This window comes from Agrobacterium sp. 5Ca50 (genome assembly GCF_055381905.1).
The window spans coordinates 2,905,001-3,017,288 of the sequence record NZ_AP026438.1; the positions used below are offsets into that span (position 1 = coordinate 2,905,001).

Genomic DNA, 112,288 nt, shown 5'->3' on the forward strand with positions numbered 1-112,288 from the left:
GCTACAGCAAGGAACAGGCCGACACCGCTGCAAGTAGCCTTGAGCCTTTGTTGCGTTCTGCCGAACTGGCCCCTGGTGATGTATTGCGGGTTGGCATTCTGCAAGGTGAAGGCGAAAGTGCCGCCAAAATCGTCCGCGCCAGCGTCTATCGTAAAAACCGGCACGACGTAACCGTGGCGGTCAATGACAAAGGCCAGTTTGTAGAAGCAAGCGAGCCTCCGAAACTGGATGCCGTAGCGAGCGCTTTTGAGAGCAATCCGGCGGCCGCCATGGCAAACCGTGATTTGCCGCGTGTTTATGACGGTATTTATCGCGCCTCACTTGCCTACGGCATGAACAAGGACATGATTGGCCTGATGATCAAGCTGCTAGCCAGCAGCGTCGACTTTCAGGCACAGTTGCGTCCAACTGACACGCTGGAAGCTTTCTTCTCCGTACAGGATAAAGAAGGCAAAGCCACCGACGATTCAGAACTGCTGTATGTGAATGCCAAGTTTGGTGACAACGAAACAAGGTTCTATCGTTTCCAGAACCCGGAAGATAACAGCGTTGACTACTTCAATGAAGACGGCAAGAGCATCCGTCAGTTCCTGATCAGAAACCCGGTGCCAAACGGTCGTATGACCTCCGGTTTCGGCATGCGCCGTCACCCGGTTTTGCGCTTCAGCCGCATGCACACCGGTACGGACTGGGCAGCTCCGCGCGGCACGCCCATTATTGCCACCGGCAACGGCGTTATCGAGAAAGCCGGATGGGCAAATGGTTACGGTAACCAGACCCTCATTCGCCACGCCAATGGTTATGTCTCGTCTTATAATCACCAGAGTGCCATCGCCAAGGGTGTGAAAGAAGGCGCGCGCGTCACCCAAGGTCAGGTGATCGGCTATGTCGGTTCGACCGGCCTTTCGACTGGCGCCCATCTGCACTACGAACTGATCGTCAATGGCACCAAGGTAGATGCCATGAAGGTTCGTCTGCCCGGCGGAAAATCACTGAGCGGCGATGCACTTGCCAGATTTACCGATGAACGCCAGCGTATCGATGCCTTGCTTGATTCCGAAGGCAAGCCGGAACAGGTCGCCAGCCGCTGAGTTCAAATTGTAATCGAATGACAAAACCGGCTTTTTAGCCGGTTTTTTGTGCGTGGATTTCAGGACCCAAGCGACCGTCAATCTCTGGAAACCTGGCCTGCAAAGCCCATAGAAAAAGGCGGCCACATCACTGTGGCCGCCTTGGTTTCTGGTCAAACATTAAATGCTCGGGCGGCAACCTGGCATGCCGGGCATGCATGGTTCGCCCCGATCATTGGAGCCGCCACGTTGGCGGTCCGGATCATACTGGCGGCGCGGTTGATTGCCATTGTTGCCACCGGGCCGGCTGTCCTCGCTCCAGCGCGGAGGATCCCGGCGATTATCGTCTCTCCGGTTATCGTCTCTGCGGTTGTCGCTGCGTTGGTCATCGTCGCGCCGGTCATCACGGCGCGGCGGACGCTGACCACTATCCCACTCCTGACCGTAACGCTGTTCCCAACGGCCATCATTGGGACCACGTGGCGGCGGCGGGCGGTTCCAGTTGCCATCACCGGGACGTGGTGGCGGGCGGTTCCAGTTGCTATCACCGGGACGTGGCGGTGGACGATTCCAGTCACCGTCACCCGGACGTGGTGGGGGGCGGTTCCAATCGCCAGGGCGTGGTGGCGGAGGTCTGTTCCAGCCGGGAGGTGGTCCACCCCAATCATTACGAGGTGGGCGCGGACGGCTCCAACGATCGCGATCACGATAAAAATCACGGTCGCGATAATAGCGATCCCAGTAGGTACCGACATCGAAGGTGATGATCGGAACGCCCAGATCGCGGTAATAACGTGGTTCGACATAAACGCGGTTCTGGCGATATTCGGCCTGAACATAACGGCCCGCTACCCAGCCACGTCCACGGCTGAATGAAACGTCGCACCATGGCGTGTCGGAAAGGCAGCCATAAATGACCAAGGGCGCGCCTTCCGGTATCACCACAACCGCGGGATATGCGGTGCTCGGGCCTGAGCGCATGTTGACGTTTGCGGTTGCAAAGCCTCGAGTGGCCGCCTGCGCAAGCGCCGGCATGGCGACAAGCGCCAGAAGCGCAATTGCACCATATAATTTCTTCTTCACGTTCGTTCTCTCCCTGGACAAGGCCCGCCTGCCGATTTCCGGCATCCTTCTTAATCATCGTTGGAACGCAATTTGGATTTTTTGATGATGATAAAATTCTGCTTCCAAACTGCGTGATATCATGCCGCAGATGTCTGGAAAATGCCGACTTTTCAGTCTTTTATTACGGCGTTAACGAACTGGCCGTCAGGTTGTTCCAAAGGTATCTCTTGACTTCGTTCGTCAATCATCGGACTCCAGTCCACAAACAGCTTGGAGCATTGCAGATGAACGAAACAGCAAAAACGACCATCGACCAGACGGAAGTTGACCGCTTTTCGGCCATGGCCGCAGAATGGTGGAGCCCGACCGGCAAATTCCGTCCGTTGCACAAGTTCAATCCCGTGCGCCTCGAATATATTCGCAACCAGGTCTGCGAAGCATTTGGGCGTGACCCTAAATCCCATAAGCCACTCGAAGGACTTCGTATTCTTGATATCGGTTGCGGCGGCGGCCTGCTCTCAGAGCCCGTTGCCCGTATGGGTGCGGACGTTGTTGGCGCGGATCCATCGGAAAAGAATATAGGCATTGCATCGACCCATGCCCGTGAAAGTGGTGTCTCGGTCGACTATCGTGCCGTCACCGCCGAACAGCTTCACGAAGCAGGCGAGACATTCGATGTGGTGTTGAACATGGAAGTGGTGGAGCATGTCGCGGATGTCGACTTCTTCGTGACAACATGTGCAAGCATGGTGCGTCCCGGCGGCCTGATGTTTGCTGCCACCATCAACCGCACGCTCAAGGCGCGCGCCCTTGCCATCTTCGCGGCCGAAAATGTTCTGCGTTGGCTGCCGCGCGGCACGCATCAATATGAGAAACTGGTTCGTCCGGAAGAGTTGGAAAAGCCGCTGACCGAAAGCGGCCTGCAGATCATTGACCGCACCGGTGTGTTTTACAATGTGCTGCAGGATCGCTGGAACCTGTCCAGCGATATGGACGTAAACTACATGCTGCTGGCAAAACGCCCCGCATAAGATTTACGCAGTTCAGTTCACATCATCCGGGATGAAGTTTAGTTCACATCATCCGGGATGACAGGCAACGGCGCAATATCGATGCCTTCTTCGACCAATGCCTTGGCTTCCTGCAAGGTCGCCTGCCCGATAATGCCGCGTTGGTCTGCCTCACCGTAATGGATTTTGCGGGCTTCCTCGGGGAACCGCTCGCCGACATCTTCCGTATTGGCACGAATTTCCGCCAACGTTTCTTTCACCTTGGCCAGCACCGCTTTTTGCGCTGTATCCATCGCCAGGGTGCGCATTTCATCCTGTTTGCGTGCAGTAGATACAGAAGGCGCCATCAGCGCCTTCGTAACCTGAAGAGAATTGCAAACCGGACATGATACGAGACCACGTTCGACCTGCTGGTCGAAATCGGCACTGCCTGCAAACCAACCTTCAAACTCATGCGCCTTTTCGCAACTAAGCGAGTAACGGATCAAGCCGCCTCACCTCCAGCTGAAGACGCTGCTTTAACTGTGTCCAGTTTGAAATCACGTGCGTTCTTGAGGTTCGGGATTTTTCCACGTGCAGCGGCGACTGCCGAAGGATCGATCTCCGCATAGATGATTTCCGCACCTGCTCCACCGGCAACGGCCAGAACCTTGCCCCATGGGTCAACGATGATCGAATGACCGAAGGTTTCGCGCTCGTCTTCGTGAACACCGGCTTGTGCCGCGGCAATCACAAAAGCACCATTTTCAATGGCACGGGCGCGCAAAAGCACTTCCCAATGTGCTTCACCGGTCTGGCGGGTAAAAGCGGCCGGAACCGTCAGCACCTCAGCGCCTGCAACGGCTTCCGTTCTGAACAGTGACGGGAAACGCACGTCGTAACAAATGGCAAAACCGAAGGATGCCAAAGGCAGCGTCGCAACGCGCGCATTAGTACCCGGCTCATAGGCTGCACTCTCACGCCAGCTCTCACCATTGTCGAGATCGACATCAAACATGTGGATCTTGTCATAGCTGCAGATCCTCTGACCATCAGGCGCAAACAGGAAACCACGATTGGCAATCTTGCCATCATCTCTGGCAATGGCCGTTGAGCCGACATGCACGTAAATACCAAGCTCCTTGGCAAGTCTTGCAGCAGTCGTTGCAATGATATCGGTGTCTTCATCTTTCAGGACAGCACGCAACGCAGCGCGATCCTTCTGTATTGCACCGGTCATTTCCGGCGTCTGAACGTAAACAGCGCCATTGGCCGCCGCTTCACGGATCAGCTTTTCCATCTCAACGGCATTTTTCTCCGGATCAACACCGGAGCACATCTGAATTGCGGCAGCCTTGAAAGTCATCTCGCTATCCCGTTCTCAGTTCGCAAGCATCGCGTCGAGTTTGCCATCCCGTTCAAGGGCATGCAAATCATCACAACCACCGACATGCTGGCCAGCGATGAAGACCTGCGGGAACGTATTACGTCCGGATTTCTCGATCATTTCCTGCCGATATTCTGGCGTTACAGTCGCGTTATACTCCGCATAATCAACGCCCTTCTCATCAAGAAGAGCCTTTGCGCGGGCGCAATAACTGCAAAAATCGCGTGTGTAGATCGTGACAGATGCCATAGGTTTTCCCCAGGGTTATGCAACATCATCAATGGAAGGCGTTTCCGCCTGTTCACCCCGTCATATAGGGCCGGAAATAGCCATTGCAAAGGTCAAAACGGTGACATCTGCGGCGCCCGCTTTCTTTAATAGTCGCGATACCGCTGAAACGGTCGCACCGGTGGTATAAACATCATCCACCAGCACCACTCTTTTCCCTGCAACATCCAGTTCGCGTCCCGGCGCAAAGGCAAATGCACCTCGCATATTCTCCTGTCGCCCCTTTGCAGTGAGGCCAACCTGTCGTTTGGTTGGTTTGGTCCTGATAACGGATGAAGACAGAAAAGGCTTTCCTGAAAGGTCCGCCAGATGGCGTGCCAGTTCTGCAGATTGATTGAAGCGCCGTGATATAAATCGTCTCCGGTGCAGTGGCACGGGTATGATGTAGTCACATTGTTCGATCATGCCGTCACTGGCGCGCAGCATCCAGACAGCCATCGTGCTGACAAGATCCAACCGATCGAGATATTTCAGTTGATGAACGAGCTTGCGCGCAGCGCCCTCGTGAATGACAGCTGATCGCAAACGGTCAAAAGGTGGTGGGTTGGCAATCGCTTCGGACGAGAGCATGCCTGGGCCCGGATCACTGGAAAACGGCAGTCCCAGAATTTCGCAATAGGGACGTTCGATAAATCCAATGCCACTCCAGCACTCACTGCAAAATGCACCGCCTCGCGAGATAATAATGCCGCAACCGGCACATTGTGGAGGATAGACGATATCAACTACCGCCCTGCCCCATTGGCGTAGCAGCCCAAATGGTCCCGATGATAAAAATTGCAACCTGCCCGACCCCATGATGTTGACATTACCTTCGAACGGGTGCCTTTGCGAAGCAAATATTCTGAAGGCCATCCCATGGACATACTTTTCGACCAGCGGCTGATTGAAGCCAATCGCAAACGCGCTCTGCGCACACTGGATGAAAAGGCGCTTTTTCTGCTCGATATCGCCGCCGATGAAATTGCCGAACGGCTTGTTGTCGTTGAGCGGCAGTTTGAGACAGCGGTCGAACTTCATGGTGCAACCGGCATCACCGCACGACGGATCATGCAGACCGGCAAGGTCGAAACGTTACACCGTGTTGAAATAGACGCCGCATTTGCCCAATCAGGCGAAACAGTACAGGTCGCTTCGCTGGAGCAATTTCCACTCGAAGAGGCCTCGGCCAACCTTATCGTGTCGCCACTTGGCCTACACCTTACCAATGACACACCCGGTGCCTTTATCCAGATCAGACGCGCATTGAAGCCAGACGGCCTGTTCATGGGGGCAATCCCCGGCGCCGGTACCCTTGCCGAATTGCGCGACGTGCTGCTCAGCACAGAGGCCGAGCTGACCGGCGGTGCCAGCCCGCGTGTCATTCCTTTTGCGGATGTGCGTGATGTTGGCGCCCTCTTGCAACGCGCAGGTTTTGCCCTGCCGGTAACCGACACCGAAACCTATACGGTACGTTACGATTCCATTTTCCCGCTGATGCGTGATTTGCGTGCGATGGGCATGGCCAATCCGTTGATGGGCCGCAGCCGTGCGCCGCTTAATCGTCACTTCTTCATGCGGGCTGCCGAGATTTACGCCGAGCGATATTCCGATCCGGACGGTCGCATCCGCGCCACCTTCTCATTCATCTATGTGTCAGGCTGGGCACCCCATGACAGCCAGCAGAAGCCGCTTAAGCCAGGCTCGGCAAAAATACGGTTGGCGGATGCCCTGAAAACCAAGGAAATAAAGCTTTGACCTCGGTCATGCCGAGCATGGCAGGGTGAACAAGTTGCAATAACGACAGGAAGAACGGCCTGAGCTTTCAGGCCGTCGAACTTGCCAGTGCGTTATAGATGATATCGAATATCTTGCCCAGATTTTCGGTGATCGCACCAAAGCCCAGAATAATGGCGATAGCGATCAAGCCACCGATCAAGCCGTATTCAATAGCGGTCGATCCCTTACAATCACGCAGCATCTCAAAAAGCTGGCGCATTGATTTTCCTTGTCCGGCAAGCCGAGCCTGCTGCTGCTTGAATGATGTCGTCATTTCGGCGCGCGCAATTGCGGCCGGAACATATGAACAGGGTCATTTCATGCCGATAATGTCGGCACGGGCCTCCCGGCCGCACTGCAGGTACAATCAGCAGCCGCTTTCGTTGCCATAGCCTTCAACAATACAAACCGAACCGGGTGTTTGCTGGAGAATACTGCGCCGAATGGAATAGGTTTTTTTGCCGTCTACCGAAGCAGCAGGCTTGATCGATCCGGTGGTAATCATGTCGAAATTATCAGGAACCTGCGCCAGACGCGGCTCTCTATTCTTGCCAGCCACCATCGGTGTGATGATCAAAGACAGCGCAATGGCTGCCGTACCGAACAGCAGGGCAATGTTCAAAATGCCAGTTTGGCGCGCCTTACGAGAATAAGGCCGACGGACCTCTACGGTCTTCCAGAAATCCTCGTTCATCGTTACGCCTCGTTTACCAATTCTACGCAGTGGAATGTGCCAGATGGTGCTAAACGATCTATTAACGGACGATCAATTTTAGAAAGATCTAAAGCAAATCCTGAAGGTAAGGGATAAGCGGTTCGTCGGCGGGTGGCATAGGGTAATCACGCAGTGCATTGACCTTTACCCATTTGACCAGCTGACCTTCGCGACCGTAGGGGATTCCCTCATAACGACGGCATACGAAAAGTGGCATCAGCAGGTGAAATGTCTCGTAGGAATGGCTAGCAAAAGTCAGCGGCGCAAGGCAGGCAACCTTGGTGCGAATGCCCAGTTCCTCTTCCAACTCCCGCACCAGTGTTTCCTCAGGCGTTTCTCCTGCTTCCAGCTTGCCGCCGGGAAATTCCCAAAGGCCTGCAAGAGACTTTCCTTCAGGACGTTGTGCCAGAAGAATACGGTTGTCACTGTCAACGAGCGCGCAAGCCGCAACCAGTACGATCTTCTTTCCCGCTTCGCTCATTGCGCATCGCCTTTTCGCCAGTAAGCATAGGTGTAGGCTTCGGTGAAACCGAACTTCTCGTAGAGTGCCAACGCCGGTTTGTTGGTTGAAACCACCTGCAACCAGGCGAGCTTGGCACCGCTCAACCGCGCCCAACGCAGCGCCGAAGTCAGCACCTGCGTCGCGATACCCAAACGACGGCTGTCCTCTGCCACATCCAAGGAGAGAATGCCGGCAAGATCGATGTCCTGTACGCAGATGACGGTCGCCTGCGGTTCGCCCTCGACGTCTTCCTTGATAAACAGACCAAGCGGCGGCACGATCGAGCTGACGATCTCGGCAATAGCCGGACGCAGCCCGGCATCATCGCCAGAGACCTTGAGGTGAGCCTCAACGAAACGCCCGACATCCTGGCTTGGCAGGTGTGAGATAGTTTCCGGCAATTCCGCGCTTGAAATGTCGGCGGTCATCACCTTGACCTCTTCAAAGGCAGACCAGCCGCTTTTGCTTAGATGTTCGCGCAATTGCGGTGGCATCAGTGGCGTTTCGCGCACCAGAAGCGGCCGTCCATAATCTTCAAACCGCTTGCGCGCTTTTTCCAGCCGCATATCGGTATTGCCGTAATCCGAAGGATCCAGCGGCACGACACAGTTGATGCGCTTGGAAGGATGCGAACCTGTCATGCGCACCTGCCAGCTGCCATCATAAACAACTGATGATGCTGGCCACGCACGGAAGCTGACCGCCTCTAAACGGCGAACCAGCGGAAAATTGACATTATTTTTAGGCTTATCGACAGTCACAAAATCAGCTCCGGTAGTCACCGTTGATCGCCACATATTCCTTGGTCAGATCACAGGTCCAAACCGTAGCGGTGCCATTGCCAAGACCGATATCCACCTTGACAGCAATATCTTCCAGCTTCATGACCGCAGTTGTTTCCGCTTCCGAATAGGCCGGATCACGTTCACCATTAACGGCAACACGAACATTGCCAAACCAGATGGCCAGAAGGTCGCGGTCAGCCATTTCACCGGACTTGCCAACGGCCATGACAACACGGCCCCAATTGGCGTCTTCGCCGGCCACAGCTGTTTTGACCAACGGCGAATTGGCAATCGAAAGTGCAATCTTTTTGGCAGCGGCATCATTTTCCGCGCCGGTGACCGTCACTTCAACCATCTTGCGTGCGCCTTCGCCATCGCGAACCACCTGCAGTGCCAGATCCTTGAGCAGATCGTTTAGCGCTTCACGGAAGGACGCAAGGCGGGCATCGTCGCCCTTTTCAACACGGGCCTGGCCATCAGCGGCAGCGGCACCCGTGGCAAACAGCATCAATGTGTCGGAGGTCGATGTATCGCTATCAACCGTAACCGAGTTGAAAGTCGGGCCAACACCGGCGGACAACAGCGCCTGAAGCGCTTCAGGCGCAATATCGGCATCGGTCACCACAAAGGACAGCATGGTCGCCATGTCAGGCGCAATCATGCCCGCACCCTTGGCGATACCATTGATTGTCACCTTCACGCCGCCAATGTCGGCAGTGCGGGTTGCAACCTTGGGATAAGTGTCCGTGGTCATGATGGCTTCAGCAGCCTGCTTCCAGAAATCACCGGTCGCGTCACTGTGCATCTGGGCAAGAACGCCTGCAAACTTTGTTGCGTCAAGCGGCTCACCAATGACCCCGGTCGAAGCGAGATAAACTTCATTTTCGCCGCATCCAACAGCAGCGGCTGCAGATTGTGCCGTCAGTGTGGTGGCTTGCTTGCCCTTTACGCCAGTGAAGGCGTTGGCGTTACCGGAATTGACGACCACTGCACGGGCAACGCCATGTGCAAGGTTGGCGCGGCAGAAATCAACTGGCGCAGACGGGCACTTTGACTTGGTGAAAACACCGGCAACACTGGCCGGCTTGTCGAAGACCATCATCAAAACGTCTGTGCGGTTCTTGTATTTTATGCCAGCTGCCGCCGTTGCCATGCGCACACCGCGCAAGGAAGGCATTTCGGGATAGGATTTGGGAGCGAGCGGAGAAACGGCAACGGACATGACGGAACCTGACAGAAACGGGGTGGGGCTATGGAAAACGGGGCGGTAATGACCGCCCCGCGAAATATCGATTATGGCTGCGGCTGCGGCTGTGCCGCCTCAGCGTCCTGCGCTTTGTTGACTTCGTCGTAGCCAGTCTTGAGCGCCGGGTCCATGATGTCGATCTTCTGCTCGGTCTTTGCCTTTTCAATCAGCGCAACATATTTTTCGCGCATGACCATCTGGCGAACCTGCTGCTCGACCTGATCAAATGGTGGTGGCGGTGCAATACGCTTGTCTTCCAACTTGATCACGTGGAAGCCGAACTGGCTCTTGACTGGGGTCTTGGTGTAAGCGCCCTTTTCGAGAGCAAAAGCAGCCTGTTCGAATTCCGGCACCATGCGGCCCTTGCCGAACCAGCCGAGATCGCCACCCTCATCCTTGTTGGAATCGGTGGACTTCTCTTTGGCGATTTCAGCAAAATCCTTGCCTTCATCAAGCTGCTTGATGACATCCTTGGCCACGTCTTCAGACTCAACCAGAATATGACGGGCGTGAACTTCTTCTTCCTGTGGCATCGCAGCGACTTCCTTGTCGTAGCGTGCCTTGACCTCTTCAGGCGTCACGGCGTCGGAAACGTGCTTGAGGAAGTAAGCATTGTGAAGTTCGCGCTCAGTGATGAAATTGACGCGGTTCTTGAAAGCGTCGGTGTCTCTGAGACCTTCCGCATCAGCATCCTTTACCAGCAGCTTCACATCGATGATGGACGACAGAGCTGCAACTTTTTTCTGCTCATCGGGAAACTGGGCAAATTGCGGGTCGAGATTGGCAATTGCCAGATCAAGTTCGGACTGGTGAATTTCCAGATCGCCCACTTTTGCAACAACGGCGTCTTCCTGCGCAAAAGCTGGAAGTTGAAGGCCAAGCGTCGCCACGATTACGGCGGCGGCAATTTTGTTATAGCGCAACATAATAAACCTTTCGGAGACTATGCCGGGTTCCACATGGCACTTCCGGCTGGAAAATGTTCCAAACATTGGATTGTGGCCATTCTGTAACCGGCAGAACCGTTGACATCATTTGCCCCCCCTCTTATCTGTCACGCAACCTCGCGTCCAGATACGTTTCCGGGCGAAAGCCGTCATTTGTTTGTGAAAAGCTCTGACGGTCGCAGCACGAAGCGGAAACGGCACTTCAGAAAGGGCCAGCAAGATGGTCAGTCTAGGCGGCATCGCCCGCAAGTTGTTCGGTTCGGCCAATGAACGCCGTGTCCGTTCGTTTAAAAGCAAGATCGCAGCCATCAACGCGCTGGAAGAAGCCACTAAGGCTCTTTCCGATGAGGCGCTCTCCGCAAAGACCGTCGAATTCCGCCAGCAGCTTGCAGATGGCAAGAAACTGGAAGACCTGATTATTCCGGCCTTTGCCGTTTGCCGTGAAGCATCGCGCCGCGTTCTGGGCATGCGCCCGTTCGATGTGCAGCTGACTGGTGGTATGATCCTCAATGAGGGCGCCATCTCGGAAATGAAGACCGGTGAAGGTAAAACGCTTGTGGCAACACTGGCGGTTTATCTGAACGCGCTTGAGGGCAAGGGCGTACACGTGGTGACGGTGAACGATTACCTCGCCTCCCGCGACGCCACCATCATGGGCAGGCTCTATAGCTTCCTTGGACTGACCACCGGCATCGTCGTGCATGGTCTTTCCGACGAAGAGCGTCACGCGGCGTATGCCTGCGATATCACCTACGCGACCAACAACGAGCTTGGTTTCGACTATCTGCGCGACAACATGAAATATGATCGCGCCCAGATGGTTCAGCGCGGCCACCACTACGCCATCGTCGACGAAGTGGACTCGATCCTCGTCGATGAAGCGCGGACGCCACTGATCATTTCCGGCCCGCTTGATGACCGTTCCGATCTTTACAACACGATCGACGCTTTCATCCCTCTGCTTGATGCTGCCGATTACGAAATCGACGAGAAGCAACGTTCGGCCAACTTCTCCGAGGAAGGCACCGAAAAGCTGGAAAACCTGCTGCGCGCTGCTGGCCTATTGAAGGGTGAATCGCTTTACGATGTCGAGAACGTTGCAATCGTTCACCACATCAACAACGCGTTGAAGGCTCACAAGCTGTTCACACGCGACAAGGACTACATTGTCCGCAATGATGAGATCGTCATCATTGACGAATTTACCGGACGTATGATGCCAGGCCGCCGTTATTCGGAAGGCCAGCACCAGGCGCTTGAAGCCAAGGAAAAGGTTCAGATCCAGCCGGAAAACCAGACGCTTTCCTCGATCACCTTCCAGAATTACTTCCGTATGTACAAGAAGCTTGCCGGCATGACCGGTACGGCATCGACCGAAGCGGAAGAATTCAGCAACATCTACGGCCTCGATGTTATCGAAGTTCCCACCAACCTGCCGATCCAGCGTATCGACGAGGATGATGAGATCTACCGGACCGGTGAAGAGAAATACAAGGCGATCATCACCGAAATCCGCGCAGCCCATGACCGCAATCAACCGGTTCTGGTTGGCACCACATCGATTGAAAAATCGGAATTGCTTGCCACGATGCTGCGTCAGACTGGTTTCGAGAATTTCCAGGTTCTGAACGCCCGCTACCACGAGCAGGAAGCCTACATCGTGTCACAGGCCGGCGTTCCCGGCGCTGTCACCATCGCCACCAACATGGCTGGTCGCGGTACCGACATTCAGCTTGGCGGCAACGTCGACATGCGTCTTGAGCGCGAACTCGACGGTATGGAGCCAAGCGCAGAGCGCGACGAAAAAGAAAAGGCGATCCGCGACGAGATCAAGGTCCTCAAGGAAAAGGCATTGGCTGCTGGCGGCCTTTACGTTATTGCGACAGAGCGCCACGAAAGCCGCCGTATCGATAACCAGCTGCGTGGTCGTTCCGGTCGTCAGGGTGACCCGGGCCGTTCGAAGTTCTACCTGTCGCTTCAGGATGACCTGATGCGCATCTTCGGTTCCGAGCGCATGGACAGCATGCTGCAGAAACTCGGCCTGAAGGATGGTGAGGCAATCGTCCACCCCTGGATCAACAAGGCTCTTGAGCGCGCCCAGAAGAAGGTTGAAGCCCGCAACTTCGAAACGCGTAAAAATCTGCTGAAATACGACGACGTTCTCAACGATCAGCGTAAGGTGATCTTCGACCAGCGTCTTGAACTGATGGACGCACAGAACATCAGCGAAACCGTTGCCGACATGCGCAGCGAAGTCATCGACATGCTGGTGCAGAAGCACATTCCAGAACATGCTTATGCCGAACAGTGGGATACCGCTGGCCTGAAGGCCGGTGTTGCCCAGTTCCTCAACCTTGATCTGCCTATCGAAGACTGGGCCAAGGAAGAAGGCATTGCTGAAGATGACATTCTCCAGCGCATCACGGAAGCCACCGAAAAATACGCAGCAGACCGTCGCGAGCGTTTTGGCGAAGAGCTGATGACCTATGTTGAACGCTCTATCCTTCTGCAGACCATCGACCACCTGTGGCGCGAGCACATCGTCAACCTCGATCACCTGCGCTCCGTCGTCGGTTTCCGCGGTTATGCCCAGCGCGACCCGCTGCAGGAATACAAGGCCGAAGCGTTCGAACTGTTCCAGGCACTGCTTGCCAATCTGCGCGAAGCCGTCACCACCCAGCTGATGCGCGTTGAACTGGTTCAGGAACCACCACAGCCTGCCGAACTGCCGGAAATGACCGCTCATCACGCAGACCCGAATACCGGCGAAGACGAGATGAACGAACCGGCTTTTGCAATGGGTCTGGCTTACGTTGCTCCGGAAGATCGTGATCCGAACAACCCCGCAACCTGGGGCAAGATCGGTCGTAACGAGCTTTGCCCTTGCGGCTCTGGCAAGAAGTACAAACATTGCCACGGCGTCTTTGATCAGGCGTGATTGCCTGTTCAGCGACAAAAATCAAAAAGCCTGCAAACCTCGTTTGCAGGCTTTTTTGTTGTCATGGACAGCAAGGACGCTTGCGCAGGATCGGGCGAAAAATCAGTAGGCAGATTTACCAGTTCTTGTTGGTTTTATTTTAATGATTACCCGCTCGCTCATGAGCCGGATGGAAAAATCATGTTCAACTTCAAAACTGCGATCGTAACGGCAGCACTTTGTGTGGCCGCAGCTACGCCTTCGATGGCTGAAGACCTTGTGTTCAAGCTCATCAATGGCACGAACTCTGTCCTGACCCATTTTTATACTTCGCCAGTGGGTGTAGATAACTGGGAAGGCGATGTGTTTGGCAGCCAAGTTCTCAAGCCCGGTGAAAGCGGCACTGTCACCATTACTGACGGTCGTGATGTCTGTGAATACGACATGCGTTTCGAGTTTGAAGGCAGCGCTGACTTGGACACTACGGAAGACACACAGAACCTGTGTGAACTGAGCGAATACACGATCGAAGAATAATTGGTCGGCCAACACGACCCGCGGATGTCAGGATGGCGCAAGAGGGGGGACACTCATGCGCCATCGGCTGTCGGGCGGTCTTCTCGCCGCGTACAATTTGATTGACGCCTGTCAAAGGCTCTCATAACTGTGCCGCCAGAACCGCCTCTTTTTCTGGATAATTTTATGAAACCGGGTGCAATCGCCGCATACATTTTCCTCGCTGTTGCGTGGGGTTTGTCATTCCTGCTGATGTTACGCGTTGTCGAAACATTCGGCTGGGTGGGCGCAGTGACAACCCGCTGTTTCATTGCCAGCCTAATGTTGCTTTTGATCGCAAAGCTGACCGGCCGTAAACTGAACTTCGACGCGGGATGGCGTGCCTTTGCCATTGTGGGCGCGACCACTGTTGCTGGTCAGCTTGTCGGCCTGTCCTACGGCACTCCGTTGATTGGGACTGCGATGGCCGCAATCATCGTTGCCACCATTCCCCTGTTCTCCATGTTGATCAGCCAGTTCTGGGGATTGGAGAAAATGACAGTACAGGGGCTGGTCGGGTTGTTGCTCGGCGCCGGCGGCATCATCCTGCTGGTTGGTTTTCCAACCGTACCGGTTACACTGTCCTTCGTGCTTGGCTGTGGTGCCTGCCTTGTCGGTTGTATCTGCGCTGCCTTTGGCAGCAACTATGCCAGCCGCAGCCTGAAAGGCACCGGTTCGTGGGAAATCACCATCGGCTCATTTCTGGCCGGCGGCTTTATCACATTGCCGCTGCTGCTCGCTGTCCCCTTCCGCGCGATACCGGGACTCGTTGATTTCTTTTATCTTTTCACGCTTGCCATGGTGATGAGTGCTTTGACTTACATCACCTATTTTTGGCTGGTTTCCAAGATCGGAGCCACCAAGGCCATCAGCGTGGAGTTTGCCGTTACCATTATAGCGGTGCTGATTGGCGCGCTAGTATTGCACGAACCACTTTCAGTTTTGCAGTTGGGTGGTGCCGTTGTTATCATTACCGGATGCATTCTGGTGCTGGGACTTTTCCCGCGCCGCAAACAACCCGTTCCTTTCATGCCGGAAACCTGAAACAGGTCGAAAATAAAGCCTGTCCCGTCCGCAAAAACCTTGACGTGCAAGGTACCGAAAACACATCAATTTTGTGCAGCCAATACCCTTCGTTAACTGGCGCAGGCTAGGCTGCGCATAGCCCGGTGGCTTTGGAAGTATTGCGTGACCATCATGACGGTTCTCTATGCGGCGGAAAAAATCCTGCCCGATAGTCTTCGCTGCAAAGTCGCAGCGGTAAGGCTCGGAACCGCACGAATTTTATCCGGCGAAACCGAAGCAGCGCGCGCCCAACGCATGGCGCTGATCGCCTTCCTGATCCGCATTATCAGTGCTGGCATTGCCTTCGTGTCGCAGATCATGCTTGCCCGCCTGATGGGTGAATTTGACTACGGCATTTTCGCCTTTGTTTGGGTCATGGTCATTCTGCTCGGCAACATGTCCTGTCTCGGTTTCCACGCCACCGTCATCCGTTTTCTGCCGGGATACAAGGCAGCGGGCGATAACCATCTGATCCGCGGACTGACCGCCACAGCGCGTATTTTCGCACTCGTCTCTGCAAGTCTGATGGCCGCAGCCGGTGCTGCCTTCCTGTATTTCTTCGGCGACATGGTACCGGACTATTATCTGGTTCCGACCTTTCTGGGCGCCCTGATCCTGCCAATGATCGCACTCGGTGATGTGCTGGATGGCACGGCCAGAGCCAATGGCTGGCCTGTTTCCGCTCTCAGTCCAACCTACATCGTACGCCCGCTCTTGATCCTGATCTATATGCTGATCGCCATATTGGCGGGCGAACCTCACACCGCCACAACGGCAATGGTTGCCGGATTGGCAGCCGCCTACACGACAACTGTTCTGCAACTGCTGCTGATCAGCAAGAGGCTGGATCACACATTCGATCGCGGCAAAAGAACCATCCATTTCAGTCAATGGTTTCGCTTCGCCCTGCCGATTTTCGTCATCGACGGCATCGGCTTCATGATGACCAACGCAGATGTATTGGTGGTCGGCTTTTACCTGCCACCCGATCATGTCGGCATTTATTTCGCCGCCGCCAAAACCATCATTCTAGTGCAATTCGTCTTTTTTGCCGTTAAGGCTGCTGCATCACCGCGTTTTGCAGCCCTGATCGCCGACAATGACCGAGAAGGACTATCCACCTTTGCCGGGCAGTCAGCGCGCTGGACATTCTGGCCGTCGCTCGGTATCGGCGCCTGTGTACTGCTGACAGGACCTCTGTTACTCTCTCTCTTCGGACCCGCCTTCACCCAGGGTTATAGTTTGATGTTCATTCTGTTTGCCGGTTTCCTGGCCAAGGCCAGTATTGGCCCGGCGGAGGCACTGCTGAACATGACCGGACACCAGAAACTGTGTGTTGGTATTTACGTCGCAACTCTGGTGTGCGGCATCATTCTCTATCTGACCCTGACGCCGCTTTACGGACTGATCGGAGCAGCAATTGCAACGGCAGCAATTACGGTCATCGAAACCGTTCTGTTGCATGTCGCGGTACGCCATACGCTTGGCATTGTGCTGTTTGCTTTCAAGTTTCCATTTGCGCGTGCCGACCGGAAAAAGGCAGCATGATCATGACCCCCAACCAGCGCCCCACCGACATGCAAACGGTTGAGACGCCAGCAGGCGCAAAGGCCAGTGGCATGAGCGATACGGTTGCCCCTTCTGCTGACAAGACCCTGCAGATTGGTCGCGAGGGCCGAGAGTTCTGCATATATCCCGCACAACTGGGCTATGACTTGCAAGAAGAACTCGACTTCCTCACCAACCGCGTGATGGAACCGAACGTCTTTTTCACCGGTCGTCTTCTGGCACCGGCCATGACACGTATCGATGAGCGCGCTGTGCGTTTTGCGCTGATCCGCGACCGCAACGAGCAGCGCAGCCGCATGCGCCTGCTAATGCCATTCTCGGTCGAAAAGCCTGGTTTTTCGATAGGTCCATCCGTTATTCGTGTCTGGGCCAATCCGTTTGGACCACTTGGCACGCCGCTGGTGGATACCGAAGCCGCGGCCGAAACCATTGACACCCTGCTTGACGCCTTAAGCGATGACCGCGCGGATCTGCCCGACGTTCTCGTTCTACCGGACCTGCGCCTGGATGGACCGTTTGCGCGTATGCTGAAAGCTATAGCACTCAGCCGCAACCTGCCACTGGCGACCGCAGAACAACATCAACGCCCGATGCTGCAAAGCTATGAGGATGGCGAGGCCTATCTGAAAGAAACATTGGCCTCCAATCACCTGCGCGAAATGCGCCGGCAGTGGCGGCTTTTGGAGAAGGTCGGTACGCTGACCTACAATGTGGCCCGTCAGCCAAAGGACATTCGTTTCCGTCTGGAAGAATTTTTGGCATTGGAAGCCAGCGGCTGGAAGGGGCGCAAACGTTCCGCGTTGGTGGATGACCGTTACCGCGCCGCATTTGCGCGTGAAGGCATCAACAACCTTGCAGAAAACGATGCGGCCCGTATTCACACCATCGACCTCGACGGACAGTCGATCGCCTCCATGGTGGTCCTGATGGCGCAAGGCGAAGCCTACACATGGAAAACGGCCTACAACGAAAACTACTCCAAATATTCGCCTGGCAAGCTGCTGACATTGAAGCTGACGGACTGGCACCTTGATGACGCCAATATTTTACGGACCGACAGTTGCGCGGTTGAAGATCACCCCATCATGAGCCGCTTCTGGAAAGAGCGTGAAGAGATGGGAACATTGATCATCGGCTTGACACAGAAAAGCGACCGCGATGTGCGGCAAGTTTCGTCACAGGTCCATATTTATCGTAACACCCGCAGTATTGCGCGTATGTTGCGTCAGCGGATCATGTCGCTGGGCCGGCGCGGCGCCTGATCAACAACACGGCAACTGTCAAAGGACGAATAAATCACCCGCAAATACATCTGCGGGTGATGGATTTTACGTGACGTAAGATCAAGGGTCGGTTTAGCGCGACGCCATCTGGATCATGCGGCAGAGCTGGGTCAGCGCTGCATCATAACCACCGCTACCAAGGATATCGACACAGCGACGTGCCAGCCGGATCTGCTCCGGACGAGACATGTTGTTGTAGCCGACTATCGCGCGACGCAGGGCCGGATTTTTGGTGCCGGGATTGTTGACGCCAGGGTTTCCTGGTGTGCCAGGTGTCGTCGTGGTGGTGCCACCAAGACCGAGACCCACACCCAGATTGACACCACCGGTTCCAGCATTCAGCCCGACGTTGGCCTTCAATCCACGGTCGCCGCCAACCGAGGCTTTTGCATTGGCACTGGCAAGGTCGCGACCACCAACCGTGGCTCCGACATCGGCATTGACGCCATCGCGACCACCAACGGATGCGCTGACATCAGCACCGAGACCGCCACTGCTGCGGCCACCAACGGAAGCGCCTGCATTAACGCCATCACGACCGCCAACCGAGGCACCCGCATCCAGCCCGTCTTTTGCATCGACGCTGACGCTCACACCTTTTTCACCACCAACATTGATGTCGAGAGCGTAGGCACCCACAGGCATAAGAAGGCAGGCGGAGACGAGAAGGCTGCTTGTTATTGTTTTCATGATCTTCCTCCAAATGTTGTTAGCCACGAGCGGCTACAAACCATTGAAAGCGAAACTACATCAGCAGTTCCTTTAATTCATTTCATTTAATTAGACTTGCCTAATGAATAAAATACAAAGGACACAGGAAGAGGTGTGTGCTGATATCAAACCACGCGAGATGTCCCGTTTTGAAACAATTCTGTCTTTTTGCCGGCCAGGAAACCTTATCGACGGGTGGTTTCAATCCGACCGACGCGGGCAAGCAGGATCACAGGCAATATACCGATGACAACAATGGCCAGCGCTGCAATTGACGCTTCCTCATAGGTACCGCGTGCCGCCTCGCCATAAAGGTGGGTGGCGAAGGTCTCAAAATTCAGCGGACGCAGAAGAAGCGTTGCCGGAAGCTCCTTCACGCAGTCGACAAACACCAGCAAACCTGCAGCGGCCAGCGCCGCCCGTGACAGTGGAAAATGCACATGACGGAATGTGCTACCAGCAGTGCGACCGAGTGTTCGCGACGCATGATCAAAGGAGTGCGGTATGCGGCTAAAACCGGCATCAACACCACCAGCAGCAATGGTCAAAAATCGCGCCGTATAGGCAAAGATCAGCGCTCCGCCGCTACCGATCATCAAAAGACCGGTTGAAACGCCAAACCAGCTTTGCGCAGTCACATCGACCAAGCGATCAAAAGCGCCGAGCGCGATCAACACGCCAATCGCGATCACCGTACCGGGTGCTGCATAACCGATTGTCGACAAACGGTAGCTCCACCGGCTGGTTGCACCGGGCCTTAGCCGCATGGCGTAAACAACGATGATGCCACATAGTAACGTTACGGCTGTCGCAACGCCTGCAAACACAAGCGTATTGCCTGCCTCACCGATGAGACGGGGAGAAAGCCCGCTGAAGCGGAAGCGCTTCCAGGCTTCGATAACCAAATAGATCGCCGGGAACACGAAGCCCACCAGGATCGGCAGGCTTCCAGCGAGAAATGCCAGCCAGCCCTTGAGCCGGGATAGCCGCAGAGGCTGCAGCGGATGATTGCGCTGCGCAGATACGGAATACCGCTGTCTGCGACGCGCCCACCGTTCCAAGGCAACAAGAGCAACGACGATGAACAGCATGAACAGGGCGATTTGCGATGCACCCGGCAGATCGGAACGGGTGACCCATGTCGTGTAGACGGACACTGTCAGCGTTCGTACACCAAGAAACTCGGACGCACCGATATCATTCAGCGCTTCCATCAGTGCGAGGCTGATGCCAACCGCTATGGCCGGACGCGCCAATGGCACTGCCACCCGTACAAAGACACCGCTACGAGACGCGCCAAGGCTACGTGCCGCCTCGATCAAATTGCCGGCCTGAGTCATGAACATCGCTCGCACGGGAATGTAGACATAAGGGTACAGAACAAAGCTGAGCAGGATGATGCAGCCAGTGGTCGAGCGAATATCCGACAGTCGGAACTCGCGCGGGCTGGAGTAACCCAATACCCACCGGATCAATTCCTGCACCGGACCGATCGGGTGCAGGATGTCGAGATAGGCGTAAGCGACGATATAGGTCGGCATGGCCAGCGGCAAAAGCAGCGCCCATTCCAGTATCTTGCGACCGGGAAAATCATGTGCGGCCACCAGCCAGGCGGCAAGTGTTCCAAGAACTCCGGCAATGACCCCGACGCCAACGAGCAGAACCAGCGTGTCGGGCAATGCCGTTGCCAGTACCGATGATGCCAGATGCGCCCACAGACCTTGCGAGCCCTGCAGCGCTTCAAAAAGCAACGCCAGAACCGGCACCAGTGCCAAAAGCGCAATCAACACAGCGCCAACCAGCCAGATTTCCAGTTTACGACGTCTGGCCTTGCTTGCGGATTCGACGGCTGGGTTAAGGCTCACGTATCGACCTGCTCTTCAGGTGGGAATTATCATCTTGGCCGAATAGCATCTTAAACGGCCAAAGGCGCCCGTTCAAAACGAGCGCCTTGGTAGCATGTAACAAACTGATTATCAGTTGTCGAAGCCAACCTTTTCAGCCAGTTCGCTGGCCTGTTTGCGGTGGGTAACGATTTCCGAAAGCGTCTTGTTGTCAATCTTCAGTTCGCCGAACGATGCAATGATCGGGTCGACAGAAGCACCCTGTCTGACCGGATATTCGTAGTTGGCTTCCGCGTAGATCTTCTGGGCTTCTGCAGAGACCAGATACTCAAGCAGCTTTACAGCATTGTCCTTGTTGGGCGCGTTCTTGGCAACAGCAGCGCCCGATATGTTGACCTGCGTACCGCCGTTCTTGAAGGTTGGCAGAACGACCTTGATCGCCTCGCCCCACTTGACCTGGTCTTCACCACCCTTGCCCGAACGCATCAGGCCAACATAGTAGGAGTTTGCAATACCGATATCGCAAATGCCGCCGAGGATATCCTTGGCAACATCACGGTCACCGCCACCAGCCTTGCGAGCGAGGTTGTCCTTGACGCCAGCCAGCCACTTTTCAGTTTCTTCTGCACCGTAATGGGCGACGTAGTCAGCAAACAGGGCCGTGTTGTACGGGTGCTGGCCAGAACGAATGCACACCTTGCCCTTCCACTTGGCATCAGCGAGGTCTTCATAGTTGAAGGACGCCAGATCAAGATCCTTGGCAGCGTAGAGAACGCGGGCGCGCATCGAAAGTGCAAACCAGTTGCCGTCGGCGTCACGCAGTTCAGCTGGAACGGCTTCCTTGAGAACGGCGGAATCAACGGCCTGCGTCACACCCTTTTCAACCAAGTCAACGAGGTTACCAGCATCAACGGTCATCAGGATGTCTGCAGGAGAGCTGGCGCCCTCGCTCAGAACGCGCTCAGCCAGACCGTCTTTCAGGAATACGGTATTGACCTTGATGCCGCTGTTGGTGGTGAAGGAATCGAGAAGCGGCTGAAGAAGAGCCGGTTCGCGTGTCGTGTAGATGTTCAGTTCAGTTGCCTGAGCTGCACCCGCCATGAACACGCTTGCGAGAAGTGCTGTCTTGAAAGAAATGACTTTGCTCATCTTAATCCCCTGTACTCCTAAGAAAAGTTACAGGCGGTCTGCATCATACATGACAAAGAATGTCAAGTTTATGCGCTGGCAAATTCGGAGAAAATACTCACTTTAAGTTGATAACACACCAAAAACACAGTGGATACCGACGCAAATACAACCCTAAATGAATACAAGAACCGTTTCCGGCTTCACCTTAAGCTGCACACGATCAACGCCTTGAGGCAGGCGATCCATGCTGCGCACGCGCAGATTTTCACTCATGCCGGGAACCTGGATATTGAGTTGCTCGATCTCGCCAAGGAAGGTTCTGCCGGAGATAACACCTTCTACCGAGCCATTCAGCGCACCGTTTTCCGACAGGGAAATGGCACTGGGACGAATATAGGCAACGGCCTGCGCACCCTCGGGAAGTTTTTCAGGCGTCGTAAAGGCACCCAACCCGGTTTCAATCCGGCCATTGCGAATGACGCCATTGACCTTGTTGAAGGCACAGAAGAAATCCGCCGCATAACGGCAATTTGGTCTATCGTGCAGATCATATCCACTGCCGGTTTGTACGATTTGGCCCTGCTGCATCAGCACCACACGATCACCGGCAGACAGCGCTTCCTCGGGATCATGTGTGACCATGATAGCCGTAGTGCCGAGACCACGTAGTAGTGAAAGCGTCTCTTCGCGCACGCTGTCCCGCAGGCCACGGTCGAGATTGGAAAAGGGTTCATCCATCAGCAGGATAGCCGGACGTGGAGCAAGCGCTCTTGCCAGCGCCACGCGCTGCTGTTCACCACCGGAAAGCGTGTGTGGATAACGGGTTGCCAATGCCCGCAGTCCGACATGCTCGATCAGGGAATTGGCACGCTCACGCGCCTCGTCCTTTGGCACGCCCTTGAGGCCAAACATCACATTTCGCTCGACGGTCAAATGCGGGAACAGTGCATAATCCTGAAAGACGAAACCGATATTGCGGTTTTCAGGTTCGACAAACGACGACGGCCCGGCAATCTCCCGGCCATTCATCATCAGCGTGCCCTGATCAGGAGTTTCAACACCGGCAATAATTCTCAAAAGCGTCGACTTGCCGCAACCGGAACGCCCGACCAGGCAGATGATTTCACCGCTGTTGACCGTGAGATCGATGTTGTTCAACACATCGGTCGCACCAAACCGTTTACCGATGTTTTTCAACTCAAGTGCAGCGACAGTCATTCACGTTATTCCATGCAAACAGGCCTATATTCTTTGTTGATCGCGCAAATCAGGATTAAAGTCAAAACCAACCGGCAGGCGAATGGGCATGAAAGCGGATTTTCGGCGGTAAATTGTAGTCGACTACCGAAATCGACACGCCGAAAGGCCGATGTTTGGTGCCGCCTCTTGCGCCATCCGTCCGCACCGGACCAAATTGCGTCATCCGGTCGCGTATTTTTGACTGTAACAATCGTTACAGTGAGATTGACGTGTACGTTAGAGTTACATACATTTTGATCAGGCAGCTAATTCGGTTGGAGGACCGGACGGCATGGACAGCGGGTGAGAGCCGTTTGCCTCACACAAAACGCTGTGCGATAAGTTACGCTGGGAGGAGCGGCATGAACGACGCGTTCAAAACTAAACCTGAAGGTTCTGCAAAGGATAAACCGTGGCTGGCTTCCTATCCGGAAGGCGTGCCAGCGGAAATTCCGCCATCGGCTTATAACTCCTTGCGCGATCTGATGGAGAAAAACTGCGCCGCTTATGCCGGCCGCAAAGTCTTCACCAGCATGGGCAAGTCGATCACCTACGCTGAACTTGAACAGGAAACACGCAAGGTCGCAGCCTGGCTGCAGGCGCACGGTTTCCGCAAGGGTGACCGTATTGCGGTGATGATGCCCAATATCCTGCAAAACCCGATTGCTGTTTACGGTATTCTGCGGGCGGGCATGATTGTCGTTAACATCAACCCGCTCTACACCGCCCGTGAACTGACCTATCAGTTGAAGGATTCAGGTGCAAAAGTCCTGTTTGTACTGGAGAACTTTGCTCACACGGCCCAGCAGGCCATCATTGGCACCGATATTCAAAATGTCGTTGTTGCTTCGATTGGTGACGTGTTCGGCGCCAAGGGTATCCTGATCAATTTCGTGCTGCGCCGAGTCAAGAAGATCGTGCCCAAATGGTCGATCTCCTGTGCGATCCGCTACACGGACATGATGAAGGAGGCGAACCGCTTGAAAATGGTGCATACCGATATTGCACCAGAAGACGTGGCGTTTCTGCAATATACCGGCGGTACCACAGGAATCTCCAAGGGTGCTGTGCTGACGCACAACAATCTTTTGGCCAACAAGGCGCAGATTTCGCTGTGGCTTGATTCGGCACTGGCCGGCAAACAACGCCCGGAAAGCATGACTTTCCTCTGCGCCCTGCCGCTTTGCCACATCTTTGCATTGACGGTGAACTCGCTGATGGGCGTGGCACTGGGTGCTAACAACGTGCTGATTGCCAATCCGCGTGATATTCCGGCGCTTATCAAGGAAATGCGCCATCATCGCTTTCACGTATTCCCCGGCATCAACACCCTGTTCAATGCACTTTTGAACAATGACGACTTCAAGACGCTTGATTTCTCCGAGCTTCTTCTTGTGCTCGGCGGCGGCATGGCTGTTCAAAGACCCGTGGCGGAACGTTGGATGTCGGTAACCGGCCGCCCGATCAGCGAAGGGTATGGTCTGTCCGAGACATCACCAGTGGCAACCGTCAACCGGCTAGATGTCAATGATTTCACAGGCACCATTGGCCTGCCTATTCCGTCCACCGAAGTGGATATTCGGGATGAAAACGATAACAGCCTGCCATTTGGCGAGGTTGGAGAAATCTGCATTCGTGGCCCGCAAGTCATGGCCGGCTACTGGCAAAGACCGGATGAAACCGCCAAGGTCATGGCAGCGGATGGTTACTTCCGCTCCGGCGACATGGGCTTCATGGATGAGCGCGGTTACACCAAAATCGTGGACCGCAAGAAGGACATGATCCTGGTTTCCGGCTTCAACGTGTACCCCAATGAAATCGAAGAAGTGGTCGCTTCACATCCCGGCGTGCTGGAATGCGCCGTGGTTGGCATTCCAGATGAACGGTCCGGTGAAGCCGTTAAACTATTCGTAGTCAAAAAAGACCCGGACCTGACGGCAGAAGAACTCAAGGCGTTCTGTGCTGAGAACATGACCAACTACAAACGCCCACGCCAGATCGAGTTCAGAACAGAGCTGCCAAAAACCAATGTCGGCAAGATCCTGCGACGCGAACTGCGCAGCTGAAGACGGTATCATTCAGCGACAGAACGATGGTCGGCAAGAACATCGTTCTTTTGTCAAATACGCGCCTTGATTTGGCCTGCTGAAAGGGAATAGTTTCTGCATCCTTCCACGGAACTGAGGAACATTCCATGCAGGCTATCATCGAAAACCTGAAATCTACGGCTGCGGCCACATCCGCAACAGATATCAGGGCCGCTTTCGCCAATGACGCAAAGCGTTTCGACAATTTCAGCGCCCGTTTTGACGATCTGCTGATGGATTATTCCAAATGCGCAGTGAATGCCGAGATTGTTGACCTGCTTGAAAAGCTGGCAACGGCAGGTGGCGTTGCTGAAAAACGCGAAGACATGTTCTCCGGCAAGGCGATCAACTTCACCGAAGATCGCGCCGTATTGCACACAGCTTTGCGCAACCGTTCCAACACTCCGGTCGTGGTTGACGGCAAGGACGTGATGCCTGATGTCAACGGCGTTCTCGCCGCCATGGGCAAGTTCGCCGATGCAATCCGCTTGGGCACACTGAAAGGCGCAACCGGCAAAAAGATCACCGACGTCATCAATATCGGCATTGGTGGTTCGGACCTCGGCCCGGTCATGGCGACATTGTCACTCGCACCATTCCACGATGGTCCACGTGCGCACTTCGTATCTAACATTGATGGCGCGCATATTGCCGACACGCTGAAATCAATTGATCCTGAGACAGCACTGTTCATCGTTGCATCAAAAACATTCACCACCATCGAAACGATGACCAATGCGGCAACGGCACGCAAGTTCATCGCCGACAAACTGGGTGAAGACGCCGTAAAGAACCACTTCTGCGCAGTATCGACCGCATTGGACAAGGTCGCCGCGTTCGGCATCGAAAGTGATCGTATTTTTGGTTTCTGGGATTGGGTCGGCGGACGCTACTCCATTTGGTCGGCAATTGGTCTGCCATTGATGATTGCCATCGGGCCTGAAAACTTCGGCAAGTTCCTTGATGGCGCGCATGCGATGGACAAGCACTTCCGCGAAGCGCCATTCCGTCAAAACCTGCCAATGCTGCTGGGCCTTATCGGCTTTTACCATCGCAATGTACTGGATTATCCAACCCGCGCCATCCTGCCTTACGACCAGCGGCTTTCGCGCTTCCCTGCCTATCTGCAGCAGCTCGACATGGAATCGAATGGCAAGGGCGTCACGATTGACGGCAAAGCCGTTGAAGGTCAGTCCGGCCCGGTTGTCTGGGGTGAACCCGGCACCAATGGACAGCATGCATTTTATCAGCTGATCCACCAGGGAACGAGCATCATCCCGGCTGAATTCATGATTGCCGCCAACGGCTTCGAGAAAGAATTGCGTCATCAGCACCAGTTGCTGATTTCCAATTGCCTTGCCCAGTCAGAGGCCCTGATGAAGGGTCGCACACTGGCAGAGGCCAAGGCACAGCTGACCTCAAAGGGGATGGACGACAAACAGGCCGATTTCATTGCGCCACATCGCGTCTTTACCGGCAACCGCCCCTCGATCACCTTCGTGTATGACCAACTGACACCATTTGCGCTTGGTCGCCTGATCGCACTCTATGAACACCGCGTTTTCGTGGAAGGCGTGCTGTTCCGTATCAACTCCTTCGACCAGTGGGGCGTGGAGCTTGGCAAGGAACTGGCAACGGGCCTGCTGCCGGTTGTGGAAGGCAAGGAAAAGGCCGATGGCCATGACAGTTCCACACAGGGGCTGGTCAAGGTTTTGGCCGGTCTGGCGAAATAACCAACAACACAAAATAAAAAAGCCGGGATATGCTCCCGGCTTTTTCAAGAAAACCAAGCCTGTGTCTGTACGACTGGCTTGAACGTCAAGACCGCGCCAAATTTGGTGTCGCGAAATTGGTGGTACCGGGTTTTCTCAAAAGCAGCACCGACACAGCCGCGATCATGCACATGACGCCTGCGATCTGCAAAGCGGGCATATAGGTTCCGAAATCATCCCTGAAATATCCGGCACCGAAAGCGGCGGTCGCAGCGCCAAGCTGGTGGCCAGTAAACACCCATCCAAAAACCAGACCGGCTTTTTCGCGTCCGAAATTCTCAGCCGCAAGCTTGACGGTTGGCGGAACGGTGGCAACCCAGTCCAGACCGTAAAATACCGCAAAGATCGACAGCTCCACCAGACTGAAACCCGAGAAGGAAAGGTAGATCAGCGACAGACCACGCAGACCATAAAACCAGAACAGCAGGAAACGATTGTCAAAACGGTCCGACAGCCAGCCAGCAAATACCGTACCGAAGAAATCAAAGATGCCGATAACCGCCAGAGTGCCAGCCGCCGTCACCGCCGCCATCCCAAAATCTCCGCAAATCGAAATCCAGTGCGTTTGAATGAGCCCATTGGTCGACAGACCGCAGATGAAGAATGTTCCAAACAACACCCAGAATACCGGGTTTGTAGACACTTCCTTCAACACCAGCAGTGGCGAAACAAGTGTGGCAAGTAGTTTGTGATCCTGCTTGACCCGCGCACTCACCGTCTCCTCACCATAGGCCGTTAAACCAACATCGGCGGGATAGTCACGCATCAGAAACAGCACCAGTAGCATTGCCAACACGATTACCGTGACGGCCAGCATCAGGGCTGTGCGCCAGCCATAGGCTTCGGTAAGTGCCGCAAGAATGGGCAAAAACACCAGCTGACCGGTTGCGTTGCTGGCAGTCATCAATCCAACAACCAGCCCGCGGCGTTTCGAGAACCAGCGTGTGGCGACCGTTGCGCCAAGGACCAGCGCTGTCATGCCTGTGCCGACACCGATGACCACACCCCAGAGTGCGACGAGTTGCCAGACTTCCGTCATCAGAAACGATGTCAGGATGCCAAACACAATCAGTGTCAGCGCCGTCAACACAACTTGGCGCACACCAAAATGATTCATGAAGGCCGCAGCAAACGGTCCGAGAAGGCCAAAAAGCACCAGACGCACCGCCATGGCAAAAGAGATATCGGCAATGTCCCAGCCAAATTCCTGATGCAGCGGCTGGATCATCACCCCGGCGGAACCCATGGCACCGGCGGTCGCGAGCATGGTCAGAAATGTGGTCGACGCCACCACCCAGCCATAATGAAGATTTTTGCCAGCCATCCAGCCAGCAAGACGTTCGGAAAACATTGCACTTCCCTTTCCTGATCACTGGTGTTGCGTCGAAATACGGGTAGATACCCTTATTTGCGTGCATATACCCGCTTCATGATAAAAATTAGAGAGCTGCCAGCAGCTCCTGTAACTGTCTCGTTCTGTCAGGGCCCAACCGAGCCTCAATATCATCCTGCACGCCGTCCCAGAGCGGCGCACCCTCATTCAGAACGGCCTGCCCTTGCTTGGTGATAGACAACATAGCCTCGCGCTGGTCCTCGCCATGGCCAATTGCCACCAGCCCCATACGCTCCAGTACCTTGGCATTACGGCCGACCGTCGAACGGTCCAATTCCGCGGCGGCAGCAACATCGGTCAGTGACGCCGGCGCCAAACGCCTGATCTTCCTCAGCAGACTGAACTGACCGATATTTACCCCAAGCGGAGCTAGCGCCTCGTCGTAATAGGACGAGACCTTCCGGGAGGCTTGGCGCAACAATATGCAGTGACAGTTACTGGTTGACATAACCATGGGTATATACCCGTAAAACTATAAGCGCAAGCGCCGGATTGACCAACACAATAGACCGACCGAGATGAGGTCACAACAACTGGCAGAAAGCTACGATTATCTGATTGAAACACAAAGAAAAAGCCGGGAGATGATCCCGGCTTTTCCATGATCCAATATTTTGAGGAGATCAGGCGAGACTGACCTGCGCACGCGGCTTGACCCCGAGAATGATGCCAATGCTGGCGACAGCAAGCACCAGACCACTGATACCGAAAACGCCGGTTGCGCCATTCATGTCGAAGATAAAGCCGCCAACTGCCGCACCCATGCCGATGGCAAACTGGATGGAGGCAACCAGCAAACCGCCGGCACTTTCCGCTTCATCCGGAATGGTGCGCGCCAGCCATGTCGACCATGACACCGGCACCGCGCCAAACAGAAAACCCCACAGCGCAACAAGCACGGCAGCCAGAGGCAGTGGCGGTTGTGTGGTCACAATCACGAATGCGATAGCAGCCATCAACAGTGGCAAGACGGCCAGCGACAGCTTGAGGCTACGGCCGATCAATGATCCAGCCGTCAGCGTGCCCACAAAATTGGCCAATCCAAAGCCCAGCAACAGCGCCGAGACCATGCCAATATTGGCACCGATATCCATTTCCAGATACGGACGAAGGTAAGTGAAGAACGCAAAGTGTCCGCCAAATACCAGCGTTGCCGCCACCAGACCAAGCGCGATGCCTGGTCTTGCCAACACGGTACCAAGGGTGCGTAGGCTGCTTGTGCCTGAGGGGGCGAGCTTTGGCAGCGTCAGATACTGCATGATAAAAGCAATAACACCCAAACCGGCCGTCAACACGAAGACGAAACGCCAGCCGGCCATTTCACCGACATAACTTCCAATCGGCGCCGCAACGATGGTTGCAGCAGACACACCGCTGAACACCATGGATAGGGCCCGCGGCACATTACGCGGCGGCACGAGGCGGATGACGATGGCCGTGGACATTGCCCAGAAACCGCCAAGCGCCACGCCCAACAGCAGACGCCCGATCAAAAGCAGCGTAAAGCCGGGGGCAGCCGCCACCATAAGATTGGAAACAACCAGCAGCGCGGAGAAAAACATCATCAGATGTCGACGGTCAATGCGACGTGCAGCCGATGTGATCAGCAGGCTGGCAATCATGCCAACAACCGCCGTGACGGTAACGGCCTGTCCGGCCGCACCTTCGGTAATACCAAGTTCAGCAGCAATGGGGGTGAGAAGGCTTGCGGGCAGAAACTCTGCCGTCACCAGTCCGAATACACCGAGCGCCATGGAGGTCACGGCACCCCATGCAGGGGTTTCCGGGCCAGCCCCAGCCTGTGTAGGTTCAAAAGTCGGGTTCATCATCTTGTCCTTTGGGAGGGAAGGAATGATCTGAAGATAAACTGGACAGGCCGGACTATCTATGTCACAAAATCCGTCATGCTTGATCGAAAGTCCGAAAATCACAGCTTGCCAGATCCCGATCTCGTCAGTGAACTGCTGATGGGCATGCGACTTGTCGGCCTGAATTACAATCGCATCGAGGTTGCTCCGCCCTTTGGTCTGGCGTTTGGCGAGGTCGAGGGACGAGCACAATTTCACTTTGTGGCACGCGGCCCGGTCTATCTGAGAACACTGTCCGGTAGCCTGCACGAGATGAACACTGGCGATGCCGTTCTGTTGCCACGTGGTGGCGCACATTCCCTGCTGTCCAGCCCGGAAATGCCCTGCCAGAACATCCGTTCCTTCAACACTGCGCCGCTCTGCAATTCCGTCACCGCCATCAAGACCTGCAGCCCCGAAACACCGGCCGCTGAGCGCATCCTTGTTTTCAGCGGCTGCATGGAGTTTGACCTGGGTGGCCTGCACCCGCTTGTCGGACTGATGCCGGAAGTGATGTTCGTTGGCACCTTGATTAATCGTTATCCGGAATTGCTGCCGATGCTGGAGGCGATGGAGCGGGAAACGCGACAGGCCCGTGCCGGCTTTGCAGGCATTCTGGCGCGGCTTGCCGATGTGGTGGCCGCATTCATCGTGCGGGCATGGGTCGAATGTGGCTGCGGCGATTCCTCCGGTTGGATTGCAGCGTTGCGCGATCCACGCCTTGGTCGCGTTCTGCTTGCCATTCACAACAATCCCGGCCACGACTGGTCTCTGGCAGAACTTGCCAGCCAGATGGGTGCGTCACGCTCGGTTTTTGCCGAACGTTTTCTCGAAGTGACCGGCATAACACCGCTGCGTTATCTAACCGAGCTTCGCATGCGGCTCGCTTCGCAATGGATTGGCAAGGAACATATGCCGATTGAAACGGCCGCCCTGAAACTCGGTTACGGCTCACAGGCCGCATTCAGCCGTGCCTTCAAACGCATCATTGGCCATCCACCGGGCTCGCTGACCACAAAACAGAGTGACCTGCCTCCGCCGCCCCATCATATCGCATAAAAAAACCGCCGGTTTCCCGGCGGTTTTGTCATTCACAGTACCCTCGCTTATTCAGCAGGAACGGCTGTCGGATCAAGCGCGTCTATGCCTTCAACACGGTCATAGGCGTCCTGATCGAGAATGCCTTGGCGTTTTGCAACGATGGTCGGGATAAGTGCCTGACCAGCCACGTTAACGGCAGTACGGCCCATGTCTAGAATAGGATCAACCGCAAGCAGCAGACCAACGCCCTGCAGAGGCAGGCCAAGGGTGGATAGCGTCAGCGTCAACATCACGGTGGCACCAGTCAGGCCAGCAGTTGCAGCGGAACCAAGTACCGAAACAAAGGCAATCAGCACATATTCCTGCACACCAAGCGGGATGCCGTAAAACTGCGCGACAAAGATCGCCGAAATGGCCGGATAGATTGCCGCGCAACCATCCATCTTTGTGGTCGCGCCGAGCGGCACGGCAAAGGCTGCATATTCGCGTGGGACACCGAGATTACGTTCCGTAACCTGCTCGGTTACCGGAAGAGTGCCAATCGACGAACGGGAAACAAAGGCAAGCTGGATCGCAGGCCATGCACCGGCGAAGAACCGCACGGGGTTCAGTCCGTTTGTCGCCAGCACGATTGGATAGACGACGAAAAGCACGATCGCCAAACCGATGTAGATCGCAGCAGAGTACCAACCAAGCGATGCGAGCGCATCCCAGCCATAAACGGCAACCGCATTGCCCAGAAGGCCGATTGTGCCGATTGGCGTCAGGCGAATGACCCACCACAGAATCTTACGGGTAATGGCAAGCAGCGAACGGTTGAAGGACAGAAACGGTTCAGCCTTTTCACCCACCTGCAAGGCGGCAATACCAACAGCAATCGAAACCACAAGGATCTGCAAGACGTTGAAGTTGAGTGATGTGGTGGCACCACTGTCATTGATCCGTGTCGATGCCTGCAGGCCTAGCACGTTGGAAGGGATAAGGCCTTTCAAGAAATCAAGCCACGAACCGGTACTGGAAGGTGCCGCGGCAGCCGTTGCGGCAACACCACTGTTGATCCCCGGCTGAATGACCAGACCAAGTACGATACCGATGAGAACCGCGATCAGTGCTGTAATCGCAAACCACAGCAGGGTCTGCCAGACGAGGCGCGCTGCATTGTTGAGTTCACGCAGGTTGGCGATACTGGCCACAATGGCCGTGAAAATCAGCAGAGGCACCAGGGCGCGCAGAAGCTGCACAAAGATGGAGCCAATGGTCGAAAGCGTCTGTACGAGCCAATTCGGGCCAGCATCGGTCGGGCCGATCTGGCGCGCGATGTAGCCGAGGACCAGGCCGATAGCCATGGCAACGAACACCTGAAAGCCGAACGAAGCGTAAAACGGCTTCTGCGCCCGCGAAGCGGATGTTGAACTAGACATTTTGCATTCCATTTGATGGAGATAAGAAGAAACGTGGCTGCGGCTGATGAATGCGGCGCTGCTGTCTGCCTATATATTTGGCATATCGCCTTAAATATCAACAGACACAATTGCGCGAAACCGACGCTTCACGAAAATTCATTCCGCCATACAGGCAATTGGCGGGATCCTTTGGCGGTAGCGCCGGCACAACCGCCTTACTGATTGTCACGATTGCCCAGATAGTGAGCTTTGTCGACGCAGAATGAACTTCATCGGTACCGTAATGACAACAAGGCAGCAGATGATCAGGACGACCCCAACCCAACCCAACATAGGCAACCGTTCGCCAATGATTGCAACTGCAAGCATTGCCGCAATCACCGGCTCGATAAGTGTTATCGTCGTCGCCATGCTAGCAGGAATGCGCGCCAGCCCTATACCAAAGCAGATGTAACCCAGGAACATCGGCACCATCGCCATATAGATGCCGACCGCCGCATTGTTCCAAGAGGCGAGAAACGGTCCACCGGTCATAATCAGCACTGGCATTAGCAGTACGCCACCAATACCAAAGGTCGCACCCATGGCTGCGGATGACCGAATGCCCTGCAACATCAACCCGCGCGCCGTCCACGAATAAAGCGCATAGGTCAGGCCACCGACCAGACCCAATCCAATCCCGGCAATTGTCGAATGACCACCGGTGAAGATTTCGGTGGAGGAACTTTCTGCTACGCAAAGCAGCAACATGCCGGCAAGGCCGAGCAGCGCACCGCCCAACCAGCGTTTCGACAAGCGCGCCCCATCGAAGAGATTTTCTATCACGGCAGACAGTAGTGGCGCCGAGCCAAGAGTAACCACCGTGCCAATCGTAACTCCGGCCAAACGCATCGATCCGTAAAAAGCCAGCGGATAAAGAGCCACCGCCAGCCCACCGAGGAACAGCTTGCGCCAGTGCAAAGCCAGATCGGGAATGGAGCGACGGATACTTTTGGTAGCAATCGCGGCCTGTAACAGCCCGCCAATCCCCATGGCGGCAGCACCAATTGCAGCAGCGCTAACCTCTGGGGCGAACGTTGCCGCCGTACCGGTCGTACCCCAGACGACGGAAGCGAATAGAACGGCCGCCACACCAATCCTGAAATCTTTTGGCGCAGTATTCATAATGTCTCCAACAGGTCCGATGCCATGGCACGCGCTTCAATTACCAGCCCGCTGTTGCCTTCCAGCCCGGCACGGGTAATTGCGCCCTCAAGAAGGAACGCCAGTTGTCTTGCAATTTTGATTGAACGTGACCCATCACCACCGATCAGATCACTGACATGATCGGCAAGAATGCGCTCCACTTCTTCCTTGTGAACACGCACCGCCTGCCTTCCGATGTCACCAACTGTCAGTTCAGCCGCCGCATTCAGCAGGCCACATCCACGAAATCCACGTTCATAGGCATATTCGGCATGATCCTGATAGGCATCGAACACCGCCAGGATCCGGTCTTTGGGCGAATGCACCTTGGCCAACCGCTTATCGTACAGGGCAAGCCATTCGGCATGGCGAACCTGCAGATACTGGTTTACCAGATCGGCCTTGGAGGCAAAATTGTTGTAGAGGCTTTTCTTGGCAACGCCGGCCCGCTCCACAATAGCGTCAATGCCGGTTCCAGCAATGCCGTTTTCATAAAACAGCACCGCTGCCGCCCGCAAAAGACGGTCACGCGCACTTTCCGGCACGGTTATCTGCGCATCGCTCATCGGTCACCTCATCAGTAGTTAGATCGGTCTACCTACTGACTGAAGAAACGTCAAGTCTGCTGCGGTTGCGGTCAACTATCGCCTGCACACCGCCGCCCCCTCAAAACAAGGCATTCGTCAGGAACGTTTGGCTATTACATCGATCAACAGAAACAGGGTGACCGCACCAATTCCGACCGCCGTCAGCCACGACCAGGCATAGAGCGGCGAGAAACCTTCAATGATGAAGGTCAAAACGGGCAGCGCTGCCATCGTCACCATCACGGTATAGGCATCACAACGTCCAATACCGACCTGCAAAAGATAAAGCGGTGCCAGCACCCCGATCACTGTCACGGCAAGCAGAGCAGCAAGCAGATAGACGGACCATTCAATTGCTGGCAGGCCTGAGCCCAGTGTCATGACAAACGAAATTGGGATGATGAGATAAAACCGATGCGCCAGCACCGACTCGAATTTCCAGCCGCGATTAAGAAGCGCCTTGGAAGCCATAGTGATGAGCACAGCACCGATACCGGCGGCCACACTTGCAAGCAGACCAAGCCAGGCATTCTCACCAATGGAAGCAAAACCACTGCCCTTCACCGCAGCAAGCGCGAGAACACCACATCCAGCTAGCACACCCGCGCAGACCGCAATGCGCTGAACCGACGGTTTCTGACCGGTACGAGCGAAGGTGATGATCACAGCCAGAACAGGACCGACACCAATTTCCACCGCACCGACAATCGCCGGTTCAATCAACTTCAGAGCATAAAAGAAAGCGAGAAAGGTCAGTGCAGTGCTGGCATTCAACAGAAGGAACGGCCCTCACGCTTTTTGCCCGACGCTACGGCGCGACAAAAGCAGGAAAAACACGACCAGAAAGATCATCAACCGACCAAAACCGGCACCTGCCACTGACACAAATTTCTCCCCCAATCTACCCTGTGTCCGGGCAACCCTAACTGTAGAACACACATATGTGCTGTGTGCCCCAGGCAGTCATCCGGAGGCACACTGCACATTGCAAAACGCATCAAACGCTCGTTTTAAAGGCCTATTTCTTTGGCCCATGGCGGGTTTGCGCCCGCGCGGGAAACGGTGACAGCGGCAGCCTTGGAGCCGAGCGCCAACGCTTTGGTAATCGCCTCCTCGCTGAGCGTTGCAACCTGCGCCTTGGTCAGCAGTCCCTGCAACTTGAGCGAGGCCAAAATACCAGCATCAAATGTATCACCAGCACCGACCGTGTCGACAACCTCAACCTTCTGGCTTGGCACGAACACCTTGCGATCCCGGGTGTAACCGACAGCGCCTTCAGCACCCTTGGTCACCACCACCAGTTTGGTGCCATCCTTCAGCCAATGCGTGGCCATGGCGTCGAGATCGCCATCCAGACCGAACCATTCCAGATCTTCATCAGAAAATTTCAGGATATCCGACATCGCAGCCATGCGGGTAATGCGGGCCAGGTGTTTTTCCTTGTCCTTGATGAATCCCGGACGGATATTCGGGTCGAGCGAGATGACGCGGGCGGCATGTTCACGCTGCATCAGCGCTTCATAGGTGCTGCCGCATGGTTCGGGAATAAGGCTGATCGCACCAAAATGCATGGCCTCGCAGTCATCGCCCAGCGCCGGTAAGTCATCCTGCGACAACATTCTGAGTGCCGTGCCCTCATCATAGAAGGCGTAAGTCGCATGGCCATTGACCAGCTTCACAAAGGCAACGGTGGACGGACGATCCGAAAGTGCACAAAAGCTGTAATCGACATTGGCGGCCTTGAGGCTTTCAATCAGCACGTCACCCAGCATGTCCTTGGCAATGCCACAGAAAAAGCCGGAGGCAACACCAAGCCTTCCAAGCGCGATGGCCGTATTGAACACTGCACCACCTGCATAAGGGGCATAACCTGCCTCCCCTTGCGTCGTTTGACGTGGCAGCATGTCGATCAAAGCTTCGCCGCAGCACAGGATCATTCGGTCCTCCTCACCCATATAAAAAATGAATCTGAAAATTCTTTGCGCTTTAAATCGATTTAACCGATGTTACGCAGAAAAACCAGATCAGGACGTTGGCAATTCGCTGACACCACCGTTGCGGCCAGACCAGGCCAGCGGCGCATCCAGAAACGCTTCTACCTCAGCCAAAGTATTGTCATCGAACAGCTTGTCAGCCTTGGCAACGGCCAGCACATCACGCCATGTGGCGATGTAGTGCAGCTTGACATTACCGGCTGCAAAACGCTGTTCCGCTTCCGGGAAAATGCCGTAATAAAAAAGCGCAATGCCATGATCAACGATGCCACCGGCCGCACGGATTGCATCAATGAAGGTAAACATCGAACCACCGGCTGTCGTCAGGTCTTCAATGACCAGAACACGCGAACCTTCAGGCATGTTGCCCTCGATCTGCGCATTACGGCCATGGCCCTTTGGCTTCTTGCGGCAGTAAATCATTGGCAGCGAAAGACGCTCGGACAGGAAAGCGGCAAAGGGAATGCCAGCCGTTTCACCACCGGCAACACAGTCGAACTTTTCAAAACCTGCGTCGCGCATCACAGTTGCCGCGGCAAAATCCATCGCCGTTGAGCGAATGCGCGGATAGGAAATCAGCTTGCGCATGTCGATGTAAACAGGGCTCGCCATGCCGGACGCGAACTTGTACGGCTGGTCAGCAGAAAAATGCACAGCCTTGATTTCCCAGAGCATTTTGGCGACGATTTCTGCCATGACGGCGCGATCTGTAAAGTTGGCATGGATCATCTGGCTCTCCTTCGGCGTCTTTGGCTTTTCAAAATTGAGTAAATGGGTGTTGCGGCTCAGGCCACATCCCAATGCAATGGGAACATCGGGTCAAACACCGTCACGATGCCGGCACCGGTTTCCCGCTTGGTTGGGAAGGCGACAGGCTCATCACGTTTTACCAACGTGATCGTCTCATCATTCGGGGCAAGGCCATACCATGCCGGACCGTTGAGAGACGTGAAGGCCTCTAGCTTATCGAGTGCATTGTCCTGTTCAAACACATGCGCAAGGCAGCTCATCGTGTTGATCGAGGTGTAGACGCCGGCGCAACCACAGGCGCATTCCTTCAACGGATCGATATGCGGTGCGGAATCCGTGCCGAGGAAGAAACGTGCGTCGCCGGATGTTGCCGCAGCGCGCAGCGCAAGACGGTGTTCTTCACGCTTGGCAACCGGCAGGCAATAATAATGCGGCTTGATACCGCCGACCAGAATGGCGTTGCGGTTGATGATCAGGTGGTGCGTGGTGATCGAACCGGCGAGATTGGCCTTGGAGGATTTGATGTAATCCACGCCATCTTTTGTGGTGACATGTTCCATCGTCACTTTCAGCTCTGGCAAACGCTTGCGCAGCGGTTCGAGAACCGTTTCGATAAACACGGCCTCGCGGTCGAAAATATCGACCTCAGGCGTTGTCACTTCACCATGCACGCAAAGCGGCAGACCGATCTTGGCCATACGCTCCAGAACAGGCATGGCCTTGTCCATGTCACGCACGCCGCCGTGGGAATTTGTGGTGGCACCGGCGGGATAAAGCTTCACGGCGGTGATCAGGCCGCTGTTTTTACCGGCTTCAACATCATCCGCTTCGGTGTGTTCGGTCAGATAAAGCGTCATCAGCGGCTGGAACTTATGGCCAGCCGGTATAGCCTTGACGATGCGGTCCTTATAGGCCTGCGCATCCTCGGTCGTGACAACAGGCGGCACGAGGTTCGGCATGATGATCGCACGAGCGAAATCCTTCGACGTATCCCCGATCACGCCTTCAAGCATGGCGCCATCGCGCAAATGCAGGTGCCAGTCATCAGGGCGGCGAAGGGTGATCGAATTCATCGTGCGGACCTCGGGTGCTGTATGGAATGCGGCAACCGCTTAACATCTTTTGCACCGGGGATACAGCCGCTGAACAGGTTTCAACGGCTGTAAATGCATTTTTTCAGCTGGAAGGACCGATCTGAGACCGGCGCTAGATACCGCCTGCCTCTGGTCCCCAGACATCGGTCATCGCAAAACCGTCCGCCAGCGGATCAAACGGGTCCACACCCACTTGGTGCAGGCCAAATGTAAATCCACGACCGGCAATGGTCGGGATGACAGCCGGGCGACCGGCAACTTCAGTGAGGGCGGAAAGTCCAACCTCGAATTCCGAACCAATGATGGAACGCGATGTGTATTCGTCACCGAGTTTGACCTTGCCGCGCGCATAAAGCGTCGCGAGATTGGCCGAGTTGCCGGTTCCGCATGGCGAACGGTCAGCACGCCCCGGCCACATGGTGGTGCAGGTGCGGATGGAGCCATCCGCATCGACATCGCGGAACATCACATAGGCAACACCTGAGATCGCCGGAATTTCGGGATGAACAACCGGCACCGAACGGTTGACGATGTCTTTCAGCACCATGCCCGCCGCCACTAGCTTGGCTGCATTGGCCTTGTCGATGGTCAAGCCGATCTGCCGCACATCCACCAGCGCGTAAAAAATGCCGCCATAAGCGATATCCATCGTCACCGGGCCCCACTCCGCCGTGTCGATGCTGACATCTAGCTCGTGAACAAAAGACGGCACCATGGTCAGCTTAACCTTTTCACAGCGCCCGTCGCGGCAGGTGGCTGTTGCCTTGACGAGGCCAGCAGCCGTTTCAAGAATGATCACCGTTTCCGGCTCTTTCATTTCCACCATGCCGCTTTCCAGCAGTGCCGTTGTGGCGCAGATGGAGTTCGACCCGGAACTAGCATGAGCCTGATCCGGCTGCAGGATCACGAAGGCCGCATGGGCGTCCGGATGTTTCGGCGGCAGCAACAGATTGACCGAGCCCATTGGCGTGCCACGCGGTTCAAGCGTTAGGAAGCGCCGAAGCTCGGTACCTTTCGGATCGGTATTCATCCAGTGAAGCTGTTCAGCAATGGTGTTGCCAGGGATTTTCGGCGCGCCACCAACGACGACGCGACCGATTTCGCCTTCACAATGCACATCGAGAAGCTGAAGTGTGCGTTTCCAACGCATGATATTCTCTCCGAAAATCAACCACGGCGAACAATGCCGCCATTCCCATGACGCGACCTAGTCTTAAGCAATACTCAACTGCATGCAGTTTGTATATTGAACAATTCTGTTTGCCAGCAACAGTTTCTCGGAGATCAGCGTCGATTACAGACAGCACGATCGCGATTGACGGAAAGATCGCAATTCACACCGGACGAACCCAATGCCGACTCGTTGACCACACTACCGGCCGTATCCCCAACCGAACCAATGGTGTTGCCAAGCGAACGACCGAAGCGTTCAACCTGCTGACCGTAATTGTCGCGTGTGCGTGGATCAAACACAGCAATCGGAGCACTGACCACCACGCTGGCCGCGGTGCCAACGGTTTGCGCTGCGCCAATTCCAACGGCGCCAATTGCCTCACCAAGGCCCACATCAGAATCCGTCACTGTCTGTCCGGCAATCAACCGGTCGCCAATCAACCGCACCACTTCGGGGCTTTCGGCAAATTTACCGTGATTGAGATTGTCTCCTGACTTCAGCTTGGTGAGATCGAGAACCGTAATGCCGGCCTTTTCAAGCTGTGAAGCATAGGGTTCAACGGTTGGATCAATCTGTCCAAGGCGATCGACGTTACCGGAAATGCGGCGAGATAGGGTCAAGGCCCGGTCGTCCTGCGACACGAACAACGTGAACTTCGGCGGCGTCGTGCCGAGTGCTGTGTACTGTCGGCTGAATACGTCCACATCCAAATCAGGTGCGGCAAGAATGACATTTTTTATCTTCGGATTCACACGGCCATTGCGAATGGCCATCTGCCGCAGCGATTCCACCGCAAGCCAGGTGCCCATCGAATGCGCCATCACGGTGATCTCACCAACAGACTTGTCCTTGGCAAGTCGGGTCAGCATTTCCTCCAACGCGTCGCGCGAATAGTTGGTGCTTTCCTTGTCGTAATTATAATCGAAGATGCTGGCGCGGGATGGCCAGGTAAACACCACTGGCACCACGTCCGTACCGGAATCATGCACGATCTGTGCAAAACGATAGACCGATTCCTCGTAGCGGTTGTTGAAACCATGCACGAAGACCAAAACGCGGCGGTCCTTGGAAAGGTGCTTCTTCACCCACGAAAAACCGGCTGCCTCACCGATGATCGGCTCAATAGAAACCGTGGTAAAATCCTTGAGCGGGTTGGGTGGCAATTTCTTTGGCCACTGCACCTGCCCGACCTTGCGATTGGCTTCAGGTGGAATGGAGACAGTCACAGCGTCGATCTTGAGGCCGGTGCCACGCTCTCCGCCAAACAGGATTGCGGTATTATCAGAGGGAGCACGGGTCGTCGCAACGAGAAGATTGACTTCAGACGTGCCCGGTACGGTCGTTCCGGTTGGGGTCATCACGCCGATTGGACGCCCACCACAGCCGGTCAGCACGGCAAATACCATAAACACTGCCGCACATTTTGTGCGCATTCCAAAGGGCATAGATTCATTCTCCCCGAACCATGGAGCCTTCGTCAAAACAGCATCCGGCCGGGTCCCTTCTATAGCAAAGCCCAATGAAGCGGAATTGCTTTTTACAATCCCGCATTTTTGGTGATCAGGCAGAAGGCAACATTGTGCCCTTTTCCCGCAGTGCCGTGTGCCAGGAGAATGCTTCTTCGAGGATATGCGGTGTATGTCCCCCACGTTTTACAGCCCGCTCAAAATAATCTGCCAACTGGTCGCGGTAGAGTGGATGCACGCAGTTGCGAATAATCACCGGCGCACGCTCACGCGGCGCAAGTCCACGCAAGTCAGCGATGCCCACTTCCGTCACCAGAATATCCACATCATGTTCGGTGTGGTCGACATGACTTACCATCGGCACAACGCTGGAAATCGAACCATTCTTGGCAATAGACTTGGTGACAAAGATCGACATGTACGCGTTGCGGGCAAAGTCCCCGGAACCACCAATGCCGTTCATCATATTGGTGCCGCCAACATGGGTGGAGTTCACATTGCCGTAAATATCGAATTCCAGTGCCGTGTTGATGCCAATAATCCCCAGACGGCGAATAACCTCCGGGTGGTTGCTGACCTCCTGCGGACGCAGGATTAACCGGGACTTATAGTCCATCAGGCGCGGCATAACCTTTTCGTTCATCTCTCCCGACAGGGTGATTGAAGAACCGGATGCAAAGGTCAGCTTGCCACTGTCAAACAATTCAAAGGTCGAGTCCTGCAGAACCTCGGAATACATTTTTAGGTCATGGAACGGTGTGTCGATAAAACCGTGCATCACCGCATTGGCAATCGTACCGATACCGGCCTGCAGCGGCTGCAGTTCATAGCCCATGCGACCCTGCTTCACCTCGTTGAGCAGGAAGTCCGAAAGGTGGGAAGCAATCGCCTTGGTATCGTCATCCGGTGGCAGAACGGTCGAGAAGCTGTCTTCTTTTTCCGTCACCACAATAGCGGCAATCTTTTCCGGCGGAACCGGGATATAGGGCAGACCAACGCGGCTATCCGGCGTCACCACCGGAATGGGCATGCGGGTAGGCCGACGTGCGGGAATGAAAATGTCATGCAGCCCTTCCAGAATGACCGACTGCGAGAAGTTGATTTCAACGATAATCTTGTCCGCGAGAATGGCAAAACTTGCCGAGTTACCAACCGATGTAGTTGGCACGATGCCACCTTCGGAAGTGATTGCCACCGCCTCGATAATGGCAACATCAACGCCGTGGATCTGGCCCGAACGCAGTTGCTCAACGGTTTCCGACAGGTGCTGATCGATGAACATCACCTCGCCGGCATTGATGGCCTTGCGCAGCGCCGGATCGGACTGGAAAGGCATGCGCCGCGCCAGCATATGGGCTTCGACCATGGTCTTGTCGAGATCATTGCCAAGCGACGCACCGGTCATCAGCGTAATGGAGAGTGGGCTTTTCTTCGCCCGTTCCGCCAGTGCCAGCGGCACGGCCTTGGCCTCGCCAGCACGGGTAAAGCCACTCATACCAACGGTCATGCCGTCCTTGATGAGCAAAGCAGCCTCGTCCGCACTGACCACCCTGTCGAGAAGGCTGGCGTTGCGAATACGATCCTGAAGCATGAAACTCTCCTAAAAACGCACTTATGTCATCGTCACGACGACAATATATTGCACTGCAACAGACATCGCGCTTAGTTCGCACCAGCGCAACTTGGCAATAAGTATGGGATAGTTTTAGCCACTCAGAACTGATCCATGTCAAAAAACAAGCAAGATCGCAGATAATAACTACGCCATTAAAACCACGCTATAACGTTATGCGAGACTTCGGACAGGGCTAATCTACAAAGACGCGCACGCTGGACGCACGCCCATCCGCGTCGATGACAGTCAGCGTCGAATAACCGGCACCGTCCGGCAGCCATTGGCTGGTGCGCTTGCGCGACAGGTCGCGAATGGGTTTGCCATTGGCCAGCCAGCGAAACGGCGCCCGACCACCCTGCATCTTCAAAACCAGTGGCGACATGTCACCGCCCTGCCCCGACAGTTCCACCTTTGCCCCCTCGGGTGGGTAGACGATATGCGGCGCAGCTTCACGGGTTGAAGCGGTCACAAGCCCGCTTGATGTCACACTGAAACGACGTTGTGCAGCAGGCAGATCCTGTGCGGCCAGCCGCACCGCACCTGTGGGTGCCGATGGCAAGGGTGTGATCGCCACGCCAGATTTTTCAAAGGCTTCAAACAGAATGGGGGCAGCAGAGGCATATCCCGCAATGCCCGGCACAGCGCCGTTATCGGCACGGCCAACCCAGACGCCAATGACGTGGCGGCCGTCATACCCCACCGACCACGCGTCACGATAACCGTAACTGGTTCCGGTTTTGTAAGCGATGCCGCGCTGCTTCATGCCAAGCGGTGGCAGAACACTGGCCAGTATATCGCTGACATTCCACACCGCGACCGTATCCAGCATTGTCGATGTCTGTTGCGCCTGGGGCTGCGATCGAACTCCGTCGCCGAGAGCGACCGGCACTCCACGATTAGCAAGAGCGGCATAAAGCTGAACCAGATCAACCAAAGAAACACCGGCCCCACCAAGCGCAATGGCAAGCCCCGGCGCCTCGCCTGCTGGCAGCGACAACGACACGCCCGCCCTTCGGAAACGCACCATCAGAGCAGCAGGGCTAACCGCATCCAGCAATTTCACCGCAGGCACATTGAGAGAAAGCTGTAATGCTTGGCGGATGCTGACGTCACCCTGATAACTCATGTCAAAATTGCGCGGACGATAGCCGTAAAAATCGGACGGCCGGTCTTCAATCAGCGTTTCCTGCGCTGCCACGCCATCTTCAAAGGCAAGGCCGTAGATAAACGGCTTGAGTGTCGAGCCAGGCGAACGCACCGCCCGCGTCATATCCACCCAGCCGCGTCGCGACGTGTCGGTATAATCGGAAGAACCGATTTCCGCGAGAATGTCTCCAGTGCGGCTGTCAGCCATCACGATCGCCACCGAGACTTTGGGCCCGAGCTTTTCAGCTGCACGTTTTGCCAGCGCTTCCAGCTCTCTTTGAACAGACAGCGACAAAGTGGTTGAGATTTCGCCGGCATCAGGCGCTTTCCGTCTGGCAACCTCCGCCAGATGCGGTGCAAAGGCCGGCAGCTCCATTCGTCGTGAGGGTACCATTGAAAGCGATGCGCGGGCGGCTTCACCATCGCCTAACACATCGGCAACGGCAAGGCGCGACAACACCCGCTCCCGGGCGGCCTTTGCTGCCTCAGGAAAACGGTCTGGTCGTCGCCTTTCAGGCAGTTGCGGCAATGACACTAACAAAGCAGCTTCTGCCGTTGAGAGGCGTTTCGGCTCCTTGCCAAACCATGCGAGGCTTGCAGCACGCACCCCCTCAAGATTGCCGCCATAGGGTGCAAGATTGAGGTAGAGGTCAAGGATTTCAGCCTTGCCCAGACGTCGTTCGATCTGTACCGCGCGCGCTGCCTGCAAGAGTTTCGCAGAAAACGAGCGGTCCGTGCGCGGTTCGATCAATCGGGCCACCTGCATGGACAGTGTGGAAGCACCGGAGACGATCCGCCCATTTGAGACCAGCTGCCAGCCCGCCCGAAGCAACGCCCATGGGTCAATACCGGCATGTTGCCAGAAACGCTGGTCCTCATAAGCAACCAGCATTTTCAAAAACTGCGGGTCAACATCGTTAGCCGTCGTCTTCAACCGCCAGCGCCCGTCAGTCGTGGCAAAGGCGCGCAGCAACTGGCCATTTGCGTCCTTCACTTCGAATGAGCGGCTCAACGCGGCATCAAGCGGCGGCGGATAGGCCTTATCAAGAGCATCCAGCGTATAGGCGGCGCCGATGGTCAGAATACTGACCAGGGCAACCGCTATAACTGTCTTTTTCCACCGCATGCTTTTGAACCGCATCATGGCGAAAGCCTTATTCGGCCTTCACCACCGACATGCGGCCGGTTGCTGTGCGGGCGGAGAACTGCGGACGATACATGTCTTCCACATTTGCCGCCGGATGATCATAGGTACCGGGTGTGACTGCACGCACCACATAGGCCAGTGAAATTTCCGAATTGTCACCGGCCGAGCGATCGAAAGCCGCCACGAAACGATCGCTGCGGAATTCGGTGTGTGCTGCCTCGACCTCGCCAATCCATTCGAAGTTGGAAAGCTGCGCGCTATCCACAAGGCTTGGATTGTCGATTTCAAAACCGGCTGGCAACAGGTCGGTAATCAGAATGCGCGACTGCCAGTCATGCTGCGGTGTGACATTCAGCACCACCACATAACGTTCGTTCTGCACGGCCTCGCTAATGTTTACCTCTTCGCCATCAAGCGAATAATAGGCACGGGAAATCGTGAACCCATCGCCACCTGCCGCAAGCGGCGAGGCAGGCGCGGCAACCGTGGTGACCGTTGCCGTGACTGGATCGGAAGAGGCATTCGAGATGGTCAGCGGCTTGTGCAGCAGCTCGTCGCCCGTCATCTGTTTGCCAAATCCACCGGTCGACATTTCGCCGTTCACATCAAGGCGAATGTCCTTGTCTTCGCCCTTAAGCGCGCGTGCAGCCAGCAGCATCCACGCCTGTTCCTGCGTGCTGGTATAGGTCTTGTTTTCCCATTCTTTGGCAACACTGCTGGCCAGTTGCGGCACAACAGGCGGCACCGGACGGCTTTCTGCCGCCAGTGCCAGAGAGGCCGCACCATCACGCAGTGCCGAACCATAATCGGCACGGGCAAGGCTGACATTGGCAGAGTTGGCCGCCATGCCAAGTGAGGATGCAAAGACCGATTGCGAGCGATTATTATCGCCATAAAGCGAAAGTGCTGCACCGATCTGTGCCTTGGCCAGAGGTGTCGGGAATTCGCCAAGCGCCGTATCTGCAAAGTAGCGCAGGTCGTTGATCGCGGCCTTCTTGTTGCGGGCCAGCACATAAAGTGCATAGGCGATTTCATTGCCACGATCCCGAACATTGTTGTCAATCGCCAGGCCGTTTTGCAGGTTGGTCAAAGCCTGCACCATCGCCTGCTCCGGAACCTCATAGGACTGTTCACGTGCACGGGTCAGGAAGTCGGTGATGTACGCATCCAGCCAAAGGTCACCATAGCCGGGCGACCAGAGGCCGAAACTGCCCGAGCTCGACTGGAAGGACAGCACGCGATAAATCGCATCCTGTACGCGCTTCTTGATCTCAGGGTCTTGCGAAAGAGCAGTGTCGCTTGTCATTTCAGACAGATAGAGCAGCGGCAATGCACGGCTGGTCGTTTGCTCGGCACATCCGTACGGATATTTGTCGAGCATCATCACCAGTGCCGGAACATCGAATGCTGCCGAGCGGCTGACATTGACCGCAACCGATGCACCAAGCAGCATGCTGTCAGCTAGCAGGTCACCGTTCACAGTCAGGCTGCTATTGGGAGCAATACGAATGTTGCGTCGTGTGGTCACCGGCAGGGCAGCTGGCCGCACCGGAATGTTCAACTCCTGTTCAAGAGCTGCACCCGTCGCATCCGCCAACCGTATCGTCACTTCGGCATTGCCGGGCATTTCGCCTGTTAACGGCAAGGTCAGATCCGCTTTGCCACCTGTCGCCAAAGTCAGGGTCTGCTGCACCAGTCCTTCACCCACTGTCGCAGCAGTGTTGCTGGAGACCGTCAGTGTGTAGTCGCCAGCGCGACCATCAGTATTGGCAATGTCCAGCCGCAACTGGGCCTCGTCACCGGGGCTCAGGAATTTTGGCGCACTGGCGGTAATCACCACCGGATCACGAATGACGACGTCAGACACCGCATGTCCAACCCCGGTCTTGGAATAGGCAACAGCCATAACCCGGGCAGTGCCGTTAAACTGCGGAATATCGAAGGTGATAACGGCCTTGCCTTCACCATCCAGTTTTACCGGACCGGCAAAAAACGCCACCAGCTTTTCGGTCGGAGGGCTGCCCTGCAGGGCAACCTGCCCGCCATCACCACCGGTGCGCAACCGGCCTGTCGCGCCGAGCGAACCGTCAATCAATCGTCCATAAATATCGCGGATTTCAAGTCCCAGACTGCGCTGGCCAAAATACCAGTCATCCGGCTTTGGCGGCTGGTAACGTGTCAGGTTCAATATCCCGACATCGACAGCAGCAACCATCACATAGGCGTCTTCATCAGCACCGGCTCCCGTCACCTGTACGGGGATTTCCAGCGGCTGACGGGGTAGCGTCTTTTCCGGCAGGGTCAGCGAGACATTCAGCTTGCGCTCAGCCGGGTGAACGGCCAGCCATTTGATTCCGATGGCACGCATCGGCATGCGGCTTTCCTGCGCATCACCAGGGCGGAACAGTGTGGCGGTCACATAGGCACCCGCACCCCAGTCCTTAGTAACAGGAATGTCCACTTCACCGCCGTTTTCTCCAATCGAGACATTCTGGACGGCAATCAACGCTTCCGAACCAGCAGTGACCATTAGCTCACCGGCAAATTTGGAAGAAATCTGCAGCTTGGCAGTTTCGCCAACCGTGTAGCGTTCCTTGTCCAGTGCTATTTCCAGGCCATCAGGCGTTTCCGTTGAGCTTGCCTCCACGAACCAGCCAGCATCAAACTCAACGCTGGAAGTCGGGCCATCATTCTGGGCAGTTTCCACTTCCAGACGGTAACGACCCCAATTGACAGGCACGGAAATCTGCCCGCCATTGGCGTCAACGGACACCGTTCCGGTTTCCATCTGACGGGTAAACACGACCGGCTCATAACGCCAGGAATTACCCTGACGATACCACTGGTAATTCCGTTCAACCTTGATCAGCTTCCATGTCAGGCCGCTCATAGCCTGTTTTGCACCATCTGCCGAAACGCCAATGATGTGGAAACGACCAACCGAATTCTCAGCAAGATCACCGGAAAATTCTGGCTTGATACCAATCATCGAACCTTCAGACTTGACCGGCAACGTCAGGCTGCGCTCGACAGCACGGCCACCAGCCTCACGCATCCGCACAATGACATTGGCATTGAGAAGCTGCGTGGTCGACGGAATTTCACTCAACGTCACCGGGAAGGTCGCCTTGCCATCATCATCCAGCACGGGAAGTTCTTCCAGCGGCATGCGGCTTTCTTCCTGGCTTTCCTCGTCAGCGAGACCAAAGAAATAACCGGGGAAAGCATCGCTGCTGCGGGTCGGCTTGAGGGCCAATTCGCCTTCAAGCTCAAGACCGGCGGCTGGCGCACCGTAAAGATAACGACCATCGACAGTAACATTAGCTTCCGCACCGGGCACGATTTCCTTCACCGAGCTGGAAAGCTCGAACTCGGTCCGATCAGGCACAAAATCGTCCACCAAGAACGATGTTTCGCTGAGCGATGACGCCTTTGGATCGGTATAGACCCTCATTGTCCAGGTGCCACGCATTGCGGTGGCCTGCGTTTCAAACTGCAGCGCATGTCCGCCAAGCGCCCGGCCATCACTGACCACGCGACGATCCTCAACGCCGTCAGGGCGCGAGAACACGAAGGTTAGCGGCAGATTTTCAATGGCGTTACCTTCAATGTCACGGGCAAGCGCAACAGCATTGACGGTTTCACCGGCGCGGTAAATTCCGCGCTCCGTCCAGCTCATCACATCGATAGCGCCGGGGGCTGCACGTCCGGTCACACCGCGATCGGAAAGATCAAAACCGGCGCGCGTCATATCAAGGAAAACGTAATCGCCGTCGCCATTGCGGGCGGTAATGACTGCTGGTGCCTGTGCTGCCGTTCCACGGATCAGACCCGCGGCAAAGGTCGCGCGACCTTCTGCATCACTCGTTGCGGTCGCCAGAACTTCGTTGTTCTTGGCCAGCAATTGCAGTTCCACGCCTTCCAATGGCTTGGCGGTGCTGAGTGCACGCACGAAGACATTCAGCCCATCCGTTCCGGCGTAGGTCGTGATGCCGGTATCAGACACAAGGAACCACTGCGTTGCGCGTGAATCCCAGTTTTCCGGCGCAGTGCCGGGTGGTACGGCAGTCAGAACATAGATGCCAGGCTTACGCTCAGGCAGCGCTTCATCCACCGGGAAGCTGGTAACCACATCCTTGTTCAACTCCGGCTGAATGACGATATCGCCCTGCCACACCAATTCACCGATTTCGTTTTCGATACGGTCTGAACTATAGCCATCCATCTGTGTGAGAAACTGCGAATTGGCCAGCAATGGCGCAATGTTGCGATCACCGACGCGGTAGAGTTTCAGAGATGCGCTTTCGATGTTGACGGAGACCAGCGGCACACCACGGCGTGCAGTGCCCGGCAATACGAAATTGTCACCGGTAAAACGCACCGAGGCCGAACGGTCACGAACGTAAATGTCGAGATCGACCTGCTTTTCCAGCGGCTCTTCCACGGACGATGGCAAACCGGCACGCAAAGCAAGTTTGTAGCGCTGGCCATGGGTCAGACCTTCCACGCAAATTTCGCTGCCCTTGGCTTCCATAGCCTTTGGCGACGTACCATCCAGCGTCACAAAAGGCGCATAATCGACACCGGCTTTCACCAGCGGTTCGGAGAACTGCACGCAGGCACGCGGCGATGCACTGTCAGTATCAACCGTGTTGCCGATAACCCGGAAGCCTTGGCGGGTGCGCAGGTCGGCATAGGCAGCGCGAATGGCTCCATCATCGACGAGTGCAAGACGTGCCTTGTAGGTGTTGAGGGCAGCACGGTAATTCTGCGTTTTTTCAAATGCTCGCGCTAACGCATCCAGTGCGTCGGTTCTGGCACTTGAGGTACGGCTCAGCTCATAGGCATTGAGCGCAGCAGACGCAGCCTGTCCGGCAATCGAATAATTGTTATCGACGCGGGCAGCGGTCGCAGAAAATTGCGCCCACACCGTGCCGTTGTCAGGTTCCAGTGACAGGGCAGCCTTAAAGAAATCAACCGCTTGCGGAATATTTCCCGCGCCGCTTTGCATATTGGCATTGCCAAGCAGGGCATCAAAACCCATTGCCTCCTGTTCGTCCGTCGCCGTCAGGCTGGACTTGAGGCGGCGTGCCTCCTGAACCAGATCGTCGGAAATGAAGGACAATCGCTTGGGCGCACCGATATCCGGTTCATTGGACACTTCCACGACTTTGCCAGCCACAGCGCCCGGGAAAGCGTTCAACTGGTTGAAGTCCGATTTGAGGAAGCACCATTGCACCTTGGGATTATAGGTGAAGGCCTTGCAGGACGCGTCATCAAGGCACGTCGTCTTGCACTCATCTAGTGAAACATTTTGCTCGGTACGCAGGTCAAAACCGAAATAATCGCCATTTTGCGTGGTGACTATTTTACGGTCTGCCTGTTGAGCATTGGAGGGCAGCGTTGCAAAAACCGTTGCAGCAACCACGAAGGAACCGCGAAGCAAGGCGCGCAAGGACATCTGTTCTCTCCCCGACAGATTTTTATATTCGATTGTGTTCAAATTCCTTTTGGCTTGTCAACGCAGCCAAAACAAGCCTCAGAATTTATGGCTGAAATCCATAACGCCGACATGACGACGTATGCGGCAGCTGGAAGGCTAATCTTCCAGCTTGCGGGCTTCGGAAACTAGCATGATCGGAATTCCGTCGCGAATGGGATAGGCAAGGCGCCCGCTCTCGGAAACCAGCTCGTTTTTCTCGCGGCTATAGGACAGCGTGCCCTTGGTCAGCGGGCAGACCAGAAGCTCAAGCATCTTCGGGTCAACGCGGCTCATTTTTTCATGCATGCAACATCACCTTCATTGCAAAACATTACCGCCATCGCTGCGCCCCTGCGCCAGTACGATTTCGGTAATCGCAATCAGTGTTTCCGCGCGTGAACGAAGATCCGGCGCCTCAAGCAGTGCCTGCTTTTCCGCAGGCCCGAAAGGAGACATCATCGACAGGGAATTGACCAGAATGCGATTTCCGGCCCGCTCGACACTTTCCCAGTCGGCTTCCAACTGGTTGGCATCCAGAAAATCACGAAACACTCGCAACAAACTATCCCGGTCAACGGCGCTCTCGTCATCGTCTCCGGTGAGGTCCGTCAGCAAAGGCGCGTGTTTGAAAACCCGGTAGGGTTTGGAGCAGGCCACTTCGTCGATCAGCCGGAAACGGCACACGCCCGTCAGGGTCACCAGATAACGACCGTCACCGCTTTCGGTAAACGACGTGATACGGCCAAGGCAGCCGATCTGGCTTAAAACGGGCGTATTGACATCGTAATTATTCGCCTCTGTCAGCGATGGTTGCACTATGCCGATCAACCGTTCCGCCGCCATCGCCGCATCAAACATCGTCAGATAACGCGGTTCGAAAATGTTCAGCGGAAGATTGCCACCGGGCAGCAAAAGTGCGCCGGACAACGGAAAAACCGGAACGGTGGCGGGCAGATCACTGCCCTTCACATATCTCGCATTTCCCACTTGCATCAGGATCATCCCTCAGCGTGAAAGCCACAACAGGCCAGATACACTAAAGCACCAAATGTGGTGTTTTTGCGCAAAAACGCAAGCCTTTGTCAGCGATCAGACCCGGTTCAGGAGAATAGAACGGCAGAAAGTTTACGCCGTGCTGCAACCGTTGCCGGGTCCTTGAAGCCCCATGCATCGAAAAACTCGAGCAGCAGACGGCGCGCGCCATCATCATCAAAAGTGCGGTCCTTGCGCATCACCAGCAGCAGGTGATCTGCCGCCTCGTCACGCTTGCCCTGCACATTGAGGATCTTTGCCAGTTTCACCCGTGCTTCGTGGTTGTCGACGTTCAGTGCAAGCTCATGTTCCAGCGCTGTCGGATCGCCCAGCTTGCGGGCTTCTTCATACTGCGCCAGTTTTTTCTGAACAGCCTGAATACCTGCATCTTCGGCAATTTCCGGCGGCAGCGACGACAGCAACTGGCTGGCGCGGTCCTGTTGGCCAACCGCAATCATGCACTCAGCGATACCGGCGATCGCACCGGCATTATCAGGTGCAGCCTGCATCACAGCGCCAAAAAGCTGGGCCGCCTGATCGTACTGACCATCCGCCAACAACTGGCGTGCTTCAGCCAGTGCAGCGTCAATCTCGGCTGCAGGGTCATCGCCTGCCGGTCCTGCAATCTTGTCGATGAACTCGCGGATCTGGCTTTCAGGCACAGCACCCATGAAGCCATCTACCGGGCGACCGTCCGCAAAGGCGACGATTGCCGGTATGGACTGAATGCCGAGCTGGCCAGGAATGGACGGATGATCATCGATGTTCAGCTTGACCAGCTTCACGCGGCCGGCCGATTCGTTGATGACCTTTTCCAGCACCGGTGTTAGCTGTTTGCACGGTCCACACCATGGCGCCCAGAAATCCACCAGAACAGGCTGGCGACGTGATTCTTCAAGCACATCCTTGGTAAAACCTGCCGTGGTGGTGTCCTTGATGAAACCGCCCTCACCAGCACCGTTAGCGGCACCATATTGGGCCGATGCGCTCATTTGCGCACCAAAAGAACCGCCATAGGGGTTGTCCATTCCGCTCATCGTCGTCTCCAGTTCTTGAAGCCAGCACAGGCTGCACTGTCGTGCGCCAAAGCATTATCGTGGCAAAGATCGTATGTCACTCGCTCACTTTCAAGACAAGCGGTGTGTGACCGGTCGCCTCGAGAAAACGCAACACGTCTTTGGACGTCAAAGTTGTGGTTGCATCATTGGAAAGCGGATGGCCGTTAATCAGCTCGTTTTCCATCAGCGCTTCATCCAGCACAAAGGTCACTGCATTACCGGTATCGTTGATCGCACCAAACACCGTGACCGAACCCGGCACCACACCCAGATACTCCAGCATCTTTTCCGGTTTGCCAAAAGAGACCTTGCTCGCCGCACCGATCGCCTTGTGCACAGTCTTAAAATCAACCACCGCATTTTCTTCGACGGTCAGGACAAAATACTGGTCCTTCTTGTCCTTCACGAACAGATTTTTGGTGTGGCCACCAGGAATGAGGTCACGCAAAGACTGCGATTCGGCCACGGTAAACACCGGTTCATGGCTCGTTGTCTTATGGGAAATGCCCAGATTATCGAAGAATTCGAACAGGGCTTCTGGCGTTTTAGGGGCCGGATTTGTCATGTCATCGCTTCTCTGCTGTCACTCGATCTGAAATAGCCGTCAGAGGGTTTTAAGCGGCAAAATCAAGTCACGCAATGGCATCCACAAAACAAACCGCTAAAATTTCCATTTACTTTCAATAACTTGAATGACGAATGCATTTTTTCTCGCTCTTTTTGTCATTTCCCTGTTGCATTTGAAAATCGATTGAGCGATATAGCCCCCGTCGCCGCAACGCAGCGACCCACGGCTCAGCGACTACCCCGGGCCTTGGATTTTTGAGCGGGTGTAGCTCAGGGGTAGAGCACAACCTTGCCAAGGTTGGGGTCGAGGGTTCAAATCCCTTCGCCCGCTCCAAATCTCCTAAAAAGAGATAAATGCTCAAAACCGCCGCAAGGCGGTTTTTGCATTTCAGGCCTATTGTTTTTCAATTTCTTTGCCGCCTTCCCACTGAATATGCGCCTTCAACAGCAGAAAACTAAATGCATCACGAAATGTATTGAGTATTGCATTTGAAATTCGATTGAGCGATATAGCCGTCGTCGCCGCAACGCAGCGACCCACGGCTCAGCGAACTACCCCGGGGCCTTGGATTTTTGAGCGGGTGTAGCTCAGGGGTAGAGCACAACCTTGCCAAGGTTGGGGTCGAGGGTTCAAATCCCTTCGCCCGCTCCAAATCTCCCAAAAGGAGATAAATTCTCAAAACCGCCGAAAGGCGGTTTTTGCATTTCTGGCCTATGGTTTGTCAGTTTCCTTAACACCGTCCCACTGAATATGCGCCTTCAGCGGCAGGTGGTCAGAGGCGACGCGTGCCAGCGCCGAATCATGCACAGTCACCGAACCAATTAATTCTTTGCGGTTGGCGATGATTCGATCCAGTGCCAAGACCGGCAGGTTGGAAGGAAAGCTCGGCACCGCTGGCGGCAGAAAACCAAATGCATCACGAAATGTATTGAGTGACGATCCCTTTCCAAGCCGCCACTCATTAAGATCGCCCATCAGAATGGTTGGCAGGCCCTCACGTTCGCCCAAAAGCTCCAGCAATGCCCTCGCCTGTTGCGCTCTCGAATGGCGCAAAAGCCCGAAATGCGCAGCAATCACCCGTAGCGCGCCACCACGCTTCAATTCAAGTTCAGTGACCAGCGCACCGCGTGGCTCAAGACCGGGCAGTTTTACTGTGTGCACATCCCGGACTTTGCCTTCCTTGAACAGCAGCACGTTACCGTGCCAGCCATGCGCCTTGCCTGCCGGTGCAATGGGCACGGCGACCAAGCCATTTTCGCGCTCCAGCCTCGCCAGATCGAGCAGGCCACGTCGTTCGCCGAAGCGGGTATCGGCTTCTTGCAGGGCAATAATGTCGGCTCCGATTTCCTGAATGACGCGACTGGTTCGCTCAGGATCAAAACGGCCGTCCCGGCCAACGCATTTATGAACATTATAAGAGGCAATCACCGGCTGTGACGTGTCCATCAACACGCCATGCTCCTGACGGCGTCGCCGATTCTTGATGGATGCCATTAGTGCGGCTTGCAGGCTCTCCGTCTTGGTCTTTTCCCTGATACGATTCACGAAATGCCATTCTCCCGCAATTACAGATAAGGTGAGGCCAGCCACAGAACCCGCTCGGTAAAGCGGACCAGAAACGGACGTGCACGTAACGCATCAAGGCTGACCGCGGTTGCGTTCTGGCGAGCCGTCTCCATGCGTTCAGCGATCTGGCGGGCGAAGGCTTCATCCAGCACTTCGATATCGATCTCAAAATTCAACCGCAGCGAGCGCGGGTCAAGGTTCGAAGAACCGACATAGGACCAGCGGTCGTCAATCACCATCAGCTTGGAGTGGTTGAAGGCACCTTCGGCGCGCCAGATACGGCAATAGTTCCTTAAAAGCTGGTCAAACTGCGCCGTCATGGCGTGGTCCACCAGCTTGAGATTATTGCTGGCCGGCACAATAACATCCACCTGCACGCCGCGGCGTGCCGCCGTGATGATCGACGAGATCAATTCACGGTCAGGCAGGAAATAGGGCGACATGATCAGGATAGAGGAACGTGCGACTGAGAACGCCCCCATCAGCATCTTGTGGCTGGTTTCGATACTTTTATCCGGACCCGATGACGCAATACGCGCCATCAACGGAGAGCCCGGTTCGGCATCCGGCAGCACGATATCCCACACAGGGCCGTCGAGAAGCTCGTCAGTGGTAAAACGCCAGTCCTCGGCAGCAATGGTAAACAGGTCGGCGACGATTGGTCCCGTTACCATGAAATGTGTGTCGAGCGCGAAATCCTTGCCGGCAAATTCTCCGGTGAAACCTTCTCGTATGTTCATGCCGCCGGTAAAACAGAACTGCCCATCGACAACCAGGATCTTGCGGTGCGTGCGCAGATTGGCATAGGGCAGCCTCAATCCCATCACCACCTGACCGTTGAACACGTCAGTGATAACACCCTCTCGCTGCAGATGACCGACGATACTTGGCACGGAATAACGGGCACCCACGGCATCCACCAGCACCCGCACCTCAACGCCGCGTTTTTTTGCCTGTGACAGCGCCTCGACAAACCGCAGGCCAATACGGTCATGGTCGAAAATATAGGTTTCCAGAATGACGCTGCGTTGCGCGGCATGGATGGCATCCAGCATCGCCTTGTAGGCCGCGTCACCAGTTTCCAGCGGCGTTATGCTGTTGCCGGACGTCATCGCATGGCGGGTCACGCGGTCGGCCAGCGTCTTCATTGCCGCAAAACGACGTCCAAACAGCCGGGTGACAGTCTCGCCATCGACGTCATATTGCACAACGCGGTCCATTATACCGCCCTGCACCAGGGAGCGGTGCTGAATGATGGAGCTGCGCCTTATGCGGTTGATGCCGACAATAAAATAGATGACCGCACCAACGATAGGTGACAGCACGATCACACCGACCCAGCCGACGGCGGAGCGAACCTCTTCTTTGGTCATCGTGGCGTGGACGGCAGCGATCGTTCCCAGGACCACGGAAAGAACGGCAAGAATATGCGGCCAATAGGTCACGAACAGATCGAGCATTCATTGAATATAATACGGTTGTTGCGGCACGCAATGCGTGCCGCAATCAAAGGCTGTACTATCGCCGGAAATCCGTCGCCCGTCTTTCAGGGTAGTTTAGCGCGATGACATTTCGCGAATCGGCGGCTCAGACCCTTCAGGCAGAGGGCTGATATAGGGCTTGCCTTTACGGCGCCTGACCAGATCAGCCCGCGCAGCCTCACGCAACTGTTCACTTTCCAGAGCCGCCAGTCCTGTAGCCGCCATGACCTTAGCCACGGCCACCATGCCCTTGTGGGCCGCCGGGCTCTTGCCCTGCGCGACAAGTTGCCAGGTGTGAAACTGTGTGCCGATGGCGCAGGTTGGACCATCCGCTTGCACGGTTGGTACTACCCAGCTGACATCGCCTACATCGGTCGAGCCGGTGCTCAATGTCGCGCGATCATGCGAAGGCACGACAAAATCCGTCAGCGGAATATCCCGCTCCGGCAAGCTGAATGCGCGCCAGGTCGCTGCAATATCGTCGGGTGACAGCGCCTTGCGGATTTCCGTGGCAAAGGCGCGGTCCTGCTCATCAAACTCAGGCACGCCCAGCTGCTCCCAGGTATCCTGCATGACATCCATTAGTGGCGTGTTGGGCAAAAGATTGGAAACGGCACTGATCACCCGGCTCTCGACCGAGGTCTCCGTCATCAGCGTTGCGCCTTTGGCAACATTTTTGACACGCTCGATCAGTGACAGCATACCGTCGAGTTCCGGCGCACGCACCACATAGCGCACCTTGGCGCGTGCCTGCACGACATTGGGGGAAATGCCGCCCGTATCCAGCACTGCGTAATGGATGCGGCAGTCAGACGGCATATGTTCGCGCAGGTAATTGACCCCGACATTCATCAATTCCACCGCATCAAGCGCGCTGCGTCCCAGATGTGGGTTCGCGCTAGCATGTGCAGCACGCCCCTTAAAGGTAAAGTCGACGCGGGAATTCGCCAGTGTCGTGCTGCGCTGGACCCCCGCGAAATCACTGGGATGCCAGCAGATGGCAACATCGACATCATCAAACACACCGGCCCGCACCATAAAGGCCTTTGCCGCGCCACCTTCTTCTGCCGGGCAACCATAGTAACGCACGCGGCCGGCAATACCTGTTTCCGCCAGCCAGTCCTTCAACGCAGTCGCCGCCAGCAAGGACGCCGATCCAAGCAAATTGTGGCCGCAACCATGGCCATTGGCACCTTCGGTTTCAGGATCGTGGTTGGTGGCGCCCGCCTTCTGGCTCAAACCGGCCAGCGCATCATATTCACCCAGAAACGCAATGACCGGGCCACCTTTTCCCGCTTCGCCCATCAGGGCGGTTGGAATACCCGCCAGATCGGCCGTGACGTTGAAGCCCTGTTTTTCCAGCATGCTGCGGTGTGCGGCGGCCGATGCCGTCTCCATGTAACAGGTCTCGGGTGTTCCCCATACGGTGTCGCTAAGCTCTATGAAGTCCTGCTTTTTATCCTCCACAATCTGCCAGATGCGTGGACGGTTGGAATCTTGCTTTGTCATGCTGAAATACTTTCGTGACAGTCCCGGAATAGGTGCTGGGCGTGACCATAGCTTTTCATGGTAAAATGAAAAGTGTCGCTTCAGGCCAGCCATGCGTAAACAACGGTGGAATATAATAAATTGCTATGCCATGAGAGGCGGCAATGAATGCTAAAGCCTGACAGAAGTGGCGCACCATCGCCGCTCCCGGGCTTAGATTGGAATGTGAGTGTCATGTCTGAAACCGTAAACGGCAGCGTCATCGCCATATCCAGCCAGGTCATGCGCGGTTCCGTCGGCAACCGCGCCGCGGCATTTGCCCTTGAAACACTGGGGTTTCCCGTTTGGTCCGTTCCCACAATTGTCATGCCATGGCATCCCGGTCAGGGACCGTCCACCCGGCTGCGTTTTCCCGACGCGGATTTTGAAAAGGCGATGGACGATCTGGCCAATGCGCCATGGACCGGTGAAGTCAAAGCTGTACTGACGGGCTATTTCGGCAGCGCTGCGCAGGTGAGAGCCGTTGCGCGCCTGATAAAAACGCTGCGGGAAAAGAACCCGGACCTGATTTACGCCTGCGACCCGGTCATGGGCGACAAGGGCGGGCTTTATGTGCCACTGGAAACCGCGCAGGCCATTCTGGACGAGCTTATTCCACTTGCCTCGATTGCCACACCAAACCGTTATGAACTTGCGTGGATGAGTGGTGCAGACCTTGAAACCAATGCCACCATCATGGATGCGGCTCTGGCGCTTGGTCCTGCACGCATGCTGGTTACTTCGGCAGTGCCGATGATGGCAGGCGGTATCGGCAATCTGTTCCTCAGCGGTAAAGCCGCCTTGCTGGCTGAACACCGTTCGATCGACAATGTGCCAAACGGCCTGGGCGATTTGCTGGGCGCACTGTTTCTGGCGCGGGTGCTGCAAGGCATGAGCGATGAGAAGGCCCTGCAACTGGCAACGGCCAGCGTTTTTGAAATACTGGCACGCACCATGAAACGTGGCATGAATGAGCTGACGCTGGAAACCGACGCCTCAAGTCTTTCTACGCCAATGGCCATGGTACAGATGCGCCACCTGATGCATCCCAGCCGGGTGAAACAAAAATAACAGCTACTCGATCTGCCAAAAAGGTGTAGATCGAGCTCATTCAGAAAATGCGAAAATACAAAACCATGCGCATTTTCCGCAATCGGGCCTGTCCCTTGCTGCTTCGGGACAGACCTCACCAACTGATTGATATTCAGTCAAAGGAAGGATAATTCGAACCCATGCAGAATTTCCCCCCATCTCTTCTGTCTGGCTACAGAAACTTCATGAGCGGTCGCTACAAGGATGAAAGCGAACGTTATCGCGCCCTGGCTGAAACCGGTCAAAAACCTCAAACACTCTTTATCGCCTGTTGCGACTCCCGCGCTGCGCCCGAAACGATTTTCGATTGCGGTCCGGGAGAACTGTTCGTGATGCGCAACGTCGCTAACATGGTTCCGCCATTTGAGCCCGACGGCCAGTACCACGGCACATCCTCGGCCATCGAATATGCCGTTCAGGTCTTGAAGGTGAAGGACATTGTTGTGATGGGCCACGGCCGCTGCGGCGGCATCCAGGCAGCTCTCGACCCCAATCTGGCGCCCTTGTCGCCCGGCGACTTCATCGGCCGCTGGATGGGCCTTGTGAAACCCGCTGCCGAGCAAATCCAGAGCAACGACATCATGACGGCTGGCGAGCGCCAGACCGCACTTGAGCGCGTCTCAATCCGCAACTCCATCAACAACCTCATGACCTTCCCGTTCCTGAAAACCCAGGTCGAAGCTGGCAAAACGAAAATTCACGGCGCATGGTTCGACATCTCGACCGGTGAACTGTGGATCATGGACAGCAAAACGGGCGACTTTCGCCGCCCGGATGTGTGATTGAATTGAAGTGGTGACGGCCAGACTTACTGGCCGTCGATCGCCTGACCGATATGGGCAATTGCCTGCTGGTAAACGCTTGCAGCATTCCAGCCCTGAATGGCAGCATAGCTCGGCTGACCGGGCTGATAACCAGCACCACGAACCCAACCGTGACCCTTGAGGAAGTTTGCCGTCGAGGCAAGTGCATCGGCGCGCGAACCAACCAGATCAACGCGACCGTCACGGTCAGCATCAACGCCGTAACGAACCACGTTCAGCGGCAAGAACTGCGTCTGGCCAATTTCGCCGTGTGCTGCACCCTTAGCGCTGGTCGACAGTGAGCCCTTGCCGACGAGCTGCAGAGCCGCATAAAGCTGCTCTGTGAAATATTCAGAACGACGGCAGTCATAAGACAGGGTCGCAACAGCAGACAGCGTGTGCTGGTTGCCCATGAAGCTGCCAAAACCGGTTTCCATGCCCCAGATTGCAATCAGCGGGCCAGCAGGAACGCCGTAAGTCTTTTCAAGCTGCGCAAACAGCGCGGCATTGTTGCGCTTCATGGTCTTGCCACGGGAAATGATCGTTGCGCCACCACGTTTCTGCATGAACTGGTCGAAGGACAGCTTGAAGCTGTGCTGGCCACGGTCGGCGCGAATGGTAGCGGTATTGTAGGTCACATTGGCAAAAGCGCGGTCAAGAACCGATTTGCTGACACCCTTGGCAGCGGCTTCATTCTTGAAGGCATCAACCCACTGCGAAAAACCAGCAGACGTATTGCCACATTGCGCAGCCATTACAGGCGCAGCCACCAAACCGGCAAACATCGCCACACCAAGGGAAAGTACCTTCATTGCCCGCATCAGAAATTCGTCCTCGATTGTTACTTCAGGGGAGCTTCGCCCCTGACAGCGCACGGCCTTGTTGCCGCGTATAAATTGTAAAATGCCTGCTCATGGAAGAAGCGGCAAATAAACTGGCCGTGATGCGGCTAATTTAAAACCCGCCTCTTCTTAACTGAACAGGCGGGTTATATTCAACGTTTCTTACGAAAAAGTATCAAGCAGCAGCTTTGCGTGGCTTGATAAGGCCACGGTTGACCAGAAGCTCGGCAATCTGGATTGCGTTAAGGGCTGCACCCTTACGCAGGTTGTCGGAAACAACCCAGATGTTCAGGCCGTTTTCAACCGTTGCGTCTTCACGGATACGCGAGATGTAGGTCGCATCTTCACCAGCACTTTCAACAGGCGTGATGTAGCCGCCGTCTTCATGCTTGTCGATGACGAGGCAACCTGGCGCTTCGCGCAGGATGTCACGAGCCTGATCGGCAGTGATCTCGTTTTCGAACTCGATGTTGACGGATTCCGAGTGACCGATGAACACAGGAACGCGAACAGCGGTGCAAGTGACCTTGATCTTTGGATCAAGCATCTTCTTGGTTTCAGCAAGAACCTTCCACTCTTCCTTCGTGTAACCGTCTTCCATGAACACGTCGATGTGCGGGATCACGTTGAAGGCGATACGCTTGGTGAACTTCTTGTTCTCGACCGGGTCAGCCACGAACACTGCGCGGGTCTGCGTGAACAGCTCGTCCATGCCTTCCTTGCCAGCGCCGGAAACGGACTGATAAGTGGACACGACAACACGCTTGATCTTGGCAAAGTCATGCAGCGGCTTCAGCGCGACAACGAGCTGCGCTGTCGAGCAATTTGGGTTGGCGATGATGTTCTTCTTGCCAAAAGTATTGATGGCATCCGGGTTTACTTCCGGCACGATCAACGGAACTTCCTGATCATAGCGCCATGCGGAAGAGTTATCGATGACAACGCAACCCTGTGCGCCGATCTTCGGAGACCACTTCTTGGAAATATCGCCACCCGCCGACATCAGGCAGATATCGGTGTCGGAGAAATCGTAATTTTCGAGATTGGAAACCTTCAGCGTACGGTCACCGTAGGAAACTTCGGTACCCTGGCTGCGTGCCGACGCCAGCGCCACAACTTCATCTGCTGGAAACCCGCGTTCTGCGAGGATATTGAGCATCTCGCGACCGACATTACCGGTGGCGCCTGCGATTGCAACTTTGAAACCCATAATCAAGCTCTCTTTCTTCTCTCCTCTTTTTGGTGAGGGGGAACCGCATTGCTGCGATTTCCTGTTCCCCAGCCAAACCGGGGAGAGAGCGGTGGCCAGAGACGTTAGACGGTTTTAATCGTCGTTTTGGCCATAATTCGGATAGAATAAGAAAAGCGTGGTAAAGCCCCGGCTTCATCAGCCGGTCTGTTGCATGCAGCAATGTCACAGACATTCAAATGCAAGGTCGCTCTCCCTTTCGAGGCAAGCTATTAGATGGTTTAGCGGTTCTGTCAAGGCTGTATCGGCTGAAAACTGGTCGCGAAACGCCTGTCATCAGGCAAAAGCTGCGGCACTTTGCACAAGCAAATTAGACTAAAGTCATAATGCGAAAGCATCGCTCTTCCTCTCGTTAATTTTCTGTCAATCTATTCACTGGTGCATCGTGCCTTTTCAGGCAACCCGGAGGAGAGTTGGGTTCACGCGATGCGACCATTTTACATCTGTGGAGGACAGAAAATGGCAAACGCAGCAGCCGTAAGCGGCTCGTCCCGTCCAATGACGGGAGAGGAGAAGAAGGTGATTTTCGCCTCTTCCCTCGGAACAGTTTTTGAGTGGTACGACTTCTACCTTTACGGTTCGCTGGCCATCTATATCGGCGCGACCTTCTTCAGCCAGTATCCGGAAACGACGCGCAATATCTTCGCGCTTCTTGCCTTTGCCGCTGGCTTCCTCGTTCGCCCGTTCGGCGCGCTGGTGTTTGGCCGCCTCGGCGATCTGGTCGGTCGTAAATACACCTTCCTCGTCACCATCCTCATCATGGGCGTTTCCACGTTCCTCGTTGGTGTTCTGCCGGGTGCGGACACCATCGGTATCGCCGCTCCAATCATCCTGATCATCCTGCGCATGCTGCAAGGCCTGGCACTGGGCGGTGAATACGGCGGTGCTGCCACCTATGTGGCCGAACACGCTCCTAACGGACGTCGCGGTTACTTCACCTCATGGATCCAGACAACAGCGACGCTTGGTCTGTTCCTGTCGTTGGTCGTCATTCTTGGCGTGCAGTTTGCCGTTGGCAAGGAAGCCTTTGCTGCCTGGGGCTGGCGCATTCCGTTCCTTCTGTCCGTCGCACTTCTGGGTGTTTCGGTCTGGATTCGTATGAAAATGAACGAATCCCCCGCCTTTAAAAAAATGAAGGACGAAGGCAAGCAGTCCAAGGCACCGTTGACGGAAGCTTTTGGTCAGTGGAAGAACGCCAAGATTGCCATTCTGGCGCTGATCGGTGCAGTTATCGGTCAGGCTGTGGTCTGGTACACAGGCCAGTTCTACGCGCTATTCTTCCTTCAGAGCATTTTGAAGGTTGATGGGCAATCGGCGAACATCATGGTCGCCTGCGCGCTGATCCTCGGCACCGGCTTCTTCGTACTGTTCGGTTGGCTGTCCGACAAGATCGGCCGCAAGCCGATCATCATGGCTGGCCTTCTGCTGGCGATGCTGACTTATTTCCCGCTGTTTAAAACCCTGACATGGGCCGGCAACCCGGCATTGGCACAGGCGCAGCAGGATGTTCGTGCAACGGTGACTGCCGCACCGGGCGACTGCAAATTCCAGTTCAACCCAACCGGTACTGCCAAATTCACCACCTCATGTGATATCGCAACGGCGTTCCTGACACGCAACTCCGTACCTTATGATGTTGTGATGACAGCTCCGGCCGGTACTCCAGCAACGGTTGCCGTCGGTGGCGCCACCATCAACAGCTATGACGCTGTTGCAGCGGGCGATCAGGCAACGGCACTGAGCAACACCTTCCAGAAGCAGGTCAACATTGCCCTTCACGATGGTGGTTACCCGCTGGTCCGCGGCCCTGCAAAGGTGGCGGATGCCAAGCTGGATGCCTTCATTGCAGCCAACCCGGAACTCAATCTCAATGCAGAAGCGGTTCGCGCTGGCGAAAAGGCCGCGGTCCCGGCCGACAAGCTGGTGGCTGACAAGCTGGCAACGACGGCGGAACTGAACGGCGCATCGGAAATGGCGGTTTACACCATTGCCGGTGGTGGTGGCTTCACCATGGTGTCCGATCCGGCCGCGGTGAACTGGACAGTCATTATCGCTGTACTGACGGTTCTGGTGATCTATGTGACCATGGTCTACGGCCCGATTGCCGCTTTGCTGGTCGAACTGTTCCCGACCCGCATTCGTTACACCGGCATGTCGCTGCCATACCATATTGGTAACGGTTGGTTTGGGGGTCTGCTTCCGGCAACGGCTTTCGCGATGAGCGCGGCCAAGGGCGATATCTATTATGGCCTCTGGTACCCGATCATCTTTGCAGGGATCACGCTGGTCATCGGCCTGCTGTTCCTGCCTGAAACCAAGGACCGCGATATCCACGCGATGGATTGATCACCTTACACGACCAAAAGAAAACCCGGCACAAAACGCCGGGTTTTTTATATCTGCCCTTATGTTCAACACACCATCGGGCACACAGCCTTTGAGCGACAATTCATTGTGTTGGCAGCGATTGGCTTTGCACCTCACCGCCTTGCATCCTGAACATCTGCGCAAAAAACTGTTCATCCGACAGGCGACGAAGCACCGCCGCAATCATCGCCGTTACCACAACCGCAAACACCACGCGCCCGACAAGAATGCCGTAGACGTCAGCGCCAAGCGAAATCATGATCAGCGTATCCTCGATCACGCTATGCGCAAATCCCATGAAGACGCAGGACAAAAAAATCTGACGGGGAGATACCGTTCCCGAACGAGCCTCGCGGATCAGCAGGCCGGCACCATAGGAAATTCCAAGGAATAGTCCGACAGCCGTCAGATGGCCCGCCTCGCCTCGGATACCGGCAAGCCGCAACACCGGCTCAAGGGCTTTCATCATCCATGCCATCACCCCCGTCACTTTCAGCAATTCAAGCGCCCAGAACAGCGCAAAAAGGATAACGAACATCAAGACCATGGTTTCGCCAAGGCTCCAGAAATATTCGCTCCACTGCGGCGTGACGCTGAGCGGGATCCAGGCCGGATTAACCGGCGCCGACAACCAGTCCATGGCCTGCAAAACATGATGCAGAAGAAAGGCGTAGAGCAGACCGCCTGCAACACGCAGCACGGTGGTGACAACCATGCCAGGACCAGCCTTCTGGATAATCTTCTGCTCGATAGGTAGACCGTGCGCAAACAGGATCAGTGCCGAAAAGACAGTGATATCCGCAACAGTCAGCGACGAGGCCGGCACAAGCGCAAAAATAAGCGGCACCGCGCCCCAGATCCCGACCAGCATTGCCGTCAGCCATGCCAGACCAAGTTCATTGGGCAGGCCAACCAGGCTCATCACAGGGGAAAAGGCCGGCGCGACCGCCTCGATCACCCCCATGCGCGACAGAAGCTCCGTCAGAATGGCGATGGGAACGGTAATCCGGACAAGCAGCCAATAAATATCGATGGTGTCGCGCGTTTTTAGCATGAAGGTTGATAGCAGTGGCTGCATCAGAGGCTCCTTTGACTGTGCCCTGATCTGCTACCGCAGGCCCATTCGAATTTTTGGTCAAAGATTGCAGCTTCGTGCAATTTTATTGCAAATCCAATTTCATGAGCCTTATGTTGCCAGCATGGACAAGATCGATCAGAAACTACTCAACCTCATGCAACGCGATGCATCACGCACCAATGTCGAAATGGCCGACGAGGTGGGTCTTTCGCCGTCCAGTTGCCTGCGGCGGGTGCAGCGGCTCCACAAATCGGGGATCATCGATCGCATCGTGGCGATCCTCAATCCCTCGAAAGCCGGGCGTGGCATCAAGGCATGGGTGACGGTTGAGCTGAAACTGCATGGCGAACAGCATATGCGCCGGTTTCTGGATCTTGCATCTGCTGAGGCCGCCGTGACACAGGCCTATGCCGTCACCGGTGAAGCGGATGTCGTGCTGATGTTGCGACTGCGCGACATGGAAGAGTTCGATGCACTCTGTGAGCGGCTGTTTCGGGATCAAACCAATGTCGCAAGGTTCTTCACTATGGTCGTCATCCGCACGGCAAAAGAAGAAACCGCCATCCGTCTTTAAAGGACGCTGGGTTACAGCGTCCGGTAACTGCGGTTGAAATAGAGCAGCGCTTCACCCTGTCCGTTATGGCGAATGCATTGCACATCGCAGATCAATATGTCGTGGGTGCCACCATCATGAATGTCACGCACCACGCAATCCAGCGACACCATGGCACCGTCAAGCGCCGGTGAACCAGTTTCAAGCCGTGACCAGACACCGGCTGCGAAACGTTCCACCATCGGTGTCTTTCCGCCAAACAATGCACTGAGGGTCTGGTGCTCCGACGTCAGCGTGTTGATGCAGACGACGCGGTTTTTGATAACCGATGGATGGGCGGACGAGGCCCGGTTGATGCAGACCAGCATGGTTGGTGGATTGTCTGAGACACTACATACCGCTGTTGCGGCAAAGCCAGCCATGCCACCTTCCCCGTCTGTTGTCACGATATTAACCGCTGCGGCCAGATGCGACATGGCATTACGAAATGCCAAACTGTGCTCAGCCGAAGATGGTGTTGTATCCTGCGTGGTCACGGTCAGAATTTGTGCCTGCATCGGTTCATCCTGCTTTCACAACAACAGGCCCGAAATCGTATTTCAAAGGACCTGATTTCAATTTTGAAAATCGCTGCGCCAGTACCGTCGGAACAAGCGCATGGCGCAATCACGTCACGCCTGCACGCATGCCTCTTCAAAAGACAGGCGCGGCAATCGGCCGAACAATTTCGAAGGATCACCGTGGCCGAGATTGATCAAGAAGTTGGATTTCCAGCTTGTCCCGGCAAAAAATGCCTCATCGACCTTTGCCTTGTCGAAACCGGACATCGGCCCCGTATCCAGTCCCAGACTACGCGCCGCCAGGATGAGATAACCTGCCTGCAAGGTTCCATTGCGGAACGCGGTTTCCTCTGCAACGGCAGGGCTCGAGGTAAACCAGGACCTGGCATCCGCATGTGGGAAGAGTTCTGGCAGTTTCTCAAAGAACTGCGCATCAATGGCGGCGATCACCGTGACCGGTGCTGCCATGGTCTTTTCCAGATTGCCCGAAGACAAGGCCGGACGCAGTTTTTCCTTGGCCTCAGCCGAGCGCACGAACACAAAGCGCGCTGGCGAGCAATTGGCCGATGTTGGCCCCATGCGGGTCAGTTCGTAAATTTTCTGCAGTTCCGCATCGGTCACGGGCTGATCGCTCCAGCCATTATGGGTCCGTGCTTCTGTAAACAGCTGTAGCTTGCCGCGATTTTTCGGAATTTTGACACGAGAAATCGGAATTTTTGCTTTTCCGATTGCGCTGTCAAATCCTCCTAAAACCCGCTTGAACTGACATTCACAAGCTTCGGGTTGTAGACGTGCCTCCATTGCGAGGTGACTGCGTCGTACAGGTCGGTCGTGAGCTTCTTCCGTGCGGGCTCTGAAACCAAGATAGACTTGCCGCCACAAGCTTCTGCGTCGGCATCTGGAACAGCCCTGAACCAAGCCAGAAAGAAAGCCTTTAGCTCGGCTCCCTTAACCTGTTCTTCCCCTCGGTAGAAATCATACGATTGGCAAAGGCGCTTCAAATACACATCCACAAACTCCGGCATCAGACCGTCATCACCCGGCGTCTGGCTTTACCGCCCACCAGTGCCATTTGAAGGTGTCTCGGCAGTGCGAGGAGACCGAGATAGAGCGACGATTGCAAGTCATCGAAATTCATTGGCTGCTGCGCCACTTTGAGGGCTCCTAAAACCGCGTTCAAAGCATCTTTAAACCTCGTTCGAGATATTGCCAAACGTCTCCGATGATGGTTCTAAGGCCGTCCCTATCCAAGTGGGGAAAACAAAGAACCCGCTCAGAGGCCGCGCTGTGAGCGGGTTCTTTCGTATCTGGTGCCCCACCATTTGATGACAGGGTGGCGGTCCTGATAATATGGCTACTATCAGGACCAACGTATGGTTACAGAACCTTTATTCCATGTCTTTATAAAACTGAAATGCTAGCTGCACGGTTCTAAAAACCTCAATACCGCTCCGGCTACCGTCTTGGTTAAAGGTGCCCCATCTGCCGCATTGCAACCGCTTAACAATCGTCAGCGTGTGACCGTCTTCGTCTATTATCTTCCAATCGGCACCGCTCGGCACGATGTTTGTACGAACTGGTTTCATCCTACATCTCCTTTTTTCGAGGCCCGATCATCGGCACCTCACGGCAAGGAGAGCCCATAAGCATAAGTAAAGATGTGACCTCCCGATGATGGGGCGGCATGGTACAGATTGCTACTGACCCTATTGCACACAAAATGATGGGGCGGCGGCGTGCCGCTCGTAGGCTAAGGCCTCCCCACGTACCTGTACGGCACGTATCTAAGCCCCCGATCATTGCAAATCCTCGTTGCCAATCGGTCGAAGTAATCGTGAGCAAAACTCATTCGAAAGCCGTTTTCATCGAAGAGGACGCGAACACAACCAAGGTCCACTTGCTCAATTGTTCGGACCAAATCAGTAGTCCCATTTGGAACGCGAAAAATGAAGACCAATACTATGTATGTCGGTTTCCATTGATGCCACTCATTCATTATTGCTACCGGATCCAACTCTCCTTTTGCCGTAATGTCCTTCAATAACCATCCAAATACAGACGGGCCTTTCTCTGTAATTCTGGCGGATAGTAACGAGCCGTGGGTGGTGCCAGGATTATAAAGCAGGCTAAGGGCCCCGGGAGGTATCGTCACCACGTTTCGCTCAATCTCAATAGCTGGAGATAAATGGTAAGAGCACGAACGTCCTCGCACCCAACACCCCCCAGAAAAGTCATAGGAAAGCGTCTCGAAAAAGCCTCCCCAATCTCGAGTTTGCATTGGGTCTGGTTCCCAAGTTTTCAAGTTTAAATGGACTGAGAACGATGAAATGAGCGTGTTTGCTGGCTTTTCGTTCGGCGGGAAATTGCCAAGCCAGCTGTCGTAATCTTGAGCGTGCTGCATCACATCCCAAGCACCACTTCCAATCGCGTTAACAGCTCCAAGGGATGGCAAGTTGTACACCTTAGGCTTCAGATTATTCCGCAAATCTATCGGTGACATAAACGAATAGTCGAGGGGACTTGCGCCGAATATTTCAATTTCCCTGAAATCGTTTGCAATGGCCGCCACATAGCTCATGGGGTCTTCAGCAAGGGTGATTGCTCCGATCTGATAGGCGACCTCATTTACGAACTCTTCGATTTGAGCGCCATTTCCTGCGGCAGCCATCGCAATTCGCCCCCCGATCGAGAAGGTCTTCCGCGTGAGCGTCACAGGCTCTAACGGTAGATCGGCAGACCATTCGATATCGGAGGGCAAGAAGACTGGGATTGTGCTGCCTGGAATAGTAGCCAATGTATCCGAAATGAATGCCGGTACTGGGCGACCAGTTCCAAAGTACATGTCAGGCGAGATGTATAAGCAAGCTGTCACCATTAACCTCCAGAAAAGGTGATTAGTTTCGCACCTTTTCTGGAGTCATCGCCCCCGTCAAGACATCATCGATTCAACCGATGATGGCGCGTCGGGGTGTAGATACATACCAAAAGCGTGTTATGAGGAAGCCTTGAAGCCATCGAAAGCTATCCCGCCCATGCTTTATGATACTGCGTCGTCGTTCGCTATAATCGGCTTTTGCATCGCGCTGGTCGCAGCGGGTTGCTATCTGTTTAATTGGCTCGCCCCTAAGCGATTGAAGAAGCCAATTGGCTGCGAACACAATCCGGACAAAGAGTGCTCCGAATGCTGGCAGGACAGGCAGATATAGTCTGGCTGCGCCCTCACGCAGCCAGTGTTTCCGCGACAAAATTATCCAAGTGGATACCAGTATTCGCCGCTTGGGTTGACTGGAAACGGACGCCAGCGCGACCAGGACCAGCAATATCTGTATCCGTGACAGATATCCGCTCGACGCCATCGACCAAGACTTTAATAGCGCTTCCTCTGACTTCCAACACGACTGCTCTTGATGATCCTGCGGCTATCGTAGCTGCATATGTGGACCCGAGTTGCGTGCTCACACCCGCGACAATCTTGTAGAGGCGGAAGCCCGTCCCGGCGAGATATGATACGTAATAAAACGTGGAAGCTCCATCATGTCGGGCAACGATGGCAGACTGTCCTGCGTCAGTAATGCTGTTGAAATCGGCCCGCACCTGATAGTTGGCACTTCTTGGCGTTCCGCTTGCGCGGTACGTCGTGCTGGCGTTAGCAGACCGGACCCTTCCAGCATTGATTACCGGCGATGTGGTAGAGCCTAGCCATGCACTACCACTGTCCGAGAAGTGAGCCGACAGGTTAGTGCCGTCAGTATCGGTAAAGCTATCCTGAGCGAAGATCATCGTTGCTGGCAGCCTTACCGGAGTACGACGGGCAGCTAGGACGGCGGTGGCTATGACTGCATGGCCATTGTCAGTCGGGTGAATATTGTCGTTGGATATTAGGGATGCGCCACCGTTGTCTCGCATAGCGGAATACGGGTCAGCAAGGTAGACACCAAATTCCGTCGCTATGTCCATCACGGCCTGAACATACTCTTCGAACCCGGCACGGCTCTGCCCAGTAAATTCTGCGTTGCCACCGGAGCTGACCAGTCCTGTGTCGGTGATATAGTAGGGCGTCACTACACAAATGCGATCTTGAGTGTATCCGCCAGCCAGCAAGCCGTTCATAACATCGCGATAGTCATTCTTGTAGCGGGCGACATTGAAGGTGGTGGGAGCGCCAATATAACGCGCGTCATTGAACCCATAGGATACAAAGATCATCTCACGCTTATTTGCACCCAAGAGGGCGGTCTCAAATCTATCCCTACCGTTTTGGGCACGCGGTGAGCCTGTGCTGTCGGCAGATCGCTGTAACACAGTTCCTGAAATGCCTTGGTTCAGCGGATCACCGGCTGAAAGAGCTGTCGATACGATGTTAAGCCAGCGATGAGCAGCATCAGATGCATTCAATCCAACAGTGATGCTGTCACCAAACCCGATGACGCTTGAGACGCTTTGAGGCATCGGGAGGGGCTGCGGCACCACCCCACCGCCCTCTGGAAGGGCAACTGGTGAGCCAAATACGCGTGACAGGCGTGGATGTGTAAGTGCTCCCATATCACACACTCCATGCTCTAAGCGTGTCGCCAACCTTGTTGCTGTGCCAGACGAGCTTCACAAATGGCAGTCTGGCGACAGATATAAAGGCGTCACTGGCAACACGGGCCGAGGTCACATAAGCGAATGGCATTGCCTCATTCAAACGGGCGTGAACTTCCACGATGCCGTTGCGATCGCCTGTGCCGTCAATCTGGATGATCTCGTCTGCAGCTGGCGACCAGACTGCGCTTTCACCGTCTTTATTGGTGGTGTTGATACGTTCTGGCATGACCAGCTCCTTACAGGTTTGGCCAATCGAATGGCGCGGCGGTTGCAAGTTCAGTGAGGAAATCAGGGACCGTTGGCTGCGGCCGTTCAGCAGCCAGCACGCGGTCCAGTTCGGTGTTTGAGTAGGTCCAGACGACTGAGCGCCAAGCCTTCAACGCGGCTGCTTCAGCGGCATATTTGTCGTTCTCGTCATCGAGATATGAGATGGCCGTGAAAATGTTGTCGTAGCCGCGTTCTTTGGCTTTCACGTCAAGCATGGCCTGGATGGCATCGGCATACGGCTGACGCGGATTGGTAACTGGAGGGGCAACGCCCCAAACTCTGGGAGCCATGCTTAATCCTTCCATTGGGCGACGACGCCCGAAACCTGAATGTTCTTGTTGTTGGCGGTTCGCACGCGCCACTTCGCTGTTGATCCGGCAGGCTGAGACGACAAATCAATATCATTGGCCTCAAACATTCTGACACCAGAAAAGCTGGTTGTTAGAGAGAGGACCGCAGCCGTCCATGTCGTGCCGTTGTCACGGGAGAACTCGCCTATCAGGTCAGTGTTAGCGTTAATCGTTTCGGCGCCTGAAACCTGAATGGAAATCCTTGCGGTTTCCGGCTGTGGCGCTGCCGTGTAGGGCTGTGAAACCAGCGTCATGGCGCTTGCCGCGCCCCCGGAGTAAAGCTCGAACTCACCAATGCCAATAGCGATACCGCCAGTCTGTACCGCGCTGATAGTGATGCGATAGTAACGGAAGTTTGCAGGTGTGCTTATGGTGAAGTTACGAACAACACCTTCCGTCCACGCAGTTTCTCCGGATACTGTGTCCAGCGTTGTGAAGTTCGTTCCATCATTAGAACCGGACAAGACCCAAGAAAGAGGAGATTGGTTGATAGCTCCGTTTCTTGGCTGGATGCTGTAGCTATGACAAGTCTTGCCGTTTGACGCCCCGAAATCGACCTGCCACCAGCCAGAGGTAATACTGTTATTCGTTACCCAAGCGGTGTTTGCCGCCTTGTCCGCAGCATACCAGACCTGCAAACCTGCACCGGTATTGGTGTTGGACGCGCTAACCGTCACCCCAGCCGTTGTTGCTGCTGTCATCGTAGGTATTTGAGCAACAGCGCCGGCAACGGTCGGCACATACCAATCGTTAGCGGCATCATAAACAGCGTTTGTCTTTGTCAGTACACCCGCTTCATCATCAAAAGCATCCGCGACACCTCCGACCATACCAAGTCGCAGGCCTTTTAAGTCGGCAATCTCAAGTGCAAAGATCGCGTCATTCGCACCGCCTGCAGGAGACGTTGCAAGGGCATTGATCGCCGCTTGAACAGTGGTTGGATTGTCCTTCAAACCCGCAACCGAGTTATCAAAAGCGGTCAGCAAAGCGGTGACAATCGCCTGCTTCAGCTTTTTGCCGGAAGGTCCGTCGAAGGCAGCAAAGGCCCCATCCGTTGCACTGTTCGGACCTTCGACATCACCGGGAACACCAACTGGAATACCCAACTGAATGGAAATAGCACCTGGGCCCGTAGGCGTGATCTGCAAAGAGACCTCGGAGCCAGGCAAAAGCGTTTCCACAGGCTCAAAGGTGATGTTTGTAAAGCCACCAGGATTACCCTGAATACCCTGTTCAGGGGTGATAAAGGCCGGATCAAACCAGTCTGCAACAGTAGCCGATTTCTTTATCAGGATTGCTGAACGGTCATCGCCGGCGTCGATCACCAGAACGGAAAAGCCTTCATCCTCCCCATCATAAAGAGCAAGACCAGCCAGATCGGCAACTGTCTCGTCATAATCAACGCCCTGTATGAAATCGTTACGATTGACAAGGGTTGCCGTTGAGGGACCGGTAAACAGCAGCAGTTTGTCGGCTTCAGGCGTCACGCCGGCAATGGCAGCGATCGCGGCATTGGCCAGTCGCTGGACGTGCTGTGACAAGGCCGTCGCGGTGGCGACCTGCTGGGTGCCGTAGGTGGTTTCGCGCACCAGGGCGTATTCGTAGGTGCCCGATACGCCGGTCCATTCCAGTTCGGCCGTAATCTCTGTGTCACTGACAACGGTGTTGAACGGAAGCGCATTTCCGCCTTCTGCCTGCACATAGATGACGCCGGCCGCGATGATTGCTGTGGCCCAGCCGGTATCGGTTCCAACAATGGACTTTGACCCTTGGGCAAGCGTGATGGTTCCTGTGGTGTAGGCGGTCATGGTCAGTCCTTCTTGGGGAGGCCGAAAATGTAGTAACGAATGCCGTACAGCGGTGCGACGTCGTACTCGTATGTGACGTTCTTGTTTGTGTAGTCCTGCGAGGTGGCCCAAAAGGCCCATATCGGCGCACCTCTGGCGGTGTAGAATGTGGCCTGAGTATCGGTCAGACGGCAGTAAGTGCTGTCGCCGCATTGATAGAGCGGCACATGAACTGATCCGCCATGGGTAACCCGCCCGATGGCCACACGCGGTTGGCGCACCGACTTGTCAATTGCGACACCCAGTCCCGAAGTTGCCTGCCCTGGGTGGACCGTTGTGTATTTCACAAACGGAAAGACCTCAGCGCCACCTTCAAACGTGATGTTGTGTTCCTGAAGGCCACTGCCCACAGGGATGAAACCCTCTTTCAGGATTTGCAGGCATGGCCAACGGCTGTCCAGGACGATATCGGCAAATGATGGATTGGCCGAAGCGCCGGGACGCAGAACCTGAATAACGCGCTGGCCATCAACCATAAGCCGCCGCCATACGTCATTGTTACCCACGGTTTGAGGGGTGTTGTCGAAGGCATAGACGATAAAACGAGCTCTGCAGGCGGCAACATTATTAAAGTATAGCTTGCCGCCACTGATCCAGTGCTCTCCGCCGAAGTTTAGATCGGATGGTGAAGCGGGATAATAGATGGTGTTGCCGATATAATAATGTACGTCGACCAGCGTCGAGGCTGGCACCGCAAAGCCCAGATTGTATTCGGTGACGCCTGCGGGCAGCGCGATATCGTCCGCCGCAATGATCTTTGCAGGACGTTTGGAACTGTCGAGTGCAAGCTGTGTCGTGGTTGCCGTCCGCGTATCGAACCCCGGCTTTGCGACTTTGATCCCGTCTTTATTGATGACGATCACACGCTGGCCAAAGATTGGAGCTTGCGGGATGCCATCGCGGATAGGTGTTTCGTCACCCGGCAAATTCCAGACAGCCAACGCCGAACGGAATCGCTCTGATCCACTTGAAGGTGTTGTGGGAAAGGCTGGCAACTGCGGAATGCCGTCGACCGATCCAACGACCGTTCTCAAGCCGTCTCGATAGTTCTTGCACCAACCATAATAGGCAGCATTAGGCGTGCTTCTGCGGGTGCCTCGGTCCTCATATCCCCGATAGGAAATGATCATGCCGTTCTGGACAAACCGCCCATTGGTTATCCTGATCGGCTTAACCTCATGCAGTGGGAGGTCATAGACCAGATCGGGGAAGCTGCTGTTTCTGTAGTAATTTAGCTGCTGTACCGAATTACCAGCGTTCGAGTAGTTGTCTGCACACCAGGTGTAACTGGATGTGCCCGAACCGGGCGGATAGAAGTAAGTCGAAAACGCTCCCAAGCTCATAGTCGGCATGATTTCTGAGGAGATGACACGAACGTCTGCCGCCCACTTGCTGTTGAAGTAGAAAGCGCCGCGTTCGCTGTCTGGTATCTGCCGTGGATCACGATCACCTTTAGTGATCTTGAAACATGCTACACCCTCGTAGTCTTTGCCGCCTGCGAACCTGACCGTCATGATGCCGACACCACGAAGCCGTTTTCGTCGATGATCACACTACCGTCGCCAAGCTCGATCAATGCCGATTTGACATGGCCGATGTTGCTGACAGCAAGCTTTGCGCCGTTCTCGTCAAATTCGAACACGCCTTGCGCGCCTTCACCATTTGGCGCGACGATCCTGAAACGATCGGCATAGAAGCTCACAGCAGTCTGCAGGACGCCACCAATGTCCAGAACCTCAAGGATCATGGCCGCCAGTGCCGTTGCTTCACCTTTCCGGGCACGCGCTGCGAGCTCAATCTTCGACAATGTGTCGCCATCGGTCTGGGCGGTGATCGCCAGATAGCCTTCAGCCAGGACATCGCCCAGTGATGCCTGTACGCCACTAATCCGCCGCGCCAGTGCAGCAGTTGCCGAGGCGCGCACTTCGCTTTCCTCGATAATGGCCGCGCTTGCGTTGCCAATTTCAGACCGCATCACCTGTCGATCGAGCTGACCCACCACGCCGTCCGTTGAGTAGGAAAGCGACAAGGTCTCCATCTTCTCCTGAAGAAGGTTTATGTCGGCCTGCAACTCGGCCATGCGGTTACGCACATCATCGCGGGTATTCGCAAGGCCAACCATCACGTCGCCGGCATCGATGTCAGGCGTCGTGACCGGCAACCATGCAGACCATTCGGTTGCACGATCGGACGTCGGGATAAACCGGCCACGCGCCATATAGTCGGCCTTGCCAGCAAAGATCGCATTCAGCGTCCAGGCATAGGGCGCTTCGTAACGAATGGTGTCGCTGTCGAACACCGTCTGATCTGATGACACCAGCTTGACCTGGACGCGAATGGCCTGAACATCGTCCTGGTCTGGCGCGCACCGAACCTCGATCGACGGACGCCATGGTTGACCATTGGCGTTCGGCAGATAGGCCGGAAGCACCTGCCAGCCATACATTGGCTGTGGTGGCACCGGTACCGGGCCAATCCAGCCAACAACAGGTGGAATGATGATGGATGGCGGATCATAGTCGCCGGGTTCGACTTCCTTCAGAACAACGCGGAACAGGCAGCCGGAAATCCGGTTGATGCGATAGACAAAGAATTTCTTGTTGCTGTAGCTGTTACGATTGCTTGACCAGGACACCACATCGTTAGGCTCAAGCGCCGATGCTGAAGGCGGCAAAACGAACTCATGCGTGCGCCAGCGTTGTTCTTCCTCGATCATGGTTGCCATCAGGCACTGCACCTGGGCGCTGAACGGAACGGCATCAAATTGCATCGGTACCGACAGAACCTGACCGCCGTCGCGTGCTACCAGTGCGGCAGATGATTGTTCGGGCGCGTCCTTCTCTGCCCACTTCTGAGCAGGTTCGGGATAGGTGGCTGTGATGGTGTTGTGGGTAGCCGAGATCGATGGGAACGGTTCAAAGTCCTGTTCCTGTGTCACGACGATGCCAGCATCCGTGAAAGAATAAACAGCGCCGGCCGGTGAACCGATCAGCAGCTTGATACGGCCGCCAACTTCCGCAAGGCGACCGGAACAGCCAAGGCGAAGTTCCTCAATCGTGTCCAGGCCTTCACTGTTGACGAAGACTTCCAGACCGCCACGGAACTGCCTGCGGGCACCTTCCATGGCGCGATCGGCTTCGTTGATGGCTGCAATGAAGGACGAGGCAGGCAGGCGATATGCGGAGAAGTTGCGGCCGCCATGAAGCCAGCGGTCACCGTAGTAGATGCCGCGTGCCACGTTGTAGATCATGATGCCCATATTGTCGCTGGACGCCCATGTGGATTTATCCGTCCAACGTTGCGGGCCATCACCGCCTGCAGTGCTGTCCTGGCGAACATCGTAAAGGCGCATCGGCTTGGGCTGAAACAGGCAGGCCATCAAACCTCCCTTGAACAGATCGGTATTCACCCGCATCGTGACAATGACGAGCTGGCAACCTCGGCCGATCATCGTGGACTTCCACGGACGCGATGCATGATTGCCAAACTTGGAGCGCAAGAACGGGTCTGCCACAGTCTGTGTGCCGTCCAGATACTTTACCCAGAGGTAGTCGGCACCACCGACACGGAATTGACCGACAGGATATCCGCGACCGTCTGGATGCGGCTCGCCCCAAAGGATCGTGCCTTTCACGTCACCAAACCAAGCCTCGTCAAGTCCTTGTGGGCCGGCATGCGATGGCAGGCATGAAAGTTCGATGACGTCAGTTAGATAGGCATTCGGCGTGCTGCCATCAGAACCCCACGAACCGATGTACTTGCGTCGGCCAGCGGTGGCGCGTGTGCCGAGTAAGAATGACCTGGGCAGGGTGTCGCCCATCTGAACAGATACGGTAACGCCGCTACTCTGGCTCTGTCGTTTCTTGGCTGCCTTGCGTGCCTTGGCCTGCTGGTAGAGCGAGACGCCGATATTGATGGCAAGGCCAACAGCGAGTTTGACGAATGTGCCGGCTGAAAAGATCGAACCAACAACCGCGCCCACTGCAGCGCCAATCGGACCCGCCTTGGTTTCGGCGGTGGCGAGGAGGATAAAACAAAGTGTCCATAAAAGGCGCTTCAAAGCCATGTTAACCCACCTTGAAACACATGGCTGCGGAAAGCAGATTGACCGTGCCGATGCCGTTTTCCTTCAGCACAAAAATCCGCTCACCATTGACGACACCAAGCGCATGACCGATCGGACCGCCGACATCGATGGCAGCAACATCGCCCAGGCGCGCACGGCTCGGATGGATGACAGGGAGCAACGACGCGACAAGAGCGCCAAGGCTGTCGAACCCAAGCTTGTGGATGAGACGGGCGGCGCTGGTAGCATCGTCATAGTGGCCGACAACAAACCGGGATATGTCCTGGCCGGTCATGGCTTCCACGATGCGGCCGGCAAGACCAGGACCGCAATCATGGGTGCCCCACTCAAAGGGACGCGCCTTGATGTCATCAATGACGGTTTCGAAACGGCTGCGCCAATCAGGACGGCGGATAAGCTCGATCATGCCTGACCCCACGAAATATCCCAGGTCTCGACCTGACCGGCATAGAGGTTCAACTCGTCATTATCGCGCAGCTTCTGGGCTTCGTATGATGCTTTCTCAGCACTTGTCCTGGTCAACATTGCCATCACTTCGGAAACCACCTTCAGCGAAGCTTTTCCGCTTCCACCGATCGAGGGAGTTTTGTGTGGGGCCCCATCCACGATGCCGATGAAAATGGCTTCGTCAGGCGCTACCGGTCGGCCGGTAACCGGATCAAGCAGGATCTCGTGAATTTCCACGTAAGCGCGGTGAACGTCATATTCCCGCGTCACCTTGCGGGCGACATCGGCAATCTGCGACAGATCAATGGTCACCGTCTGGACTGTGAAATCAGACACAAGAGGGATATCGCTGACGGTCAGGAGGTTGCCGCTGCCATAATACGGCCGCGTAACGGTTAGGCCTTCGCGTCCTTCGATGACTGTCAACCCGATATCTTCGTCGCCGCTCCAGACGCCGACACCTTCAGGCAAGCCGGTCGAGCGATTGCGTGCCTCGATCCAGATTGCCTTGCGGATGACAAGACTGTCTGAGGTGGCCGCTTCGAGCACTTCAGTGATGGCTGTGGGCTGGTTTCTCATATCACCCTCGTGTCTTTTGCAGCGCGGTGAAGCCAGCGCCCTCGATGATCGAGCGGCTAGCCACACCGGGCTTGTGCGTTGTTGGCTGGATGATCATTGCGCAGGCAGGCTTGACCAGGGTGACGCCATCACCAAGGGCAAGCGACAGGGGCAGACGCGGAAAGACCTGGCAGTCGATGAAACCATTGACCGATGCGCTGGTGGTCTCGCTCACTTCAACAAAGGCAAAGCGCGGATCATCTGCAGGACCATATTGGACCTGCATCTTGTCACCGACCGTCAGAACGTAACCGGCAGGCAGACCGGAAAGCTGGGCCAGCGAGCCGTTCCCGGTGGCGCGAATGATCACGGTCGAGTTGCCCAGGATGACGCCGTTTCGATCAGCGGCCGGAAACGGCGAAAGTGGATCGACAAGGAAAAACGCCTTGCGGGCACCATCCAGCGAACGAAGACGCGCTGCGGCCTGTTTCAACTCGTCACGCAGGCCACGGCCGAGGGTAACAACTGCCTTCCATTTTGGGTCCGCAAGTTCGGCCTGCCAGACATCACCACTGCCAGCGCTGGACAGTTCGTCATTGCGCTGAATATCCCATTCCACCGAAGCGATCGGCATATGGTCATTGATAACGGAAAGCGGGAGTGGAGCAGCCATCAACGCCACCTCGGATTATCTGCGATTTCACTGACACGGTCCGGCAGAACAGCGTCGTATTGCTCCAAGCCGCGCTGCACGCCGGCAGCAACCATGTCTTCGATTTCCTGATTGCCACGTGCACCGGTAACGTCGACCTGGATGATTGCGGTCTTCTGGGGCTGGCTGATCTGCATAGGCTGTGATGCTGCAGATGGCTGCCCATTCGGTACAAGAGGTGTCACGGTAGCTGTCACGCCAAGACGGCCGGATGCATCGCGTGTCAACGGCATGATGGCTTCGGGACCAGCTTCCCCCATCAGGCCAGTGCCCTTGGCGAACGGAAACAGCGTCGGCTTGTTGACGATGGAGTTGGTGAATGCACCACCCTTGGCAAAGGGAGTGACGGCACCATAAACGCCACCGTTTGCATTGAATGCATTGATGCCGGTTGCCCAGGCACTTGTGCTGCTGGTGCCGATCGATGAGCCGCTGCCGAACAAGCCACCGAAAATGCCACTTATCAAACCACCAATGCCACCGCCTGACCCGCTCGATGCGCCGTTGACGCTGATCATCGCATTTAAAACATCGTTGATAAGCGTGTCGGCAACTCGCAACAGAGCCTTTACGCCGGCATCACCCAGAGCATCAAAAAGCTTTTCGCCCTGGCGCAGACCGCCAAACAACGTCGATGTGAAATCGCCAGCGAGATCTCGCGCATACTGAAGCTGGTAGTTGGTGCGGATTAGTCCGGCTTCGGTGCTGCTGAAATCAACAGGAAGGCCAGACGAACGCAATGCACCAGCAATCTGCTGATCCATGGCAGATCGGCCCATCTGCTCACGATCAAACAGAAGATTGGCCTGCAGCGTCGCCTTGGCTGCTTCCTCGGCATACTGCTTGAAAGCCTCGACACGTTTTTCAATGGCGGCGACCTGGGCGGCCGACAACGATCTGCCTTTTTCCTCTGACTGTTGAAGCAGGTCGAGTTTGAAGCGCAGCGCATCGGATGCAATGCCAGTCTGGCCGGCAAGCTGTGCCTCAAGTTTCATCTGGGCAACGCGGTCATCGGCCGACTTGATCAGATCACGATAGGCGTTCGCCGTTGATGATGCTGCACGTTCGGCAGATCGATCGCGATCGCCAAGTGTGACCGGCTTGTTGCTCGGTATCGGCACGGAGGTCTGGTTTCCGTCAGAGTTGATAACAAGCGGGTTCCGGTTCGCTATGCGCGTCAGAGCATCGCGATAAGTGCTTTCGACATCATCGCGTTCTGTTCGACCATTCGCTTTAGAAAGAGCGTCGACATACAGGCGATGTGCGTTCTCGGCTTCCGTCATCGCGGGAATGGCGATGCCGGCAAGCTCCCTGAGGGATTTGTTCAGCGCCTGGATGGACGCGACCTGGTTCTGTGCCTTGCCGCCAATCAAATCCAACTGCTGAAGCATGCCGGGGATGGCACGTGCAGCCTCGACAACGCCTTCGTCTTTAAAATCGCGCATTTCCTTGGCGAGGGTGCGCAGTCCTTCAAGTACGTCTTTGTTTTCCGCGATGCGGGCCATAGCACTGCGGAACCGGAGAATGTCCGGTTCTCCATCGGATATCGATTTACGCAGTTCGACAAAAGCATTGCGCCAATCGCGAAGGACAGCGACATCCGTATCCTTGGCAAAAGGTGCAATCATCGGAGAATAGGTGCTTCTCGCAGATGCTGCCTCGATCAGCAGATCGCGAGCATCCTGCAGGCGATCGCGGATGTCGACGGCCGTGCCGGTCACACCTTCATTCACGTACTCCCGCAATCCCGCTGCAGCTTGGCCGTACAATTCTTTCAATGAGCTGACCGTGTCAGCATGGCCTTTCAGGATTGTGTCGGCAGATTTGGCACCATCTTTGGCCGAGGTGAAATACTGCACAGCAGCCGTCGCCGCTGCGATTGTGCCAATAGTTATGAGTGAGACAGGCGAAATGACGGACATAAATGCTGCTGCGAGACCCCTGATAGGGCTCTGCATCTGCGTCAGGATCGCTGAAAGCTGAGTACCTTGCTGCAGCGCCACCTGCAGGGGAGACATGCCCATGGCCGCAGTGACGCCAATGTCCTGGAACTGTGCAGCAATGTTGGCGGTCTCAAAACCACGAGCACCAGTGCTCATGACGGGTGTGTCTACGATCGCACGACTGCGGCCCTTGATGGCGTCAATGCTGGCAAGTGTTGCCTGACGATTGCGATTGAGCGCCGCCGTCATCTCATCCGCCGACAATGCGCCGGCAGCATGAGCGGTTTTGATTTCAAGTTGGGCGGCTTTGTACTGCTGGATGGCAGCAAAGAGCGGATTGTACTTTGCGCGGAGGCGATCCAGTTCAGCGCCGGTCGATCCGCCCAGCGGCGTGCGAATACCTTCACCTGCAGCACGGTTCAGCTTTTCGATTTGAGCTGCTGAGTTGCTGGCGGCGTTGCCGATCGAGGAAACAGCCTGGCTGGCTTCAGCAGCGCCAGCCTTGGCCGGATTGGCATCGATCTCAACGCGACCGGAAATACGGAACGGGTTAGCCATTGACCACCTCATTCAGGATCGGCATCGCGGCGGCTTCCATAATGCGGAGATCCGCAAACACATGTGCCGGCGCGTTGATGTCGTCGAGGACGAGCTTGCAGGCAGGATAATCAAGGCCGAGCCAGAGCATGCCCGACATACCGACAGCAATCCGCCACTGTGTCTGGCAGACAAGGAAAGCATGAAGGCTGGGCCAAGCATTTGGCATGATCGCTATTGCTTCCTCTATCTGTGCTGCGGGTACTGGTAGGTTCATTAGCTGGAACTGCCGCCTGACTTCGTCATCGATAGCGGCAGGTTTGGTGAGATCGGAGCGGCCTAACCGGGCATAAGCCCATGCCTTGGCCGCATCCTTCAGTTTCCCAATCGTGCCTGATCTTCGGAAATTGCCTCGCGGTAGGCTCTGATGACGGCGGCTTTGATGCGCTCAATCGAGAACGCATATTCAATGTTTGCTTCTGTTGCCGGCCACGGCTTGTCATCCGGGCCCAACAGGTCATCACGCCAACCACGAAATACTTCTTTCACGGCCTTCAGGTCGTGATCGGTCAATTCTTCGGCCAATGACTTGCTGTCTTTGTTTTCGGCGTCCGCCATAAAGCGATCGACAATCAGACGGCGCTCATCGTCGCGGGCCTTTGCCTTTTCCGGTTCAATGATTGCAAACACACCGGTGAAGGTGTGTTCAACCAGCTTGCCGGGATTGTCCTGGTCGGGCTCGCGGACCTTTACAGGCCATGGAAACACGAGTTCGGTCGAGAGCTTGAAAGCCATTTGAAGGCCCTTTCAATGGGAGGTTACTTCACCGTGATGGTGATTTCGTCGTTGCCGGCAGAGGTCGGCTTGCAGAACAGCGGGATCGTGTTGTTACGAATGCGCTGTGTTTCGCCGTAGGTGATGCGGCCGAGCTGGACAGTTGGACCGTCGATCTGCACGATGTTGCCAGCAACGGTGCCCTGTTGCGCCACCAACGCACCAACCTGATGCTCGCGCATTGCCTGCAACCAGTTCTTGTCTGCCAGATGCACCGCCTCGAAGATGGCGCTGCCCGTAACCTGTCTGTCGGTTTGCTCGATCGATTCGGCGTTGATGAGCATTCTTGGCTCGACCTGATTGCCGAAATCGAGAGTGAGCCCTTCACATGCGCCAGCCCAGCCATGCAGCGAAACTGAGGTCCACAGCTTGTTGACGGGAACGGGAGTGATAAATCCTGCGGTCGTGAGTGCCGGTAGAGGAATGTCGGCAATCGTGCCCACTAGGCCAGTCATTGTGAAACGATAGCGAGGGATTTGCCCTGGCGTCAGCGAGAGCGTCACGGTACCGCGAGCGCCGACCAGAATGTGGTTCACACCGTCGTCATTGAAGTAGATCGAGCAGCTTTCAAAATTGCGCGACACGGGTGTGTATTTCACATCTGTGTCGGCCGTGATGACTTCCTGCATGCCACATGAACGGAACATCGGCCCGTAAGCCGGTGCTGTACCTGGTTCACCAGAACCGGCAATCTCGATCGAGCCGGTCAGCCGACCATAGTTGCCTTCAAGAATGACACCCTGATGCCCCATGTATGGAAGCACGAGGTCGCGGCTCAAGTCCTGGCCAAGGAAAGGCTCAAACTCGACATCGGTCATGAGCATCGTGTTGGCAGCACCGGTCGGAAGCGCATCTTGCCCATACACGGTTTCCATCTTGGCCATAATGACGCGGTTTCGCCAGTAACGCTTAGCCATTGCCGTTTTCCTTTTTCTTGCCCTGGGCAACTGGTTTGCGTTGCGTGACAGGGGCTTTGTCTTCGGTGCGGCTGACGAGCTTCAGGGAGCCATCGTCTTGCCGGATGTATGATCCACCCGATCCATTCATTCGCTTTGCTCCTGGTAGTAAGCGCCGGTGAACACGTCTTCGAACCAGACGACGCCGTCGAGTGCCTGCTGCAGCTCGCCCTCGACGTGCTCCAGTGGGTCGGTTGCACCAGTGGGCACGAAGCCAAGCAGCTTGCGCCGCACGTATTTTTTAAGGGCTTCGAGATCGCCAGCTGCAGCTGCGTTGTTGGTCTTGGAAAGGTTCTGTGTGGCAAAAACGATCGAGAAATCGACCGCCGTTCGCTGAAGGATGTCGTTGACGCGCTCACTTGGCGCGGATGCCTCATGTGAAACGTAGACGTAAACCGCTGGCATTGCTGTCGGCACGGTTTTGACGTCTGCGAGGTCGCCAGCACCACCGGCAATGCGGAAGGGCGTTCCTGATTCCTGAAGGCGATTGATAATGCTGTCGATCACTTCGTCGCTCCTTCAAGAAATTCGTGGCCGATCTCGACCAGGCGTGTGCGATCCTGCTCAGAAAAGCCAAGATAAGGACGCGCTGGAATGGTGATGGAATGTTCCCCGATCGTGACTTTCTTCTCGACCGAACCTTTGCGGCCGTGAGGTACAAAGCGGTACCGCTTGCGAACCTTGGCCAAAGAAACCCGCTGACTGCGGGCGTAATGAATGATCTCACCGCCGAGCTGGTGAATGCGAGCATAGACAAGATTGCTGCCCACCTCGGCCGATGTGGCGTCCGACTGGCTGACGATGCTGCGATAAAGCATCGTGCTGACACGCAGGATGTTCTTACTGCCACGAACTTTGCCGCGCACCTTCTTCATTGTGGTGCGTCGGGCAAGCGGCTGCCACTTCGATCCATCTGGGCCGGTTTCTGTTTCGAAACGGCGCTGTGTCGAAAAGAGAAGGTAGGCCGCGAAAGCAGAAGTCAGTTCGGCCGGGTTGGCCAGGGCAATTCCGATGCGGGAAATGATCGGCGCCAGTTCATCGTCAAGGCGGATAGCAACACCGGGCATCAGTAATGCCTCAAACTGTCACGGGTGAACACACGGTCAGGTGCCGTTGCCTGAACGGAACCACCGCCTGCAGCTGCTGGAACTTCACCGCCGTCGGTCAGCTCGACTGTGCCGCGTGCAACGTCGCGCAGGAATGCGACCGCTTCGTTGTAGGCGCGGGTTACAGCGCTGTCCTTGTCGGCCGACTTGCCGTGAAGGTAATAGCGGGCGATGTCGGCAATGTTTTTGGTGAGGACTGGCGGCACCACATTAAGCGGCAACGCCATCACCTTTTTCAGGTAGCCATCCGCGAAGGCTGAAGCATCGGTCAGCGCACGGGTGACAACAACATCATCAATCGTGGATACAGGGATGTTGACGCGGTCGGTGAGCTGGATCAGCTCCTGCTCACCGAAACGTTCAACCAAATCCTGTTGCGTGGCGTAGGTCATCACAGATACTCGACCGTGATGGAAGGGTCATCGACAAAGGCTTCGACCTGTTCAACCGTCAGTTCGCCAGCCTCAAAAGTCTGCCATGATTTTGAGTGTTCAACGCCAGCGCGCCGGAAACCATCGCGATTGGCTTTGACCCGAACAGCGCCTGACACGGGCTGCTTCAGTGCTTCTGCAAAACTTTCGGCACCGCTGGCATCTTCGACCAGGTGAACGCGTGCCGCAATGTCTGCCAGCTGCATGTCATGCATTGCGGCAACGTTTGCCAGACGCTTACCGATGTCTGCGAATACAAGGAGCTCATCAACGCTGCTGGCACCAGTCAGTTCGAGAATTTCATTGACAGTGAATTCAGGCAGGCCGGAACCGGCATTCGCGCCGGCTCCTTCCGCCACGCCCTGGGAGGCATCCAAAATTGTCCCGGAAGTCGATGCTTCCACTACCGGGGTTGGCGTTTGGTTCTTTGCCTCGGTCGGAATGACCTCGGTTGGAGCAAAATTCGCCTGCGGTTGAACAGGATTGGCGGGAGCTTCACCTGCAGCATCGCCGCCGCTCTGGGGAGTATTTTGGGAATTGGTCCCGTCAGGAACGCTCGAACCTGACGGGCTGGATGTTGCCGATGTGGTTGCGGCAACATCCTCCTGCACACCTGTCGTCGTCTCGACGGAGGCTGCGGTGGAACTGGATTTCTGGTTGCGTGTCTTGCGGGTAGACATGAAGACATCCTTCTAAAGGGCTTTGCGAAAGCGGCTGGGGAAGCGGTTTTCAAAAAGCCCTCCCGGTTAAGGGAGGGAGGTGTGCTACCTGACCAGGAGGATCAGGCCAGCCAGGGAACGACCAGAACTTCAGCGGTGTTGTACCATTCGTTGGTGCCGCCATTGGTTTTCAGGCTGTTGCCGACGATGCGACGTGCAGCGCCTTCGAGGTTCGGTGGAACGACCAGCAGTTTGGGCTGAATTGCCAATGGGCGGCCGTAATCACCCTTCATCGTGGACAGGCCAACGCGAGCCGCTTCGTAATGCGCTTCGTCAAGCGTCTGCTTTGAACCCCACGCCATCTGCCAGAAACCGAAACCTACTGCGCAACGACCATCGAGGCCGTAACGGAATTCTTTCTTGGTGAAGACCGCTTCGTCGGTTTCCTGATCCATACGGATAAGGTTGGTGAACTTCTTGCGTTCCTGGAAGATCAGAGGCTTCAATGCACGTGACGTGTCGAGCAGGAACCAGGGCGTACCGTTGCCACCATCGGTATTGGCGACGGAAGTGACATTGCCCTTTTCATCGAGAACCGGGTGATCGGTGTCGAAGAAATACTGCTTGTCGTAGCACTCGGTGGTAAAACCAGCCTTCAGCAACGACCAGATCAGAGTGTCAGGGAAGGTAACGGCGGTCTGGCCGAAATCACGGAACATCGGCGCATAGATGCCGAGATTGTCATCCTCGATATCGTTACGATCAACGGCGATGGTGTTTTCGTAGTCTTTGTTTTTCAGGCTGTAACCGTGATTGGCGAGACCGTTGACGACACGGTCACCGATCCACTCACGGAAGCCTGGGAACTTTCCAAGCCAGCCATATTCCTGAGAGGCAGTCGATGACGGTACTGTCGTCGCGATGCGGCCGTACATGCTGGCGGCTTCGCCAATGCCCGCCTGAAAGGCAGCATTGAAGCCGACGTATGCGGAGTTAAGATTAGCGTTGTTGACTTGCATGGATCACCTTCAGGAGAACTTGACCCACACGCCCTGGTCATCGACATCGAAAATCTTGCCGACTACAGAACGGGTGTTGGTTGCGGATGTCTTGGCGACGGTCTGGTCATCGACGCCGTAAGCGTCGGAACCAATGTCGGCGAGAGTGATGGCATCGGCAGCTGTCGAATTGCCGTAACGGAAAATCCCGGCACGGATTTTGACGCGCTGTGCACCGGCTGCCCCGCCGGTATTAGTGACGCGCTTTTCAACGCGGCCGGCGCCCTTGAGGTTGGTTGCCGCCGTGACAGGGACGGCAAAGCCAGAAGCATTGATGGCGGCCATAGCGCCAGCAAACAGAATTACGTTCGCTGCTACGCCTGGCTCGCGGGTGTCACCGGATCGTTCCGGTGTGTTTCGATCCTGTGAAAGAGCCGTCATGCTTCACCACCTTTCTTGGATGCGACCATCTGTTCCTTGGAAAGGCCCATCTGCCGCATCACTGCTGTTTCAGCCTCGCTGAGCTCTTCCGAGACCGTGCCGGGAGGGTTTGCGCTTGCCGCGCGCTGCGCAGAGGTCAGCACAGGGGATTTGCCGATGAACTCCGCAAACTTTGCCGGATCAGCGCGATGCATGCTCAAGCCCCAGTCCTTCAGGGCCGGTGCCAGCTTGCCGTCCTTGATCGCGGTGGCGACGGCTTCCTCAGCCTTATCAGTGGCGATCGTGGCCTTCATCTCGGTGACTTCGGTCTGAAGCGCCACGACCTGGGCGATCGGCACGAACTTGGTCGGATCAGGCGCGGTTGAGGAATGTGCCGAGGCGAGAACGCTCACGATTTCTTCAACGCTGGCGTTTTCAGCCTTGCCGGCCGCTACTGCGATCTTCTTGCGATCCGCAAATGCAGACTGCACCGCGATGGCGATAGCTTCGGACTTGGCGTCCTTCGTAAGACCTGCTGCGAGGGCAAGCGCCGTCGAGCTGGTGAGCAGCGAATTGATGGCGACAAGCACATCATCCTCGCTGCCGCCCTCGGTCAGACCGAGAGCAGCAAGGATACGTTTCATAGGTACCTCTGTTGGGGTTTGGACTGCAGAAAAAATGGAGTGTGCAGAGACCTCGAACAGATCGAGGTTCGGAACATTGGTCAGGGCAACGGTCTGCAGGGCGAGAACGTCACCCGCCTTAGTGTGGAAATAGACCGGGGAAATGTAGCGATACTCTTTGGCCTTGATCGCTGAAGCTGCTGTGGCGGTCCATTCAACACGGCCATAAAGCCCGTCTGGACGTGCCTCGACATCCTTGATCCAACCAGCTGCAGGAGCTGGCTTGCCATTCTCAAGGGCATTGCGGCTCTGGTGCTCGTAATCAACCAGGATGTCAGTGGTGCCGGCGTAACGACGTGTTGTGTCGGCAATACGCTGAAGCGATGTCAGGTCGCCGGCATTGTATGGACCGCGACCGTCGCGACCGGAAAATGTTCCAGCCGGGATCAGCATAATCCAGATATCGTCTGCAGCAGAAGCGGAGAGCTCAGTGGTATGAGCCGTCAGCAGCGATGAGCCAAGGATGGAAGCGAGAGCGTTTTTCATGCCGCCATCTAAGGGCGACAACAGGGTCTCGTCAGGATCGTGAAATTACCACCCCATAGATCACTCTGGGGCTAATCATGGATAAACCGTCACGATACATGGAGCAATAGAAAGCGGATCAAATTTTGAAGGCGCTTCAAAGGCCACTGGCGCGCTTTCTTTCAAATTACGACCAATGGCGCACCCCGACCTCACAATGCGCGTCTGTGGCCGTTTATTTCAACCGACATTCCGAGCCACTCTATCGACGGTCGAACAAAATCGAGATGCCTGTTTTCTGCAGCAATGTTTCGGTCTGAGCATCTTCGGTGAAACGGTAGTTAGAGAGGAAGGCAAACTTATTGGTTCTCCCTGCAGACACCACTGCCTGGAGCCATCTGCCGTTGGTGAGCCTGGATAAAAGAATGACTGTGTCCCCATCGACCAGGGCAAGTGTTGCCCTTGATGGAAGTGAGCCCAGCAACCTGTAATCTTCCACCGCCATGTCAGGCTGAGCCTGTATCTGCGATTTCATTGTCTCTGCAGATAAAAGCGCCACGCCCGGCTCCATACGCAATGCAGCCGCTATTTCATCTCTGACCGGCATCACTGGCATCGATCCTTGCGGATCTCGAACAAACCGTTCGAATGCCGAGCTCGACAACCTTTCGTCGATTGCAGCGCTGGCAAACTCAGATGGCGCGACCGCGACCTTGTCGGCGATGGCCTGGTTGACGCGGGCCTCATATCCAGCACGACCAGGATTGTATGCCCAACCAGGATCAATGCCATCGGGAACCCGCGTCACTTCACCAGTGCGTCGGTTGACGAAGTTCTTCCAGGTATCTTCTGGTGGCTCGAAAACCAGTTTCACGCCATCGCGGATCATGTTGTCGATGTCACGCTGAGACAGGCTTTGCATCGTGCACCGGCAACCCCAACCACATGGTGTCGCCCAAAGGTTCCAGTAAGGATGGTCGATCGGTAGGACAAGGTTATGCCGAGCGGCGTGTGTCGGCCGGGTGCGATCATCCTCTATGGCGACATAACGAAGATACGGGCGTGTTCGTCTGTTGGCTTCAAAGCCCGCCCAGGCACCTGCAGCATGAGACACCCGCATGTTTGCATCAAAGATAGTTTGAAGCCGACGCGCACTGCCGAGTTGTGCCGGCACCATCTCACCTGAAGCCGGATCAATCATGGTCTTGCGGCCCCACCATCCTTTTTCCTCCAGGACAGGACGCAGGCGTTTGGCAAACTGTTCGGGTGTTTGACCTTCCTTCAAGGCCTTTTCAAAGGCCGTGTAAATGTCGGTCAAAACATCAAAACCGGCCGACTTGGCGACCGTGAACATTGTTGCATGTTCTTCCTGCCACACATCGAGATACGAGAACGTTCCTCGCAGGTCATTATGACGGGCTTCGAAAGCGGCAATCGCCTCGACCGGTGGCAGCGCTTCAATCACAACTGCCATGCCTATTCCTCATCAGCCAAACGGTCGCCACCCATGCCGGCAAGCCTTGCCGAGAATGTTGCCCTGGCGAGCATGTCAGTCATGGCGCTGACATTCATGTTTCGGAACTGATCGGCCAGAATGGTGCGAACATCGCCAAGCGTCTGGGCTGCAGCGATCTTTTCTTCCAGTCCTGCGACGATCGGCGCGACCAGCGGCTCCCAACCTTCGTCATCAAGAATACGATCGATACTGTCGTCGATGGCGTCTTTGTTGGTGCCGGCACCTGTGCGATGGGCGCTGACCCTTGGCGGTTCTGGCTTGGTGAAAGGTTTTGCGTCGTCTTCAGGAGCGGTTACCGATTTGCTTGCGGGGCGCAGCAGTTCTTCGTCCTTATCAGGGTCTTCAATGCCAAGCTTGTCGCGGACCTCGGACATACCGACCTTGCCACCGAGGTTTACGAAGCTGGTGACGTTCTTCATGTACTTTTCGAGATCAACGGATTCCGGCCGACCAATCCTGATTTTTGGATAGGCCTTTTGCGGACCCTTGTTCAGATCGATGTAAGGACGCACAAAGTCACGATTGAGCGTTGCCGCTGCCTGCTTGGCGTCGGACCGCTCGATGTCGGCTTTTACACCATCATGGACTTTGCCGACTGCATAGCCGCCAGCAATGGCATCGGTTGTGCCGGTCTGACCGAGAACGACCTTGGATGTCTGCCTGTCCAAAAACTCGGCGCGTTTTTCATACAGCTCGTGGGAACCGGAAATGTCGGCCTTGATGAACTCGACCGCCATTGAGGCCGGAACGATCGCGGAATAGTCGACACCGATATTGGCAACCGCCTGCAGGAGAACTTCCTTGTCCTTATCGCTGGCACCTTCACCCCATTTTCCAAGTCGAAGCGGCTGACCATAAGCCTCACAAAAGATCGCCCAATCCTTCATGGTGAAGCTCTTGAACAGGAACGTCCAGCAAACCGCACGGGCGATGCCGCCTCGGATCGGCAATCCTGATTTCACCTTAGCCTGGTGATAAATCCACTTGTACGGTGCCAACGTGACATCACCATCACCATCGCGCAGCAGTGGTGTTTCGCCGTCAATGTCAGCGAAACGGAACCAACGCGGATCCCGCCATTTGAGAGCTGATGGCTGCCATTGGCTTTCTGATGTTTCCCATATGATTTCGGTGCAGGAGAAACCTTTGCCGATGGCATCAAGAATATCCACCAATTCGCTTTCGAACGCATCTCGCTCGATGAATGCCCTGATCATGTCAGCGTTTTCGACATCGGCCGCATCATCACTAGCCGACTCGACGGCGATCTCCAGTCCTGCGACCTGAAGCTTACGAGCTGCAAGTACGCCGGCGTAATGCAGGTCGCGCTCCTCCATGTCTTCAGCCAACTCCAGATAGGCCTGCGGGTCGCCCTGGACAGAAGTGCGTAGAAGACGTGCAAGCTTGCCCGGTGTCAGCCCGGTTGCCTGATGGTCGATGTTCGGCCGACGCACGCCGGTCATGGTGGGAGCGGCCTGCTCTTTTTTCAGGAGGGCTGAAGAAACGGGATTGCCCCATTGGTCGATGATCTTGGCCATCAATGTAATCCTCTCGATCGACGCATGGACGAAAGGCGGTAAGGTGCGCCATCATCCCGATCGGTGTTTGGGGTGTCGAATTTCGTGGGAGCTTTCTGCACAGCGACATAACCGTATTCGTGCCACTGCATGCGGCTCGCGAAATATGCCAGGGCAAGAGCGATGGCGTAGTCGCCGTGTCGCTTTTTACCGGTTTCGCCAACACGCACTGGAGGCACCGTTGGAATGCCGCGAATGACCTTCACCAGGCGAAGGTCAGAAAGATGGTTGTCGTTCTTCGAAATGGCGATCGAGTTGTCTTCGAATGCCGTTTTCAAAGGCGGCATATTGATGCGGTACCAGTCCTGGGAAAACTTAATCGCCCATACGAGGCCACTTCCTTGCTCGTTTTCTCTGAGCCCGAATATTCGACCCATGTCTTCTGCGACAGTCCAACCCATGCCTGTGGCGTCAAAGGCAGCTCCAACTAACCGAGGTGCCGCCTGCAGGATCATTTTCACGATCTGCTTTTGCTCATCACCTGGCACACCGCGCATCTCGACCGTCAGCGCGGTCTCGCGTCGCAGGTTTTTGCTCAACGCAAGTAATGTGGCAACAGACAAGTCAGCGACACGGGCAAAGTCGAATCCGAACGCATACAACAATTCTGGATCGAGCAGCTGCAACGCACTCGCCAGTTCAGCGAGGAACGGTGTTACCAGCACTTTTTGCTCAAGCTTAGGACGCTGCAGGAAGTCTGGCGGAAGTTCCAGTGTTAGAACCGGAGCATCCGATGTCATGCGGGCTTCGATCAGTGGAGCTGCAAGCCAAGTGCCGCTGCCCATCGTTGGAATGCAGAACAATTCCTCATCTGCGCCGTCACCGTAAAATTTGATAATGTCTTCGCGCCAATCGGCTTCAGCTTCAGGCGTCCACGCCTTGCCTGTTACAAGGCAAATGCGCTCGTAAAGACCAGCCTCTAGGGCTTGGTCAAAATCGATCCGCATGTGTTTGTATGCTGATCGGCCGGAGAGAATGTCCTGTATTTGGACGTTGAATTCATTTTCAACGCCGTTGTGGGTCGAGCAAACGACGACCTGTCCACCCCACATCAGGAACGCAAGTGCAGCCTTCAGGAGTTCTTTAAGACTGTCGACAAAGGCCGCTTCGTCAATCATGACGACGCCCTGTTTACCGCGGAGTGAGCGTGGTGCAGATGACAGACCGATCACTTCGAAACCAGATGCAAATTTGATCCGGAATGCCTGGATAGAACGTTCGCCTTCCTTGTCGCTGTCATCGAAAAGGAATTCTTCCATTTCGAGGGCAGCCTGATTGTACGCTCTTGACCACATCGCACAGGCGTCAATGAACTCGCGTGTCATTTCCTGCGAATAGGAAATATACATCACGTCCATGCCGCCAGCTTCGCGAGAGCGCGCTGCGCGCAGAACAGCGTAGGAAGCAAAGCCCCATGTCAGGCCGATACGACGTGATTTCTCGATAAAGAGAACACGGCATGCAGTGCTTTCCAGCTGTGCGATGGTGTTTGCCTGATAAGACAAAAGCGCCTTGCGGGCCTCAATCTTGTCCAGGACGGCATCTGTGGAAAGCCTACGTGCTTCGGCCCACTGCTCCTTGGAGATAGGTCCGGTCATTTCGATACGCCCAAAATCTGGTCAAGGATTTGATCAGCACTTTCAGCGGAAATGCCTCGCGCCTTCGCGACGGTTTTGACTGCTTCCTTGGCCTTGGCTGCAAATTCCTCTTCGACCTTCTGGCGTCGGTTCGTTGACACACCTTGCGCACGGGTGGCTGAGTATAGCGCGTCAGCGAGTGACTTCGCTGCACTCGGCTTAAACCCGGCTTCGCCACCAGCTGTAACAAGTTCGAACACAAGTGTCTTGATTGCTTCAGATGCGATCAGGGTCAGATCGTCAGAAGCGGCAGCATCGAACTTCGACGCAAGTGTGCTGGCGATCTCGCGTGTCTGGTTGAGGCGTTGCGTCAGCGTTGCAAGGCGGATCGAATAACGATTGAAAGCCGAGAAGGAAGGGATCGTAAAATCCAGCTCGCCACGATACTCCTGATGCAGAGCATTCATCTTCTCGTAGAATTCATCATAGATTTCGGTCTGAGTGCGCTCACGCTTCTGCAATTCTTCGGCTGCCCACGCAACAATCGGCGCGCATTCTTCAGGCAACAGCTCAATACCGGAAAGACGACCACGACCCATGATCACTCTCCTGGTGAAGGACGGCCGATGCCATCAATAACCGAACGTCGTGCAACATGATCAATGCCACTCCGGGTGATCGACGCAATCATGACACTGCCAGCCTCGGTGATAGTCACCGCGCCGAGCTCCTTCATCTTGAGCAACTGCGTGCGGACATACTCACGACTGCGGTTGTGTCCGAATGATAAAAGAAGCGCCGTTAAAAGCGTCTCATTCATGCGACCGTCCGGCTGTTCCGCCAGTCCACGCAACATGGTCAACCGTGCGTCCTGTGCGGAAAACTCTTCAAAGCTGACCATCAGCCTTTTCCCTCTTGTCTCAAATAATCATCAATGCGGTGGACAGTGCGCGATATGCTGCCCACTGATTCAGCCAAAGTGTTCACGTTCCCGCGCAGGTCAGACATCGCCAGTTTCAGTTCGTTGACGGTGTCTTTGTCAGGCATGTGCTTCATCTCGGCTTCGACTGCCTGGATGCGACGGTCATGGTCGATTAGCTTGGTTTCTTGCTTATCGAGCTTGGATGCGTTGGCCTTTGCGCCCGAACCGACAAACAGAACAACCGACGTGCCAACGCTGATAAGAAGCGCGATAAGACCAAGCCAGTCTTTGAGTGCAGCAAGGTCAAGCATTAGCGTTGTCTCTTTTCGTGTCTGGTTTGGCAGCTGATGCAACGAGTAGCGGAAGGCATTGCCAGCCGTCTTTCTCGGGGTATGTCGGAAGGACAATCTTCACATTGCAACGTGCCCATCTGGCGCAAAGCGCGGGATGCCTGGGCAATCTTGCTTTCACGTTCCTGTTCAGATCGTTTTGCAGCAAGATCAAAGGCTGCGTTAGAACCGAAATTCATGGTTCGTTCTCCGGTGCCGAAGCGAAATCAATAGCCGCGACAGCAGCTGCTCGACGCGCATCACAGGCCTTGATTTCGTTCCGATCCGCACCCCATTTCGGAGTGATCTCGTCAGCCCTAAGAGCCCGATCTGGCAAAACTGAAGGTGTACTCGGCACCCGTGATGATGGTGGCACTTCCGGTCGCAAATAGATGACCTGCGGCGGTGATGGTTTTTCGCTAGTGTGGGAGCAAGCGGACACGATCGCGGTCGAGACCGATAGCAGCGCCATTTGGCAGAGCCGCATTCTTTTTCTCCAAGTCAGACTTTTGTTTTTCGAGATCCGCGATGGTGGTTGCGGCGTTTGTTTCAATGCGCATGGTTTCGCGCACTTGCGCAGCTTGAGCGTTTGCGGCGTTGGCGTTCATCTTCTCGATGCGACCCGTCCAGTAGTTGTCTCTCTCCTGCTTTGCCTCCGACCGAACTTTGTCGATGAAGTCATCAACGGCCCAGATGGCAAACAATGCGATGCTGGCGGCGGCCAACATCGCGATCGCTACGATGATCAACGACGTGGACGCCTTCGTTAGCCACGCCGGGATCATGTCAGCTCTCCAGGTGGAACGGCGCCAGGGTCGGCCCGAGGGTCGTAAGGGGGAAGCGAAGGCGAAGTGTGTTCGGCAGCCGCCTCAAAATCCTTGCTGCCATAGTGACGGTGAACGCCGAGCATGCCTGCTATCAGCGCCAACAAAGATGGGATGGCGATTGTGGCCATTCCAACTGCTTCTTTTGAGCCGAACAAAGCGCCAGCGCAAAGCAGATAAACAATGCCCCAAGAGGCCCAGAACGAACCCCACAGATAACGTTTTGATGTTCCGTATGAGGGCTTCATGGCTCAGGCCTCATTCTTCGAAACGGGAACACCGTTAGCGGTAAGCTGAACACGGCCGCCAATCTGAGCTTCACCTGTTTTGGGCCAGCGGATGCCGTTTGCAACAAGGCGATTTTTCGCGATGCGGGTGATGGAAACGGCATTGTTCTGGTTGCCACCCAAAACATGATAGTGCGTGCGATCCTCACCGACGTAAAACCCAACATGGCCACCTCCATCGCGGAAGAAAACAAGAATTGCCCCAACGGAGGGTGAGCATGCGACGCCAAAGTTCGCCCAATTCTTCGCCCATAGCGGATTGCTCGGCAGTACTTCTTTGGGGAGTGTGGTGGCGATTGGGTGGGCTGCGAACAGGCCGCACCAGGGGATATCGTCATCCGTGAAAAATGATGCGACCCAGCCGCCGAGCTTTTTCGCCCAGGACATGATTACTGGGTTGGAACCGGGACCAACAACTTCCTTGACGCCGAGGTAGCGGCGCGCATCACGCATCCAGACTGGCTCAGTGCGAGCTGGCGGAACCTGAGCAATGACGTGATCGGCTGGAGTGCCGTTCCTGTTTGGGCGGACCAAACGAAGATGAGCGATAGTCTGGGCATCAGCTTGACCAGTGACTGGAATGCCCTCGGCACGTTGAAACAGTTCCAAGGCCTTGAAAACGGCGCGGCCCGGCACGCCATCCATCGCGCCAGCGTACGAGCCTGCATCACGCAGACGGCTGATAAGCCATTCGTCAAATGTTTGGGTAGTCATTAAGTGCCCCTTTGTTCCGGGGCACATTGCGTTGTTCAATGCGGATAATTCAGAATGTAAAATTACCTCCCGAGCCGATGGCCGGGTTAATTGTTCTCTTGTTCTGCGAAGAGATTGCCCTGACCGTCGTCGACCTTGCGCCGATGCAACTGGACGGTCTTATGCGTCACGCCGAGTTGGCGTGCGATAGCATTCGTTGAATAACCTTTATCGATCATTTCGGCAATAAGCTGTGCGCGCCGCCGTTTGTCACCTGCCATGGCTGGCGGGATTTCGATCTTCTCACCGCCATAGCTTTTGCAGAGTGCAAGAGCAGGTTCCAGGCCAATGAGCTTCGGCAACCAATGATCTTCTGTCACGGTTGCCGGTATGTAGATTTTCTCGCATGCTTTCTCCCGGCCGAGGATAAGCGCCGCCCGTTCGCCTGCCACATCGGCAATGCGATTTAAAAGCGGTGTCATCCATGCTCGGTCGGGAAAAGCTGTCATCACTAGGCTTTCTTTCCAAGTTTACGAACACGTTCGCCAAACTTGTTCATGACGCGCTGCCATGCGTTGGTGGAAAGATCGCGACCCTGCACACCCGAAAGGACATTCACGTCCTTCCAGAAGTTTTGGACTGAGTCGGCATGGACAGTGCCGCCAAGTTTGATCCACTGTGCCCAGGCGATCTGGAAGCCAACTGCCTTGGCATAATCTGGCGTCAGCTTGTCGGTGTTCCAGTTCACGCCACCATCGCGGGCTATCCACTTCTTCAGCGCCTCGATCGCGGCCTTGGCGTCACCGGGCTTATGGACAAACCGCAGTGCGTCAACTTTGGTCTGCCCCATGACAAACGCTTCCAGCGCCGCGTCTGTGCGGTCGCGGATTACGCCAAGGTTATGACCTGCGATCCAGAGCGCCTGCAATTTGGCGCGGTACCGGCCGCCAGTGCGAGGGCTTTGATTGTCGCTTGCAGGTGCCTTTGAAGCACCTTCAAAGCCTTCATTGCGAAACACGGTGATAACCTTCTGGCGTTCGGCCTCGGACATATCGCGGGTCGAGGTCTTGCCAGTGATGTTCTGGAGCTTGGCGCGGTATGTCTCGTCATCCAGGCCGAATTGCTTCTGTGCGATTTTGATAACTGCTGTTGAGGATGCCATTATGCGGACTTCCTTTTTTGCTGGTTCGGGCGGCGGCTGTCGGCCCATTTGTGGAAAGCTTTGGTTTGGCAACGGCTGCATGGTCGCTGGTGTCCGTCGATATCTTCGACTTCACCGACATCATCGCAGCACGGGCAGGGCTTAGATTTCTCCATCGTCATGCTCCAGCTCGGCCGTGGTGACTGTGGTGTAGAACACAGGTACGAAGATGCGGACGTAAACCAGGGGAACGGTCCAGCCTTTTGCCTGGGCTTTCGCCCAGGCCTGATCACGGGTTCTTTTCACGCGGTATCGGGCTGCGATCGCTTCAGACCTGGTGTCTCGAAACGTCTTTGACTGAAGCTTCCCGGCAGGAGAGCACAGCGCATAACCCTTGGTGAAAACAGTGGGGTTCTGATGATTGACCGTCACTTATCGCCACCATCATCAAGAATGGCGTCGATCATGTTGTCATCGACTGCGGTTTCGATGAGCAGCCGCGCAAGGTGGCTTACGGACATGTCGCGTTTTGCAGCATGCGGGCCGAGCAACCGATGAACGTCGGCTGTCAGCAAGACAGCACGGCCATGATCTTTTGTTGGAGCGTCTGACCGTTTGTTCATGGACCGGGCGTGTGACGCCTCAAGTGCCGAAACTTGTGATGCCGTGATCAGCAGACGCCGTGCAATGATAGCTGTCGAAAGACCTTGCTTACGCAGAGCGATGACAGCGTCAGTGCGGGACGGATAACCGAGGGCTGGTTTTCTAGCTCCCATCACGCACCTGCGCTTTCTGCTGCAGCAGCAAACTCGGTGCCGAGGCGATGACGCATGGCATCCATATATATTTCGTCAAACTCGATGGCCTGAAGAACTGCCATGGCAATAGCTTCAGACGAGCCACCGCCACTGGCGAACCGCTGGCAAGCTCTCTGAAATGTCCGATCATCGACGGCAGTGTCCAAGATGGCTCGGAAGTTCTTCATGCCGCAACCTCGTAGTGTGAGCTATCCAAAACGCACGATTTGTGTGAAATCGAGCGTCGTGCAACGATCAGGAGATTGGAAGATTGAGACGAGACCATAAAAACAAAATCTTGATCTTGTTTTTGATCATAGCGGCTCTGACGATTTTGCTTTCCACTATGTTTGGCGAGCCCAGGAAGGTTGACGGCGAAACGGGTGGTGGTTTCCTGCGAAACTTCGTTTTCGATTTCCAGACGCTGTTCACCGGTATTCTGGCGGTTGGGGCCGCCACGTGGACCGTACTCACTATGGATCGAACGGATGCCCGAAGCGAGAAACGCCATCGCGAACTCGTAGCTATTTCTATGAGAGGAGAGTTCCGCGCACTTGAACGCGCCATGAATCCACAGCGCGAAGAACTTGAGCTCGTTCTCCAGAGAATATCGAACGGCGATACTAAATTCGACGCCCAAATGACTAGTTGGGACTGGATGAGGCGTGCTTCCGCTGAGTACTTCTACGATATCTTGCAAATGCGAGATATCCTCAAGCGTCCACAAATTGTCGAGGGAGCTATCTATTTCGACGGCACCCTCTCCAGCACGTACATTGATTGCCTGCATCTGCTGGAAAAAATTGAAAATGACATGCGGAGTCACCGGCGCGCAATGGATTGGGTGGACGAAGGAAATCACTCTGATTTCAGTCAGTACTTTTATTGGTGGGAGGAGGACGGAGAGGAAATTGTCGCTCGTGCACGTGGTCTTTTCCAAAAGATTACGCCGCTCATCGCCAACTTGCATCGAGTGGACGAAGAAACGAAGCGGCTGCAGAAAAAGTACCGAATTGATTGATTGCTGGGCCATGATCACGCCTTCGCCAGATCAATGGTGATGGCCTGCCAGCCGTCTTCATGGCTTGCGCGCTGGTAAAACCGCACATATTCCTTGGAGCCCGTGACGCGGATCGCGTCGCGGATGGCTTCCATGGCACTGTTCCAGCGGGGATCATCAATCTCCAGCTTCAAAAGCATGTAGACATCGGCGCGGTTCACCTGACCTTCCTTTTCGGTGTTGAAGGCGCGGGTGACGATCGACTGAATTTCAGGGCGGCTGTCGGCGCTCCATTCAACCAGGCACTGGTCAATCAGGGCTTTGGCAATCTGAAGCTCAGGGCCAAAGGTGATCAGATCAGCAACCTGCACCTGAATTTTCATCAGGCCGTCATAGGTCTGATACGTCCGGTTTCCCTTCTGGCCACCAATGGTGACACCATACTTTTCGCCAAGCAGGCTATCGAGCGCCGAAAGGTCTGCAGCAGTGTGGCCGCGAAAGCGGGAAAGCTGCGCGTTGAGATCCAGCGCATACTCAATGCACTTGCGAACGGTCTGGTCTTCGAGCTTGTACTGGTCTTTCACGTTGGCAGCAGGATCAAGGCCACCTTTGGCGTTGAGCATGAAATCACGGCCGTTGACGACGGTGATACCTGGCTTGGCTTCTTCGAGAATTACGGCTTGCATTTTCAGTCCTCGTGTTTTGGGAAAAGGTGTCAGGCTGCGTCACCGCCAGTTGGAACTGGCGGCGTCGACGTGCGGGATGGGAAGGGGATGACGTTCGTCGCTGTTGCTGCGGCGTCCTTTTTGAACAAGCGCACGACCTTCAGCTTGCCTAAACTGTCTGTCAGCTTTTCGAGGTAGGCGCGTCGGTTCCACTCAGCCTGGGAATATGCATTTTCCAGGAACCTTGCTGCTTCCAACGCCTTCGAAATCCGGTGCAGGAAAACTTTGCTCTGGATCGGGTCCATATGCACATGGCCGTCACTGATGACTTTGTCGCCAATGATGCCCTGAAGCCGCTGCAGCTGATCGGAAACTGAAGTGACATTTTTACTCATTTCGTTTTACCTCCAAAATCAGGGCGGATGACGTTGCTGTGTGCCTTGTCCAGCATCCCGGCTAACTCGCCGGTTGCCATTGCTTCAGCGGTGGATGCCAAGAGCTTTCCCGCTTCACTGTCGCGGAGCAGGGACAACTCGAGTTCAAGGTTCCCGGCCTGTTTGGTGAGTACGCGCAAGGTCTGCAGGACGGTGCGCGCCGAGAGGGCATCCAGTTCCAAGGAATCGTTCTCGTTCAGCTTCTCGGCACGGTGGAAAACGCGGGTGAGGCGTTCCAAGTGAAACTTGAGAGAAGTGTTTGCTGCGCTCATAGGCTGTCACCCATGTCACGGCTTTTCCAGGCCGCTTGAAGGTGCGCGAGCGTGACGCCTTCTTCACCGTCGCCGATGGCCAGCATGGATGCGGCCTTCATGGTGCGATCAATCTGACGCAATGCGCCGGGCTTGCTGGCAATACCGAGTAGAAAACGAGCACAATCTTCTTGCTCTACGCGCCATGCCTTGATCAACAACTCAGCATCAGCCACCGGGTAACGTGAGCTGCGAACCTGTCGGTCAAATCGAGACAGAACCTGCGCACGGCTTGCGACTGATCTTCCAAGGTCTTTGACGAAAGCGGTCGCTGTATCTTCGTTACCAAGCAGGGCAACGCCGCACTGGTCATTGTCAACAAAGTGGCGGAGCTGATTGATAGCATCGGGAACAGCGTTCTGTGCTTCGTCAATGATGAGCAGCGATCCTTCGCCAACCCGCTTGAGTTTCGCGCCAATCGAGCGAACAAATTTTGCGGGGTTGTGTTCGTGAATTTCGAGCGCCGCGCATAGTTCCACAAGCATGCCGTGAACCGTCTTAGTGCTTGGGCTAAGAGTGGCCATAAACACATGAGGTCGTACGGACTGGAAGTGCCGAGCGGCAGTTGTCTTTCCTGAACCTGCAGGCAATGTTACGCGGACGAAACCGGCTGTCACCTGGGCGAACAGGAGAGCATTGTAAACGTCCGTTCCAACCGATGTCTTTTGGAATGGTGGCGATACAGGCATAATCGCGGCCATGTTCTGACTGGCATCGAGCGCTTCGAGCCAGTTAGCGATCTGCAGGTTGATGTTTGCCAATACGCCTAGATATTTGCCGCTGAACCACGGGGAAAATGTCCCCTCTGCGACGCCTGTCCGACGCGACACCTCGGCTTTGGTCCAGCCATGTTCGGTGGCTGCATCTGCGGTTCGGGTTGCAAGATTACGCCAAGCGTCGATTTCAGAAGCAGGATGCTTTGCTGTAAACTCGATTGTGGGTCTTGACTGGTCCCACGCGCTTGTTGTGTTGGTTGGTTTCTTCATTTATTGGTTCCTTTGTTCAATTGTGCGGCGGGCCTTTTTGGCTCGCTCTTTTTTTCGCCCTGCTGGACCGGAACCGTACTCACGACTTATCGGCTCTTCTCTTGCGGGCAGGCTTTGTGCCTGCCTCGGTATTCCCTGTGGGGAATTGGATGATTGCGCTTTCGCCACCTGCCAATCGGGCAAGTCCGCGCGCAAATTTGTCTTCGAAATGATCGTCATCCACCGTTTCAACTGGCGCATGAGCCAAGTTGCCGGTGACAAGCCGGGTGACAACGGAACGAACTGGTGTCTGTGGACGCTTTGCCGCCTCTGCTTTGCGTCCTTTTTCCATGATCTCGCCAAGCTGCATCGGTGAAAGCGCCGCATTGCTCTTGGCCACCGCCTGAAGGTTCTTGACGTGGGTCTTGCGGGCCTTCTCCTGGCGACGTGCTGCACCAGTGTCGGCAAAGCCGGTTTTGGCGAGGCAATCGGCGTCGCAAAGGAACCGGCCTTCGGGATCATAGACTTTGACCGGCCTATGCAGGTCCGCTGGATCGAAACGAACGGTCAGCTTTCTGCCGATCCATTCGTTCAATACGGCGTTCCAGTAACGGTTGCCGTGCAAGTGTATTGCACCGTCTGGCTTGCGTGCTGTGACCGCGACGGCCGAGAGCATCCAGAGCGAACGCTGCGCCATGCTGGCATACCGAATGATGGTCGAAGGCTCTGCAACCGATGCATCAAATGTCTGCGAGAAACTGCGGCCATGTGCGGTTTCGGTTGTCCGCTTCAGGCGGTGGTTATGCTCGTCAACGCACTGGGCAACGTGCTGTTGAAGCTTTTCCAACGGCACGGCACTTGCGCCATAGTTTTCCGGCTTGGCTTCCGGCTTGTTGCCGGTGTAGCAACCTGACATCGAGGGGTGCTTAGAGATTTCCTCTGCCAGATCACGCCAGGCGCGTTCGATTGGCTTTGACTGACCGGAGCGTGGCTTTACGAAGTGTGGTTCGATATCGAGTGTCTTGAGAAGACCTGCAACATCATCTTCATTGACCTTGAAACGGTGCCGGGTCTTGGCACCACCGGAAATCATCTTGCCTGCGAATGCACGGCCGTTGTCCATGTAGATATGGTACGGCAGCATGCCATCGTGGTTCTCGATCATAGAGCCGATGCATGTGCGAACGGCTTCCCATGTCTCTGCTTCCGAGAGTGTCCAGGACAGCACCTTGCGGGAATAGACATCCTGAATACCGATCAGGATCACACGAACCGGTGTTTCCGCCCAGGGCGCTTTCACAAACAGGTCGAGCTGGTGACCGTCGGTATTGACGATTTCCATGGCGTGAAGACCGGCAACGGTACGTTTCTGGGCCGGGAAAAGCTGCTTGGCCTTGTCCTTGCCTTCGCGTGCGATGATCTGCGCCGCCTTCGGAACTTCGGCGTCAAGGCGACGGCGCAGAGAACGCTCAGATGGGATCGGCGCAAGCTTCTGATCCTTGGCAACCAACTCCATGCGGCGATAGCACGCGCTGAAGGATGGCTTTTCAGGACGTAGGAAATCAGACCTGAGGATTTTCCACGCTTCAGGGTGGCATGGGGCCAACTCAGCGACTTCACCATTGGTGCCAGCGAAGGAAGGGGCGAGGGCGGCAAGCCAGTCCTGACGGGAGTGACCTTCAACCATCTTTCGCCATTCGTAAAAAGTGGCAGGTGCAATGTCGGCTCTGCGCGTAACGTGGCCAACGGCTTTCACCATGCTGATGCCAGATGCGCGAAGTTCTTCGACCTCCGTCAGGACGTCAAAACGGGTTTTGCAGATAGCTTTATGGGCATCTGAAAGGGCTTCAAACCGGTCCCAAAGCATCTTTGAAACCTTGGATGTGCGGGTGCTGGCTGGCAATTCCGTGTTGAGGAATGCAAGCTTCGCTTGGGCCGTCGCTGGCAAAAACGAATAATGGTATTCATATCCGCCGCCCTGGCCGGATTTCTGTCGGGCATTTGCGGTCGATCGAACGCCGGACCGAGCAATAAATTGCTCTAGCCCTTGGCGTGAGCCTGGGAGACCAGGCAGGACGGCCGCGACCAACTCAGCGGATGTGAACCATTCTTTTTTCATTTACGTGGCACCCGGCGGATATTGACTGGTGTCGCCTGCAGGAGCTTGAGCTCCTGTGCGAGCTGCTTCTGTTCCTGGCGAATGCGTGCGATCTCGGCCAAGCGGGCCTCGTCACCTTCGAGCAGCAGCAGGCCATCGTCAGAAACGACGACGTCCCAAAGCCAGACCGCGCCAGTTGCGCGGACGAATGCCTTGAACCTTGGTAGGCTGACATCGTGGTTGGTTTTGCTTTCGGCCGTGTAGCTGTCGAGAGCGGACTTTGAGACCTTGTCCAGGCCGAGGTAGTGAGCCATGCGTGCGGCAATCGTGTCGCGGTCATACTGGCTCTCGCGGATGGCACGTGCCATCTGGCGTTTCAGGTTCGAACGGAACCGGTCGATGTCGAGGCGTTCCGATGCAGAGCGCACCGGGAACAACGCCTGCCTGAAGAAGTCCATTTGTGACGGATCGTTTTTCATGCTGCCTCCTCGCGGATAGCGGCCATGACCGGATCGGGCATGCTGGACATGCCGATATGTTCAAGGAAGCCGTCGCGTGTTTCGTCGCTGGCCTCGTCCCAGGCTGCGATCAGTTTGGTAAGGATGATGGATTGCGATGGGGCGGCAGCGCTGACCGGTGCCGGTTTAGTGAAGGCCAGAACCTTCTTCACATCGGGTTCGTGCTTCAGTGCGGCCGCGACTTTGACCTGATCTTCACGCGGCAGCTTCGCCAGTTGCAGCAACTGCGACTGATCGTTTTCGGCCGTCGTACCGCGCACCGCAAACTTTAGAACCGGGTCAAGGTTCTGCCCAATACTTACGGCCCGTTTGTACGTATTGTGGCTGATGCCAAGTCGCTCTTGGACCTTCTCAGACAGCACACGACCTTTGGAGAATAGCAAAGGATCATCGTGCACCTTTGCTGATTGGTCGCCGCCGCGAGTAATCTTGCCGTGTTTTTCCTCCCACAACTCACGGTACTTCATCACGAAGATAGCGCGATCGAGCGGGTTCAGTTCGTTGCGGTAAAGGTTCTCGGAAATTTCGAGCAGCTGTGCTTCAACGGCATCTGCTTTCACCACGATAGCGTCTATCTCGGTCCAGCCGAGCAATCCAGCTGCCGCCGTGCGGTAACCACCAGCCACCAACGTGAATGGCGTACCCTTCTTTGCAGGCGTGCGGCGGATCATTATTGGGCTGATCTGCCCGTGTTCGGACATTGAGGCTGCAATCGCCTCGGCATAATCCATGTCGATCGGGCGCAGGCGCTCACCGACATGAATTTCAGATACTGCAACGCGCATGAAGTCGGCCATTAAGCGACGCCTCGCTCTGCGGCCTGCAGCATTTCATCCATGAAGGTGTCTTTGGCGCGTGTGGAAATTCGTTCGTAGGCGGCGTCAAAAAGGGGTTCGTGACGACGTTGGTCGACGGTTCGAACTGCCTGCATAACGGTCCACCGGGCGACGCCCAGGTGAACAACCAAACGGCGACGGGCGATGTTAAAATTGATGTTCAGTACATAGATCGCGATCTGACGTGCGAGCTTGGCATCGAACATGTCAGCAGGCGGCGCGATGATGTGACGAATTGGTAGGTGATTGAAGTGCGCTCTGCTGGCTCGATAGCTGGCTGCTACCATCGCCTGCAGGCGTTCTTCTTCGGAATAAGGGTTGACCATCGAAACCTCTGTTTGTCGCGTGGCGACGGCTATGCTGCGGATCGATGCCGGGCGTTGGGGTTTGGGGGTGGGCCGCCCGGCATCTGTCGCTGCTCTGGGGGGCAGAGCACCGATCTCGGAAATCAGGTTGTCGGATTTTCGCGGGTACGGCTGAGGATGCGGCAGAGTTCCGGCTGCATATCCATGGTAAGGCAATCGACTAGTTTGCCGTCAACCTCGGTGCTGTCTTCGCCTAGGAGAAGGTCGACTAATTTGTTGCCTGGGGTCATGTGCACATCGGCATCCATGACTGCACTGGTTGCCTCGGCCTCCAGCAGCTCGATCAGCGCCTGCTGGACAATTGTATCGTCCAAAATGATAGAGGCGGGGCTATAACCGGCAGCAATCTTTGCTTCGTTCAGGACGTGTGCTGCCAGGATTATATCACGCGCCATTTCCAGACGGTCGTAAGGGCAAATTTCGTTTTCGACTTCACATGGCACAGCGTTGCTAAACGTTTCCGCACGGTGAGCGGCTGGCGCTGCGAATGGCAATACTTCAGAAGGGTGGGGACGTTCAATCAGGCCGTTGGCGACACGGTTGTACCAGTTGCCAAACTCGGTTGATGTGGGTCCTTCGACGTTGATTTCTCTGAGAGCGTTAGAAAGGTGATGAAGTGCCTCGCGCTGCGAGAATGCGCGTTCAAGAATGTTGTCGAAGGCGACTAAAACCAACGATTTTGCGCGTAGTGGAACGCGGTCAAAGAAAGGCACGGCGACATGATTGCGGACTGCGGTCATGATACTGCTCCAAGTTGTTTGATGAGGGCGATAATGGCGGCTGACAAGCCGAAGAACGCGACACTGAAAATCATCAGCTTGTCAGCCATCCGGCACACATTCGATTGCGCCGGGATGAAAGGATTTCTGTCGAATTTGGCATGCGGTTTCGTCATTGTGCGGCGTCTGCTGATGGGCGATTGTTGGGGTGTGGAACGGTCGTGAGATTGGGACTGACAGCCGGGGCGATAGATCGCCTTGCACTCACTGTGCGGTAGGCTAGAGCAGCAATCCCGACCTGTTCCACGCTTCATGCCGCAGCAGCCTCACGACGGCCGTTGCGATAATTCTCAGTTGGCTGCGGGCTGCGGCGTGTGCCGTCGGCCAAATAACGGGAGAACCAGAGAAGATGCGGACGAGTATCTAGGGCTGCCGCAATTGCACGCTCACCAGCCACATGCGGCTCGTAAAGCGAGTTGCCGGCTGTACCTTTAGGTAGGCCATATTTTACGTCGATCTCGGCAAGCTTGATTTCGGCGATAAAAAGCCGGGACTTAATGCGGGCAATTTCTTCCAGCCGCTTGCGTTCGGCACGGCTAGACTTGCCGCCGTCAGAGACACGGTGCATAAAGGATTCCTTCGAGAAGGGAGGCCCTGTCCGGCCTCCTTTTTTGGGGTGTTGAATTCTGCGAACACAGAAAGGAATAAATCAGAATTCTGACTTTGTAAATCAGAAAAGTGATTTATTTGGTGGTTTATTGGCTCGTCCGGAAATTCCGTCCAAAACACCGCTTGGCGTGCGCCTTCGCGAGCTGCGAAGAAGACTTGGTGATCCTGAGAGGGATGTGTTTGCGGCACAGCTTGGCGTTAGCAAGACCACACTGGGAAACTATGAAAAGGGTGAATCGGAGCCCACCGCGTCGGTGCTCGATGCGTACCGCCATAACTTTGGCGCCAACGTCCTCTGGATAATCACGGGTGAAGGCGAAATGTTCACCGAATCCGCGACAATGACGGAAGGCGTGGATATGGTACAGATTCCGCTTTACGACGTTCAGGCGGCTGCTGGCCAGGGCCTAATCCCAAGAGATGATCGGGCAGAAAACACGGTTGCGTTCAGTCGAGCATTCCTGCGCAGTATCGGCGCGAAGCCTGAGAGCTGTATTATGCTTGAAGCCAAGGGCGAAAGCATGTTGCCGACAATTCCAGACGGCGCTTTCATGATCGTTGATCAGAGCAAAACGAGCATCATCGACGATGAAGTTTTCGTCTTCCGCGTGGGGCCTGGGATTAAGGTAAAAAGGGCTAATTGGCGAATGGACAACATGTTGGAACTGCGGTCCGATAACGACGATGGCGGTTACCCTACTGAACTAATAAGCTCCGAAAATGCCGATGAATTGTCGGTTATCGGGCAAGTCCTATCTTTGCTCAGACGAGCGTGATTCGGGGGGTTGGTGCATGGAGGAGGAGTTCCGCGCGTTTCTCATGAGTGTAAATTGGATGGAGTGGGCGAAGACTATTATCGACCTTCTCAAAGGCACCGCGTGGCCCCTCTCTGTTGTATTCATCGTCTGGATTTTTCGACGGGAAATACGTGAAAGGATAAAGGATATCGTATCCCTAGGAATGGGGGGAGCCGTTCTTCAACCTTCAAGTCAACCCAATCCCGTAAAGCCAGAAACGGGTTTAAAACCGGAAGCGCATCCGCTACCGACGGTTAGGGCACTCGCCGAAAAAATAGAGCAACAATTAGCGGGGATGCCGCCAGACACTCACGTATCAAGACTGATTTACGCTCTTGCAGAGGCCCAAACAGAAAGGAACTTCGAGTTCATTTGGGGGCTTATTTTTGCTAGCCAAATCCATGCTCTTAGATTGCTCGCTAACGAACCTTCGGTAGCGATGAAAGACGCGAGAGAATATTACGAAAATGAGATCAGACCAAAGAATGATGGCCTGAAAGAATTGTCATTCGATGATTGGTCTAGGTTTTTGTACGGCCAGAACTTAATTTCCAATGTTCCGCCCGGTCGCATAGCGATAACCGACAACGGCCGTGACTTCCTTGTCTACGTCGACACCTTGAAGCAAAGCTTCGAAAGGCCAATGTAAAATTAGTCAAACTGATGTGCAAAGAGTTGACTCTGTCCAAGCCTAGAACAAAATAGGAACATTGGTTGCGCCGGGTGGGAGGTAATGGGTTTGGCACAGGCTGATAAGTTCGTTGTAGTTCCTTTCGTTGGTCGGAGACAGAAGATGGTGAATGTTGATTGGGATATCGCGCCGAAGAACGCGCGGTGGTGGGCCGTCGACGCTAACGGAGAAGCGCATTGGTTCTGTGAACCTGACGTTGCCGCATTCACTGATTTCTGGTTCTCGGTACCGGTCGAGGCACCAGCATTCGACTACAAGGGTGATTGGCGAGCGAGCCTCACGCAGCGCCCATCACGTTTTGGCCTGGTTCGATGATAAAAAAGCCGCCTTGCATCTTTCTGCAGGCGGCTAATTTGTCTTACTTGCTGATTTTAATACAAAAAGCGTCGTTTTATTCGAACTTGCAAGCCTGTTGCATGTTTAAATTGGAATGCAATGCATCCCCTGACCGTGTTCCGGGATTGACTACTCCACGTCGCCTTTTTCTAAAAGCCTTATTTTCTGGGCTTTAAAGGGTCTTAAAAGGCCAACAGGTCGTTTTTTGAAGGATTCTTGAAGCTACCACGACTTCTCGACGGATTTGCAGTTGCTGTTCAAATTTGACGGGGATGTCGTGTCAAAAACGATTTATTGGTTTCTGCGCCGACCCCCTTCAAAGCCCATGATTTACAAGGCTTTTTCGCCACTTCCCGTCATTTCCCAGATATTCCCATATATTCCGGTTACCGGTGTCAAACTACAACAGCGCAGCCAGCGCGTTGCTATCAAGTGGCAATGTCATGACGTTCCGTTTCCGTTTTGATTGCTGCTTTTTCCTGCAACAGGAAAGCCAGCATATCCTTATTGAAGCGTGTCGCTTCAGTGATGTTGACCGCATGGGCACCGAAGTCGGTAAGCAAAAGCTTCGCGTTGGGCAAGCCGTCGGCAAGCCTTATAGAGCGCGTGTAGGGCACAAGCAGATCATCTTTTGTCGCGGTCACCCAGGTCTCAGTGTCGATCGCACCGAGACGGTCATCGATATCGAATGCCCGCAGTGCCGCAATGCGTCGCAACACATTGGTCTTGCCCTGAAAATGGGCGATGCCGTGCGCTTCATCTGCAGCCATTCGCTCGGAATATTCACTCATCCACACGGCTGGATAAAGAAACAGCGGCTGCGCTTTCACGAACGCCTCGACGCCGGAATTTTCCAGAAGCGAAATGCGCGTATCGAAACACCGGCCCGAATGCGGATCCGCTTTGCTCCACGCATTGATCAGCAGCAGTTTGCCAAGCATGTCAGGCTGACGCAGTGCCAGCTCAAGTCCAATAAGACCGCCCAGCGCATGCCCCATGAAATGAAACCGCGTCAGCTTCAATGCATCGGCAATCTGCAGCACATCGTCGACCATGGCGGAAATACCGCCCTGTTCAGGCACCTCTCCGCCGGTGCGCCCCGTACCACGATGATCATAGGTCACAACGCGGAAATGTTCGGCAAGATCAGCTATCTGTGGTGCCCAATAGCTTCCCGATCCCCCCAGTCCTGAAGACAGGAGGATCGTTTCGACATCAGCGCTCTGTTGGCCGTGAACCTCGAAATACATCGGGCCTATTTCCCGCCAATATGGGCAACGGTTGCAATTTCCACCAGCGCATCCGGTTTGACCAGGCCGCACTGAATGCAATAGCGGGCCGGTTTGTCACCCGGGAAATATTCGGCATAGACCTTGTTGACTGCCTGATAATTTGCCCAGTCGGTGATGAAGATATGGTTCATCGTCACATCGTCCATGGTGCCACCGGCTGTTTCAATCACCGACTTGATGGTTTCCAGCACATGGCGCGTCTGCGCGCCAGCATCGCCCACATGCACAACATCGTTGTTCTTGTCGAAAGGCAGGGTACCGGACACATAAACAACGCCATCAGCAAGCGTGCCCGGTGAATAGGGAGCAATCGGCTTCTGGGTGCCTTCCGGGACAATAATCGATTTCGGCATTTCAATTCTCCTCTTGGAACAGGTGATGACGACGTTCAGGCGTTTTCCGGTGCAGCCTGCGAAATGACGGCGCAAAAATCATTGACCGTCGCGACCCAGCCGAAAAACTTCTCGATGTTGTAGACGGTGGCCTGCTGAATGAAGTCAGGGCCGAGATGATGGGTGGCGTCTTCCAGCATCACCCCGAAATATTCGAGGTGGAACGCGTCTCTGAGTGACGATTCCACGCAGACATTGGTGGCAATTCCGACAAAGACCAGATTGCGAATGCCCCTCGCCCGCAGCACGCTGTCCATATTGGTGTTGAAGAACCCGCTGTAACGGGTCTTTGGCACAAGGATGTCGCCCGGCTGAGGTTGCAGCTCGTCGACAATGGCGTAGTCCCAGGTGCCTTTGGCCAGTAACTTGCCCTGCAGATCCGGCCGCGCCCGCATGGTTTTTAGGGCATTGGACTTGTGCCAGTTGGGAGAACCCGGGCCACCCGCCTCGACATAGTCCTTGTCCCAGCCATTCTGGAAATAGATCACCTGCACACCGGCAGCCCGCGCCGCATCCAGCGTTTTGCCAATATTGGCAATGGTGGATTTGGCACCGGAAATATCAAACCCGGCCAGATCGACATAACCGCCTTCGGTTGAATAGGCATTTTGCATGTCCACCACCACGACGGCCGTTTCCGATGGTTTGAGTGTGATCGGCTCTGGTCGCGCCGGCAGCGTTACACTTTGTGTGCGGCTTGTCGGGGCAACATATCCTGCAACAACGGGCTCGCTCATTCTGCAGCCTCCAGTGCAGGCTTGATGTGCTGGCGGCATTTCATCAGCGGCTGGATTTTGGTGCCAAAATCCTCAACCCCCTTCACAAAGTCATCGAAGGTCAGCAACACGCCGCCGGTCCCCGGAACCGTTGGAACTTCATCCAGCATCCTGGCCACCGTCTCATAGGACCCGACCAGCGTGCCCATGTTGATATTCACGGCAGAAACCGGGTCGGCCATCTGGCGGATATTGGTGTCGGAGCCGGATTTGGTGTCGGCAGCCCCCTGCAGACCGAGCCAGGAAATAGCCTCCTGGTCGGCACCGGCCTTGTAGTGTTCCCACTTGGCGCGAGCCGCCTCATCCGTTTCATCGGCAATCACCATGAACAGCACGAAGGACGACACATCACGGCCAGTCTTGGCGGTCGCTTCTATCAAACGTTCAGCGGCAGGTGCAAAAGCGGTGGGAGTGTTGACGCCAACACCAAAGCAGAAATTGTAATCAGCATATTTGGCGGAAAATTCCATGCCGGCATTGGATGAACCGGCACAGATAACCTTCATGTCAGCCTGCGGACGCGGGCTGAGACGGCAATCCTCCATCTTGAAGTAGTCGCCCTTGAAGTCGCTCTGGCCGTTTTCCCACAACTCGCGCAGAACAGTCGCGTATTCGCCGAGATAGTCATACCGTTTGGAGAAATATTCATCGCCCGGCCACATGCCCATCTGGGAATATTCCGGACGCTGCCAACCCGTAACCAGATTGAGACCAAAACGGCCATTGGAGATGCTGTCAATGGTCGAGGCCATGCGTGCCACAATCGCCGGTGGCATGACCAGCGTTGCCGCCGTCGCAAACAGTTTGATCTTGGTTGTGACTGCCGCAAGACCGGACATCAACGTGAAGGATTCCAGATTGTGATCCCAGAATTCCGTCTTGCCGCCAAAGCCGCGCAGCTTGATCATCGACAGCACGAAATCGAGGCCGTATTTTTCGGCCTTGAGCGTAATTTCTTTGTTCAGTTCAAAAGTCGGTTTGTACTGCGGCGCATTTTGAGACAGCAGCCAGCCATTGTTACCGATAGGAATGAAAACGCCGATTTCCATGTCAACACTCTCCTGTGCCAATGCCTCAAGGGCGAGAATTCTTGACAAAAGAGAAGCAGGTTCCGTGCCAGATTATAAAATCGTTTTATTTCAAAAACTTGCACAAGTGATATTTCATTGTTTTTATCAGAAGATAAAATTTTTATCATTTGATAAAATATTTCCGCCCAATAAATCGCCCGAGATCATTATTTAGGCATCCATCGGAAACCAGTCCGCCGCTACTCAATAAGCGTAGAAATCCGGCGCTTGAAAGCTGGTGATGCAAGACTCAACAACGCACCTGCAGGACCTGCACTTGTTTGCTTCATTCGCGGTACCCAGATAGCGTCTGACATTTATGTTGCATGCGAGTATCAATGAACGACACACCCCATCCGCCCATCCGTACCGAACGCCTGACATTGCTACAATTTGCCAGAGATGATCTGGCCGCCTACAGCGCCTATCACACACGCGCCGATGTCTATCGCTTTCTTTACACCGCACCACCTGCGGCAGAAGCGCTGAAAGCCCAGTTTGAGGCAGTGCTGTCAGCACCTTTTGCAAATGATGGTGACATACTGCGTCTGGCCGTGACACGGTCCCAGGACGGCGCACTGATCGGTGAAGTTCTTTTGAAAATTGCCAGCAAGGCTGCCCTGCAGGCGGAAGTCGGCTACATCTTCAACCCCGCCTTTGCCGGTAAGGGATATGCAACGGAGGCTGTGCGCGCGATCATTGATCTGGGATTTGACCAGCTCGGCTATCACCGCATTTTTGCCCGACTAGATACACTCAATCATGGATCGATTGGCGTC

114 protein-coding genes and 2 tRNA genes (2 of these 116 cut by a window edge) are annotated in these 112,288 nt (G+C 55.4%); 22 read left to right on the forward strand and 94 right to left on the reverse strand.

Features of this window, described 5'->3' with window-relative positions:
• Nucleotides 1-1,091: the 3' portion of a M23 family metallopeptidase gene (locus tag ACZ5FM_RS14020; RefSeq protein ID WP_464038991.1), read on the forward strand. It extends 856 nt beyond the left edge of the window; the window shows 1,091 of its 1,947 coding nt (coding positions 857-1,947); its start codon lies beyond the left edge, outside the window; its stop codon occupies nt 1,089-1,091.
• Between the two features lie 159 nt (nt 1,092-1,250).
• Here the strand turns inward: ACZ5FM_RS14020 and ACZ5FM_RS14025 are convergent, their stop codons facing one another.
• Nucleotides 1,251-2,153, reverse strand: a complete 903-nt coding sequence (locus ACZ5FM_RS14025) for an SH3 domain-containing protein (protein WP_464038992.1) — start codon at nt 2,151-2,153, stop codon at nt 1,251-1,253.
• A 266-nt stretch (nt 2,154-2,419) separates the two neighbouring features.
• On the opposite strand from ACZ5FM_RS14025, the gene ubiG reads away from it, so the two are divergent.
• Nucleotides 2,420-3,166: a bifunctional 2-polyprenyl-6-hydroxyphenol methylase/3-demethylubiquinol 3-O-methyltransferase UbiG gene (gene ubiG, locus ACZ5FM_RS14030; protein ID WP_464038993.1), complete on the forward strand. Its 747-nt coding sequence runs from the start codon at nt 2,420-2,422 to the stop codon at nt 3,164-3,166.
• 38 nt (nt 3,167-3,204) lie between these two features.
• On the opposite strand, the gene ACZ5FM_RS14035 is transcribed toward ubiG, so the two are convergent.
• Genes ACZ5FM_RS14035 through ACZ5FM_RS14050 form a run of 4 tightly spaced genes read right to left on the reverse strand, consistent with a single transcriptional unit; the run spans nt 3,205 to nt 5,597 of the window.
• Entirely contained in the window at nt 3,205-3,633 is a 429-nt protein-coding gene (locus ACZ5FM_RS14035) for a DUF1178 family protein (RefSeq protein WP_312950198.1), read from the reverse strand.
• On the reverse strand, nt 3,630-4,490 hold the full coding sequence (locus ACZ5FM_RS14040) for a carbon-nitrogen hydrolase family protein (RefSeq protein ID WP_464038995.1): 861 nt from the start codon (nt 4,488-4,490) through the stop codon (nt 3,630-3,632). Before ACZ5FM_RS14040 ends, ACZ5FM_RS14035 begins: the two co-directional genes overlap by 4 nt.
• A gap of 15 nt (nt 4,491-4,505) precedes the next feature.
• A complete protein-coding gene (grxC, locus tag ACZ5FM_RS14045) occupies nt 4,506-4,760 on the reverse strand; it encodes a glutaredoxin 3 (RefSeq protein WP_192491429.1) in 255 nt (84 codons plus the stop codon).
• Between the two features lie 60 nt (nt 4,761-4,820).
• Entirely contained in the window at nt 4,821-5,597 is a 777-nt protein-coding gene (locus ACZ5FM_RS14050) for a ComF family protein (RefSeq protein ID WP_464038996.1), read from the reverse strand.
• A gap of 60 nt (nt 5,598-5,657) precedes the next feature.
• On the opposite strand from ACZ5FM_RS14050, the gene ACZ5FM_RS14055 reads away from it, so the two are divergent.
• On the forward strand, nt 5,658-6,536 hold the full coding sequence (locus ACZ5FM_RS14055; RefSeq protein ID WP_250985620.1) for a methyltransferase domain-containing protein: 879 nt from the start codon (nt 5,658-5,660) through the stop codon (nt 6,534-6,536).
• Nucleotides 6,537-6,603: 67 nt separating this feature from the next.
• Here the strand turns inward: ACZ5FM_RS14055 and ACZ5FM_RS14060 are convergent, their stop codons facing one another.
• From ACZ5FM_RS14060 to ACZ5FM_RS14085, 6 genes are all read right to left on the reverse strand, one after another.
• Complete coding sequence (locus tag ACZ5FM_RS14060) at nt 6,604-6,777, reverse strand: Flp family type IVb pilin (protein WP_250985619.1); 174 nt, start codon at nt 6,775-6,777, stop codon at nt 6,604-6,606.
• Nucleotides 6,778-6,924: 147 nt separating this feature from the next.
• Complete coding sequence (locus ACZ5FM_RS14065) at nt 6,925-7,251, reverse strand: hypothetical protein (RefSeq protein ID WP_250985618.1); 327 nt, start codon at nt 7,249-7,251, stop codon at nt 6,925-6,927.
• An 88-nt stretch (nt 7,252-7,339) separates the two neighbouring features.
• Entirely contained in the window at nt 7,340-7,753 is a 414-nt protein-coding gene (gene mutT, locus ACZ5FM_RS14070) for an 8-oxo-dGTP diphosphatase MutT (protein WP_192491434.1), read from the reverse strand.
• The gene (locus ACZ5FM_RS14075) at nt 7,750-8,535 is read right to left on the reverse strand and encodes a GNAT family N-acetyltransferase (protein WP_250985617.1); all 786 of its coding nucleotides are present in this window, start codon (nt 8,533-8,535) and stop codon (nt 7,750-7,752) included. The genes mutT and ACZ5FM_RS14075 overlap by 4 nt, the downstream gene beginning before the upstream one ends.
• A 4-nt stretch (nt 8,536-8,539) precedes the next feature.
• Nucleotides 8,540-9,781, reverse strand: coding sequence for a bifunctional glutamate N-acetyltransferase/amino-acid acetyltransferase ArgJ (argJ, locus tag ACZ5FM_RS14080; RefSeq protein ID WP_464038998.1), 1,242 nt, complete (start codon nt 9,779-9,781; stop codon nt 8,540-8,542).
• 71 nt (nt 9,782-9,852) lie between these two features.
• The gene (locus tag ACZ5FM_RS14085) at nt 9,853-10,731 is read right to left on the reverse strand and encodes a peptidylprolyl isomerase (RefSeq protein ID WP_250985615.1); all 879 of its coding nucleotides are present in this window, start codon (nt 10,729-10,731) and stop codon (nt 9,853-9,855) included.
• A gap of 241 nt (nt 10,732-10,972) precedes the next feature.
• Here ACZ5FM_RS14085 and secA point away from each other — a divergent pair, with 241 nt between their 5' ends.
• The 5 genes from secA to ACZ5FM_RS14110 all read left to right on the forward strand — a co-directional run bounded on the left by secA (nt 10,973) and on the right by ACZ5FM_RS14110 (nt 18,120).
• Nucleotides 10,973-13,690, forward strand: coding sequence for a preprotein translocase subunit SecA (gene secA, locus ACZ5FM_RS14090; RefSeq protein ID WP_464038999.1), 2,718 nt, complete (start codon nt 10,973-10,975; stop codon nt 13,688-13,690).
• A 180-nt stretch (nt 13,691-13,870) separates the two neighbouring features.
• Nucleotides 13,871-14,206: a hypothetical protein gene (locus ACZ5FM_RS14095; protein ID WP_250985613.1), complete on the forward strand. Its 336-nt coding sequence runs from the start codon at nt 13,871-13,873 to the stop codon at nt 14,204-14,206.
• 165 nt (nt 14,207-14,371) lie between these two features.
• Complete coding sequence (locus ACZ5FM_RS14100) at nt 14,372-15,268, forward strand: DMT family transporter (RefSeq protein ID WP_464039000.1); 897 nt, start codon at nt 14,372-14,374, stop codon at nt 15,266-15,268.
• Between the two features lie 153 nt (nt 15,269-15,421).
• Nucleotides 15,422-16,837: a lipopolysaccharide biosynthesis protein gene (locus ACZ5FM_RS14105; protein WP_464040471.1), complete on the forward strand. Its 1,416-nt coding sequence runs from the start codon at nt 15,422-15,424 to the stop codon at nt 16,835-16,837.
• Nucleotides 16,838-16,908: 71 nt separating this feature from the next.
• Complete coding sequence (locus ACZ5FM_RS14110) at nt 16,909-18,120, forward strand: GNAT family N-acetyltransferase (RefSeq protein ID WP_464040472.1); 1,212 nt, start codon at nt 16,909-16,911, stop codon at nt 18,118-18,120.
• Between the two features lie 93 nt (nt 18,121-18,213).
• On the opposite strand, the gene ACZ5FM_RS14115 is transcribed toward ACZ5FM_RS14110, so the two are convergent.
• From ACZ5FM_RS14115 to ACZ5FM_RS14130, 4 genes are all read right to left on the reverse strand, one after another.
• On the reverse strand, nt 18,214-18,831 hold the full coding sequence (locus ACZ5FM_RS14115) for a hypothetical protein (RefSeq protein ID WP_250985611.1): 618 nt from the start codon (nt 18,829-18,831) through the stop codon (nt 18,214-18,216).
• A gap of 206 nt (nt 18,832-19,037) precedes the next feature.
• Entirely contained in the window at nt 19,038-20,666 is a 1,629-nt protein-coding gene (locus ACZ5FM_RS14120) for an ABC transporter permease (protein WP_259149505.1), read from the reverse strand.
• Between the two features lie 162 nt (nt 20,667-20,828).
• On the reverse strand, nt 20,829-21,845 hold the full coding sequence (locus ACZ5FM_RS14125) for an extracellular solute-binding protein (protein ID WP_464039001.1): 1,017 nt from the start codon (nt 21,843-21,845) through the stop codon (nt 20,829-20,831).
• 153 nt (nt 21,846-21,998) lie between these two features.
• Entirely contained in the window at nt 21,999-23,045 is a 1,047-nt protein-coding gene (locus ACZ5FM_RS14130; protein WP_464039002.1) for an ABC transporter ATP-binding protein, read from the reverse strand.
• 383 nt (nt 23,046-23,428) lie between these two features.
• Between ACZ5FM_RS14130 and ACZ5FM_RS14135 the strand changes: the two genes are divergently transcribed.
• Nucleotides 23,429-25,132 (forward strand): long-chain-fatty-acid--CoA ligase, encoded by a 1,704-nt coding sequence (locus ACZ5FM_RS14135; protein ID WP_464039003.1) that lies wholly within the window; start codon nt 23,429-23,431, stop codon nt 25,130-25,132.
• 128 nt (nt 25,133-25,260) lie between these two features.
• Nucleotides 25,261-26,886 carry a glucose-6-phosphate isomerase gene (gene pgi, locus ACZ5FM_RS14140; RefSeq protein ID WP_312950162.1) on the forward strand — a complete coding sequence of 542 codons (1,626 nt, stop codon included), beginning with the start codon at nt 25,261-25,263 and terminating at the stop codon, nt 26,884-26,886.
• A gap of 85 nt (nt 26,887-26,971) precedes the next feature.
• Here pgi and ACZ5FM_RS14145 read toward each other — a convergent pair whose 3' ends face one another.
• The 3 genes from ACZ5FM_RS14145 to ACZ5FM_RS14155 all read right to left on the reverse strand — a co-directional run bounded on the left by ACZ5FM_RS14145 (nt 26,972) and on the right by ACZ5FM_RS14155 (nt 30,147).
• Nucleotides 26,972-28,276, reverse strand: coding sequence for an MFS transporter (locus tag ACZ5FM_RS14145; protein ID WP_464039004.1), 1,305 nt, complete (start codon nt 28,274-28,276; stop codon nt 26,972-26,974).
• 88 nt (nt 28,277-28,364) lie between these two features.
• Nucleotides 28,365-28,766: a MarR family winged helix-turn-helix transcriptional regulator gene (locus ACZ5FM_RS14150; protein WP_464040473.1), complete on the reverse strand. Its 402-nt coding sequence runs from the start codon at nt 28,764-28,766 to the stop codon at nt 28,365-28,367.
• 175 nt (nt 28,767-28,941) lie between these two features.
• On the reverse strand, nt 28,942-30,147 hold the full coding sequence (locus tag ACZ5FM_RS14155; protein WP_464039005.1) for an MFS transporter: 1,206 nt from the start codon (nt 30,145-30,147) through the stop codon (nt 28,942-28,944).
• 75 nt (nt 30,148-30,222) lie between these two features.
• On the opposite strand from ACZ5FM_RS14155, the gene ACZ5FM_RS14160 reads away from it, so the two are divergent.
• Nucleotides 30,223-31,224: an AraC family transcriptional regulator gene (locus ACZ5FM_RS14160; protein ID WP_464039006.1), complete on the forward strand. Its 1,002-nt coding sequence runs from the start codon at nt 30,223-30,225 to the stop codon at nt 31,222-31,224.
• Between the two features lie 47 nt (nt 31,225-31,271).
• Here ACZ5FM_RS14160 and ACZ5FM_RS14165 read toward each other — a convergent pair whose 3' ends face one another.
• From ACZ5FM_RS14165 to ACZ5FM_RS14240, 16 genes are all read right to left on the reverse strand, one after another.
• Complete coding sequence (locus ACZ5FM_RS14165; RefSeq protein ID WP_192491449.1) at nt 31,272-32,627, reverse strand: dicarboxylate/amino acid:cation symporter; 1,356 nt, start codon at nt 32,625-32,627, stop codon at nt 31,272-31,274.
• 207 nt (nt 32,628-32,834) lie between these two features.
• Nucleotides 32,835-33,773 (reverse strand): DMT family transporter, encoded by a 939-nt coding sequence (locus ACZ5FM_RS14170; RefSeq protein WP_464039007.1) that lies wholly within the window; start codon nt 33,771-33,773, stop codon nt 32,835-32,837.
• Nucleotides 33,770-34,360, reverse strand: a complete 591-nt coding sequence (locus ACZ5FM_RS14175; protein WP_464039008.1) for a TetR/AcrR family transcriptional regulator — start codon at nt 34,358-34,360, stop codon at nt 33,770-33,772. Before ACZ5FM_RS14175 ends, ACZ5FM_RS14170 begins: the two co-directional genes overlap by 4 nt.
• A gap of 117 nt (nt 34,361-34,477) precedes the next feature.
• Entirely contained in the window at nt 34,478-35,155 is a 678-nt protein-coding gene (locus tag ACZ5FM_RS14180; protein WP_464039009.1) for a hypothetical protein, read from the reverse strand.
• A 236-nt stretch (nt 35,156-35,391) separates the two neighbouring features.
• On the reverse strand, nt 35,392-36,318 hold the full coding sequence (locus tag ACZ5FM_RS14185) for a carbohydrate kinase family protein (RefSeq protein ID WP_464039010.1): 927 nt from the start codon (nt 36,316-36,318) through the stop codon (nt 35,392-35,394).
• An 87-nt stretch (nt 36,319-36,405) separates the two neighbouring features.
• Nucleotides 36,406-37,104 (reverse strand): orotate phosphoribosyltransferase, encoded by a 699-nt coding sequence (locus tag ACZ5FM_RS14190; RefSeq protein WP_192491453.1) that lies wholly within the window; start codon nt 37,102-37,104, stop codon nt 36,406-36,408.
• 56 nt (nt 37,105-37,160) lie between these two features.
• The gene (gene pyrC / locus ACZ5FM_RS14195; RefSeq protein WP_464039011.1) at nt 37,161-38,198 is read right to left on the reverse strand and encodes a dihydroorotase; all 1,038 of its coding nucleotides are present in this window, start codon (nt 38,196-38,198) and stop codon (nt 37,161-37,163) included.
• 133 nt (nt 38,199-38,331) lie between these two features.
• Nucleotides 38,332-39,369, reverse strand: coding sequence for a 4-hydroxyproline epimerase (locus ACZ5FM_RS14200; RefSeq protein WP_464039012.1), 1,038 nt, complete (start codon nt 39,367-39,369; stop codon nt 38,332-38,334).
• 134 nt (nt 39,370-39,503) lie between these two features.
• Entirely contained in the window at nt 39,504-40,826 is a 1,323-nt protein-coding gene (locus tag ACZ5FM_RS14205) for an alpha/beta hydrolase (protein ID WP_464040474.1), read from the reverse strand.
• 127 nt (nt 40,827-40,953) lie between these two features.
• Nucleotides 40,954-42,450, reverse strand: a complete 1,497-nt coding sequence (locus ACZ5FM_RS14210; RefSeq protein ID WP_464039013.1) for an acetyl-CoA hydrolase/transferase family protein — start codon at nt 42,448-42,450, stop codon at nt 40,954-40,956.
• A 217-nt stretch (nt 42,451-42,667) separates the two neighbouring features.
• The gene (gene pbpC / locus ACZ5FM_RS14215; RefSeq protein ID WP_464040475.1) at nt 42,668-44,746 is read right to left on the reverse strand and encodes a penicillin-binding protein 1C; all 2,079 of its coding nucleotides are present in this window, start codon (nt 44,744-44,746) and stop codon (nt 42,668-42,670) included.
• A gap of 28 nt (nt 44,747-44,774) precedes the next feature.
• Entirely contained in the window at nt 44,775-50,228 is a 5,454-nt protein-coding gene (locus ACZ5FM_RS14220; protein WP_464039014.1) for an alpha-2-macroglobulin family protein, read from the reverse strand.
• Between the two features lie 138 nt (nt 50,229-50,366).
• Nucleotides 50,367-50,555 carry a Trm112 family protein gene (locus ACZ5FM_RS14225; RefSeq protein ID WP_192491458.1) on the reverse strand — a complete coding sequence of 63 codons (189 nt, stop codon included), beginning with the start codon at nt 50,553-50,555 and terminating at the stop codon, nt 50,367-50,369.
• 12 nt (nt 50,556-50,567) lie between these two features.
• The gene (locus ACZ5FM_RS14230; protein ID WP_259149377.1) at nt 50,568-51,242 is read right to left on the reverse strand and encodes an LON peptidase substrate-binding domain-containing protein; all 675 of its coding nucleotides are present in this window, start codon (nt 51,240-51,242) and stop codon (nt 50,568-50,570) included.
• Between the two features lie 107 nt (nt 51,243-51,349).
• A complete protein-coding gene (gene trxA / locus ACZ5FM_RS14235) occupies nt 51,350-52,318 on the reverse strand; it encodes a thioredoxin (RefSeq protein ID WP_259149379.1) in 969 nt (322 codons plus the stop codon).
• 76 nt (nt 52,319-52,394) lie between these two features.
• Nucleotides 52,395-52,904: a prolyl-tRNA synthetase associated domain-containing protein gene (locus ACZ5FM_RS14240; RefSeq protein ID WP_464039015.1), complete on the reverse strand. Its 510-nt coding sequence runs from the start codon at nt 52,902-52,904 to the stop codon at nt 52,395-52,397.
• A gap of 261 nt (nt 52,905-53,165) precedes the next feature.
• Between ACZ5FM_RS14240 and ACZ5FM_RS14245 the strand changes: the two genes are divergently transcribed.
• A tRNA-Gly gene (locus ACZ5FM_RS14245) sits at nt 53,166-53,240 on the forward strand.
• A 243-nt stretch (nt 53,241-53,483) separates the two neighbouring features.
• Nucleotides 53,484-53,558, forward strand: a tRNA-Gly gene (locus ACZ5FM_RS14250).
• A gap of 60 nt (nt 53,559-53,618) precedes the next feature.
• On the opposite strand, the gene ACZ5FM_RS14255 is transcribed toward ACZ5FM_RS14250, so the two are convergent.
• The 3 genes from ACZ5FM_RS14255 to ACZ5FM_RS14265 all read right to left on the reverse strand — a co-directional run bounded on the left by ACZ5FM_RS14255 (nt 53,619) and on the right by ACZ5FM_RS14265 (nt 57,463).
• Nucleotides 53,619-54,401 (reverse strand): endonuclease/exonuclease/phosphatase family protein, encoded by a 783-nt coding sequence (locus ACZ5FM_RS14255; RefSeq protein ID WP_250985629.1) that lies wholly within the window; start codon nt 54,399-54,401, stop codon nt 53,619-53,621.
• A gap of 71 nt (nt 54,402-54,472) precedes the next feature.
• The gene (locus ACZ5FM_RS14260; protein ID WP_464039016.1) at nt 54,473-55,933 is read right to left on the reverse strand and encodes a phospholipase D-like domain-containing protein; all 1,461 of its coding nucleotides are present in this window, start codon (nt 55,931-55,933) and stop codon (nt 54,473-54,475) included.
• 96 nt (nt 55,934-56,029) lie between these two features.
• A complete protein-coding gene (locus ACZ5FM_RS14265) occupies nt 56,030-57,463 on the reverse strand; it encodes a M20 family metallopeptidase (RefSeq protein ID WP_464039017.1) in 1,434 nt (477 codons plus the stop codon).
• A gap of 213 nt (nt 57,464-57,676) precedes the next feature.
• On the opposite strand from ACZ5FM_RS14265, the gene pdxY reads away from it, so the two are divergent.
• Together pdxY and ACZ5FM_RS14275 are read left to right on the forward strand one after the other, a co-directional pair.
• Entirely contained in the window at nt 57,677-58,552 is an 876-nt protein-coding gene (pdxY, locus tag ACZ5FM_RS14270; RefSeq protein ID WP_464039018.1) for a pyridoxal kinase PdxY, read from the forward strand.
• A gap of 161 nt (nt 58,553-58,713) precedes the next feature.
• Nucleotides 58,714-59,355, forward strand: a complete 642-nt coding sequence (locus ACZ5FM_RS14275) for a carbonic anhydrase (RefSeq protein ID WP_192491465.1) — start codon at nt 58,714-58,716, stop codon at nt 59,353-59,355.
• A gap of 26 nt (nt 59,356-59,381) precedes the next feature.
• On the opposite strand, the gene ACZ5FM_RS14280 is transcribed toward ACZ5FM_RS14275, so the two are convergent.
• Together ACZ5FM_RS14280 and ACZ5FM_RS14285 are read right to left on the reverse strand one after the other, a co-directional pair.
• Entirely contained in the window at nt 59,382-60,197 is an 816-nt protein-coding gene (locus tag ACZ5FM_RS14280; protein WP_464039019.1) for a lytic murein transglycosylase, read from the reverse strand.
• Between the two features lie 196 nt (nt 60,198-60,393).
• Nucleotides 60,394-61,428, reverse strand: a complete 1,035-nt coding sequence (locus tag ACZ5FM_RS14285; protein WP_192491467.1) for an aspartate-semialdehyde dehydrogenase — start codon at nt 61,426-61,428, stop codon at nt 60,394-60,396.
• Between the two features lie 498 nt (nt 61,429-61,926).
• Between ACZ5FM_RS14285 and ACZ5FM_RS14290 the strand changes: the two genes are divergently transcribed.
• Nucleotides 61,927-63,813, forward strand: a complete 1,887-nt coding sequence (locus ACZ5FM_RS14290) for an MFS transporter (protein WP_464039020.1) — start codon at nt 61,927-61,929, stop codon at nt 63,811-63,813.
• Nucleotides 63,814-63,916: 103 nt separating this feature from the next.
• On the opposite strand, the gene ACZ5FM_RS14295 is transcribed toward ACZ5FM_RS14290, so the two are convergent.
• Nucleotides 63,917-64,912 carry a nucleoside recognition domain-containing protein gene (locus ACZ5FM_RS14295; RefSeq protein WP_464039022.1) on the reverse strand — a complete coding sequence of 332 codons (996 nt, stop codon included), beginning with the start codon at nt 64,910-64,912 and terminating at the stop codon, nt 63,917-63,919.
• Nucleotides 64,913-65,033: 121 nt separating this feature from the next.
• On the opposite strand from ACZ5FM_RS14295, the gene ACZ5FM_RS14300 reads away from it, so the two are divergent.
• Nucleotides 65,034-65,486, forward strand: a complete 453-nt coding sequence (locus tag ACZ5FM_RS14300; RefSeq protein ID WP_250985587.1) for an Lrp/AsnC family transcriptional regulator — start codon at nt 65,034-65,036, stop codon at nt 65,484-65,486.
• Between the two features lie 11 nt (nt 65,487-65,497).
• Here ACZ5FM_RS14300 and ACZ5FM_RS14305 read toward each other — a convergent pair whose 3' ends face one another.
• The 40 genes from ACZ5FM_RS14305 to ACZ5FM_RS14500 form a co-directional block, all read right to left on the reverse strand.
• Nucleotides 65,498-66,022, reverse strand: coding sequence for a flavin reductase (locus tag ACZ5FM_RS14305; protein ID WP_259149398.1), 525 nt, complete (start codon nt 66,020-66,022; stop codon nt 65,498-65,500).
• Between the two features lie 114 nt (nt 66,023-66,136).
• A complete protein-coding gene (locus tag ACZ5FM_RS14310) occupies nt 66,137-66,718 on the reverse strand; it encodes a malonic semialdehyde reductase (protein WP_464040476.1) in 582 nt (193 codons plus the stop codon).
• Between the two features lie 695 nt (nt 66,719-67,413).
• Complete coding sequence (locus ACZ5FM_RS14315) at nt 67,414-67,611, reverse strand: hypothetical protein (protein WP_464039023.1); 198 nt, start codon at nt 67,609-67,611, stop codon at nt 67,414-67,416.
• Nucleotides 67,612-67,775: 164 nt separating this feature from the next.
• Nucleotides 67,776-68,693 (reverse strand): hypothetical protein, encoded by a 918-nt coding sequence (locus ACZ5FM_RS14320; RefSeq protein WP_464039024.1) that lies wholly within the window; start codon nt 68,691-68,693, stop codon nt 67,776-67,778.
• 551 nt (nt 68,694-69,244) lie between these two features.
• On the reverse strand, nt 69,245-70,567 hold the full coding sequence (locus ACZ5FM_RS14325) for an SGNH/GDSL hydrolase family protein (RefSeq protein ID WP_464039025.1): 1,323 nt from the start codon (nt 70,565-70,567) through the stop codon (nt 69,245-69,247).
• Nucleotide 70,568: 1 nt separating this feature from the next.
• Nucleotides 70,569-70,838 (reverse strand): hypothetical protein, encoded by a 270-nt coding sequence (locus ACZ5FM_RS14330; RefSeq protein WP_464039026.1) that lies wholly within the window; start codon nt 70,836-70,838, stop codon nt 70,569-70,571.
• 10 nt (nt 70,839-70,848) lie between these two features.
• Entirely contained in the window at nt 70,849-71,169 is a 321-nt protein-coding gene (locus ACZ5FM_RS14335) for a hypothetical protein (protein ID WP_464039027.1), read from the reverse strand.
• A 2-nt stretch (nt 71,170-71,171) separates the two neighbouring features.
• On the reverse strand, nt 71,172-73,037 hold the full coding sequence (locus ACZ5FM_RS14340) for a discoidin domain-containing protein (protein WP_464039028.1): 1,866 nt from the start codon (nt 73,035-73,037) through the stop codon (nt 71,172-71,174).
• A 2-nt stretch (nt 73,038-73,039) separates the two neighbouring features.
• Entirely contained in the window at nt 73,040-74,590 is a 1,551-nt protein-coding gene (locus tag ACZ5FM_RS14345; protein ID WP_464039029.1) for a hypothetical protein, read from the reverse strand.
• A complete protein-coding gene (locus ACZ5FM_RS14350) occupies nt 74,587-77,142 on the reverse strand; it encodes a phage tail protein (protein ID WP_464039030.1) in 2,556 nt (851 codons plus the stop codon). Before ACZ5FM_RS14350 ends, ACZ5FM_RS14345 begins: the two co-directional genes overlap by 4 nt.
• A gap of 1 nt (nt 77,143) precedes the next feature.
• Entirely contained in the window at nt 77,144-77,569 is a 426-nt protein-coding gene (locus tag ACZ5FM_RS14355) for a DUF6950 family protein (protein WP_464039031.1), read from the reverse strand.
• On the reverse strand, nt 77,566-78,189 hold the full coding sequence (locus ACZ5FM_RS14360) for a hypothetical protein (protein ID WP_464039032.1): 624 nt from the start codon (nt 78,187-78,189) through the stop codon (nt 77,566-77,568). The genes ACZ5FM_RS14355 and ACZ5FM_RS14360 overlap by 4 nt, the downstream gene beginning before the upstream one ends.
• 1 nt (nt 78,190) lies before the next feature.
• Nucleotides 78,191-78,841 carry a hypothetical protein gene (locus ACZ5FM_RS14365; RefSeq protein WP_464039033.1) on the reverse strand — a complete coding sequence of 217 codons (651 nt, stop codon included), beginning with the start codon at nt 78,839-78,841 and terminating at the stop codon, nt 78,191-78,193.
• The gene (locus ACZ5FM_RS14370; protein WP_464039035.1) at nt 78,841-81,381 is read right to left on the reverse strand and encodes a phage tail tape measure protein; all 2,541 of its coding nucleotides are present in this window, start codon (nt 81,379-81,381) and stop codon (nt 78,841-78,843) included. Before ACZ5FM_RS14370 ends, ACZ5FM_RS14365 begins: the two co-directional genes overlap by 1 nt.
• A complete protein-coding gene (locus ACZ5FM_RS14375; protein ID WP_464039036.1) occupies nt 81,374-81,637 on the reverse strand; it encodes a DUF1799 domain-containing protein in 264 nt (87 codons plus the stop codon). The genes ACZ5FM_RS14370 and ACZ5FM_RS14375 overlap by 8 nt, the downstream gene beginning before the upstream one ends.
• A gap of 98 nt (nt 81,638-81,735) precedes the next feature.
• Nucleotides 81,736-82,155: a hypothetical protein gene (locus tag ACZ5FM_RS14380; RefSeq protein WP_464039037.1), complete on the reverse strand. Its 420-nt coding sequence runs from the start codon at nt 82,153-82,155 to the stop codon at nt 81,736-81,738.
• Between the two features lie 23 nt (nt 82,156-82,178).
• Entirely contained in the window at nt 82,179-83,111 is a 933-nt protein-coding gene (locus tag ACZ5FM_RS14385; RefSeq protein WP_464039039.1) for a phage tail tube protein, read from the reverse strand.
• On the reverse strand, nt 83,104-83,241 hold the full coding sequence (locus tag ACZ5FM_RS14390; protein ID WP_464039040.1) for a hypothetical protein: 138 nt from the start codon (nt 83,239-83,241) through the stop codon (nt 83,104-83,106). Before ACZ5FM_RS14390 ends, ACZ5FM_RS14385 begins: the two co-directional genes overlap by 8 nt.
• Nucleotides 83,238-83,657, reverse strand: a complete 420-nt coding sequence (locus tag ACZ5FM_RS14395; protein ID WP_464039041.1) for a phage tail terminator protein — start codon at nt 83,655-83,657, stop codon at nt 83,238-83,240. Before ACZ5FM_RS14395 ends, ACZ5FM_RS14390 begins: the two co-directional genes overlap by 4 nt.
• Entirely contained in the window at nt 83,654-84,217 is a 564-nt protein-coding gene (locus ACZ5FM_RS14400) for a phage virion morphogenesis protein (RefSeq protein WP_464039042.1), read from the reverse strand. The genes ACZ5FM_RS14395 and ACZ5FM_RS14400 overlap by 4 nt, the downstream gene beginning before the upstream one ends.
• On the reverse strand, nt 84,217-84,648 hold the full coding sequence (locus ACZ5FM_RS14405) for a gp436 family protein (protein WP_464039043.1): 432 nt from the start codon (nt 84,646-84,648) through the stop codon (nt 84,217-84,219). The genes ACZ5FM_RS14400 and ACZ5FM_RS14405 overlap by 1 nt, the downstream gene beginning before the upstream one ends.
• Entirely contained in the window at nt 84,648-85,367 is a 720-nt protein-coding gene (locus ACZ5FM_RS14410; protein ID WP_464039044.1) for a hypothetical protein, read from the reverse strand. Before ACZ5FM_RS14410 ends, ACZ5FM_RS14405 begins: the two co-directional genes overlap by 1 nt.
• A 101-nt stretch (nt 85,368-85,468) precedes the next feature.
• Nucleotides 85,469-86,365: a Mu-like prophage major head subunit gpT family protein gene (locus tag ACZ5FM_RS14415; RefSeq protein ID WP_464039045.1), complete on the reverse strand. Its 897-nt coding sequence runs from the start codon at nt 86,363-86,365 to the stop codon at nt 85,469-85,471.
• Nucleotides 86,366-86,374: 9 nt separating this feature from the next.
• Entirely contained in the window at nt 86,375-86,785 is a 411-nt protein-coding gene (locus ACZ5FM_RS14420) for a hypothetical protein (RefSeq protein WP_464039046.1), read from the reverse strand.
• On the reverse strand, nt 86,782-87,933 hold the full coding sequence (locus ACZ5FM_RS14425) for a phage protease (RefSeq protein WP_464039047.1): 1,152 nt from the start codon (nt 87,931-87,933) through the stop codon (nt 86,782-86,784). Before ACZ5FM_RS14425 ends, ACZ5FM_RS14420 begins: the two co-directional genes overlap by 4 nt.
• 241 nt (nt 87,934-88,174) lie before the next feature.
• Nucleotides 88,175-89,386 (reverse strand): phage head morphogenesis protein, encoded by a 1,212-nt coding sequence (locus ACZ5FM_RS14430; protein WP_464039048.1) that lies wholly within the window; start codon nt 89,384-89,386, stop codon nt 88,175-88,177.
• A gap of 2 nt (nt 89,387-89,388) precedes the next feature.
• Nucleotides 89,389-90,966 (reverse strand): DUF935 domain-containing protein, encoded by a 1,578-nt coding sequence (locus tag ACZ5FM_RS14435; RefSeq protein ID WP_464039049.1) that lies wholly within the window; start codon nt 90,964-90,966, stop codon nt 89,389-89,391.
• Nucleotides 90,966-92,603, reverse strand: coding sequence for a hypothetical protein (locus tag ACZ5FM_RS14440; RefSeq protein WP_464039050.1), 1,638 nt, complete (start codon nt 92,601-92,603; stop codon nt 90,966-90,968). The genes ACZ5FM_RS14435 and ACZ5FM_RS14440 overlap by 1 nt, the downstream gene beginning before the upstream one ends.
• On the reverse strand, nt 92,600-93,181 hold the full coding sequence (locus tag ACZ5FM_RS14445; protein WP_464039051.1) for a DUF3486 family protein: 582 nt from the start codon (nt 93,179-93,181) through the stop codon (nt 92,600-92,602). Before ACZ5FM_RS14445 ends, ACZ5FM_RS14440 begins: the two co-directional genes overlap by 4 nt.
• Nucleotides 93,182-93,183: 2 nt before the next feature.
• Entirely contained in the window at nt 93,184-93,483 is a 300-nt protein-coding gene (locus ACZ5FM_RS14450; RefSeq protein WP_464039052.1) for a VpaChn25_0724 family phage protein, read from the reverse strand.
• On the reverse strand, nt 93,483-93,815 hold the full coding sequence (locus ACZ5FM_RS14455) for a DUF2730 family protein (RefSeq protein WP_464039053.1): 333 nt from the start codon (nt 93,813-93,815) through the stop codon (nt 93,483-93,485). The genes ACZ5FM_RS14450 and ACZ5FM_RS14455 overlap by 1 nt, the downstream gene beginning before the upstream one ends.
• Nucleotides 93,815-94,033: a TraR/DksA C4-type zinc finger protein gene (locus tag ACZ5FM_RS14460; RefSeq protein WP_464039054.1), complete on the reverse strand. Its 219-nt coding sequence runs from the start codon at nt 94,031-94,033 to the stop codon at nt 93,815-93,817. The genes ACZ5FM_RS14455 and ACZ5FM_RS14460 overlap by 1 nt, the downstream gene beginning before the upstream one ends.
• A 219-nt stretch (nt 94,034-94,252) precedes the next feature.
• On the reverse strand, nt 94,253-94,618 hold the full coding sequence (locus tag ACZ5FM_RS14465) for a hypothetical protein (protein ID WP_464039055.1): 366 nt from the start codon (nt 94,616-94,618) through the stop codon (nt 94,253-94,255).
• Nucleotides 94,615-94,905, reverse strand: coding sequence for a hypothetical protein (locus ACZ5FM_RS14470; protein WP_464039056.1), 291 nt, complete (start codon nt 94,903-94,905; stop codon nt 94,615-94,617). Before ACZ5FM_RS14470 ends, ACZ5FM_RS14465 begins: the two co-directional genes overlap by 4 nt.
• 3 nt (nt 94,906-94,908) lie before the next feature.
• Entirely contained in the window at nt 94,909-95,658 is a 750-nt protein-coding gene (locus ACZ5FM_RS14475; protein ID WP_464039057.1) for an NlpC/P60 family protein, read from the reverse strand.
• An 86-nt stretch (nt 95,659-95,744) separates the two neighbouring features.
• Entirely contained in the window at nt 95,745-96,146 is a 402-nt protein-coding gene (locus ACZ5FM_RS14480; RefSeq protein ID WP_464039058.1) for a LuxR C-terminal-related transcriptional regulator, read from the reverse strand.
• A 2-nt stretch (nt 96,147-96,148) separates the two neighbouring features.
• Nucleotides 96,149-96,799: a regulatory protein GemA gene (locus tag ACZ5FM_RS14485; RefSeq protein WP_464039059.1), complete on the reverse strand. Its 651-nt coding sequence runs from the start codon at nt 96,797-96,799 to the stop codon at nt 96,149-96,151.
• Between the two features lie 141 nt (nt 96,800-96,940).
• Entirely contained in the window at nt 96,941-97,210 is a 270-nt protein-coding gene (locus ACZ5FM_RS14490; protein ID WP_464039060.1) for a hypothetical protein, read from the reverse strand.
• Nucleotides 97,207-97,554, reverse strand: a complete 348-nt coding sequence (locus ACZ5FM_RS14495) for a hypothetical protein (protein WP_464039061.1) — start codon at nt 97,552-97,554, stop codon at nt 97,207-97,209. The genes ACZ5FM_RS14490 and ACZ5FM_RS14495 overlap by 4 nt, the downstream gene beginning before the upstream one ends.
• A complete protein-coding gene (locus ACZ5FM_RS14500; RefSeq protein ID WP_464039062.1) occupies nt 97,554-97,763 on the reverse strand; it encodes a hypothetical protein in 210 nt (69 codons plus the stop codon). The genes ACZ5FM_RS14495 and ACZ5FM_RS14500 overlap by 1 nt, the downstream gene beginning before the upstream one ends.
• Nucleotides 97,764-97,846: 83 nt before the next feature.
• Here ACZ5FM_RS14500 and ACZ5FM_RS14505 point away from each other — a divergent pair, with 83 nt between their 5' ends.
• Nucleotides 97,847-98,596, forward strand: coding sequence for a hypothetical protein (locus ACZ5FM_RS14505; protein WP_464039063.1), 750 nt, complete (start codon nt 97,847-97,849; stop codon nt 98,594-98,596).
• 14 nt (nt 98,597-98,610) lie between these two features.
• On the opposite strand, the gene ACZ5FM_RS14510 is transcribed toward ACZ5FM_RS14505, so the two are convergent.
• From ACZ5FM_RS14510 to ACZ5FM_RS14555, 10 genes are all read right to left on the reverse strand, one after another.
• Complete coding sequence (locus ACZ5FM_RS14510) at nt 98,611-99,261, reverse strand: DUF3164 family protein (RefSeq protein ID WP_464039064.1); 651 nt, start codon at nt 99,259-99,261, stop codon at nt 98,611-98,613.
• Between the two features lie 29 nt (nt 99,262-99,290).
• A complete protein-coding gene (locus ACZ5FM_RS14515; RefSeq protein WP_464039065.1) occupies nt 99,291-99,635 on the reverse strand; it encodes a hypothetical protein in 345 nt (114 codons plus the stop codon).
• Nucleotides 99,632-99,946, reverse strand: coding sequence for a hypothetical protein (locus ACZ5FM_RS14520; RefSeq protein ID WP_464039066.1), 315 nt, complete (start codon nt 99,944-99,946; stop codon nt 99,632-99,634). The genes ACZ5FM_RS14515 and ACZ5FM_RS14520 overlap by 4 nt, the downstream gene beginning before the upstream one ends.
• Nucleotides 99,943-100,971 (reverse strand): AAA family ATPase, encoded by a 1,029-nt coding sequence (locus ACZ5FM_RS14525; RefSeq protein WP_464039067.1) that lies wholly within the window; start codon nt 100,969-100,971, stop codon nt 99,943-99,945. The genes ACZ5FM_RS14520 and ACZ5FM_RS14525 overlap by 4 nt, the downstream gene beginning before the upstream one ends.
• Nucleotides 100,972-101,050: 79 nt before the next feature.
• Nucleotides 101,051-103,069 carry a transposase domain-containing protein gene (locus ACZ5FM_RS14530; protein WP_464039068.1) on the reverse strand — a complete coding sequence of 673 codons (2,019 nt, stop codon included), beginning with the start codon at nt 103,067-103,069 and terminating at the stop codon, nt 101,051-101,053.
• Entirely contained in the window at nt 103,066-103,527 is a 462-nt protein-coding gene (locus ACZ5FM_RS14535; protein WP_464039069.1) for a hypothetical protein, read from the reverse strand. The genes ACZ5FM_RS14530 and ACZ5FM_RS14535 overlap by 4 nt, the downstream gene beginning before the upstream one ends.
• A complete protein-coding gene (locus ACZ5FM_RS14540; RefSeq protein ID WP_464039070.1) occupies nt 103,524-104,363 on the reverse strand; it encodes a ParB N-terminal domain-containing protein in 840 nt (279 codons plus the stop codon). Before ACZ5FM_RS14540 ends, ACZ5FM_RS14535 begins: the two co-directional genes overlap by 4 nt.
• On the reverse strand, nt 104,363-104,728 hold the full coding sequence (locus tag ACZ5FM_RS14545) for a hypothetical protein (RefSeq protein WP_464039071.1): 366 nt from the start codon (nt 104,726-104,728) through the stop codon (nt 104,363-104,365). Before ACZ5FM_RS14545 ends, ACZ5FM_RS14540 begins: the two co-directional genes overlap by 1 nt.
• Nucleotides 104,729-104,850: 122 nt before the next feature.
• The gene (locus ACZ5FM_RS14550) at nt 104,851-105,507 is read right to left on the reverse strand and encodes a hypothetical protein (RefSeq protein WP_464039072.1); all 657 of its coding nucleotides are present in this window, start codon (nt 105,505-105,507) and stop codon (nt 104,851-104,853) included.
• A 289-nt stretch (nt 105,508-105,796) separates the two neighbouring features.
• Nucleotides 105,797-106,114 (reverse strand): helix-turn-helix domain-containing protein, encoded by a 318-nt coding sequence (locus tag ACZ5FM_RS14555; RefSeq protein ID WP_464039073.1) that lies wholly within the window; start codon nt 106,112-106,114, stop codon nt 105,797-105,799.
• A gap of 130 nt (nt 106,115-106,244) precedes the next feature.
• On the opposite strand from ACZ5FM_RS14555, the gene ACZ5FM_RS14560 reads away from it, so the two are divergent.
• The 3 genes from ACZ5FM_RS14560 (at nt 106,245) to ACZ5FM_RS14570 (ending at nt 107,958) form a co-directional block, all read left to right on the forward strand.
• Nucleotides 106,245-106,931: a S24 family peptidase gene (locus tag ACZ5FM_RS14560; RefSeq protein WP_464039074.1), complete on the forward strand. Its 687-nt coding sequence runs from the start codon at nt 106,245-106,247 to the stop codon at nt 106,929-106,931.
• A gap of 16 nt (nt 106,932-106,947) precedes the next feature.
• Entirely contained in the window at nt 106,948-107,601 is a 654-nt protein-coding gene (locus ACZ5FM_RS14565; RefSeq protein WP_464039075.1) for a hypothetical protein, read from the forward strand.
• Nucleotides 107,602-107,745: 144 nt separating this feature from the next.
• Nucleotides 107,746-107,958: a hypothetical protein gene (locus ACZ5FM_RS14570; RefSeq protein WP_464039076.1), complete on the forward strand. Its 213-nt coding sequence runs from the start codon at nt 107,746-107,748 to the stop codon at nt 107,956-107,958.
• Between the two features lie 449 nt (nt 107,959-108,407).
• On the opposite strand, the gene rutD is transcribed toward ACZ5FM_RS14570, so the two are convergent.
• From rutD to rutA, 4 genes are read right to left on the reverse strand one after another with little or no spacing between them, the layout of a single operon-like run.
• Nucleotides 108,408-109,229 carry a pyrimidine utilization protein D gene (gene rutD / locus ACZ5FM_RS14575; RefSeq protein WP_464039077.1) on the reverse strand — a complete coding sequence of 274 codons (822 nt, stop codon included), beginning with the start codon at nt 109,227-109,229 and terminating at the stop codon, nt 108,408-108,410.
• A 5-nt stretch (nt 109,230-109,234) separates the two neighbouring features.
• Nucleotides 109,235-109,624: a pyrimidine utilization protein C gene (rutC, locus tag ACZ5FM_RS14580; RefSeq protein WP_250985583.1), complete on the reverse strand. Its 390-nt coding sequence runs from the start codon at nt 109,622-109,624 to the stop codon at nt 109,235-109,237.
• 35 nt (nt 109,625-109,659) lie between these two features.
• On the reverse strand, nt 109,660-110,400 hold the full coding sequence (gene rutB / locus ACZ5FM_RS14585; protein WP_250985582.1) for a pyrimidine utilization protein B: 741 nt from the start codon (nt 110,398-110,400) through the stop codon (nt 109,660-109,662).
• A complete protein-coding gene (gene rutA, locus ACZ5FM_RS14590; RefSeq protein WP_464039078.1) occupies nt 110,397-111,488 on the reverse strand; it encodes a pyrimidine utilization protein A in 1,092 nt (363 codons plus the stop codon). Before rutA ends, rutB begins: the two co-directional genes overlap by 4 nt.
• 359 nt (nt 111,489-111,847) lie before the next feature.
• Here rutA and ACZ5FM_RS14595 point away from each other — a divergent pair, with 359 nt between their 5' ends.
• Nucleotides 111,848-112,288, forward strand: partial view of a GNAT family N-acetyltransferase gene (locus ACZ5FM_RS14595; protein ID WP_464039080.1) — the 5' portion only. Its footprint extends 144 nt past the window's final position; the window shows 441 of its 585 coding nt (coding positions 1-441); its start codon is at nt 111,848-111,850; its stop codon lies beyond the right edge, outside the window.

Excerpts from the sequence above, each read along its gene's own strand:
- ubiG (WP_464038993.1), top strand. The coding sequence starts at position 2,420 with ATGAACGAAACAGCAAAAACGACCATCGACCAGACGGAAGTTGACCGC.
- ACZ5FM_RS14040 (WP_464038995.1), bottom strand. The coding sequence starts at position 4,490 with ATGACTTTCAAGGCTGCCGCAATTCAGATGTGCTCCGGTGTTGATCCG.
- grxC (WP_192491429.1), bottom strand. The coding sequence starts at position 4,760 with ATGGCATCTGTCACGATCTACACACGCGATTTTTGCAGTTATTGCGCC.
- ACZ5FM_RS14050 (WP_464038996.1), bottom strand. The coding sequence starts at position 5,597 with ATGGGGTCGGGCAGGTTGCAATTTTTATCATCGGGACCATTTGGGCTG.
- ACZ5FM_RS14055 (WP_250985620.1), top strand. The coding sequence starts at position 5,658 with ATGGACATACTTTTCGACCAGCGGCTGATTGAAGCCAATCGCAAACGC.
- ACZ5FM_RS14060 (WP_250985619.1), bottom strand. The coding sequence starts at position 6,777 with ATGCGCCAGCTTTTTGAGATGCTGCGTGATTGTAAGGGATCGACCGCT.
- ACZ5FM_RS14065 (WP_250985618.1), bottom strand. The coding sequence starts at position 7,251 with ATGAACGAGGATTTCTGGAAGACCGTAGAGGTCCGTCGGCCTTATTCT.
- mutT (WP_192491434.1), bottom strand. The coding sequence starts at position 7,753 with ATGAGCGAAGCGGGAAAGAAGATCGTACTGGTTGCGGCTTGCGCGCTC.
- argJ (WP_464038998.1), bottom strand. The coding sequence starts at position 9,781 with ATGTCCGTTGCCGTTTCTCCGCTCGCTCCCAAATCCTATCCCGAAATG.
- ACZ5FM_RS14085 (WP_250985615.1), bottom strand. The coding sequence starts at position 10,731 with ATGTTGCGCTATAACAAAATTGCCGCCGCCGTAATCGTGGCGACGCTT.
- secA (WP_464038999.1), top strand. The coding sequence starts at position 10,973 with ATGGTCAGTCTAGGCGGCATCGCCCGCAAGTTGTTCGGTTCGGCCAAT.
- ACZ5FM_RS14095 (WP_250985613.1), top strand. The coding sequence starts at position 13,871 with ATGTTCAACTTCAAAACTGCGATCGTAACGGCAGCACTTTGTGTGGCC.
- ACZ5FM_RS14100 (WP_464039000.1), top strand. The coding sequence starts at position 14,372 with ATGAAACCGGGTGCAATCGCCGCATACATTTTCCTCGCTGTTGCGTGG.
- ACZ5FM_RS14105 (WP_464040471.1), top strand. The coding sequence starts at position 15,422 with ATGACGGTTCTCTATGCGGCGGAAAAAATCCTGCCCGATAGTCTTCGC.
- ACZ5FM_RS14110 (WP_464040472.1), top strand. The coding sequence starts at position 16,909 with ATGAGCGATACGGTTGCCCCTTCTGCTGACAAGACCCTGCAGATTGGT.
- ACZ5FM_RS14115 (WP_250985611.1), bottom strand. The coding sequence starts at position 18,831 with ATGAAAACAATAACAAGCAGCCTTCTCGTCTCCGCCTGCCTTCTTATG.
- ACZ5FM_RS14125 (WP_464039001.1), bottom strand. The coding sequence starts at position 21,845 with ATGAGCAAAGTCATTTCTTTCAAGACAGCACTTCTCGCAAGCGTGTTC.
- ACZ5FM_RS14130 (WP_464039002.1), bottom strand. The coding sequence starts at position 23,045 with ATGACTGTCGCTGCACTTGAGTTGAAAAACATCGGTAAACGGTTTGGT.
- ACZ5FM_RS14135 (WP_464039003.1), top strand. The coding sequence starts at position 23,429 with ATGAACGACGCGTTCAAAACTAAACCTGAAGGTTCTGCAAAGGATAAA.
- pgi (WP_312950162.1), top strand. The coding sequence starts at position 25,261 with ATGCAGGCTATCATCGAAAACCTGAAATCTACGGCTGCGGCCACATCC.
- ACZ5FM_RS14145 (WP_464039004.1), bottom strand. The coding sequence starts at position 28,276 with ATGTTTTCCGAACGTCTTGCTGGCTGGATGGCTGGCAAAAATCTTCAT.
- ACZ5FM_RS14150 (WP_464040473.1), bottom strand. The coding sequence starts at position 28,766 with ATGTCAACCAGTAACTGTCACTGCATATTGTTGCGCCAAGCCTCCCGG.
- ACZ5FM_RS14155 (WP_464039005.1), bottom strand. The coding sequence starts at position 30,147 with ATGATGAACCCGACTTTTGAACCTACACAGGCTGGGGCTGGCCCGGAA.
- ACZ5FM_RS14160 (WP_464039006.1), top strand. The coding sequence starts at position 30,223 with ATGCTTGATCGAAAGTCCGAAAATCACAGCTTGCCAGATCCCGATCTC.
- ACZ5FM_RS14165 (WP_192491449.1), bottom strand. The coding sequence starts at position 32,627 with ATGTCTAGTTCAACATCCGCTTCGCGGGCGCAGAAGCCGTTTTACGCT.
- ACZ5FM_RS14170 (WP_464039007.1), bottom strand. The coding sequence starts at position 33,773 with ATGAATACTGCGCCAAAAGATTTCAGGATTGGTGTGGCGGCCGTTCTA.
- ACZ5FM_RS14175 (WP_464039008.1), bottom strand. The coding sequence starts at position 34,360 with ATGAGCGATGCGCAGATAACCGTGCCGGAAAGTGCGCGTGACCGTCTT.
- ACZ5FM_RS14185 (WP_464039010.1), bottom strand. The coding sequence starts at position 36,318 with ATGATCCTGTGCTGCGGCGAAGCTTTGATCGACATGCTGCCACGTCAA.
- ACZ5FM_RS14190 (WP_192491453.1), bottom strand. The coding sequence starts at position 37,104 with ATGATCCATGCCAACTTTACAGATCGCGCCGTCATGGCAGAAATCGTC.
- pyrC (WP_464039011.1), bottom strand. The coding sequence starts at position 38,198 with ATGAATTCGATCACCCTTCGCCGCCCTGATGACTGGCACCTGCATTTG.
- ACZ5FM_RS14200 (WP_464039012.1), bottom strand. The coding sequence starts at position 39,369 with ATGCGTTGGAAACGCACACTTCAGCTTCTCGATGTGCATTGTGAAGGC.
- ACZ5FM_RS14205 (WP_464040474.1), bottom strand. The coding sequence starts at position 40,826 with ATGCGCACAAAATGTGCGGCAGTGTTTATGGTATTTGCCGTGCTGACC.
- ACZ5FM_RS14210 (WP_464039013.1), bottom strand. The coding sequence starts at position 42,450 with ATGCTTCAGGATCGTATTCGCAACGCCAGCCTTCTCGACAGGGTGGTC.
- pbpC (WP_464040475.1), bottom strand. The coding sequence starts at position 44,746 with ATGCGGTGGAAAAAGACAGTTATAGCGGTTGCCCTGGTCAGTATTCTG.
- ACZ5FM_RS14220 (WP_464039014.1), bottom strand. The coding sequence starts at position 50,228 with ATGTCCTTGCGCGCCTTGCTTCGCGGTTCCTTCGTGGTTGCTGCAACG.
- ACZ5FM_RS14225 (WP_192491458.1), bottom strand. The coding sequence starts at position 50,555 with ATGCATGAAAAAATGAGCCGCGTTGACCCGAAGATGCTTGAGCTTCTG.
- ACZ5FM_RS14230 (WP_259149377.1), bottom strand. The coding sequence starts at position 51,242 with ATGCAAGTGGGAAATGCGAGATATGTGAAGGGCAGTGATCTGCCCGCC.
- trxA (WP_259149379.1), bottom strand. The coding sequence starts at position 52,318 with ATGAGCGGAATGGACAACCCCTATGGCGGTTCTTTTGGTGCGCAAATG.
- ACZ5FM_RS14240 (WP_464039015.1), bottom strand. The coding sequence starts at position 52,904 with ATGACAAATCCGGCCCCTAAAACGCCAGAAGCCCTGTTCGAATTCTTC.
- ACZ5FM_RS14255 (WP_250985629.1), bottom strand. The coding sequence starts at position 54,401 with ATGGCATCCATCAAGAATCGGCGACGCCGTCAGGAGCATGGCGTGTTG.
- ACZ5FM_RS14260 (WP_464039016.1), bottom strand. The coding sequence starts at position 55,933 with ATGCTCGATCTGTTCGTGACCTATTGGCCGCATATTCTTGCCGTTCTT.
- ACZ5FM_RS14265 (WP_464039017.1), bottom strand. The coding sequence starts at position 57,463 with ATGACAAAGCAAGATTCCAACCGTCCACGCATCTGGCAGATTGTGGAG.
- pdxY (WP_464039018.1), top strand. The coding sequence starts at position 57,677 with ATGTCTGAAACCGTAAACGGCAGCGTCATCGCCATATCCAGCCAGGTC.
- ACZ5FM_RS14275 (WP_192491465.1), top strand. The coding sequence starts at position 58,714 with ATGCAGAATTTCCCCCCATCTCTTCTGTCTGGCTACAGAAACTTCATG.
- ACZ5FM_RS14280 (WP_464039019.1), bottom strand. The coding sequence starts at position 60,197 with ATGCGGGCAATGAAGGTACTTTCCCTTGGTGTGGCGATGTTTGCCGGT.
- ACZ5FM_RS14285 (WP_192491467.1), bottom strand. The coding sequence starts at position 61,428 with ATGGGTTTCAAAGTTGCAATCGCAGGCGCCACCGGTAATGTCGGTCGC.
- ACZ5FM_RS14290 (WP_464039020.1), top strand. The coding sequence starts at position 61,927 with ATGGCAAACGCAGCAGCCGTAAGCGGCTCGTCCCGTCCAATGACGGGA.
- ACZ5FM_RS14295 (WP_464039022.1), bottom strand. The coding sequence starts at position 64,912 with ATGCAGCCACTGCTATCAACCTTCATGCTAAAAACGCGCGACACCATC.
- ACZ5FM_RS14300 (WP_250985587.1), top strand. The coding sequence starts at position 65,034 with ATGGACAAGATCGATCAGAAACTACTCAACCTCATGCAACGCGATGCA.
- ACZ5FM_RS14305 (WP_259149398.1), bottom strand. The coding sequence starts at position 66,022 with ATGCAGGCACAAATTCTGACCGTGACCACGCAGGATACAACACCATCT.
- ACZ5FM_RS14315 (WP_464039023.1), bottom strand. The coding sequence starts at position 67,611 with ATGAAACCAGTTCGTACAAACATCGTGCCGAGCGGTGCCGATTGGAAG.
- ACZ5FM_RS14320 (WP_464039024.1), bottom strand. The coding sequence starts at position 68,693 with ATGGCTGCCGCAGGAAATGGCGCTCAAATCGAAGAGTTCGTAAATGAG.
- ACZ5FM_RS14325 (WP_464039025.1), bottom strand. The coding sequence starts at position 70,567 with ATGGGAGCACTTACACATCCACGCCTGTCACGCGTATTTGGCTCACCA.
- ACZ5FM_RS14330 (WP_464039026.1), bottom strand. The coding sequence starts at position 70,838 with ATGCCAGAACGTATCAACACCACCAATAAAGACGGTGAAAGCGCAGTC.
- ACZ5FM_RS14335 (WP_464039027.1), bottom strand. The coding sequence starts at position 71,169 with ATGGCTCCCAGAGTTTGGGGCGTTGCCCCTCCAGTTACCAATCCGCGT.
- ACZ5FM_RS14340 (WP_464039028.1), bottom strand. The coding sequence starts at position 73,037 with ATGACCGCCTACACCACAGGAACCATCACGCTTGCCCAAGGGTCAAAG.
- ACZ5FM_RS14345 (WP_464039029.1), bottom strand. The coding sequence starts at position 74,590 with ATGACGGTCAGGTTCGCAGGCGGCAAAGACTACGAGGGTGTAGCATGT.
- ACZ5FM_RS14350 (WP_464039030.1), bottom strand. The coding sequence starts at position 77,142 with ATGGCTTTGAAGCGCCTTTTATGGACACTTTGTTTTATCCTCCTCGCC.
- ACZ5FM_RS14355 (WP_464039031.1), bottom strand. The coding sequence starts at position 77,569 with ATGATCGAGCTTATCCGCCGTCCTGATTGGCGCAGCCGTTTCGAAACC.
- ACZ5FM_RS14360 (WP_464039032.1), bottom strand. The coding sequence starts at position 78,189 with ATGAGAAACCAGCCCACAGCCATCACTGAAGTGCTCGAAGCGGCCACC.
- ACZ5FM_RS14365 (WP_464039033.1), bottom strand. The coding sequence starts at position 78,841 with ATGGCTGCTCCACTCCCGCTTTCCGTTATCAATGACCATATGCCGATC.
- ACZ5FM_RS14370 (WP_464039035.1), bottom strand. The coding sequence starts at position 81,381 with ATGGCTAACCCGTTCCGTATTTCCGGTCGCGTTGAGATCGATGCCAAT.
- ACZ5FM_RS14375 (WP_464039036.1), bottom strand. The coding sequence starts at position 81,637 with ATGAACCTACCAGTACCCGCAGCACAGATAGAGGAAGCAATAGCGATC.
- ACZ5FM_RS14380 (WP_464039037.1), bottom strand. The coding sequence starts at position 82,155 with ATGGCTTTCAAGCTCTCGACCGAACTCGTGTTTCCATGGCCTGTAAAG.
- ACZ5FM_RS14385 (WP_464039039.1), bottom strand. The coding sequence starts at position 83,111 with ATGGCTAAGCGTTACTGGCGAAACCGCGTCATTATGGCCAAGATGGAA.
- ACZ5FM_RS14390 (WP_464039040.1), bottom strand. The coding sequence starts at position 83,241 with ATGAATGGATCGGGTGGATCATACATCCGGCAAGACGATGGCTCCCTG.
- ACZ5FM_RS14400 (WP_464039042.1), bottom strand. The coding sequence starts at position 84,217 with ATGCCCGGTGTTGCTATCCGCCTTGACGATGAACTGGCGCCGATCATT.
- ACZ5FM_RS14405 (WP_464039043.1), bottom strand. The coding sequence starts at position 84,648 with ATGACCTACGCCACGCAACAGGATTTGGTTGAACGTTTCGGTGAGCAG.
- ACZ5FM_RS14410 (WP_464039044.1), bottom strand. The coding sequence starts at position 85,367 with ATGTCTACCCGCAAGACACGCAACCAGAAATCCAGTTCCACCGCAGCC.
- ACZ5FM_RS14415 (WP_464039045.1), bottom strand. The coding sequence starts at position 86,365 with ATGCAAGTCAACAACGCTAATCTTAACTCCGCATACGTCGGCTTCAAT.
- ACZ5FM_RS14420 (WP_464039046.1), bottom strand. The coding sequence starts at position 86,785 with ATGACGGCTCTTTCACAGGATCGAAACACACCGGAACGATCCGGTGAC.
- ACZ5FM_RS14425 (WP_464039047.1), bottom strand. The coding sequence starts at position 87,933 with ATGAAAAACGCTCTCGCTTCCATCCTTGGCTCATCGCTGCTGACGGCT.
- ACZ5FM_RS14430 (WP_464039048.1), bottom strand. The coding sequence starts at position 89,386 with ATGGCAGTTGTGATTGAAGCGCTGCCACCGGTCGAGGCGATTGCCGCT.
- ACZ5FM_RS14435 (WP_464039049.1), bottom strand. The coding sequence starts at position 90,966 with ATGGCCAAGATCATCGACCAATGGGGCAATCCCGTTTCTTCAGCCCTC.
- ACZ5FM_RS14440 (WP_464039050.1), bottom strand. The coding sequence starts at position 92,603 with ATGACCGGACCTATCTCCAAGGAGCAGTGGGCCGAAGCACGTAGGCTT.
- ACZ5FM_RS14445 (WP_464039051.1), bottom strand. The coding sequence starts at position 93,181 with ATGGGTCGTGGTCGTCTTTCCGGTATTGAGCTGTTGCCTGAAGAATGC.
- ACZ5FM_RS14450 (WP_464039052.1), bottom strand. The coding sequence starts at position 93,483 with ATGGTCAGCTTTGAAGAGTTTTCCGCACAGGACGCACGGTTGACCATG.
- ACZ5FM_RS14455 (WP_464039053.1), bottom strand. The coding sequence starts at position 93,815 with ATGCTTGACCTTGCTGCACTCAAAGACTGGCTTGGTCTTATCGCGCTT.
- ACZ5FM_RS14460 (WP_464039054.1), bottom strand. The coding sequence starts at position 94,033 with ATGAATTTCGGTTCTAACGCAGCCTTTGATCTTGCTGCAAAACGATCT.
- ACZ5FM_RS14465 (WP_464039055.1), bottom strand. The coding sequence starts at position 94,618 with ATGATCCCGGCGTGGCTAACGAAGGCGTCCACGTCGTTGATCATCGTA.
- ACZ5FM_RS14470 (WP_464039056.1), bottom strand. The coding sequence starts at position 94,905 with ATGAAGCCCTCATACGGAACATCAAAACGTTATCTGTGGGGTTCGTTC.
- ACZ5FM_RS14475 (WP_464039057.1), bottom strand. The coding sequence starts at position 95,658 with ATGACTACCCAAACATTTGACGAATGGCTTATCAGCCGTCTGCGTGAT.
- ACZ5FM_RS14480 (WP_464039058.1), bottom strand. The coding sequence starts at position 96,146 with ATGACAGCTTTTCCCGACCGAGCATGGATGACACCGCTTTTAAATCGC.
- ACZ5FM_RS14485 (WP_464039059.1), bottom strand. The coding sequence starts at position 96,799 with ATGGCATCCTCAACAGCAGTTATCAAAATCGCACAGAAGCAATTCGGC.
- ACZ5FM_RS14495 (WP_464039061.1), bottom strand. The coding sequence starts at position 97,554 with ATGGGAGCTAGAAAACCAGCCCTCGGTTATCCGTCCCGCACTGACGCT.
- ACZ5FM_RS14500 (WP_464039062.1), bottom strand. The coding sequence starts at position 97,763 with ATGAAGAACTTCCGAGCCATCTTGGACACTGCCGTCGATGATCGGACA.
- ACZ5FM_RS14510 (WP_464039064.1), bottom strand. The coding sequence starts at position 99,261 with ATGCAAGCCGTAATTCTCGAAGAAGCCAAGCCAGGTATCACCGTCGTC.
- ACZ5FM_RS14515 (WP_464039065.1), bottom strand. The coding sequence starts at position 99,635 with ATGAGTAAAAATGTCACTTCAGTTTCCGATCAGCTGCAGCGGCTTCAG.
- ACZ5FM_RS14520 (WP_464039066.1), bottom strand. The coding sequence starts at position 99,946 with ATGAGCGCAGCAAACACTTCTCTCAAGTTTCACTTGGAACGCCTCACC.
- ACZ5FM_RS14525 (WP_464039067.1), bottom strand. The coding sequence starts at position 100,971 with ATGAAGAAACCAACCAACACAACAAGCGCGTGGGACCAGTCAAGACCC.
- ACZ5FM_RS14530 (WP_464039068.1), bottom strand. The coding sequence starts at position 103,069 with ATGAAAAAAGAATGGTTCACATCCGCTGAGTTGGTCGCGGCCGTCCTG.
- ACZ5FM_RS14535 (WP_464039069.1), bottom strand. The coding sequence starts at position 103,527 with ATGAAAAACGATCCGTCACAAATGGACTTCTTCAGGCAGGCGTTGTTC.
- ACZ5FM_RS14540 (WP_464039070.1), bottom strand. The coding sequence starts at position 104,363 with ATGGCCGACTTCATGCGCGTTGCAGTATCTGAAATTCATGTCGGTGAG.
- ACZ5FM_RS14545 (WP_464039071.1), bottom strand. The coding sequence starts at position 104,728 with ATGGTCAACCCTTATTCCGAAGAAGAACGCCTGCAGGCGATGGTAGCA.
- ACZ5FM_RS14550 (WP_464039072.1), bottom strand. The coding sequence starts at position 105,507 with ATGACCGCAGTCCGCAATCATGTCGCCGTGCCTTTCTTTGACCGCGTT.
- ACZ5FM_RS14555 (WP_464039073.1), bottom strand. The coding sequence starts at position 106,114 with ATGCACCGTGTCTCTGACGGCGGCAAGTCTAGCCGTGCCGAACGCAAG.
- ACZ5FM_RS14565 (WP_464039075.1), top strand. The coding sequence starts at position 106,948 with ATGGAGGAGGAGTTCCGCGCGTTTCTCATGAGTGTAAATTGGATGGAG.
- ACZ5FM_RS14570 (WP_464039076.1), top strand. The coding sequence starts at position 107,746 with ATGGTGAATGTTGATTGGGATATCGCGCCGAAGAACGCGCGGTGGTGG.
- rutD (WP_464039077.1), bottom strand. The coding sequence starts at position 109,229 with ATGTATTTCGAGGTTCACGGCCAACAGAGCGCTGATGTCGAAACGATC.
- rutC (WP_250985583.1), bottom strand. The coding sequence starts at position 109,624 with ATGCCGAAATCGATTATTGTCCCGGAAGGCACCCAGAAGCCGATTGCT.
- rutB (WP_250985582.1), bottom strand. The coding sequence starts at position 110,400 with ATGAGCGAGCCCGTTGTTGCAGGATATGTTGCCCCGACAAGCCGCACA.
- rutA (WP_464039078.1), bottom strand. The coding sequence starts at position 111,488 with ATGGAAATCGGCGTTTTCATTCCTATCGGTAACAATGGCTGGCTGCTG.